Annotated in this window: 91 protein-coding genes, 2 tRNA genes, 9 pseudogenes and 1 riboswitch (1 of these 103 running past the window's edge); of the genes and pseudogenes, 40 read left to right on the forward strand and 62 right to left on the reverse strand. The window is 44.5% G+C overall.

Annotated elements, in window-relative coordinates; all coding sequences use genetic code 11:
- Positions 1-789: 789 nt before the first annotated feature.
- Positions 790-865, reverse strand: a tRNA-Ala gene (locus PAV_RS27695).
- 384 nt (positions 866-1,249) lie between these two features.
- Here PAV_RS27695 and PAV_RS27700 point away from each other — a divergent pair.
- The 11 genes and pseudogenes from PAV_RS27700 to PAV_RS27750 all read left to right on the forward strand — a co-directional run bounded on the left by PAV_RS27700 (position 1,250) and on the right by PAV_RS27750 (position 12,577).
- The gene (locus tag PAV_RS27700; protein WP_005551568.1) at positions 1,250-2,281 is read left to right on the forward strand and encodes a daunorubicin resistance protein DrrA family ABC transporter ATP-binding protein; all 1,032 of its coding nucleotides are present in this window, start codon (positions 1,250-1,252) and stop codon (positions 2,279-2,281) included.
- Positions 2,278-3,093 carry an ABC transporter permease gene (locus PAV_RS27705; protein WP_005551569.1) on the forward strand — a complete coding sequence of 272 codons (816 nt, stop codon included), beginning with the start codon at positions 2,278-2,280 and terminating at the stop codon, positions 3,091-3,093. The genes PAV_RS27700 and PAV_RS27705 overlap by 4 nt, the downstream gene beginning before the upstream one ends.
- 345 nt (positions 3,094-3,438) lie before the next feature.
- Positions 3,439-3,514: transfer RNA gene (locus tag PAV_RS27710), tRNA-Lys, on the forward strand.
- Between the two features lie 229 nt (positions 3,515-3,743).
- A complete protein-coding gene (locus PAV_RS27715; RefSeq protein WP_005551570.1) occupies positions 3,744-5,750 on the forward strand; it encodes a serine hydrolase domain-containing protein in 2,007 nt (668 codons plus the stop codon).
- 81 nt (positions 5,751-5,831) lie between these two features.
- Positions 5,832-6,528, forward strand: a pseudogene (locus PAV_RS27720) (response regulator transcription factor).
- A complete protein-coding gene (locus PAV_RS27725; protein ID WP_005551575.1) occupies positions 6,512-7,894 on the forward strand; it encodes a HAMP domain-containing sensor histidine kinase in 1,383 nt (460 codons plus the stop codon). The pseudogene PAV_RS27720 and the gene PAV_RS27725 overlap by 17 nt, the downstream one beginning before the upstream one ends.
- Before the next feature lie 228 nt (positions 7,895-8,122).
- A riboswitch (TPP riboswitch) is annotated at positions 8,123-8,229 on the forward strand.
- 146 nt (positions 8,230-8,375) lie between these two features.
- A complete protein-coding gene (locus PAV_RS27730) occupies positions 8,376-8,969 on the forward strand; it encodes a YkoF family thiamine/hydroxymethylpyrimidine-binding protein (RefSeq protein ID WP_005551576.1) in 594 nt (197 codons plus the stop codon).
- 76 nt (positions 8,970-9,045) lie between these two features.
- Positions 9,046-9,621, forward strand: coding sequence for an ECF transporter S component (locus tag PAV_RS27735; protein WP_005551577.1), 576 nt, complete (start codon positions 9,046-9,048; stop codon positions 9,619-9,621).
- 1 nt (position 9,622) lies between these two features.
- On the forward strand, positions 9,623-11,419 hold the full coding sequence (locus PAV_RS27740) for an ABC transporter ATP-binding protein (RefSeq protein WP_005551578.1): 1,797 nt from the start codon (positions 9,623-9,625) through the stop codon (positions 11,417-11,419).
- Entirely contained in the window at positions 11,416-12,201 is a 786-nt protein-coding gene (locus tag PAV_RS27745) for an energy-coupling factor transporter transmembrane component T family protein (RefSeq protein ID WP_005551579.1), read from the forward strand. The genes PAV_RS27740 and PAV_RS27745 overlap by 4 nt, the downstream gene beginning before the upstream one ends.
- Positions 12,202-12,289: 88 nt before the next feature.
- Positions 12,290-12,577 carry a hypothetical protein gene (locus tag PAV_RS27750; protein ID WP_005551581.1) on the forward strand — a complete coding sequence of 96 codons (288 nt, stop codon included), beginning with the start codon at positions 12,290-12,292 and terminating at the stop codon, positions 12,575-12,577.
- Between the two features lie 225 nt (positions 12,578-12,802).
- Here PAV_RS27750 and nrdR read toward each other — a convergent pair whose 3' ends face one another.
- Positions 12,803-13,282 (reverse strand): transcriptional regulator NrdR, encoded by a 480-nt coding sequence (nrdR, locus tag PAV_RS27755; RefSeq protein ID WP_005551582.1) that lies wholly within the window; start codon positions 13,280-13,282, stop codon positions 12,803-12,805.
- A 125-nt stretch (positions 13,283-13,407) separates the two neighbouring features.
- Here nrdR and PAV_RS27760 point away from each other — a divergent pair, with 125 nt between their 5' ends.
- Positions 13,408-13,629: an alpha/beta-type small acid-soluble spore protein gene (locus PAV_RS27760; RefSeq protein ID WP_005551584.1), complete on the forward strand. Its 222-nt coding sequence runs from the start codon at positions 13,408-13,410 to the stop codon at positions 13,627-13,629.
- Between the two features lie 74 nt (positions 13,630-13,703).
- Here PAV_RS27760 and PAV_RS27765 read toward each other — a convergent pair whose 3' ends face one another.
- The 11 genes and pseudogenes from PAV_RS27765 to PAV_RS27815 form a co-directional block, all read right to left on the reverse strand.
- A complete protein-coding gene (locus PAV_RS27765) occupies positions 13,704-14,285 on the reverse strand; it encodes a lytic transglycosylase domain-containing protein (RefSeq protein ID WP_005551585.1) in 582 nt (193 codons plus the stop codon).
- A complete protein-coding gene (coaE, locus tag PAV_RS27770; protein ID WP_005551586.1) occupies positions 14,282-14,878 on the reverse strand; it encodes a dephospho-CoA kinase in 597 nt (198 codons plus the stop codon). The genes PAV_RS27765 and coaE overlap by 4 nt, the downstream gene beginning before the upstream one ends.
- Before the next feature lie 29 nt (positions 14,879-14,907).
- The gene (locus PAV_RS27775) at positions 14,908-15,636 is read right to left on the reverse strand and encodes an MntP/YtaF family protein (protein WP_005551588.1); all 729 of its coding nucleotides are present in this window, start codon (positions 15,634-15,636) and stop codon (positions 14,908-14,910) included.
- Positions 15,637-15,764: 128 nt separating this feature from the next.
- Positions 15,765-16,595, reverse strand: coding sequence for a DNA-formamidopyrimidine glycosylase (gene mutM, locus PAV_RS27780; RefSeq protein ID WP_005551590.1), 831 nt, complete (start codon positions 16,593-16,595; stop codon positions 15,765-15,767).
- A gap of 98 nt (positions 16,596-16,693) precedes the next feature.
- A pseudogene (gene polA, locus PAV_RS27785) lies at positions 16,694-19,368 on the reverse strand (DNA polymerase I).
- A gap of 160 nt (positions 19,369-19,528) precedes the next feature.
- Positions 19,529-20,188: a phosphate signaling complex protein PhoU gene (gene phoU / locus PAV_RS27790; protein ID WP_005551593.1), complete on the reverse strand. Its 660-nt coding sequence runs from the start codon at positions 20,186-20,188 to the stop codon at positions 19,529-19,531.
- 154 nt (positions 20,189-20,342) lie between these two features.
- The gene (gene pstB / locus PAV_RS27795) at positions 20,343-21,116 is read right to left on the reverse strand and encodes a phosphate ABC transporter ATP-binding protein PstB (protein ID WP_005551594.1); all 774 of its coding nucleotides are present in this window, start codon (positions 21,114-21,116) and stop codon (positions 20,343-20,345) included.
- A gap of 12 nt (positions 21,117-21,128) precedes the next feature.
- Positions 21,129-22,004 (reverse strand): phosphate ABC transporter permease PstA, encoded by an 876-nt coding sequence (gene pstA, locus PAV_RS27800; protein ID WP_005551595.1) that lies wholly within the window; start codon positions 22,002-22,004, stop codon positions 21,129-21,131.
- A 4-nt stretch (positions 22,005-22,008) separates the two neighbouring features.
- Positions 22,009-22,935: a phosphate ABC transporter permease subunit PstC gene (gene pstC, locus PAV_RS27805; protein ID WP_005551596.1), complete on the reverse strand. Its 927-nt coding sequence runs from the start codon at positions 22,933-22,935 to the stop codon at positions 22,009-22,011.
- Between the two features lie 142 nt (positions 22,936-23,077).
- Positions 23,078-24,076 (reverse strand): PstS family phosphate ABC transporter substrate-binding protein, encoded by a 999-nt coding sequence (locus PAV_RS27810; protein ID WP_005551597.1) that lies wholly within the window; start codon positions 24,074-24,076, stop codon positions 23,078-23,080.
- Positions 24,077-24,203: 127 nt separating this feature from the next.
- A complete protein-coding gene (locus PAV_RS27815) occupies positions 24,204-25,328 on the reverse strand; it encodes a methyl-accepting chemotaxis protein (RefSeq protein WP_005551599.1) in 1,125 nt (374 codons plus the stop codon).
- Positions 25,329-25,764: 436 nt separating this feature from the next.
- Between PAV_RS27815 and PAV_RS27820 the strand changes: the two genes are divergently transcribed.
- The 10 genes from PAV_RS27820 (at position 25,765) to PAV_RS32835 (ending at position 38,341) form a co-directional block, all read left to right on the forward strand.
- A complete protein-coding gene (locus tag PAV_RS27820) occupies positions 25,765-27,126 on the forward strand; it encodes a cytochrome ubiquinol oxidase subunit I (RefSeq protein WP_005551601.1) in 1,362 nt (453 codons plus the stop codon).
- Complete coding sequence (locus tag PAV_RS27825) at positions 27,123-28,175, forward strand: cytochrome d ubiquinol oxidase subunit II (protein ID WP_005551603.1); 1,053 nt, start codon at positions 27,123-27,125, stop codon at positions 28,173-28,175. Before PAV_RS27820 ends, PAV_RS27825 begins: the two co-directional genes overlap by 4 nt.
- Positions 28,176-28,282: 107 nt before the next feature.
- Positions 28,283-28,390 (forward strand): cytochrome bd oxidase small subunit CydS family protein, encoded by a 108-nt coding sequence (gene cydS / locus PAV_RS37780; RefSeq protein WP_005551605.1) that lies wholly within the window; start codon positions 28,283-28,285, stop codon positions 28,388-28,390.
- Positions 28,391-28,841: 451 nt separating this feature from the next.
- Positions 28,842-30,446, forward strand: coding sequence for a polysaccharide lyase 6 family protein (locus PAV_RS27830; protein ID WP_157267326.1), 1,605 nt, complete (start codon positions 28,842-28,844; stop codon positions 30,444-30,446).
- Positions 30,447-30,820: 374 nt separating this feature from the next.
- A complete protein-coding gene (locus PAV_RS27835) occupies positions 30,821-31,207 on the forward strand; it encodes a hypothetical protein (RefSeq protein ID WP_005551609.1) in 387 nt (128 codons plus the stop codon).
- Positions 31,208-31,544: 337 nt separating this feature from the next.
- Positions 31,545-32,684: a helix-turn-helix transcriptional regulator gene (locus tag PAV_RS27840; protein ID WP_005551611.1), complete on the forward strand. Its 1,140-nt coding sequence runs from the start codon at positions 31,545-31,547 to the stop codon at positions 32,682-32,684.
- 671 nt (positions 32,685-33,355) lie between these two features.
- Complete coding sequence (locus PAV_RS27845; RefSeq protein WP_005551613.1) at positions 33,356-34,489, forward strand: helix-turn-helix domain-containing protein; 1,134 nt, start codon at positions 33,356-33,358, stop codon at positions 34,487-34,489.
- Between the two features lie 638 nt (positions 34,490-35,127).
- Positions 35,128-36,261 carry a helix-turn-helix domain-containing protein gene (locus tag PAV_RS27855; RefSeq protein WP_005551617.1) on the forward strand — a complete coding sequence of 378 codons (1,134 nt, stop codon included), beginning with the start codon at positions 35,128-35,130 and terminating at the stop codon, positions 36,259-36,261.
- Between the two features lie 1,070 nt (positions 36,262-37,331).
- Positions 37,332-37,835, forward strand: a complete 504-nt coding sequence (locus PAV_RS32830; RefSeq protein ID WP_157267328.1) for a hypothetical protein — start codon at positions 37,332-37,334, stop codon at positions 37,833-37,835.
- Positions 37,826-38,341 carry an aspartyl-phosphate phosphatase Spo0E family protein gene (locus PAV_RS32835; RefSeq protein WP_005551621.1) on the forward strand — a complete coding sequence of 172 codons (516 nt, stop codon included), beginning with the start codon at positions 37,826-37,828 and terminating at the stop codon, positions 38,339-38,341. The genes PAV_RS32830 and PAV_RS32835 overlap by 10 nt, the downstream gene beginning before the upstream one ends.
- 159 nt (positions 38,342-38,500) lie before the next feature.
- On the opposite strand, the gene PAV_RS34995 is transcribed toward PAV_RS32835, so the two are convergent.
- The 10 genes and pseudogenes from PAV_RS34995 to PAV_RS27910 form a co-directional block, all read right to left on the reverse strand.
- Positions 38,501-38,650: a hypothetical protein gene (locus PAV_RS34995; RefSeq protein ID WP_157267330.1), complete on the reverse strand. Its 150-nt coding sequence runs from the start codon at positions 38,648-38,650 to the stop codon at positions 38,501-38,503.
- Positions 38,651-39,061: 411 nt separating this feature from the next.
- On the reverse strand, positions 39,062-39,265 hold the full coding sequence (locus PAV_RS27865; RefSeq protein ID WP_005551623.1) for an aspartyl-phosphate phosphatase Spo0E family protein: 204 nt from the start codon (positions 39,263-39,265) through the stop codon (positions 39,062-39,064).
- A 198-nt stretch (positions 39,266-39,463) separates the two neighbouring features.
- Positions 39,464-40,162, reverse strand: a complete 699-nt coding sequence (locus PAV_RS27870) for an ATP-binding cassette domain-containing protein (RefSeq protein WP_005551625.1) — start codon at positions 40,160-40,162, stop codon at positions 39,464-39,466.
- A 753-nt stretch (positions 40,163-40,915) separates the two neighbouring features.
- Entirely contained in the window at positions 40,916-41,266 is a 351-nt protein-coding gene (locus PAV_RS27880; RefSeq protein ID WP_005551629.1) for a peptidase M16 family protein, read from the reverse strand.
- A 47-nt stretch (positions 41,267-41,313) separates the two neighbouring features.
- Positions 41,314-42,153 (reverse strand): M16 family metallopeptidase, encoded by an 840-nt coding sequence (locus PAV_RS27885; RefSeq protein WP_005551631.1) that lies wholly within the window; start codon positions 42,151-42,153, stop codon positions 41,314-41,316.
- 25 nt (positions 42,154-42,178) lie between these two features.
- Positions 42,179-42,931, reverse strand: a pseudogene (locus PAV_RS27890) (YcaO-like family protein); the annotation flags it as partial.
- Between the two features lie 326 nt (positions 42,932-43,257).
- Positions 43,258-44,247 carry a YcaO-like family protein gene (locus PAV_RS27895; protein ID WP_157267333.1) on the reverse strand — a complete coding sequence of 330 codons (990 nt, stop codon included), beginning with the start codon at positions 44,245-44,247 and terminating at the stop codon, positions 43,258-43,260.
- Between the two features lie 26 nt (positions 44,248-44,273).
- Positions 44,274-45,077 carry a nitroreductase family protein gene (locus tag PAV_RS27900; RefSeq protein WP_005551634.1) on the reverse strand — a complete coding sequence of 268 codons (804 nt, stop codon included), beginning with the start codon at positions 45,075-45,077 and terminating at the stop codon, positions 44,274-44,276.
- Positions 45,070-45,936 (reverse strand): McbB family protein, encoded by an 867-nt coding sequence (locus PAV_RS27905; RefSeq protein WP_005551635.1) that lies wholly within the window; start codon positions 45,934-45,936, stop codon positions 45,070-45,072. Before PAV_RS27905 ends, PAV_RS27900 begins: the two co-directional genes overlap by 8 nt.
- 88 nt (positions 45,937-46,024) lie before the next feature.
- The gene (locus tag PAV_RS27910; protein WP_005551636.1) at positions 46,025-46,225 is read right to left on the reverse strand and encodes a hypothetical protein; all 201 of its coding nucleotides are present in this window, start codon (positions 46,223-46,225) and stop codon (positions 46,025-46,027) included.
- A gap of 688 nt (positions 46,226-46,913) precedes the next feature.
- Between PAV_RS27910 and PAV_RS33910 the strand changes: the two are divergent.
- Positions 46,914-47,072, forward strand: a pseudogene (locus tag PAV_RS33910) (IS3 family transposase); the annotation flags it as partial.
- 130 nt (positions 47,073-47,202) lie between these two features.
- On the opposite strand, the gene PAV_RS27915 reads toward PAV_RS33910, so the two are convergent.
- Positions 47,203-48,159 (reverse strand): hypothetical protein, encoded by a 957-nt coding sequence (locus PAV_RS27915; RefSeq protein WP_005551638.1) that lies wholly within the window; start codon positions 48,157-48,159, stop codon positions 47,203-47,205.
- Positions 48,160-48,436: 277 nt separating this feature from the next.
- Here PAV_RS27915 and PAV_RS27920 point away from each other — a divergent pair, with 277 nt between their 5' ends.
- On the forward strand, positions 48,437-48,832 hold the full coding sequence (locus PAV_RS27920) for a hypothetical protein (RefSeq protein WP_005551641.1): 396 nt from the start codon (positions 48,437-48,439) through the stop codon (positions 48,830-48,832).
- Between the two features lie 148 nt (positions 48,833-48,980).
- Here the strand turns inward: PAV_RS27920 and PAV_RS27925 are convergent, their stop codons facing one another.
- Both PAV_RS27925 and PAV_RS27930 read right to left on the reverse strand, forming a co-directional pair.
- Positions 48,981-49,967 carry a carbon-nitrogen hydrolase family protein gene (locus PAV_RS27925; RefSeq protein WP_040737100.1) on the reverse strand — a complete coding sequence of 329 codons (987 nt, stop codon included), beginning with the start codon at positions 49,965-49,967 and terminating at the stop codon, positions 48,981-48,983.
- Between the two features lie 308 nt (positions 49,968-50,275).
- A pseudogene (locus PAV_RS27930) lies at positions 50,276-51,106 on the reverse strand (arylamine N-acetyltransferase family protein).
- A gap of 279 nt (positions 51,107-51,385) precedes the next feature.
- Between PAV_RS27930 and PAV_RS27935 the strand changes: the two are divergent.
- Complete coding sequence (locus PAV_RS27935) at positions 51,386-51,778, forward strand: hypothetical protein (RefSeq protein WP_005551644.1); 393 nt, start codon at positions 51,386-51,388, stop codon at positions 51,776-51,778.
- 201 nt (positions 51,779-51,979) lie between these two features.
- On the opposite strand, the gene PAV_RS27940 is transcribed toward PAV_RS27935, so the two are convergent.
- From PAV_RS27940 to PAV_RS27950, 3 genes are read right to left on the reverse strand one after another with little or no spacing between them, the layout of a single operon-like run.
- Entirely contained in the window at positions 51,980-53,551 is a 1,572-nt protein-coding gene (locus PAV_RS27940) for a GMC family oxidoreductase (protein ID WP_005551645.1), read from the reverse strand.
- Positions 53,548-54,141 carry a gluconate 2-dehydrogenase subunit 3 family protein gene (locus tag PAV_RS27945; protein ID WP_005551646.1) on the reverse strand — a complete coding sequence of 198 codons (594 nt, stop codon included), beginning with the start codon at positions 54,139-54,141 and terminating at the stop codon, positions 53,548-53,550. Before PAV_RS27945 ends, PAV_RS27940 begins: the two co-directional genes overlap by 4 nt.
- A gap of 32 nt (positions 54,142-54,173) precedes the next feature.
- Positions 54,174-54,569 (reverse strand): hypothetical protein, encoded by a 396-nt coding sequence (locus tag PAV_RS27950; protein WP_005551647.1) that lies wholly within the window; start codon positions 54,567-54,569, stop codon positions 54,174-54,176.
- Between the two features lie 122 nt (positions 54,570-54,691).
- Between PAV_RS27950 and PAV_RS27955 the strand changes: the two genes are divergently transcribed.
- Positions 54,692-55,816 (forward strand): mandelate racemase/muconate lactonizing enzyme family protein, encoded by a 1,125-nt coding sequence (locus PAV_RS27955; protein WP_005551648.1) that lies wholly within the window; start codon positions 54,692-54,694, stop codon positions 55,814-55,816.
- A 1,002-nt stretch (positions 55,817-56,818) separates the two neighbouring features.
- Here PAV_RS27955 and PAV_RS27965 read toward each other — a convergent pair.
- The 7 genes and pseudogenes from PAV_RS27965 to PAV_RS27995 all read right to left on the reverse strand — a co-directional run bounded on the left by PAV_RS27965 (position 56,819) and on the right by PAV_RS27995 (position 64,209).
- A complete protein-coding gene (locus PAV_RS27965) occupies positions 56,819-58,129 on the reverse strand; it encodes an IS4 family transposase (RefSeq protein ID WP_005551652.1) in 1,311 nt (436 codons plus the stop codon).
- 221 nt (positions 58,130-58,350) lie between these two features.
- Positions 58,351-58,689, reverse strand: a complete 339-nt coding sequence (locus PAV_RS27970; RefSeq protein WP_040737101.1) for a hypothetical protein — start codon at positions 58,687-58,689, stop codon at positions 58,351-58,353.
- A 19-nt stretch (positions 58,690-58,708) separates the two neighbouring features.
- Positions 58,709-60,091 (reverse strand): annotated as a pseudogene (locus PAV_RS36630) (RHS repeat domain-containing protein); the annotation flags it as partial.
- A 755-nt stretch (positions 60,092-60,846) separates the two neighbouring features.
- Positions 60,847-61,254, reverse strand: coding sequence for a hypothetical protein (locus tag PAV_RS27980; RefSeq protein WP_005551658.1), 408 nt, complete (start codon positions 61,252-61,254; stop codon positions 60,847-60,849).
- A 539-nt stretch (positions 61,255-61,793) separates the two neighbouring features.
- Positions 61,794-61,904, reverse strand: a pseudogene (locus tag PAV_RS37790) (RHS repeat-associated core domain-containing protein); the annotation flags it as partial.
- Between the two features lie 59 nt (positions 61,905-61,963).
- The gene (locus tag PAV_RS27990; protein WP_005551662.1) at positions 61,964-63,202 is read right to left on the reverse strand and encodes an IS110 family RNA-guided transposase; all 1,239 of its coding nucleotides are present in this window, start codon (positions 63,200-63,202) and stop codon (positions 61,964-61,966) included.
- 231 nt (positions 63,203-63,433) lie between these two features.
- Positions 63,434-64,209, reverse strand: a pseudogene (locus PAV_RS27995) (recombinase family protein).
- Between the two features lie 169 nt (positions 64,210-64,378).
- Here PAV_RS27995 and PAV_RS28000 point away from each other — a divergent pair.
- Positions 64,379-64,579, forward strand: a complete 201-nt coding sequence (locus tag PAV_RS28000; RefSeq protein ID WP_005551664.1) for a helix-turn-helix domain-containing protein — start codon at positions 64,379-64,381, stop codon at positions 64,577-64,579.
- 179 nt (positions 64,580-64,758) lie between these two features.
- On the opposite strand, the gene PAV_RS28005 is transcribed toward PAV_RS28000, so the two are convergent.
- The 8 genes from PAV_RS28005 to PAV_RS28045 form a co-directional block, all read right to left on the reverse strand.
- Complete coding sequence (locus tag PAV_RS28005) at positions 64,759-65,496, reverse strand: helix-turn-helix domain-containing protein (RefSeq protein ID WP_005551665.1); 738 nt, start codon at positions 65,494-65,496, stop codon at positions 64,759-64,761.
- Positions 65,497-65,907: 411 nt separating this feature from the next.
- The gene (locus tag PAV_RS28010) at positions 65,908-66,345 is read right to left on the reverse strand and encodes a hypothetical protein (RefSeq protein WP_040737102.1); all 438 of its coding nucleotides are present in this window, start codon (positions 66,343-66,345) and stop codon (positions 65,908-65,910) included.
- Positions 66,346-66,360: 15 nt separating this feature from the next.
- Positions 66,361-71,703, reverse strand: a complete 5,343-nt coding sequence (locus PAV_RS28015) for a polymorphic toxin-type HINT domain-containing protein (RefSeq protein ID WP_005551668.1) — start codon at positions 71,701-71,703, stop codon at positions 66,361-66,363.
- Between the two features lie 45 nt (positions 71,704-71,748).
- Positions 71,749-73,440 carry a hypothetical protein gene (locus tag PAV_RS28020; protein ID WP_005551669.1) on the reverse strand — a complete coding sequence of 564 codons (1,692 nt, stop codon included), beginning with the start codon at positions 73,438-73,440 and terminating at the stop codon, positions 71,749-71,751.
- A 316-nt stretch (positions 73,441-73,756) separates the two neighbouring features.
- Complete coding sequence (locus tag PAV_RS28025; protein ID WP_005551670.1) at positions 73,757-74,686, reverse strand: PadR family transcriptional regulator; 930 nt, start codon at positions 74,684-74,686, stop codon at positions 73,757-73,759.
- 182 nt (positions 74,687-74,868) lie between these two features.
- On the reverse strand, positions 74,869-75,603 hold the full coding sequence (locus tag PAV_RS28030) for a response regulator transcription factor (RefSeq protein WP_005551671.1): 735 nt from the start codon (positions 75,601-75,603) through the stop codon (positions 74,869-74,871).
- Positions 75,604-75,746: 143 nt separating this feature from the next.
- Positions 75,747-77,573 (reverse strand): two-component system histidine kinase PnpS, encoded by a 1,827-nt coding sequence (pnpS, locus tag PAV_RS28035; RefSeq protein ID WP_005551672.1) that lies wholly within the window; start codon positions 77,571-77,573, stop codon positions 75,747-75,749.
- A 463-nt stretch (positions 77,574-78,036) separates the two neighbouring features.
- On the reverse strand, positions 78,037-79,587 hold the full coding sequence (locus PAV_RS28045; RefSeq protein WP_040737133.1) for a fumarate hydratase: 1,551 nt from the start codon (positions 79,585-79,587) through the stop codon (positions 78,037-78,039).
- Between the two features lie 241 nt (positions 79,588-79,828).
- On the opposite strand from PAV_RS28045, the gene yfbR reads away from it, so the two are divergent.
- Together yfbR and ytvI (PAV_RS28055) are read left to right on the forward strand one after the other, a co-directional pair.
- The gene (yfbR, locus tag PAV_RS28050) at positions 79,829-80,473 is read left to right on the forward strand and encodes a 5'-deoxynucleotidase (RefSeq protein ID WP_005551674.1); all 645 of its coding nucleotides are present in this window, start codon (positions 79,829-79,831) and stop codon (positions 80,471-80,473) included.
- 126 nt (positions 80,474-80,599) lie between these two features.
- Entirely contained in the window at positions 80,600-81,751 is a 1,152-nt protein-coding gene (gene ytvI, locus PAV_RS28055) for a sporulation integral membrane protein YtvI (protein ID WP_005551675.1), read from the forward strand.
- 237 nt (positions 81,752-81,988) lie between these two features.
- On the opposite strand, the gene PAV_RS32845 is transcribed toward ytvI (PAV_RS28055), so the two are convergent.
- The 4 genes from PAV_RS32845 to citZ form a co-directional block, all read right to left on the reverse strand.
- Entirely contained in the window at positions 81,989-82,360 is a 372-nt protein-coding gene (locus tag PAV_RS32845) for a hypothetical protein (protein ID WP_005551677.1), read from the reverse strand.
- A 167-nt stretch (positions 82,361-82,527) separates the two neighbouring features.
- Complete coding sequence (mdh, locus tag PAV_RS28065; RefSeq protein ID WP_005551678.1) at positions 82,528-83,478, reverse strand: malate dehydrogenase; 951 nt, start codon at positions 83,476-83,478, stop codon at positions 82,528-82,530.
- 14 nt (positions 83,479-83,492) lie between these two features.
- A complete protein-coding gene (icd, locus tag PAV_RS28070) occupies positions 83,493-84,791 on the reverse strand; it encodes an NADP-dependent isocitrate dehydrogenase (RefSeq protein ID WP_005551679.1) in 1,299 nt (432 codons plus the stop codon).
- 133 nt (positions 84,792-84,924) lie between these two features.
- Positions 84,925-86,037, reverse strand: a complete 1,113-nt coding sequence (gene citZ / locus PAV_RS28075; RefSeq protein ID WP_005551680.1) for a citrate synthase — start codon at positions 86,035-86,037, stop codon at positions 84,925-84,927.
- Between the two features lie 337 nt (positions 86,038-86,374).
- Here citZ and ytvI (PAV_RS28080) point away from each other — a divergent pair, with 337 nt between their 5' ends.
- A complete protein-coding gene (gene ytvI, locus PAV_RS28080) occupies positions 86,375-87,490 on the forward strand; it encodes a sporulation integral membrane protein YtvI (protein ID WP_005551681.1) in 1,116 nt (371 codons plus the stop codon).
- 374 nt (positions 87,491-87,864) lie between these two features.
- A complete protein-coding gene (locus PAV_RS35010) occupies positions 87,865-88,161 on the forward strand; it encodes a hypothetical protein (RefSeq protein ID WP_157267334.1) in 297 nt (98 codons plus the stop codon).
- Here the strand turns inward: PAV_RS35010 and PAV_RS28090 are convergent.
- The 8 genes from PAV_RS28090 to PAV_RS28125 form a co-directional block, all read right to left on the reverse strand.
- Positions 88,111-88,512: an FxsA family protein gene (locus tag PAV_RS28090; protein ID WP_005551683.1), complete on the reverse strand. Its 402-nt coding sequence runs from the start codon at positions 88,510-88,512 to the stop codon at positions 88,111-88,113. The two genes, PAV_RS35010 and PAV_RS28090, sit on opposite strands and share 51 nt — an antisense overlap.
- A gap of 73 nt (positions 88,513-88,585) precedes the next feature.
- Entirely contained in the window at positions 88,586-89,086 is a 501-nt protein-coding gene (locus PAV_RS28095; protein WP_005551684.1) for an acyl-CoA thioesterase, read from the reverse strand.
- 119 nt (positions 89,087-89,205) lie between these two features.
- Positions 89,206-90,639, reverse strand: a complete 1,434-nt coding sequence (gene pyk, locus PAV_RS28100; protein WP_005551685.1) for a pyruvate kinase — start codon at positions 90,637-90,639, stop codon at positions 89,206-89,208.
- Between the two features lie 221 nt (positions 90,640-90,860).
- Positions 90,861-91,826, reverse strand: coding sequence for an acetyl-CoA carboxylase carboxyltransferase subunit alpha (locus PAV_RS28105; RefSeq protein WP_005551686.1), 966 nt, complete (start codon positions 91,824-91,826; stop codon positions 90,861-90,863).
- Entirely contained in the window at positions 91,816-92,601 is a 786-nt protein-coding gene (gene accD, locus PAV_RS28110; protein WP_241751898.1) for an acetyl-CoA carboxylase, carboxyltransferase subunit beta, read from the reverse strand. The genes PAV_RS28105 and accD overlap by 11 nt, the downstream gene beginning before the upstream one ends.
- 231 nt (positions 92,602-92,832) lie before the next feature.
- Positions 92,833-93,021, reverse strand: a complete 189-nt coding sequence (locus tag PAV_RS28115) for a hypothetical protein (protein WP_005551689.1) — start codon at positions 93,019-93,021, stop codon at positions 92,833-92,835.
- 169 nt (positions 93,022-93,190) lie between these two features.
- On the reverse strand, positions 93,191-93,715 hold the full coding sequence (locus tag PAV_RS28120; protein ID WP_005551691.1) for a phosphatidylglycerophosphatase A family protein: 525 nt from the start codon (positions 93,713-93,715) through the stop codon (positions 93,191-93,193).
- A gap of 119 nt (positions 93,716-93,834) precedes the next feature.
- Positions 93,835-97,503 carry a DNA polymerase III subunit alpha gene (locus tag PAV_RS28125; RefSeq protein ID WP_005551692.1) on the reverse strand — a complete coding sequence of 1,223 codons (3,669 nt, stop codon included), beginning with the start codon at positions 97,501-97,503 and terminating at the stop codon, positions 93,835-93,837.
- 122 nt (positions 97,504-97,625) lie between these two features.
- Here PAV_RS28125 and PAV_RS28130 point away from each other — a divergent pair, with 122 nt between their 5' ends.
- The 4 genes from PAV_RS28130 (at position 97,626) to PAV_RS28140 (ending at position 101,309) form a co-directional block, all read left to right on the forward strand.
- Complete coding sequence (locus PAV_RS28130) at positions 97,626-97,952, forward strand: YtrH family sporulation protein (RefSeq protein WP_005551693.1); 327 nt, start codon at positions 97,626-97,628, stop codon at positions 97,950-97,952.
- An 87-nt stretch (positions 97,953-98,039) separates the two neighbouring features.
- The gene (locus PAV_RS28135) at positions 98,040-98,534 is read left to right on the forward strand and encodes a sporulation membrane protein YtrI (protein WP_005551694.1); all 495 of its coding nucleotides are present in this window, start codon (positions 98,040-98,042) and stop codon (positions 98,532-98,534) included.
- Between the two features lie 505 nt (positions 98,535-99,039).
- Positions 99,040-99,924 carry a transposase gene (locus PAV_RS33915; RefSeq protein ID WP_005551695.1) on the forward strand — a complete coding sequence of 295 codons (885 nt, stop codon included), beginning with the start codon at positions 99,040-99,042 and terminating at the stop codon, positions 99,922-99,924.
- A gap of 1,079 nt (positions 99,925-101,003) precedes the next feature.
- On the forward strand, positions 101,004-101,309 hold the full coding sequence (locus PAV_RS28140) for a YtpI family protein (RefSeq protein WP_005551696.1): 306 nt from the start codon (positions 101,004-101,006) through the stop codon (positions 101,307-101,309).
- Positions 101,310-101,517: 208 nt separating this feature from the next.
- Here the strand turns inward: PAV_RS28140 and PAV_RS28145 are convergent, their stop codons facing one another.
- The 5 genes from PAV_RS28145 to PAV_RS28165 all read right to left on the reverse strand — a co-directional run bounded on the left by PAV_RS28145 (position 101,518) and on the right by PAV_RS28165 (position 107,989).
- Entirely contained in the window at positions 101,518-102,852 is a 1,335-nt protein-coding gene (locus PAV_RS28145) for a DRTGG domain-containing protein (protein WP_005551697.1), read from the reverse strand.
- A 153-nt stretch (positions 102,853-103,005) separates the two neighbouring features.
- A complete protein-coding gene (locus PAV_RS28150) occupies positions 103,006-105,684 on the reverse strand; it encodes a YhgE/Pip domain-containing protein (protein ID WP_005551698.1) in 2,679 nt (892 codons plus the stop codon).
- Between the two features lie 295 nt (positions 105,685-105,979).
- The gene (locus tag PAV_RS28155) at positions 105,980-106,285 is read right to left on the reverse strand and encodes a hypothetical protein (RefSeq protein WP_005551700.1); all 306 of its coding nucleotides are present in this window, start codon (positions 106,283-106,285) and stop codon (positions 105,980-105,982) included.
- A gap of 110 nt (positions 106,286-106,395) precedes the next feature.
- A complete protein-coding gene (locus PAV_RS28160) occupies positions 106,396-106,731 on the reverse strand; it encodes a YlbF/YmcA family competence regulator (protein WP_005551702.1) in 336 nt (111 codons plus the stop codon).
- A 79-nt stretch (positions 106,732-106,810) separates the two neighbouring features.
- A complete protein-coding gene (locus PAV_RS28165) occupies positions 106,811-107,989 on the reverse strand; it encodes a DUF445 domain-containing protein (RefSeq protein WP_005551703.1) in 1,179 nt (392 codons plus the stop codon).
- Between the two features lie 152 nt (positions 107,990-108,141).
- Here PAV_RS28165 and PAV_RS28170 point away from each other — a divergent pair, with 152 nt between their 5' ends.
- The 5 genes and pseudogenes from PAV_RS28170 (at position 108,142) to PAV_RS28190 (ending at position 114,347) form a co-directional block, all read left to right on the forward strand.
- Positions 108,142-109,509, forward strand: coding sequence for a YheC/YheD family endospore coat-associated protein (locus tag PAV_RS28170; protein ID WP_005551705.1), 1,368 nt, complete (start codon positions 108,142-108,144; stop codon positions 109,507-109,509).
- Positions 109,510-109,522: 13 nt separating this feature from the next.
- Positions 109,523-110,683: a YheC/YheD family endospore coat-associated protein gene (locus tag PAV_RS28175; RefSeq protein WP_005551706.1), complete on the forward strand. Its 1,161-nt coding sequence runs from the start codon at positions 109,523-109,525 to the stop codon at positions 110,681-110,683.
- Positions 110,680-112,056, forward strand: a complete 1,377-nt coding sequence (locus PAV_RS28180; RefSeq protein WP_005551708.1) for a YheC/YheD family endospore coat-associated protein — start codon at positions 110,680-110,682, stop codon at positions 112,054-112,056. The genes PAV_RS28175 and PAV_RS28180 overlap by 4 nt, the downstream gene beginning before the upstream one ends.
- Positions 112,053-113,162, forward strand: coding sequence for a YheC/YheD family endospore coat-associated protein (locus PAV_RS28185; RefSeq protein WP_005551709.1), 1,110 nt, complete (start codon positions 112,053-112,055; stop codon positions 113,160-113,162). Before PAV_RS28180 ends, PAV_RS28185 begins: the two co-directional genes overlap by 4 nt.
- A 25-nt stretch (positions 113,163-113,187) precedes the next feature.
- Positions 113,188-114,347, forward strand: a pseudogene (locus PAV_RS28190) (YheC/YheD family endospore coat-associated protein).
- Positions 114,348-114,464: 117 nt separating this feature from the next.
- Here PAV_RS28190 and PAV_RS28195 read toward each other — a convergent pair.
- On the reverse strand, positions 114,465-115,343 hold the 3' portion of the coding sequence (locus PAV_RS28195; protein ID WP_005551711.1) for a S66 family peptidase. It continues 162 nt past the right edge of the window; the window shows 879 of its 1,041 coding nt (coding positions 163-1,041); its start codon lies off the right edge, out of view; the stop codon is at positions 114,465-114,467.

Consider the following 115,343-nt stretch of genomic DNA (forward strand, 5'->3'; position numbering starts at 1 on the left):
GAAATTATTTAATATATAAATACGTCATTCTATTTGAATGACATTTGCTATGTATTCTCTTTATCTAAGTACTTTCTATGTAGAAGATATAGATATAAGTAACTATATATAATATATATTCTTGTTTGTCTTCAAAGTTCGTTTCATGAAACGATAATGCAATCGCCGCTATCCCGCGTGGCACTAAGGGAAATACTCGAAAAAGATCGTTTCAAAAGTCGTTTCATGATCGTTTCAAGTTCGTATCACCTATTCAGTGCAATCCCTTACCACATAAGGAACACAGCGTTTCATTTGCGTTTCACGAACCCCCTTGATTTCGGGAAATAAATTACGGTGTTTACTAACGCACACCGCTGCGCCCGGGATCCACACCTTAGACTGCTCCGGTCACAGTCGAAAAGGAGATGCGGCAGCACCATCCATGAGCTTTGCCCTGCTTAATGGCGGTTATGCCTGCTGCTACGCTTTAGGGAGGCATGGAGTAAAAGAAAAGACGACCATGGGTTGGCCGCCTGGGTAATGTCCTGTGTTTAATTGTTTTTCGATGATACAAATATAACATGGCAAAATCCTAATAACATTTCTTTTTGCCGTAATTATTCAATATTATTTTCGGATTAAAACCTTCAAGTTTCCATTACACACAAAGCAATTAATTCGCTTTAGTTGACTAACGGGCACCAATTGGGCACCAATTTCATGAAACGGCTTATTTTAGTGTATGAGGAGGAATAAGGAGAAATAAGAAAAACCCTTGTATACCAAGGGTTTTTAGTGAGTGGTTTATGGTGGAGCCAAGGGGGATCGAACCCCTGACCTCATCGCTGCCAGCGAAGCGCTCTCCCAGCTGAGCTATGGCCCCATATTTTTGTATGCCAAATTATTATACTACTTCAACTCATTTTCCTGCAAATTGCTACAATCGACCACAACGGCCTATATTTTAACAATTTTCAATCATTAGCGGGTAGTTAGTCATTATTTCTCACATTTTCTCCATATAACTTTCCATTTCATATGTAATGCAAATTCCACACGATTTATAGATACGTAAAGTACATTCCACTTCACGCAGCCTATTGTAGGCTGCGTTTTTGATTGAGCAAATACTCTGAATCCGTCCACAGACCGATCGATATACCATTCTTCGGAAGGTTTAATGAATTGAAAAACATTTTTACAATACAAATAGACAAAAACGAATTCAAATTCAACTCATCTAATCTTCAAATAAGGAGCATTGGAAATGAACAACAAATACAAAACAGCAAGTTCGAGCGCCAACGAATGGGCCGTTGAAGCCCTCGGGCTTATTAAAACGTTCGGAGACAATCGAGCTGTCGATGGCGTAGATCTGAACGTTCGTGCTGGCTCCATTTACGGCGTGCTTGGTCCGAATGGAGCAGGTAAAACGACGACGATTCGCATGCTTGCCACATTGCTGCGTCAGGATGCTGGAGAGGCACGAATATTTGGCCATGATGTAGTGAAAGAGTCTCACATTGTGCGTCAATTAATCGGCGTAACAGGACAATACGCATCGGTTGATGAATCGCTGAGTGCTACGGAAAACCTCATTATCTTCTCAAGGCTGCTCGGGCTAGGACGTGCAGAGGCGCGACGCAAGGCGGCTGACTTGTTAGAGGAATTCGGCCTGACGGAAGCTGCAAAACGGCCGTTGAAGCATTTCTCAGGAGGCATGCGCCGCCGGCTTGATTTGGCCGTCAGCCTAATTGCGCAGCCACCGCTCATTTTTCTGGATGAACCAACAACAGGTCTTGATCCGCGAACGCGATCGCAAATGTGGGATACGATTCGCCGCTTAGTAGACACGGGGTCAACGGTGCTTCTCACGACGCAGTACCTTGATGAGGCGGATCAATTGGCGGATCGAATCGCGGTTATCGACCACGGCAAGGTTGTCGCTGAAGGAACGGTCGATGAACTAAAATCCTCGGTCGGCACCTCGTCCTTGCATTTGAGAGTCCAAGAAGAAAAAGACATCGCAGAGGTCCGCCATATCGTGGAACAAGTGCTCAAAGTCCGTTCCAATGTAAATGCCGAGGCCGGAAAAGTTACAGCACCTATGACGGATGCGGATCAGGTGACCGATCTGTTGATCGCACTTCGTGCGAGGGGGATTCATCTGTCCGAGCTCAGTGTACAGAAGCCTACCCTTGACGAAGTATTCCTAACGATCACAGGACATAAAGCAGAAGACAGCGCAAGAGAAAATCATGTGCAAATGGACAGCGCAATCAAGGAGGAAAGAGCATGAACCAGGTATCTGTAAGCGTAAAAAAAGGACGCCCTTTAAAAAACTACACTAGCTTCTGCCAGGCACTTCGTAATTCGTTAACGATGGCCTATCGCGGGTTGCTCAAAATAAAGCGTACTCCCGAGCAATTGTTTGATGTAACCATTCAGCCCATTTTATTTACCATCATGTTTACGTATATATTTGGCGGCGCAATTTCAGGTAATGTACACGACTACTTACCGATCATTATCCCCGGCATTCTTGTTCAGACGGTCATCACGAGTGCTGTCGCCACTGGTGTCCAATTGCGCGAAGATATGGATAAGGGTGTATTCGACCGCTTTAAGTCACTTCCGATCGCGCGTATTGCGCCTTTAGCGGGAGCCCTTCTGGCGGATACGATCCGTTTCGCTATTGCGACCGTACTCACCTTTGTCATGGGCTACTTAATGGGATATCACCCAGTCGGAGGCTTGGGTTATGTCGCAATCGCCGGCTTGCTTGTCATTGCGTGCTCCTGGGCAGTCAGCTGGATTTTTGCCTTTTTCGGCGTCATTGCTCGTACAGCCGCAAGCGTACAAGGGATTGCCATGATGGTGCTGTTCCCACTCACCTTTCTCTCCAATGCATACGTACCGGTTAATACAATGCCAGATTGGCTTCAATGGTTTGCTAACATTAACCCAATCACCCATTTAGTGAGTGCTGTACGTGAGCTCGCTAATCAAGGTACGATCGGCATTGAATTTGGCCTCACTCTCCTTTGCGTTATGGTCATCGTAGCTATCTTCGCCCCACTCACCGTTCGCGCTTATATGCGCCGCACCTAAGTCACATGTGCAGTCAACATCAAATACATCTACTCAGCAAGCATATCATTCGATTGTGCATGTTCATGATTTAGCTAAGATCGTGCGGATATCTGTATAAAGTAAGGAGTGGGGTCACCTGCTCCTTATTGAATGACTGGGGAAAATGCAGCATTCTTTACAGATCCCCATTGTCTTGTCAGGAGAAAAGGCGTTATCAGCAAATACCAACAAATACAACCCTTATTCCGATTTTACGAATCGCCTGTAGAGGGCTATACTTAAGGGGTGTTAAGGAACAAGGTACTTCTCAATAGCTTCGTTCAATCGGGATGCTTCAATCCCCCTTGAACCCAGTTCTCATATGGGTTCTTAGCTCAGTTGGTAGAGCAGTTGACTCTTAATCATCAGGTCGAGGGTTCGAACCCCTCAGAACCCACCAATTATGTGATCAAAACGGCAGAAATGCCGTTTTTTTGTTGCATTCTTTTCATTTTCCGCTTACCAAACATTGATTCTCCTAATGGAATCTTGCATCCCATGTCCCCTCCCCCTAAGATTCTGCTGTTCATCGGAAATTTCACATTACATTAAGGTTACATAGAATCTGGATTAAGTTTGCTCATATATTCTGATGATGCACGAAAATGATACAGAGGAGAGAGCAAACAATGAATATGTTTTCCAAGCGCGTGACGACCATTGCACTGACCATCATCGTAGTAACCGGCTTGCTTAGCGGTACGGGTACATTATCGAAAGTATCGGCGGCAGCATCCGTAAACATAGGCCCACAAGACCCCAAAGAAGTTGAGCAATTTGCCGATGAATTTTTTAGCCGTCCAGAAATTAAGGACAGTATGGCAGGAGCTGCGTTTGTCGTCGTCAAGGGTGACAAGGTGCTGTTGAAGAAAGGTTACGGCTATGCAGATGTGGGTAAAAAGCTGCCGGTCGATCCGGATCGAACCGTATTCCGCGTCGCTTCGATTTCCAAGGTGATCACCGCTACAGCCGTGATGCAATTGGCAGAGCAGGGTAAAATTGATTTGAACAAAGAGTTGTCTGCATACCTGGGAGATATTAAAATCCCTAATAAGACTGGATATCCCCTAACTACGAAGCATTTACTAACGAATTCGACCGGATTCGAATTCGGAGACGGCTCAGAATTATCAACCGACGATTTAACGCGAGAAGTATCTATCAAGCAATATGTGTCGGACAATACGCCTACGGTGATCCGCAAGCCTGGCGAGTACTACCGCTATGACAATCTAGGCTTTACCATTCAAGGTTACATCGTAGAGCAAGTGAGCAAACAGCCATTTAGCACATACGTGCAGGAGCATATTTTTAAACCGCTAGGTATGACAAACAGCGAATTCCGCTTAACCTCGGACATCACGAAACACCTGGCCGTTCCATATAACGTAATGGGAGATGCAATTCCCACCTACGCAACGGTTCCGACGGAGCTTCCAAGCGGCGGCATGCTCTCTACTGGCGCTGATATGGCCAACTTTATGCTCGCCCATCTAAACGGCGGCAAGCTGGGAGATGCAACGATTCTTAAAAAAGAAACGGCAGCGGAAATGCATAAGCCTCAGCTAGCCATACATGAGAAGCTGCCGAACATGGCATACGGCTACGAATACGCCAATCGGCAGCATAACAACGGACATTATATGATTGAGAAAGCCGGGGACATGGCTGGGTATCACAGCAATATGTGGTTGATTCCTAATGAAAAGGTCGGTTTTTTCGTCACGGTAAATAAGGATGTTGAGTTCCGCAAGGAATTGTTGGAAGCACTCATGGATCATTATTACCCGAAGAAAGATGGCGCCCAGGCTCCTCATGAGCAAGCGAAACAATCGTTGGCAGCTTTCGAGGGCATGTACAGCGACTTGCGAAATCGGATGTGGACCTCGCGTGTTCGTACTGAGAACGGCAAGCTTATCGTGAAAGATCCGCTTGGAGAGCATGTGCTCCATGAAATCGAGCCCCTGCTTTTCCAAGATGAACAAGGCGTAAAAGCTGCATTCAAGTTAAATGACAATGGCGAAGTACAGGCATTTTATTACGACCTGAAATCAGATAGTTGGGCCGAAAAATTAGCAGCACCGCAGCATTATCAGGATATCAGTGACGACCATCCGTATGCTCGGTATATCTATCACTTAAGCCAATTGAAAGTCATTGATGACAATAGCGGCGACAACCGCTTTCAGCCTGAGCAAGCAATTACCCGGGAACAGTTTATCGGTTGGTTTATCCGATGGCTTGGAGTGTCTCCATCCAAGAGCAAGCCTGCATTCATAGATATATCCGATAGTGCGTTTGCTAAAGAAATACAAGCTGCGTATGAGTTTGGCGTCATTCAAAAGCCTGAAAGCGGCAAATTTCATCCGCGGGAATTGTTGACGCGCCAGGAAGCTGCAACTATTATATGGCGTATGGCATTCAACCACGTGGGTACCGGACCGAAAAAAGCACGGCTCGGCGGCTCCACCGATTCTTGGGCGCGGGAAGGCGTTCAGTTCGTCATCGCCAAACAATTATTTGGTCCTGAAGTTGTCCAAGGGAAAGACGGGACGTTCGACTATCGATCCAAGCAGCCGATGCTGAAGCAAGAAGCGGCAGGATTGCTATCTACATTCGCCGACAATCTATTCTAATTCAGCACAACTCCCGATCAATCTGCGTTAAGCCGCATGTTGATCGGGAGTTATTGTTGCATACATAGAGGTGGACAAAAAATGAAAATCATACTCATCATAGACGACGAAGCCGAAATTCGGGAATTGCTGACCATCTATTTGACCAACCACGGCTATGCTACGATTACAGCCGGGAACGGTGTCGAAGCTATGACTATCTTGCAGGAGCAGCCCGTCGATTTGGTCATAGCCGATATTATGATGCCGCAAATGGATGGCTTGGAATTACTTAAAAAAACGCGGCAGAATTCGCAAATTCCGTTTCTCTTTATTTCTGCCAAATCCGACGATATGGACAAAATTTATGGCTTGCAGCTCGGAGCGGACGATTACGTGGGCAAGCCCTTCAACCCACTCGAAGTCGTTCAGCCGCGTTCAAGCGCTGTTCAGGAGAATTGATTCCCATTCGAAGCCTGATAAACAGGAACAAGAATGTATCGAAATTGGAGATGTGAGGCTGAATATAAGAAGCTGCCAACTGTTCAAGTCCGGTATCCAAAAGGAATTGACATCATACGAGTTCAAGATTTTGGAGCTCCTTATGAGAGAGGCTGGCAGAGTGTTGACCAAAGCGCATATTTATGAGCAGGTATGGGGCGAGGAATACATCGGAGACGAAAATTTAATTATGGTGTACATAAGCAAAATTCGCGAGAAAATTGAAGATAATCCGAGAAAGCCTATCTATCTCATTACAATTAGGGGGTTAGGCTACCGTTTTGAAAAAAGCAAATAATCTCTCCGGTCGACGTCCCTTGAAACGGGTGTTTTTTCGAAATTATGCAGTGATCTGCGTCCTGATGATAGCAGCGATCATTGTATCTCTCCTTAGCACGAACCTTTTTATGAGGCGGTATATAGATGAATTGGTCGTTGCTAAAATTAATGGAACGGATATATATCGATACCCTTTCCATAACATCAGCGATCATTTACTGGACAAGTACGGCGGCTGGTTCGAAATCGTGAATGAGTCAGGCGAGATCATTTTTGTCAAAGGAAACAAAGAGGACGACATCATGCATTACGAAGACGGCCAAATGTATGCCAAAATGGATGCGGAGCGCAACGATGATTCAATCTTCTATCATGCTTACCAAGCAAAAGGACCGGACGGCGAATCTTATGTATTGCTGTGGAAAATTCCTGAGCGATTATTGAAATTATCAACTGCGACAACGATCTTTGCTGCAATATTAGCTATTTTATTATTTATCCTGCTTTACTTTTACGCCCGCTATTCGGTTAGACAAGTGAAAAAGCCGCTGCGGCAAATCGTAGAAGGCATTAAGGAGATGGAACGCTTCAATTACACGAAACGGCTCCATTATTCAGCAGAACAGGAATTCGCGGAAATACAAGATGCGTTTAACGGCATGGCTGAACGTTTGCAGCTTACTTCTGCCGAGAAGGAAACCGCCGAGAACAATAAGCGGAACATGCTGCTGCATCTGTCGCATGACTTGAAGACGCCGATTACTTCGATTTACGGTTATTCGCAGCTTCTGTTGGACAATCAGGCATTGGAAGATAAAGATACCCGCAAGTATATTCAATACATTTACGATAAGTCAGCTTATATGGCCAATTTGATTAAAGACTTATTTGAACTGGCGAAGCTGGATGACAAGCATACGGAATTGATCAAGGAGGAAGTAAACATCACGAAATGGTTCCAGCAGCTCGTGGTGGAATTTTATCCAGAAATAGAAGAGAAGGGATTTGAGCTTGAAGCACGTATCCAGGAGGAACCGCTCTATGTCAAGATAGATAAGATTCATATGAGCCGCGTCATCACCAACTTAATTAGCAATGCACTGCGATATAATCCAACGGGAACGGTGCTTTATGTGTCATGCGAACGACTGGATAGACATGTTATTTTGCGGATCGGAGATGACGGCATTGGCGTTCAGGAGCCGATCAAGGAGCATATTTTCGAAGAATTCATTCGCGGTGATGGCCCGATTAAAGACAGTACAGGCTTAGGTCTCGCCATTTGCAAAAAAATTATAACGCTCCATGAAGGCACGATTGAACTAACGCAGGATCAGCGGTATTCTACCTTGTTCCAAATCACGCTGACCATTATGGAGGACTAGCTGCGTGCAAAACGCCGCTGCCCTTTTGCAGCAAACCCGGCATTTCATTCTTATGAGCATCTATTCCCCACTATATCACTCTTAGATTTCCGCAACGCTCACATCATCGACTGCAGATAGAACGGCGAGTAATAATCACCTTGCTCCATGATCCTCTTTACAAACCGATCATCCAGTGTATAATGTAAGCAGTCAAGCATATGAACAACGGAACAACTGCATAGTGATATCGAACACTAGGGGTGCTGTAACAAGCTGAGAGACAGCGGCAACGCTGTTAACCCTTATAACCCGAACTAGATAATACTAGCGTGGGGAAGTGTAGTCGACTGATTGATATAAGCGGTGGCTTCACCATGCACGTCTTTGCATGAAGCTACGCCGTAATCTTGTATCCTCAAGCGCAACTGCACCGACTCACGGTGCAGTTTTTTTGTTGTCTGCTGGCCCATATATTAATTTGCCAAGGAGGATATAAGTCATGAATCATTTATCTTGCGGTACGAGCCGCATCGTTGGTTGCCGCTTTTCCATTTATCCGATGAGCGATCGCTTTGTCGACATTATTTTGGGAGCGCTGCGAAATACGGACTTGTCCAAGGTATGGTCCCATACCGACGATGTCAGCACTTGGGTGCGTGGACGGAGCGAGCATGTATTCGATGTCGTACAGTCCATTTTCTTGCATAGTGCTGCTGGCGGTGAACATGCCGTGCTGAATGCAACCTTCTCCATTGGTTGTCCGGGAGACACGCAGGGAGACGCCTTCATAAGTACGGACGATATGCGAATGAATGCTGAACGCAATCAAGCGATTCCACTCCAGGTCGCTGCCCATTTTGCACTTTACCCGCTCGGGACGCCCGATTATATGGATACCATTTATGAAATTATCGGTCTAGCGAAGGAAGAAGGAACATTCGATGAGAGTGCACACTATGCAAGCCGCCTGGAAGGAGAAGCACAGCGAGTATTCGCCACACTCGAACATGCCTTCAATCGCGCACAAAAAACAGATAAGTCCCATGTCGTAATGACAACCACCATTTCTGCCAATAGTCCTTCAACAAAGTAACTGCTGCAGAGGAATTTTGAAACCTGCAATCTCAACGGACTCATCTGATCATCATACAAAGAAAAGAGGAATGTTCATGAATATGCGAAACAGCCAATGGAAATTGCGGGATATTGTCGTTCTCAGCTCACTGTCTGTCGTGTTTGCCGTCATTTATTTGCTCTTCTTGCAAATCGGCAATGTGCTTGTGGGCTTTATGGGGCCGATGGGCTATGAAGTGATTTTCGGCATTTGGTTCATCGTATCGATCATTGCCACCTATATTATTCGCAAGCCAGGGGCTGCTGTCATTTCGGAAACGGTCGCTGGATTGGTTGAGGTGCTCATCGGGAATGCGGTAGGCCCTATTTTAATCGTCTCTGCCTTGATTCAAGGGTTGGGAGCAGAAGCCGTATTTGCCGCAACAAGATACCGTAATTTTTCGACCAAGGTACTCATGCTTGCCGGTGTTGGTTCTGCTGTGTTCAGTTTCGCTTGGGGCTATTTCCGAAGCGGGTACGCAGCTTTTTCGCTGGGACTAATCCTTGCGATGCTCTTGGTTCGCTGCATAAGCGGTGCAGTCATTTCCGGTCTCTTAGGAAAATCGATTGGTGATGCATTAGCCAATACAGGCGTACTCCGGAGCTTCCCAATTGCAAAGGGGCAGCGATAACATGACGAGCACATTGCTTCTACCTAATGAGCAAGCATCTCCAGCAACGAGGGAAGATGATATAGAACCGCACCCTAATATAGCGATTGCCGCCTTGAATGTGTCCCTCGCCTTCGAGCATGAAAGCGAGTCGATCTTATCAGGAATTGAATGCTCTATTATGGATGGAGAGACCGTACTGCTGCTCGGGCCAAGCGGATGTGGAAAAAGCTCGCTGGCTTTCTGTCTTGCCGGACTGTATCCCTATGCTATCGACAGCTTTGTGGAAGGCTCTATACAAGTATACGGCAAGCCAATTGAGCAATATGGTTCAGGCGAGGTTGCCCAGATCATCGGCATCGTATTTCAAGATTTCGAAAGCCAGTTCTGTATGCTGCGAGTGGAAGAAGAGGTTGCTTTCTGTCTCGAAAATCGCAATTGTCCTCGTACGGATATGGAGCCAATCATTTACGAGGTGCTGGAGAAGGTTGGCCTGCTCGGATGGCGCCAAGCTTACATTCATGAGCTGTCCGGTGGTATGAAGCAGAAGCTTGCGCTCGCCTGTGCCCTCGCACTTCGTGTGAAAATGCTTGTTCTGGACGAGCCGACCTCGAACCTTGATCCGTATACAAGGCGTCAGTTCGCCGCACTTATCGCTGAGTTGGCGCAGAAGGAAGGGGTTTCCTTGCTGATTATTGAACATCAGTTGGATGACTGGATCGGGTTTGCGGATCGCTTGCTTGTCATGAATGAACGAGGAGAGCTCGCATTCGATGGGTTGCCTGCTGCCTATTTTGAGCAGCACGCCGCTGAGGCCAAATCACATGGCATCTGGCTTCCCCAAGCCTTCGAGCTGCAACGTACCCTTCAACAGACCGTATCCTCCTACTGCTCAGCTTCGGGGCTGACTCATTATCCTGCATTAACCGACGATGAGCTGCTGAATATGTTATTGCCTCTTTCTGCAGAGATCCAGAAGGCAGCGGTGCGTATATTGACACCAGCAAAGCCGAAGCCTTCTCAGCAGCAGCGCCGGACAGTTCTGAAAGCGGAGGGGCTTGCCTATCAGCGCCAAGGGAGATCGATTATTCATAACGCGTCGCTTACCCTGTACGAGGGGGAGTGGGCAGCGCTTGTTGGCCCGAATGGAGCCGGCAAGTCTACCCTTGCCTCCCTTCTGTCCGGATTGACTCAGCCGAGTGATGGACATATTCTGCTGCAAGATCTGCCTCTTCATCGTTATGCTGAAAGAGAGCTGCGGGCGCACATTGGCTATATATTTCAAAATCCAGAGCATCAGTTCATAACAGATACCGTATTCGATGAGATTGCATTTGGAATGCGGATGCAGCATGTAGAGGAAGAAGAAGTGAACACCAGAGTCGCGGAAGCATTGGCACGGTTCCGTTTAAGCAAGGTTGCGAAGGCGAACCCATTCTCCATCAGCCAAGGCCAGAAGCGCAGACTCAGCGTAGCTTCCGTCCTTACGGACAGCCAGCAGCTCTTGCTATGCGATGAGCCCACATATGGACAAGATGCTTATACATCCAAGCAGTTGATGGATATGCTGCAAATGCGTGTGCAAGCCGGGGCAACCGTCCTAATGATTACACATGATATGGAATGGGTTCAAGCGTATGCAGACCGTGTTATCGTTCTGGATCAAGGACACATTCGCTATGACGGCTGCCCTTCCGAATTGTGGACGAAACACCCGGAGCTTGTGGAAGCCTGTCATTTGCGAATGCCTATGAATTTCGCGATAGCGGAACAGTTGCAGGCGCTAATTTCTGCAAGGAAGGAAGTGGAGGGGCAGTGATTCTACGAGAATGGAATCCCAGCATCAAGGGATTGGCCATCATTGTGGCAGTTATTATGCTGTCGCTAACATTCGATCCGGTTACACCGCTCGCAGCACTTGGCTATATTATTCTTTTTACCTTCACATTAGGACGCATATCTTGGCGCAAATGGCTGCTCAGCTTCTCTCCCTTTCTCATTATGGGGATTGGCTACGTCTGGACAGCCCTCGTCTTCCCGCGCGCAGCCGATCCAGCTTCGAGCACGATCCTCTGGCATTGGGGCTCGCTCATCATTACCGCAGCGACGTTCCAGCAAGCTGTATCACTTGGTTTACGAGTGCTTATTTTCTCAGCCTTGTCGCTTATATTCATTTTGACGACTGATCCGGTGCGCTTCATGCTCAGCCTAATGCAGCAGTGCAAGCTTCCCCCGAAATGGGCTTATGGCATATTGGCAGGCTATCGCTTCCTCCCCTTCTTCAAGGAAGAGCTGCGCATCCTTCAGCACGCTCACCGAATGCGAGGCATTGAACGGGCTCAAGGCTGGAAAAATAAGCTGCGCGCCTGGAAGCGTTACGCCATTCCTCTGCTTGCTTCTGCCATACGCAAGTCAGAGCGCGTAGCAGCCGCAATGATATCCAAGGGCTTTACGGGAAGGCGCGATCGAACGTATTATACCCAGCTTCGCGTCACTTGGAAGGATTGGCTATTATTTGGCTTACTGCTGAGCGGGATCGCTCTTTGCTACCTGTTATCTTGGAAGCTTGGGTTTGTACAATGGTATCAAGGACAGTTGTGACACAGTTTGACACCCTTTTCTCGTATCGCGCATAACATAATGAAGCACACTTTGTGTTTCCTTTATCTAGCGAAAAGGAGGTCGTTCTATGCCTAAAAAGATTACGCCGAAAAAAACCGTTCCGAAGAAGATATCCTCCCATTACACAAAAAGCGTAAAATACTTAAAAAAATTCGTGAAAATCAAGGATAAAAAGGGGAATATCTATACGGGCACCATCGTAAAGGTAGATAAAAAAAGAGTGTATTTGAAAGTCAATTCCGTCAAGCATGCCGGTAAAGTACACACCTCATTTATCCCGTTTATTTTGCCGCTGGTACTGTTTGACCTGTTAGCCATTGTGCTGCTTGATACGCGTCGAGGATGGCTGTTTTAAAAGCTTTCTACCCCCTTAACGATCCTTAAAAATAATCATATCTTATCATTTCGAGTATTTCGTTTGGACATACACGAATTTTATCCTATGTGTGTCACGTGCAGGGAAAAAATGAACAAGCATGGCGTCTCCATACTCCCTTGAGCAATTGAGGGAGTATGGTTCATGTGATAAACATAACCCCCTCCAGCGTTATCTGCTTGAGGGGGGGCATATAGTAAGAAACTATTTGTCAGGGTGTTCGCCTAATGCATTCTTCGATAGAAGGTGGTTCAGTTCCTTCATAAACATACTGATATCCTTGAACTGACGATAGACCGATGCGAAGCGCACGTAAGCCACTTCATCCACCGGATAGAGCTGTTCCATGACGAAATCGCCGATGACACGGCTGTCCACTTCCGCATGTGCCGTATCGCGCAACTGCTTCTCAACCTCAGAAGCAATCATCTCTAGCCTCTCCACAGAGACCGGCCGCTTCTCGCAGGCCCGAATGAGTCCGCGCAGCATCTTGTCTCTGCTGAATTCCTCTCTGCTTCCGTCCTTCTTTATTACGATTAATGGAGTCTCCTCCACCATCTCAAATGTAGTAAAGCGTCTGCTGCACAGCTCGCATTCCCGCCTGCGGCGAATGGACTTATTGTCGTTCGCTGGACGAGAATCAAGAACCTTTGTACCTAAGTGGTCGCAATAAGGACACTTCATTACCTTACCTCCGTCCTATTCTTGATGTTATCATTTTTCACTAATAAAAAATACCAGTGGTTACCTGTAATGATCTTTGAAAGAATGCACACAATACAATTACCAACCGCAAGGAGGTGAATCAAATGAGCCAAAACAATCGTTCCAGCAACAACTTAGTCGTACCTCAAGCGACAGCAGCTCTTGAGCAAATGAAGTTCGAGATCGCACAAGAGTTGGGCATTGCCATCCCATCTGACGGATACTATGGCAACATGGCAACTCGTGACACCGGTTCTATCGGTGGTTACATCACGAAGCGTCTTGTCCAAATGGCTGAACAACAACTTGCAGGTCAATACAAATAATGATGGGAAGAAGCGTCGGAGATAAAGCGCGATAACGGTATCGGCTTGTCCGATGCTTCTTCTTCGTTATACATTTACTTCGAATAGATGCCTTTATACTTATCATAATAATGGATAACGCGCTGTACGTACAACTTTGTTTCCCCGTAAGGGATTCGCTGCTTGGCAGTTTCATAGCGGCCGTCCCATATTTTCGTACGAATCCATTTGCTCACATTTCCAGGGCCGGCATTATAAGCAGCGATCGCAGCGATCCAGTTCTCATTGAATTGCTTATGCAAAGACTTCAAATACCATGTTCCAATGAGGATGTTCGGATCGGCTGTATTTTTCAATTCATTCAATGACCAGCGCTCTTTCATCTTCAACTGTTCCATGGCCCATGTCGCCGTCTCCGGCATAAGCTGCATCACCCCGATAGCGCCCTTGCGAGATTCTCGACCTGCCTGAAAGTTCGTTTCTACTCGAATTATGGCTGCTACGAGCAGGGGGTCAATATCGTATTTGGCCGCATGCTTGCGAATCTCCTCTTCATACGCAATTGGATACATCCATTTTCCCAGCCACTGCGACTGCACGAACAGCAAAAACAGCATGCCTAAAAACAACAGCAATAGCACTCTCTTTTTGCGAAGCATCTTCATCATACGAATCATAGCAAGCCTTTCTCCGACCAAAATCGGTCGACCTGCATGATCGTATCTTGTAGCGAACCACTATTGTCGATCACAATGTCCGCCAGATCCCGTTTTTTCTCCATGCTCCATTGCGCATTCAGCCTTTGCTCCGCTTCCTTCTCGTTCCAACCGTCCCGTTCCATTAGACGCTGTAATTGAACACTTCTTGGTACATACACGACTACTATCGAATCGAACAGCTCAGCGAGGCCTGACTCATACAAGAGTGGAATATCTACAACAACAAGACGCTCTGGATGCTCCTGTTCGTACTGTCGCGTTTGACGTTGTATTTCCTGACGGATAGCTGGGTGCGTAATGCTTTCCAACTGTTTGCGACTTGTTTCACTTGCAAAGACAAGCTCTCCTAATCGCTTACGATTCAATGATCCGTCTTCCAACAGCATGTCCGATCCGAAATGCATCGCAATTTGTTCCAACACGGGACTGCCAGGGAGAACGACTTCCCTGGCAATCTTATCAGCATCAACTAATAGAGCACCCCGCTCCACTAGTAATCGGGAGACGGTGCTTTTGCCGGATGCGATGCCTCCGGTTAACCCGATGTTCATGCCTTCACCTCATTCTATAATAATGCCGCCTACGTCAGCAGCTTAATAATCCCCATAATAATCAACATGAACCCTGGAACAAATGACAGCTTGCCGATCCACCGCGCGCCTGCAAATGAAATCCCGACGTGAATGCCAAAGCGCAGGAAAATACCGCTGAATAAGGCGATCGTGAATGCGGTCATGAACGAAGGATATCCCAGCAAAGCCGCTCCTATACCCGCGCCAAAAGCATCGAGTGACAGTGCAACACCTAGCCAAGCAGCTTCTACAGCACTAATTGTTCCAGAGCGATCCATATCGGCAGCGCTCGGGGTCTTCAAGATTTGAATGACGACACCTAAGCTCTTTAATTGAATGCGTACGACTTGACGCGGCTCAGCCTCCAGCTCTGTTGTGTGCAGAAGAGGCTCAACGAGATGAGAATCTTTTGCCGCATTTGGATCCCCTTGCTCAAACCGTTCCAAATGTTCGCCTTCTTCATGCGAGGAACGAAGTAGCTGCAGAATGGCCCAACAGCCGATTGCCACGAGAATTAGTGAACCAATCCACTGTGCTACAGCAGGAGATACATATTGAATAAGCACATTGCCTACCTGCATCGACAGTAGAATGACAAGTCCCGAGCAGCATGAAATCACTACGATCGATGTCCAAGGGATGCGGAGCCGACGCAATCCATAGGTCATTCCTACTCCGAAGCTATCCAGGCTTAGGGCAAAAGCCAGGATGAGCAAAGACACGGTATGAATAAGCAACAACAGTCCCTCCCGCTAAGTCGTTCCCGAGCATCTGACTGCGTGCGGCTCAGGAATACCGATTTACCATATCATATGGGCATGAGCGGATAAGGGTGCTTATTCAACGATTAGCCTTACCTAAAAGCCTAAGAAAGCTGCTGGCATTTCGGACAATAATGTGTGCCTCGACCGCCAACAACCGATTTTTCAATGATACTGCCGCAGCGAACACAAGGCTCGCCTTGCCGCCCGTACATTTGCAATTGATGCTGGAACATCCCCATTTCGCCTTGTCCATTGACATAAGACTTAATGGAAGAACCTCCAGCCTCAACAGCCTCCTGAAGGGTATCAATAATAGAGCGATGCAGGAGCGCATACTCCTCATCTGTTAATTCATCTGCCGCGCGGTTCGGGTGAATGCCGGCTCTGAACAAGGCCTCATCCACATAGATATTCCCGATTCCGACGACGATATGCTGGTTAAGCAGTACGGGCTTAATAAAGCTGCGCCGTCTTCGCATCGCTTCTGCGAATCGTTCCACAGTAAATTCTGCGGACAACGGCTCTACCCCCAGCTTATGTAGCGGCGGCAATTCCCATTCTTCCCCGGCCGCGAACAGATGCATCGTACCAAATTGACGCACATCCTTGTAACGCAGTTCGGTACCGTCATCAAAATGAAAAATGACATGCGTATGCTTCTCTACTGGCTCGTCAGCTTTATATACGCCATAGCGTCCTTCCATACGCAGATGGGAGACAAGGACGAGTCCGTCCAGAAGGATTCGCAAAAACTTGCCTCTCCGTTCAACCCGCTCAATGGTATGACCCTGCAATGCATCACAAAACTGCTCTATCTCTAACGGCCGCTGGATGATGCGGGGCAGCGTTACCGTAACGCGCTCTATCCGCTTCCCAGCTACCAATGTGTTCAATGTTTGTTTGACTGTTTCTACTTCCGGCAATTCCGGCATGTCCATCACCTCTCGCTATCCATTATACCGAAAAAGCCATGAATATGTAGGCTTAGCGGATCTTGTCATTCTCTTTAACTATGCCTAAAGATCTATTCCTACTTCGCCTCATACCAATTCTCGCCGCTGTTCACATCCGCCCGCAATGGCACATCAAGTGATATAGCAGATTCCATCACCTCGGGAACGAGCTTCAACATCGTCTCCATTTCCTCATCTGGAACCTCAAATACCAATTCATCGTGTACTTGAAGCAGCATGCGGCTCTTCAATCCCGCTTCACGCATACGTATATCCATTTGCACCATCGCCAGCTTAATAATATCCGCTGCTGTACCTTGGATCGGTGTGTTCATTGCTGTCCGCTCCGCAAATGAGCGCAGGTTGAAGTTGGATGCATGAATATCCTTCAAGTAGCGTCTCCGTTCGAGCATCGTCTTCACATAGCCGTCTTGGCGGGCAAGCTTCACGATGTCTTCCATATACTGCTTTACGCCTTGGAATACGGCAAAATATTGTTCAATAAATTGGCCTGCTTCCTTTCGCGTAATATTCAAGTTCTGAGACAGTCCGTAATCACTGATACCGTATACGATACCGAAGTTAACCGCCTTTGCCGAACGGCGCATATTGGCATCGACCTGTTCAGAGGAGACCCCGAATACATCCATCGCCGTCTTCGTATGAATGTCCATATCGTGGACGAACGCTTCCTTCAGCTTCGCATCTCCCGAAATATGAGCCAATACACGCAGCTCAATTTGAGAGTAGTCGGCAGCAACAATATGCCATCCCTTCTCCGAAGGAACGAACGCTTGGCGTATCTTGCGCCCTTCTTCCAGCCGAACCGGTATGTTCTGCAAGTTCGGATATTGGCTGCTCAACCGTCCTGTTGCAGTAATCGTCTGACGGAAGTACGTATGCACATTGCCCGTCTCCTTGCGAACTTCCTTCAGCAATCCTTCAATATAAGTCGATTGCAGCTTCGTCATTTGCCGGTAATGCAAAATGAGCGGGATAATTTCATGGTAAGGCTCCAGCTTCTCCAATACTTCCGCATCGGTGGAGTATCCCGTCTTCGTCTTCTTAATCACAGGCAATCCGAGCTTGTCAAATAAAATCTCACCGAGTTGCTTCGGTGAACCAACGTTAAACGCTGTACCCGCCAACTCATAAATACGCTTCATTGTCGTTTCGATCTGTTCGGTGAACTGAGCACCCAAGCTGTTCAGCGCATCCGTATCGACTTGAATGCCCGTTTTCTCCATCTGTGCGAGCACTCGCGATAAGGGAAGCTCCAGCTCAAAGTACAGCCGGTTCATCTCCTGCTCTTCGAGCATCTTCTCCATAACTGGCTTCAACTGGCGAACGAGTTTCCCCTTGCGCGCAGCATGCAGCGCTACGGTCTCCAGTGCCGGAACCTTGAACTTGGCCCCTTTTCCATACACGTCATCATCTGTCGGGGTCGCTGCCAAGCCATACTTCTCTGCAGTTGCTTGGAGCGTTAGCGTCGCATCATCCGGGTTGAGCACATAAGACGCAAGCTGCGCATCGAATGCAGAGCCGTCATAAGGAACTCCCGCCCAATGAAGAACCAGTTCCGCATAATGCATGTCATAGCCGTTCTTCGGCTTGCCTTGATCCGCAATCCATTCCCGTACGAACTGCGCCTCGTCAGACAATAGCTGCTCCTTCGTCAAGAACCAGTTGGATTCCTCTTCTGCGATAAGCACGCCGATTAGCTCGGCCTGATGAGGATTGTCTCCATGAGCTTCCACAATGATCGTATCTGCAGAAGCGATCATTTGCTTCATGCCGCTGTAATCCCCGTCCACAAGCTGTACATCCAGCTTTTCTTCAGACAGTTCATCATCGGCTGGTTCAGCTGATACAGGAGTGCCTCCCTCGATCAGCCCTATTTTCTCCATGCGTTCAATGATCGACTTGAACTCAAGCTTCTGCAGCATAGGAATGGCAGTGTCCGCCTTAATGCCATGGTACGCCATCTCCTCGCGGCCCTTCTCCAGCGGAACCTCACGGAAGATCGTTGCGAGCTTCTTGCTCATGCGTGCGTCTTCAGCGTGATTGATGAGGTTCTCCTTCATCTTGCCTTTCAGCTCGTTTACATTCTCCAGTACATTCTCAACGCTGCCGAATTGATGCAGAAGCTTCAGTGCCGTCTTCTCTCCAATTCCAGGAACGCCCGGAATATTATCCGAGGAATCGCCCATTAAACCCTTCATATCTATGATTTGCAGCGGTTCAATTCCGTACTTCTCCTGCAGCGCCGCAGGCGTGTACTTCTCAATCTCGGTTACACCCTTGCGAGTAAGCAAAATCGTGACTTGGTCGGAAACTAGCTGCAGCATATCCTTATCCCCGCTCACAACCGCCATTTCGATTCCTTGTTCATTTGCCTCACGGGTCAAAGTACCGATAATATCATCCGCTTCATATCCGCTCATCTCGAAGTGCGGAACGCCAAGCGCATCAAGCAGTTGCTTCAAAATCGGGAACTGCTCTGACAATTCAGAAGGCGTCTTCTCCCGTCCTCCCTTATAATCCTTGTAATCACCATGACGGAATGTCTCCTTGCCGGCATCAAATGCAACGAGCAGATGGGTCGGTTTCTCCTCTTCGAGGACACGAAGCAGCATAGTCGTAAATCCGTACACAGCATTTGTATGTAATCCTTGAGCATTCGTCAAAGGAGGCATTGCAAAAAAGCGCGGTAAATTATATTGTTGCCGTCAATAATGATCCATTTATCCATAGTTTCATGCACCTCAATCCATTCTCTACCTTCATGATAGCATAGCCAGTACCAGAAAAGAAAATGATGATCTTATGGGAAAAAATAACCGACCGGGTATGTCGCGGTCGGCGAAAAGATGAAGAATGAAAATCACATATTCATCAATAATTCCGTATGATTAATTATTCAAGTCGGGACGCTGGTTCGTCACGAGATAGACGACCGCCTCGCCGATATTCGTCGCGTGATCGGCAATTCGTTCAATATAGCGTCCTACAAAGGTAAGCAGCATGGCTTGAGATGCATTCTGTGGGTTTTCCACGACGTACGTCAACAGCTCACGGAAGATTTGGCTGTATAGCTGATCGACCAAATCATCGTCCTTCGCCATTTTATAAGCAAGATTCACATCTTCCTTAATATAGGCTTGAATGGATTCCTTAATCATAATCTGCACCGTTTCCGCCATTCGCGGCAGGTCAATTAACGGCTTTATGAGCGTCTGCCCTTCCATGCGCAGCACAACCTTCGCTACGTCAATCGACAAATCCCCCATCCGTTCTAAATCATTGGAAATCCGGAAGGCTACAAGAATACGGCGCAAGTCTTTGGCAACAGGCTGCTGGGTCAGAATCAGCTTCGATCCCAGGTCGATGATCTTTTCTTCAATTCGATTAAGCTCTGCATCTTCGGAAATAATCCGCTTGGCGCGCTCGACATCCGTATTCTTCAATGATTCGATGGATTCGGACAGTGCACGTTCTACTCGCGCCCCCATCTCTTCAAGCAATTTGCTTAGTTCTTCCAAGGCCAAGTCGAACTCTCTCCGTTTGATCATTTGCAGCTACACTCCTTATCCTACTTATGAATTTCCGTTCTTTTGCAGCATCTTGCTGTAATTGAGCGATCCTGTGCTCCACACCGTGATTATGCTGGGCGCCAGATAACATGCCCTATGGCGAAGCCAGACACCGGAGGAGTCCATCATGGCATTAGCCGAAGCGACCAGTAATATAGTCCTCTGTCCGCTTATCGGATGGATTGGAGAACAGCGTTTCCGTATTGTCGAATTCGACTACTTCCCCGTTCAGGAAGAACACCGTCTGATCCGATACACGGGCAGCTTGATGCATATTGTGTGTAACCATAACAATCGTGTACTTATGCTTCAATTCTTGAACAAGCTCCTCAATCTTCAGCGTAGAAATCGGATCCAAGGCCGAGGTCGCTTCGTCCATCAGCAAAATATCCGGGTTGACTGCCAATGCGCGCGCAATACAGAGACGCTGCTGCTGACCGCCGGACAAGCCGAAGGCAGAGCGCTTCAAGTAGTCCTTCACTTCATCCCACAGTACCGCTTGCTTCAAGCTTTGCTCGACAATCTCATCGAGTTTTGCTTTACTGCGTATCCCATGAAGTCGCGGGCCGTAAGCGATATTGTCATAAATCGATTTTGGAAAAGGGTTCGGCTGCTGGAATACCATTCCTACCTTTTTGCGAAGTGTCTCTACATCGACTTCATTGCTGTAGATATCTGTACCGCCAATCGCAACTGTCCCTTCAATTCGCGTCCCCGTGATCATGTCGTTCATCCGATTCAATGTACGAAGCAATGTAGATTTCCCGCAGCCGGATGGTCCGATGAACGCTGTGACTGCCTTCTCCGGAATCGTCATAGTGACATTTTTCAGCGCATGATACGTGCCATAGTATAAGTTCAAATTTTTAATGTCGATTAACGTCTGTAAGGCAGTCGCTGTGCTCATGCTATCGTCTCCTTAAATATGTTTCTGATATTTATTGCGTAGAATTACTGCTGAAATATTCATAATGATAAGCAGCCCCAGCAGCACGATAATGCCTGCGGCAGCGAGTTCATGGAATGCAAGCTGCGGTCTGGATACCCAGTTAAAGATCTGAATTGGCATCACGGTGAACTGATCCATAATGCTCTCAGGCAGGAACGCCACAAATGTTAATGCCCCAATCATGACGAGCGGGGCGGTCTCCCCAATTGCCCGGGACAATGCCAAGATAACACCTGTCAAAATACTTGATATCGAGGACGGAAGCACCGAACGCGATACCGTTTGCCACTTCGTAGCGCCAAGGGCGAAGGAAGCATCGCGCCGCGCTCTTGGCACGGCTCGAATCGCTTCCTGCGCAGACACGATAATAATCGGCAGCACGAGCAGCGTCATCGTAAGCGCACCGGAGAGCAGACTGCGTTCCAAGGCCAATCCGCGTACGAAGAGCGTCAAGCCTAGTATCCCGTACACGATGGATGGAACTCCGGCCAATGTACTAATATTCAGTTGAATCAACCGTGTCAGCCTATTCTTCTTCGCGTATTCCTCAAGATAGATCGCCGCTCCTACGCCGAGAACGAACGAGATAGGAGCCATGATAAGCACCATGTATATGGAGCCGACGATAGCCGATTTCATACCTGCCTTCGCAGCCATTCGCGAAGGATAATTCGTAAATAAGTCAAGATTCAAACGAGACAATCCGTCCATCATAATTTGAATCAGCAAAGCCATTAGCGCAATAATACCGATCGAAGTTGCCACCAGGAATAAGATATGCAGCACAAGGTCTACCTTCCGGCGGGTACCAATCTGTTTGCGATTCGCATCTTGAAACATACTCATTAGCTTAGTACTCCTCCCTGAAGCGTCGTGCCACCCACAGCGCCAAAATATTGAGCAGGAACGTAATGACGAACAGTGTCATTCCGACAGCAAATATTGTTCCATACTCGATAGAGCCATGCGGTGTATCCCCCATACTAACCTGTACAATATAAGCGGTCATCGTCTGGATGCTCTCCAGCGGATTCCAGGTCAAATGAGGCGTAGCACCCGCTGCAATCGTTACAATCATCGTCTCGCCAATGGCACGCGAGAAAGCGAGCACGGCCGATGATACAATACCGGAGAAGGCGGCCGGAACGACAATTTTCAATGCCACCTCGAATCTGGTTGCTCCAAGCGCATATGCACCATTCCGCAAACTGCGAGGCACAGCCGACATCGCATCCTCTGATAAAGAGGAAACCATCGGAATAATCATAATTCCGACGACAAGGCCTGCACTTAACGCGTTGAACATCCCTGTTGAAGGGAAAATAAACTTTAACAATGGCGTAACAAACGTTAGAGCAAAATAACCGTAAACAATCGTTGGGATACCAGCCAACACCTCAAGAATCGGCTTCACCATTTTGCGAACACGACCGGGTGCATATTCGCTCAAATAGATTGCACTTGCAAGTCCAATCGGTATCGCAACTAGACAAGCAATGACCGTAATCATTAACGTACCGCCCAACAGGGGCAGGATGCCGAATGATTTCGGCGCTATTAACGGGCTCCATTTTGTACCGAATAAAAATTCTGTAATCTTGACTTGCTTCAAGAAAGAGAACGTTTCAGAAAAGAGCGTGTAAACAATCCCGATGGTTGTCACTACGGACAAAGCAGCACATAGAAATAAAAGAATAGGAACAAGCTTATCTGATAGATGCACTTTGCCGTTACTGAATGATATCGTCGTCTCTCGCTGCGGGAGATTACCCTGCATAGCCTTAACCCCTCTTTGCGTTCTTTTACAATTCGTTAACATTGACTTCGTGAAAATGTGATGTCTCCACCATCTGTTTTTGACGAGACATCACATTATACTGCAGGTTGTATGATGCTGATTTCGAAGCCTTTCCTTGTTCTTACTTCAACAGATTCAATTGCTCATCGTATTTTTCTTGCGGCAGAGCTACATAGCCTACTTCCTTCGCGATGCTGCCTACATTTTTGAGGTAGTACTCTACGAATGCCTTCACTTCAGGCTGTTCCAGCTTCTTCTTGTTCACATAGACGAAGAGCGGACGGGACAATGGAGAATAGCTTCCATCTTTAATTGCCTCTTCAGAAGGAGCGATTGCGCCTTTGCCGCTGTCAACGGGAACAAGCTTCAGCTTGTCTTGGTTCTCTTCGAAGTAAGAGAAGCCGAAGTAGCCAAGTGCGTTCTTGTCGCCGGATACTCCTTGCACGATTGCGTTCGTATCCGCACTGAATGTGATTTGCTTGTCATTGCGGCTCTCTTGCGCCTTGCCGTTGATTTCTTCTGTAAAGTAGTCAAATGTGCCATGGTTCGTGTCTGGCGAGTATATTTTAATGTCTTCCGCCGGCCATCCTGCACGAACATCAGCCCATGTTTTTACTTTGGAGTTAGGCTCATAGATTTTTTTCAATTCATCTGTCGTAATGTGGTCAACCCAAGTGTTGTCCTTGTTGACAACGATGGACAGGCCGTCATAGGCAACGGACAATTCCAAGTAGTCGATTCCTTTTTCTTTTGCTGCAGCCGCTTCTTTATCTTTGATAGGTCGGGAAGCGTTGCTGATTGCAGTTTCGCTGTTAATGAAGCGCTTGAAGCCGCCGCCTGTGCCAGCCGTACCTACCGACACGCGAACCTCGCTGTTCTCTTTGCCGAACTCCTCGGCGATTGCTTCCGTAATCGGATATACGGTGCTTGATCCGTCTATATCAATCGTGCCTGTCAGCTTCTCAGGGCTGGTTGTTTCCTTCGCTGCATTATTCGTTTCCGTCGTCGCCGCGTTGTTGTTCGCAGAAGCATCATCCTTCTTGCCGCCACAAGCTGCCAATACTACCGTCAACGCTGCTACGAGCGTAAGCATCATGATTTGTTTTCCCCATCTTTTCAAGTCAATCCACTCCTTTTGATCGTTTCCCGTTTGTTGTTGTATGCATTGTTGTTTGTCTCACATCTAGTATGTTAATGCCTGTTTGTTAAGACTGTTTGGTTTATTTGTTAACGGAATGTAAAAATCATTAATGCTGCGCAGACATTGACTGTAATTGTCGATTCGCCTCGTTCGCTGTCACAGCCATACGCGCCGCATATGCATCGACTTGATCCAAGCGATTGCGATTTTCCGCAATCGCGCGGAACAACTGCTCGAATTTGAACAAGGCAGAATTCAGTCCTTCAAGCGTTGTGTTCACTTCGGAATGGGCTTGATCGCCGGTTGTTATTGTAGCCGTTAATGCTTGCATCATCTGATGGAGCGTCTCATCAATTTGTTCCGTAGCGGCCTTCGTCAAGACAGCCAGCTTGCGCACCTCTGAAGCAACCACTTCAAATCCTCGGCCATGCTCCCCCGCCCGCGCCGCTTCAATGGATGCGTTCAGCGCCAACATATGGCATGAATCAGACCACGAACGAATCACGCTGACGGCATCCGCCACCGCTGCGGTATGATCTTTCAGTTCCTTCGTTTGTCTCGCCTGACTTTCCACTCGAATCGATACCTGCTGAAATGAAGCGGAGACTTGATCAAGCACGGTTTTCCCCATCAATGTCTCGTCGATCATCCGATCTGCATGAGATTTGCCATCTGCCGAGGCTTCGCGGACATGCTCAGTTTCCGTTAAGATACTGCTCAGCGCCCCTAGGGTGGAGCTAATGACTTCCGACTCCTTCTGCTTCGCTTCCATCCGTATTTGATTCGATAACGAAGACAACTGCTTCGATGTGAGAATTCCGGCATATTTGCCTGCACGGGTGACCACAATGCTGTCGTACATTCGTTCCTCCGCGCGCGACGCTGATAAATCCAACAATTCCTCTGTATCGATACCGCACTCTACGATGAGCGCATGCTTGTCCATTAAGCGCACAATCGGCTTTTCATAATATAGAGCCGGTGAGAAACGTTTGCTCATCTGTTCATGAAATCGCTCTCGCATGACAATGCCAAGCGGTTCAGCATGTTCATTCCCTATGACTAAGCAACGCAGCGAACCATCCTCTCGAAATCGATGATCTGCTTCTTCAATGGTTGTACTCGCATGAATGATGGGTGCGAATTGAATCAAATCCTCATATTCTCGCTTCACGGATTGCTTCTTCGCTTCCTCGCGTCTTCCTTCCATCTTCGTCAGCAGCATCGTCATAAGCTCCACTCCTACTCTAGTCCTGTAATCGGTCTTTAGTCCCAATGTAGCATGGGAATGTTAATGCTGCCATATTGCGTGTTTTAAGATTTTGTAAAGGGAGCAGCCGAGATCTCTTTTCATTTTTTGTGAATAGAGTCACAACGAAAAAAGAAGATAAGACTAACTTTCACGATTTCATCATAGACATCGAAAAAACGGGCATCATTTCACTAGGAGTATGGATTGCGGATCACATACTTCGAGGGCGACCTCTATGTATATAAGGAAGGGGAGCAATAATGGAATCTGACAAGAATCATGTTGCAAAAATAAGAAAACAAGAAAAATACTAATCATTACATGCTTTGTTGTCGGCACTATTATGCTGCTGTCCTTTCTGCGGCGGCTATTCTGAACGTCAGGAATTTTAATTTAGAAGGAGTGTTGACCTTACATGCTCACCTATGATCCAGTTGTCTACAGCCGAATCCTTACCGGGCTAACACTGTTCGTACATATCGTTTATGCCACAATTGGCGTTGGAATGCCGCTTATGATCGCGCTTGCGGAATGGATCGGGATTAAGCGCAACGATTCTTACTATCTGCTCATGGCACGGCGCTGGGCTCGCGGCTTCACCGTTACCGTAGCTGTAGGGGTTGTAACCGGCACTTGTATCGGTCTGCAGTTGAGTTTACTATGGCCGAACTTTATGAGAGTTGCAGGACAGGCTATCGCGCTCCCCTTATTTATGGAGACATTCGCCTTTTTTGTGGAAGCGATATTTCTCGGCATCTATCTGTATACCTGGGATCGCTTCAAAAATCGCATCTATCACTTTCTGCTGCTTATCCCGGTAGCCATAGGGTCTTCCGCTTCCGCCTTCTTCATTACCTCGGTAAATGGCTTTATGAACGCGCCGCGCGGATTCGATCTGGTCAACGGCAAAATGACAAATATCGAACCCATCGTAGCGATGTTCAATCCGGCAATGCCTACTAAAGTTGGACATGTTCTGGCTACGGCCTATGTAACCTGCGCCTTTATTACGGCGGCGATTTCTGCGCTGTCTCTGCTTCGCGGCCGTACTCATGCGTATTACAAAAAAGCGCTTCGCATGTCGATGGTAACCGCGCTCCTATTCTCTGTCGCTTCAGCCGTAATTGGCGACTTTTCCGGCAAGTATTTGCATGAGTACCAGCCCGAGAAGCTCGCGGCTGCGGAATGGCATTTTGAGACGAAGCCCCATGCCGAGCTCGTCTTCGGCGGCATCCTTACGGAAAAGAATGAGGTGAAATACGGATTCCGCATCCCTTATGCACTGAGTATTTTGGCGGGCGGCACGCCCGATACCGTCGTAAAAGGCCTAAATGATGTTCCCGTCGAGGAAAGGCCCCCGCTGAAGGCGTCCCATTATTTCTTCGATTCCATGGTATTCATCGGCATGTATTTGACAGTCGTGTCCCTATGGTATGTCATCTGGTTCATGCGCAATCGCAGGCAAAGCCTGAAAAAACCGCATAATCGGTTGTTGTTAAGAGCAGTAGTGCTCGGAGCTCCGCTTGCGGTATTGGCGATTGAGTTCGGATGGATGTTCGCAGAGATTGGCCGCCAGCCATGGATTCTATGGAAGGTGATGACCGTAGCCGAAGGCGCGACGACCTCGACGCACGTGGATACGATGCTGTGGCTGTTCACCCTGCTGTACCTCTTGATTACCATTACTGCGATTCGTGTGATCATCCGCATGTTCAAGAGCAATCCTGCAGAGGACGAAATTAAAGCACTTGGCTGGGAAGGAGGAGGGAAGAAATGAGTTACGAATTAGTCGGCATTACCGTTCTATGGATATTCCTGTTCGGCTATTTGCTTGTCGCCTCCATCGACTTCGGAGCAGGCTTCTTCAGCTATGTCAGCACCGTGACCGGCAAGCGCCATATCATTCATAATGTGATCGAGCGCTATTTGTCTCCTGTATGGGAAGTGACAAATGTATTCTTAGTCTTCTTCTACATCGGGTTGGTCGGGTTCTTCCCGGATACGGCTTATTATTACGGAACAGCATTGCTCGTACCAGGCAGTCTGGCGCTTATCCTGCTTGCATTGCGCGGCTCCTACTATGCCTTTAGCACATACGGGATGAAGAGCAATCGCATCTATGTGTTCCTGTACGGCGTAAGCGGATGGCTCATTCCCGCAGCGTTGTCCACTGTGCTCGCGATATCGGAAGGCGGGTACATTACGGAGGAGGCGGACGGCAGCATCTCCTTCCAGTTCCTGAGCCTATTTACGAACATCTATCCATATTCGGTTATCGTGCTTGCTCTTGTCAGCGTACTGTATATTTCCGCCATGTTCCTGACCTACTATGCTTCCAAGGCCGAGGATGAAGCAGCGCTCAACATTGTACGCAAATATGCCTTACTGTGGTCCGCTCCCACCATATTAGCCAGTTTGTTCGTATTTTACGCCATTCAGGGGCATAACGCGGAACACTTCAACAATATGATCGATCGTGCATGGATGTTCGTCGTGTCCTTCCTGTTCTTCGTCATCGCCGTCTATTACGTATGGAGAAGACGACATTACGGCCTTGCCTTTCTGTGCGTCATCTTCCAGTTCGGATTCGCATGGTTCGGCTATGGTTCGGCGCATTTGCCTTATGTGCTCTACCCGTATATCAATGTGTACGAGCACGTCACGAATCAGGCTATGGCTTACGCGCTAATCGTTGTATTCATCCTTGGGCTGCTCATTCTGCTGCCATCTCTGTTCCTGCTCCTGCGTTTGTTCCTGTTCGATGCGAACTATGTGAAAGGGATCAAAAATGGGAAAGGCGGACGTTCCGGCAAGAAGCACATCTAAGAGGATGAAGAAGCGAATATGTAATTCATACGAAGCTATGTAACGGATGAAGCGGCAGGTATGTATGTCGTGCAGTGCCATGTTGAATAAAAAGGAGCACCGAACAGATGAATCAATTTTTAATCTTTTATGCCCCGTTCATTATTGTCATTGCTTTCGTGATTGTCCTATTTTATTGGGGTTCGCGGGTAGACATGAATGAGGATGATATTTAGATCGCTGTCTTTAGGCAGCGTGTTCCAAAGGACCTTGCTGCCGTTCAAGCAAGGTCCTGTTAGTAAAGTCATGCTATCATGAGCATAATGGCATTAAAAAGTTGACTTCTTAATACATCGGCTACGCAATTGTAAGACAGTCCAGAAAGGTGAACAGACACAGCCTTGCATAACAAAGACTCCTCAAAAGATAAACTGTCCCTCATGTAAAAGACATTTTCAAAAAAGTCTAGGCAGATGGAAGAAGATGATCTCTGTATTCAACAGGGGTCATCTTTTTAAATTCCATTGATACCTGTAGTGGTTGTTTTTGTATAATTGTATACGCAAACCGTCCGTTACCAGTTGATCCAATATCCGTAACTTTTAATTTTTCGCCAAATTTCAAGATCCTTTTATACCAAAAATAGGTTATATTTAGAATGCTGGATTACAATTTTATACAGAGGTGATGGTATTGGTGAAACCTAGTAAAGTTAGACAATTATTACTTATGACCTTGTTGTCAGTAACCTTGCTTCCCGTAACAAGTTATTCGTTGGCGGAAAATCAGGCAGCCGGTGACCCGCCCACAGTAACAGACGCCGTTTATAACGTTGCGCCTGAATCGGAGGTATTATCGAGTCTAGCATCGAGGGTAGTAAAAGTGTCGAACTCTTCACAGCTAGAGAAAGCAATTGCCCAGGCCACTCCAGGGACAACCATCGTATTGGCAAATGGTACATACACAGGAAGCAAAGCGCTGCAAATCAGTGGTAAACATGGGACGAGTAATAGTCCGATTACGATTAAAGCCGCAAACCGTGGGCGAGCGATTATTGCGGGTGCTGACGTGTTACACATTGTCCGTTCATCGTATATTGTCGTTGAAGGTCTGAAAATTACGAACACCGGAACTGCCGACCGCAGTGTAGCGGTTCAGCTTGATGGCTCGAACCATATTCGACTGACACGCAATACGTTTACCGTTCCTGCAACTGGAAACAAGACGATCTGGCTGGAGATCAAAGGTGAGAATAGCTCTGACAACCAGATTGATCGCAACGATTTTAACGGAAAAAGCGATCCTGGACCAGTAATTGCTTTTAGTGGATTTATTAAGGGAACTAATAAACAAATCTCTCAGCGTGACGTGATTGAATACAACCATTTCCGTAACGTTACGTATTCTGAAGCAAACGGCAATGAAACGATTCGTCTTGGAATATCGAAGATTTCCTTATCCAAGGGTGAAAACAAAGTCCAATACAATCTATTCGAAAATTGTGACGGCGATCTAGAGGTGGTGTCGGTAAAATCAGGCGGAAATGAGGTCAGATATAACACTTTCATAAATAACCGTGGCGGATTGACATCCAGACATGGCCACAATAACAAATTTTACGGCAACTTCTTCTTTGGAGATGGCGTGAAGGAGAAGGTACTGGGCATTCGGGTATATGGAAATGATCATGAAATTTATAACAATTATATGGAAGGCATAACAGGTGATGCGATATTTCTGGACAGCGGCAAGTATGACGGTGGAACAGATGGGAAACCAAAGAATCCTACAGATGAAGATTTGAGTTCCCAATGGCGAGTGTATCGTGCAACAGTCGTAAATAACACCATTGTTAATAGTAAAGCCGGGATTACGGTCGGTTCAACGAATACGACTAAAAAATACGCCCCGACTGGAAGCTGGGTAGCCAACAATATCGTCGCGAACAAGACGGGCATCTTATATCACGAGCCTATCAGCACCGACACTGTCTATAAGGGTAATATCGGCTATGGAAGCACATTGAACAATGCGTCACGCGGCCCTTCTGAAATATTAGCCAAAGACCCAGATTTTATCATTTCGGAAGGCTTGCATAAACTATCTGCCAAGAGCCCTGCGATAAATAAAGCAGTCAGTGACAAGCAGCTTGAAAAGCGAGTAAAAGTGGCAGATGATATGGATGGTCAACCACGCTCGAAAACCGATGTAGGAGCGGATGAATTTTCGGATGCGGCTAGTAGTCGCAAACCGCTTAAAGCATCTGATGTGGGTCCAAACGCACCGGAATAAACGGGATTTAGGAATGGACTTACTTTTATAAAAAACAATGATTGTGTCGCAACGAACCGTTTCCCAAGTAAACTGTCCCCCATGTAAAGGACATTTAAAAAAAGTCTAGGCAGATTAAATAAGATGATCTCTGTATTCAACAGGGGTCATCTTTTTTAAATTCCATTGATACCTGTAGTATCCGCTTTTAAAACACACTTTTATTAATAGGAAAATAACAACAATAATTACTTTGAATAATGATTATATATTCCCAAACAATGTTGACATAATATATTATTATAGGTAATATAAGGATAGTTCATCATCCATACGCAGAGTTATTCTACTAAAAATGGTTAATTAAACATATCATTTTGTTGGGAGGTAATACTATGTTGAAAGGGCTTTCTGTTTCAATCCTTGCAGCAACTACATTGTTCTCTGCTGGTTCTGGTGCAGTTCTTGCGGAGCCGCTTCAAGCCTCTACTGTTGAGGCAAAAGCAGTGAGTCAAGCCTCAAGTTATGTAAGCACCAGAATTCTTTGGGGACCAGTAGCCGGTGCTTCTTATTATCGGGTTGCCATCAGGGATTTGAATTCCAACCAACGAATTGTTGTCGATCACCAATATAAAACTTATTATGATGCAACTAACCTGACACGGGGTAATCAATACAGATTTTGGTTTGGTGCATATGATAATGATGGTAGATTGATAGCTCAAGGTGAAACAATCGAAACAGTGTATGGAAATAAGTATTTCACTATTCCCCGTAAATAATAAGGATTTGAACCTTGTTGGCCTCAAGTCTCTCAAGATTTGGTTATATTAATTATCTTTTTCAAGGTAAGAGCTGTGGAAGTACTTCCACAGCTCAAATTGTTGAGACATCGTTTCGCGATGTCTTTTTTAAGTACATGGAGTTGATTATTTCTCTTTATCTTAATACTACCTCCCTGATATGTGAACTTCCCCCAAATAATTTCCCGAAAAGCATTTTCCATTTCCAAACGTCCGCAACTTACCTATGATTTTGCAACCCAAACATTCCCATTCGACAAAAACCATGGTAAAATATAGGGAATTTCGATTGAAAATGAGAGAAGGTGTATTCAAGATGGCACAGATATTGTCCATCGGTGAGTTAATACATCGTTATAGACGTAATAGTGGAATGACTTTAACGCAATTAGCGGAATCTTCGGGCATCCATATAGGCACAATATCCAAAATTGAAAACGAATACGTCAAAAGGCCGGAGTATACGACGCTCCGTCCGCTTGCCGGAGCCTTACAAATACCGTTGGATACAGTTATCGAACTGTACATAGGCATTGACAAAAGAGCAGATACCCTCCTGCATGTAATGCAGGATGTGATTCAGCATTTAGGCTCCGCCGAGCTGACGCGAAAAGTAGGTGCCAAATTCTTGGAATCGCCCAGCGACGAAAGTTACTCCTTAGTCGAACGTCTATATGAATTCACATCCACCGTAGAACACAAGGAAATTCGCTTGGCCTTGTATCAATTGATTGTTGACTACTCACGTGACCACGGTATTATGCCGTTTCTGGCAAAAGGATTGTTGCAAGTATACTTAATAGAACGGGACAATTTTGCTCGGCTTCGAGATGTATATGAATCTTACAAACATATCGAGATGTACGCGCATTTTTTGAGTGCAGAAGATCGCATCATGTTCTACTATAAGCTGGGGATTCATGCTTTTAATTTATATCTGTATCCACAGAGCATCGAGCTTGCCCATCATGTGATTCAGGAAGCTAAGCCTGACAATGAGTACTACGTTCACGCACTCTTTATATTGCGGGAGGCATATTTCCATATTGGGAATTATGACAAGTCCGAATATTACACTCACCTTTATTCACAGTATGACGGCCCTTACATCAAAGAAAATACGCTGCTGATGAACGCACTACTAAATGCCAAGAAGGGGAAAACAGATGTAGCGGTAGCCCAGCTTACCTCTTTGTTAGAAACGTGTGATCAGAATACAGCTCTTTCTGCTTTGAATCAATTAATGATTATTTATTTGCAAGAGCATCGATTACAAGAAGCCAAAGATTTACTTTCCTATCCCATCGACCCGCAACACATCATTTACAACAATCCCAACACAATTTCACAACTAGCTGAATATTATCACCATCGTGCGGAATACTTCTCATTGCTGGTAAATTTGAGGGGGGAGTGTCCGAGTTGCTTGGAGGCGCGTTTTACGTTTCATAAGTGAACCTTATGCTTCAAGAAAAACATTGCATTCTACTAAATCATGAAAAGTATTGCCTCAAAATAATACGCTGGCTATCCCAATATAAAAGTAATGACGAAGTACTGTAAACGAACGAATTAGAAGTAAAGCGTTTCATGCCAAAAGCATACATTGCTCTTCTGAATGATGTAGTTATTCGGGAAGCTGCGATGTCTGCTTTGTTTGGTAACAATGATAGAATTGGTTCATGGTAGCCTATTTATTCGTAAGTATTTCATTACCGTTAATTAATTCTAGAAACTTCTCGAGAATGTGTCTCACTTTAAAAGTTGGTCTCCTTTTTCCAATTATTGGGGTAACATAATTTTTGTAGGTTAGTGAGTAATGATAACGGACACTCCCCTTGGTAAAAGCAACAAATGTTATCATCCCCTTAAGGTAAACAAGTGCTTAAAATGAGCAAATGTTTACTTGAAGGTTTTTTATGGGAGAAAACGAAAGACACATTTCCAATAAAATGTGTTTACTGCGTACGAATCATTTATGAGTGAACTGTCACACTTGGCTTTATAATCCGTATATCTAAATGCCCTACAACTTACCTATGATATCACATTCCAATCATTCCCACTTGGCAAAACTCGTAGTAAAATACAGGCACATGATTGAAAATGAGAGAAGGTGCTAACAGGATGGCACAGATATTGTCCATCGGAGAATTAATACACCGTTATAGGCGCAATAGCGGAATGACTATAGCGCAATTAGCAGAATCTTCGGGTATCCATATAGGCACAATATCCAAAATCGAAAACGAATACGTCAAAAGGCCGGAGTATACGACGCTCCGTCCGCTTGCCGGAGCCTTACAAATACCGTTGGATACGGTTATCGAACTGTACATAGGCATTGACAAAAGAGCAGATACCCTCCTGTATGTAATGCAGGATGTGATTCAGCATTTAGGCTCAGCCGAGCTGACGCAAAAAGTAGGTGCCAAATTCTTGGAATCGCCTAACGACGAAAGTTACTCCTTAGTCGAACGTTTATATGGTTTCACAGCCACCGTAGAACGTAAGGAAATTCGCTTGGCCTTGTATCAATTGATCGTTGACTACTCACGTGACCACGGTATGATGCCGTTTCTGGCAAGAGGACTGTTGCAGGTATACTTAATAGAACGGGATGATTTTGCTCGGCTTCGAGATGTATACGACTGTTACAAACATATCGAGATGTACACGCATTTTTTGAGTTCAGAAGATCGAATCATGTTCTACTATAAGATGGGGATTCATGCTTATAATTTATATCTGTATCCACAGAGCATCGAACTTGCCCATCATGTGATTCAGGAAGCAGAACCTGACAATCAATACTACGTTCATGCTCTTGGTATATTGCGGGGGGCTTACTTTCAAATCGGGGATTACGTCAATTCTGAATATTACACTAACCTCTACTCACAGTATGATGGACCGTACATCAAAGAAAATACATTACTAATCAAAGCACAGCTTCATGCCAAGAGAGGAAATACAGATTTGGCGATAGCCCAGCTCACTTCTTTGTTAGAAACGGGTGATCAAAACACAGCTCTGTTAGCTTTGAATCAATTAATGATTATTTATTTGAAGGAGCATCGATTACAAGAAGCCAAAGATTTACTATCCTACCCTATCGACCCACAACACATCATTGACAACAATCCCAATACAATTTCACAACTAGCCGAATATTATCATCATCGAGCGGAATACTTCTCGCTGTTGGTAAATTTAACGGGGGCGTGCCCAAGTTGCTCGGAGACGCGTTTTCTTTCATAATTTCCTTGTGCATCTAGAAAAACATTGCATTTTTACTATATCATGAAAAGTTATTTGACTAAAATAATACGCTAACCATCCCAATAAAAAATAACTGACGAGGTCCTGCACTGCAACGAACTAATTAGAGAAGAGATACAGTGAAGCGTTTCGTGACAAAAACATATATTGCTATACTGAGCGCTGTCGTTATTGGGGAAGCTGCGATGTCTGCTTTGTTTGGTAATAATGACTGAATTGCTCCATAGTAGCCCATTTGTAATAGTATTTCATTTCCGTTAGTTATTTCTAGAAACTCCTCGAGAAGGTGTCTCACTTTAAAAGTTGGTCTCCTTTTCTCTATTATTGGAGTAACAACATTTCTGTAGGTAGTAAGTAATGATAACGGACAACTACCCATGGTAAGAGCACCAAATGATATCATCCCCTTAAGGTAAACTAGTGCTTAAAATGAGTACCAATGTTTACTTGGAGGGGATCATTTATGTGTGAACTGTCACACTTGGATTTACAATCTATTTTTATCTAAATGTCCGACAACTCACCCAAAATCCCCCGATCCAAATATCCTCATTCGACAAAAACCATGGTAAAATTATAGGTAAATGTGATTGAAAATGAGAGAAGGTGTATTCAAGATGGCACAGATCTTGTCCATCGGAGAATTAATACATCGTTATAGGCGCAATAGCGGAATGACTTTAACGCAATTAGCGGAATCTTCGGGCATCCATATAGGCACAATATCCAAAATCGAAAACGAAAATGTCAAAAGGCCGGAGTATACGACGCTCCGTCCGCTTGCCGAAGCCTTACACATACCGTTGGATACAGTTATCGAACTGTACATAGGCATTGACAAAAGAGCAGATACCCTCCTGCATGTAATGCAGGATGTGATTCAGCATTTAGGCTCCGCCGAGCTGACGCAAAAGGTAGGTGCCAAATTCCTGGAATCGCCTAACGACGAAAGTCACTCCTTAGTCGAGCGTCTATATAGCTTCACATCCACCGTAGAACGCAAGGAAATTCGCTTGGCCTTGTATCAATTGATTGTTGACTACTCGCGTGACCACGGTATTATGCCGTTTCTGGCAAGAGGACTATTACAGGTATACTTAATAGAACGGGACGATTTTGCTCGGCTTCGAGATGTATACGACTCTTATAAACATATCGAGATGTACGCGCATTTTTTGAGTGCAGAAGATCGCATCTTGTTCTACTACAAGCTGGGGATTCATGCTTATAATTTATATCTGTATCCAAAGAGCATCGAGCTTGCCCTTCATGTGGTTCAGGAAGCAGAACCTGACAATGAGTTCTACGTTCATGCACTCTTTATATTGAGGGGTGCATATTATCAAATCGGAGAATATGATAAATCCGAATATTACACCCACCTTTATTCACAGTATGATGGTTCTTACATCAAAGAAAATACGCTGCTGATGAACGCATTACTTAATGCCAAAAAGGGGAAGACAGATGTAGCCGTAGCCCAACTTACCTCTTTGATAGAAACGTGTGATCAGAATGTAGCTCTGTTAGCTTTGAATCAACTAATGATTATTTATTTGCAGGAGCATCGATTACAAGAAGCCAAAGATTTACTTTCCTACCCCATCAACCCACAACACATCATTGACAACAATCCCAACATGATTTCACAACTAGCTGAATATTATCACCATCGAGCGGAATACTTTTCGCTGTTGGTGAATTTGAGAGGGGGGTGTCCGAGTTGCTCGGAGGCTCGTTTTCTTTCATAATTGAACCATGTGCGTCTAGAAAAACATTGCATTTTACTAAATCATGAAAAGTTATTTGACTCAAAATATTACGCTGACCATCCCAATATAAAAAATAACTAACGAGGTACTGCAAACGAACCAATTAGAGAAGAGTTGCAGTGAAGCGTTTCGTGCCAAAAGCATACATTGCTCTTCTGAATGCTGTCGTTATTCGGGAAGCTGCGATGTCTGCTTTGTTTGATAACAATGATGAAATTGCTCCATGGTAGTCTATTTATTCGTTAGTATTTCATTACCGTTAATTAATTCTAGAAACTCCTCGAGAATGTGTCTCACTTTAAAAGTTGGTCTCCTTTTCTCCATTATTGGAGTAATAACATTTTGTAGGTAATGAGTAATGATAACAGACATTACCAATATAGTAAGTGCACCAAACCAAATGATATTATCCCCTTAAGGTAGGCAAGTGCTTAAAATGAGCACTAATGTTTACATGGTGGGGATTTTTTATAGAAAAAAACAGAAGAAATATTCCAATGAGTTTAAGCGAAAAGCTGTAGCTATGTATCTCATACAAGGTACGGGGTATAAAACCATTGGCAAAGAGCTTGCATTTGGAATTCAATAGTATAGCTCTGAGTACATCATTACCGAAACGAAGGATCAAAAGGCTTGTAGAAGGGGATCCAAAAAGCACATGATTTTTCTACCTTTCAGAAAAAGAATTGTTCCAGGTAAAAGACTTAAATAATATTCTTCCAAGAAAATGTTTAGAATGGAAAAAAGCGTATGGATCATTTATGAGTGAACTGTCCCATTTAGCTTGACAATCCATCATATCTAAATGCCCGACAACTTACTTACTTATATCCCAAATCAAAACTTCTCCACTCGACAGAAACCAGTACAGTTCGATAACCGTATCCAACGGTATGTGTAGGGCTTCGGCAAGCGGACGGAGCGTCGTATATTCCGGCCTTTTGACGTTAGGCATTGAAAAAAGAGCAGATACCCTCCTGCATGTAATGCAGGATGTGATTCAGCATTTAGGCTCTGCCGAGCTGACGCGAAAAGTAGGTGCCAAATTCTTGGCATCGCCTAACGACGAAAGTTACTCCTTAGTCGAACGTCTATATGAATTCACAGCCACCGTAGAACGCAAGGAAATTCGCTTAGCCTTGTATCAATTAATCGTTGATTATTCGCGTGATCACGGTATTATACCGTTTCTGGCAATAGGACTTTTTCAGGTGTACCTCATCGAAAGGGATGACTTTTCCCAGCTCCGTTCAGTGTATGTTAGCCGCAAATATATCGTGGAATATGCACACTTTCTAAGTTGCGAAGAAAGAATCGTTCTGTATTACAAATTTGGTGTTCACGCATTTAATTTATTCTTATATAGAGAGAGCATTGATCTCTGCCTTCATGTCCTCGAAGAAGCAGATGCAGACAATTGGTACTACATCAACGCACTTGGCATATTGCGCGATTCTTATTTCTATCTTGAAGATTACGACAAGTCCGAATATTACTCACTACAATATGAAAAAACGACTACCCGCATATCAAGGCGTATTCATTGCTTATAAAAGCATCATTAAACGCCAGAAAGGGAGACTCCGAAGTAGCTATCGAACAGCTTAAGCACTTTCTGAAAACATGCAGCCAGGAGGATGCACTTCTAGCAATCAACCAGTTAATGAAATTATATTTGCAGGGCAACCGATTTGATGAAGCAAAAAAATTGCTTACATATCAAATTAATCCACAAACCATTATCACAGATAACCCCAACGTAATTTCTCAGTTAGCCGAATATTATTATCACCGAGCTGAATATTTCATTTCAGTTGGTGATCTCCACAGAGGAATATCTGAATTTCTGGAAAGTGCATTACAATATACAAAAGTTAATGATATTGAACGGGAGAACGAATGCATCAATCAAAATAAAATTAATAGGCTTAGGCAAGATTTGATTAATCTTGCAAATAAAAATGAAAACCTCACTGATGAAAATGTAGTTCGAATAACCCAGAAACTGGATATTTATATACTGGAATTTCAAATGAAAAACATGAAAAGGGCTACATAGAGAATTGGTTCAGTATGATAGATTTGCAGTCTATCCTCTATCCTTCCTATCTGAAAAGATAGCATGCATTAATTTGAAAATACCGCAGAAAGAGGATCTTTAACACCAACAGTAGGCAGGGGATTTCGTACAGCCGATTCATATTTCATCTTCCCTATTTCACACGGCATTTGACAGGTAGACAAGCTCCTCTTCAATCAACAGCCCGACCCGCTTCATCTTGGCGGAATCGATTCGTATCGCGATATGGTGCAGCTTGCGCGCACCGCGGCCATTCGCGTGTCCCCCCGTATACCTTCGATGGCGCATTAGCCCGGTGGTACGCTAGATTAGCCCATGCATACTTACCTCTCTGGAGCAAAATGAACGCTAACGACGCGATTGAACCGACCGAATGGGATGTGATGGATATCCGTTACGGAACCTTCACCAAGGAGTCGTAGATATTCAAGATTGATCCGGCATCGGGCTAGCTATCGATTAGGAAATGCTCAGCCTTTCCCGCTGGGACGGATCGCGTTATCAGTAGCTGCATGTGAGCCTTCCCTTTGCTTGCAATAAAAAAGGGCGAAGCACGGCTTCGCCTTTGTCACAATCCGTTTCTAATTAGAAAAAATCATACTAAGAGATATGATAAGCGCAAACATACTAAAATTACAGTCCATAAATGTCGACACTACTTGTAAGTGGAATTGAATATATCCGAATTCTTTGCGCCGCTCAACATTCCTTTATATAGATTTTTTGCTTTTTTGAAAGTTTAGATTTCTGATACTTCACAAGGTAAATGTCCAATTCTTGGCTTAACTTCACAACCGTTTCATCAATGAGGCTCTTTTTTTCCGCTGCTTGCACCATTTGCTGCCGAATGGTTTCTATTTTGCATATCAAATATTCGGATTCGTCCCATAAGAGTAGAGACACAATAATCGCCCCTCCCTAATCATTTGATAACTTCATTAGAATAATTACTTCTGGTGCAAATTTATCACGAATTTCCTCCTATCACGTGATCTTAATTTTAGGAAAATCTACAAAATAAAACTTTTTTCAACAATAAAAAAGGATCCCTGCCATAAGGATCCTCTTGGTTTTCTCAATTTCTAAACTCACCTTAACGCTTTACAAAGATGTTGCTAAATCGAACGCTTGATCCGGGTCGTCGGTATCATGCATTTCCAACCATTTGTCAATATTCCCTTCATAGCGGATTTTCCCTTTATGAAGAAGGATCATGTGGCAATCCAGATGCAACAGTTCGTTCAATTGGTGCGTGGAAATGACCACTGTCTTTTTCTGTGCTACCAAGTGATTAACTAGATTGAAAATCCTTTTTCTTGACGTCGGATCGACTCCGCTTGTCGGTTCATCCAATAAATATAATTCCCGCTCGATTTGTGTAATCATCATAATAAACAACCATTTTCGCTCGCCAACCGACATTTTGCCGATTTTCAGATCCCACAGCTTCAGCAATAATTCCTTTGCCCTTTCATCGTCGGACTTCAGGTAATCCAAGGGGTTGGAGTTTGCCCGTTGATTGCCGATCCGCTTTATAAACTTCAGAAAATCCTTCCCTTTCAATTCCGGAGAGAAAAAAACTGATTGTGTAACGTATAAAATATCGTCCATCCCGGGAAAATCCATATTTCCTGATTGCGGACGCAAAATGCCGGAGATACAATCAAACAATGTTGTTTTTCCCGCCCCATTCGGACCGACTAACACATTAATTTTGTCCGGATGCAATCGAAAACTGACATCCTCAAACAAAACCCTTTTTGCTTTCTTGTATGTAAAGGTAACATGTTCTGCCTTCATACCATCCCTCCTATCTTCCTTATCTTTGTACATACGAGATAAGGTTCATTTTTTTGAACGATAGCGCACCAACGAGTAAATAGAGAAGACCAACTGCTATTAGCGAAAAATGAACCGTACCAAAGCTAATAGCCTTATTCATTTGATATATAAAGCTAAACGGGTTTAATAGGTTCCAAATCGAGGATACATGTTCTTCTTTAAAGGCTAAAATAAATAATGGGTATAAAATGATGTTAATTACGGTACCAAGATTGCCGATTTTGAGCGGAAGTACGGTTAGTAAAAGGGTAAAAAGCCCGAAAGGGATGCTTAAGCATGTTAATACAATAGATTGGACAACGAGATCAAATGAAAACACATGAAAATAAAGTCCTACAATTAGATTATAAAGCGATAGACTGAGCAGACTAAATATGATCTGAGTCAGAAAAGTAGCGATAACAAATGGAGTTTTACTCCCGGAGATTAAGACGTACGTCTTTAACAGCCCATATTCTCGCATTCGGGCAAGCTGTAATCCAATTCCATTTACAAACGATGCAATGACAATATAGCACCAGAACCACTTCATGTACCAAATCTTGCTATCATAAATAGATAGACTGTCCGTGGTACTTTTTTGAAAAAAAGCGTAACAACTACGGGAAGTGCCACCGCCCACAGGAAAACAACCTTCTCTGACAAGAGGATTTTTAAATTCAAGACCGTAAATCCATAAATTTTTTTGAACATGATTTCACTTCCTTCTCTTCAATTCGATAGGAGTATAGAGTAAGAAGGCTCGTCGTGGAGTTGGTTACTTGCAAAAGCATTCAGGTTTTCGACCGTTAATTCTTCAAATAATGCAAAGGATTTATCAAAATCAAATACATCAAAGTATTTTTCTGTTTCTATGCCTAATAGCAAGCGCTTACCCGATTCTAGCATTCGGTACTGATTATTTTCCGAACTGAATACCATATGACTCTTTATTGTATTGATTGCTCTCAAGAAATCACCGTCAGGAATCCCTTTCTGAACCACATGGTATATCGTACTTTTAAAAACGCTAAGAACTCTATCCATGCCATTCTTGGATGGACTTGAAAGTTTAAACAGCAATACCCCTCCTTCTTTATATAAAACAGGGTTCGCATGTAATGAATATACTAGTCCCTCTTCGCAACGCATTTTTTTGCTAAGACGGATCTAGAGCCTATCCCGAGTATTTGGACAAGCGTCAATAATTTCACGATGTCCTTATGTAAATAAGAAATTGTTGGGTAACCGAAGCAAAAAAAGTTTTTGATATGTCCGCCTGTAAATGATTTCCTCGGCTGTCGTGATAATAAGTTCTGGAATCGAACGTTTATTATTTTTTGTTTTTTTCTAATGTTGCTTATGATATTTTTTATTTTCTCAACTTGCATATCGCGATTTACGTTTCCTGAGATTGAGATTACCATTTCTTCGGTGGAAAAATGTTCATCGTAGTATTGTTCCAAATCAGTGGTTGTAAATTCTTTTATATTGTCTTCATAACCTAAAATATCCATCGAAAGCGGATGCCCATGGAACATCGTTCTTATTAAATTTGACTGAACCGTTTCATAAAAATTATCTTGATATCTGGCTATTTCACTTTGTATAACTTTTCTCTCCGTTTCAAGATGTACCTCTATAAATTGAGGATTAAGTAAAATATTATTCAATAAAATGTTTGTTACCCGAATGCAATATTCAGGTAAGCATTTAGAGTATACACATAGATACTCCTTAGTCGTAAATGCATTTATGGATACGCCATTATCTTCTAACATTTCCACAACTGGGGCACCGTTTTTTTCTTGTTTTATCAATAAATGCTCAATAAAATGAGAGATACCGCTATTTGATTTATTCTCATATTTAGAACCCATTTTCAGAAAAAAACCTATAGATACGCTGGTTGAGCTGGGCATGTTATCTAGAATAAGACGAACACCATTGTCGAATCTGAATGTTTCCATAATTCCCCCCCAAAAAACAATTCCTTTACGGAAAAGGAATCATTCGATTTTGATTTGGAAATTGTGATTGATCTTTATTAAATCTTAGCCTTGATTCTTCTTCCGTAAATTTTTCTGGATACATATGTGGATAACCTGTTGGAGAGAAAACCTTAATAATTTTTGAAGAAAAACCATTATAAAATGTAGGGATATATACTCCGTAAGGTGAGAGCGACAAGTCTTCTGAAACGGTTTTTATAATCTCGGAAACCTTTTTTGTCTGGCCAGTTTGCTCTATTAATTTTATGTTAAAGCTCTGTCCCCCCCATAAATAAGAGTATTCCTCTTTCATCTTTTTAGGAGATATTCGATTATAATGACTCTTATAAAGGCCATCATTTCCATTTACAACGTACTCTGCATACATATTAACATTCGCTTTTGTCCACTTGCGTCCAAAAGTTTGGATTGCCTCTTCAAGTGCCCCCTTAACGGCATCCTCAAATCGAAAACCAGCCTTCAAACCTATTGTTTTATAATATTCGCCAACGCCAAGAACTAATATAACCGGTATATTCTTATGAAGAGATATATCGAAAACAAATAGTTCATCAATAAATCCTTTTAATTTACCAATCAAAAAATGCACTTCTTTATTCGCTATTGCATCCGTACGGACCCACTGGCCCGCCGACTTTGTAAGCCAATTGTAGATCAGGCTTTGCCTCTCAAAGAATTCTAAAAATGCCGAGTATACTGCGTCAATAGAATTGACGTGCGATGCTAACCCGCAAGAATCAGTGAAAAACTCTTCACTGTTAAAAAAATTTTGTTTTTTCTATTTTATATTTTTGTCCTGTTATCAAATGAAAGGATGTTAAGTACTTTGTTTTCTTGTAAGGATCATGAGATACTGATTGACGTTCTATCCATTCTCCAATCGCAGATTTTATTACCTGCTTAAATCGAAAGTGCGCATTATGTCCACTAGCTTCCGAGTTAGTACTTGATTGAACAAATACTTGCTTCGTATTATTCAAAAATATTGACTGGTCCACAACCCACAAGTCACCAATAAATGGATTCCCTTTTTATAGTTTTTTACTAGCACAGTACACCTCCTTATACGACCAAACATTCTGGATAAGACTCTAAATTCCTAGTTGTCAATTTAGTAACATGTTTGTTAATATCACAATCCAAATTAATAAGTCGCTTACTAGGAATATGATTATACAAATTTGATGAATAAACTTTCACACAATTCAAGTAAGGAAACGTAGTGTTTTTCAAAAAAATCACATGTAAATTATCAATCCACTCCGGCAAATATTCGGTAATTTTTGTATATATTGTATCTGAAGAAGGGAAAATTGTACAATCAGCAATTGAAAAAGAAGACAGATGCTCAAGAGCCCTTTCATTTATGCTTTTACTATTGATCCCATTTTCATAAATATCAGTTCTCTGCAATTGCCATTTCAACAGGTACGCCTCTCTAATCGAGTGATTTAAAGACTCTTCAAAGCTACATGATGCCGCCACACCACTGGAAACGATAATATTATTTTTTACCACAATACTTATAATTACTATAATTGGTGCGAAAACGTCATTTTTGAAGATCATTACTTTACAATCTTCCAAATTTAATTTCTTATAATATAGATTATCCTCAAACAATATATTAGGAATAATGCTTCCAATTTTCCCATACCAGAAAGTAAATAACGCATTTTTTTCGAGTAATTCTAAAATAGCTTTTGTAACTGCATTAAATGAATTGTAATGAGCAGCCGTCCCTGTAGTGTCGATAGCTTGCGTTTTATCCGATCTATAGATGGTCCGTTCAAAGGGTAAACATGAGGGTTTCCCACTAATCAGTTCAAAGGTAGGTACCATATTGCCGATAAGTGGATCCCCCCCTGCCATTAAGGATTTTCTTTCCAAAGATTCCGAAAATGCTTTATATAAAGATAATCGTTTCGTTTCACTTATAGCATTACATCCTGTTGGACTGATATATTGATTTCTGATGATACTACCGAGATACAAAAAAGATTTATAATCTTTACCGTTGATAAATCTGTTCTCTGGTATATTAAACTTCAATTGATCTCTAAGTATGTACAGTATGACTAACTCATCCTCCCAAACCACTGTATTAAAGCTACAGGGCATATCCTTGGATTTAAGCCTAACAGGTAAGTTAATGCATTATCATCAAATCCGGACCAACAAAGATCCCCTAAAGATTGATTCAAATCCAATATTGACTCACGTAAAGATTGAGCCATGGTTCCGACCTCTATTAATGCATGCCTGTACCCTCTTCTTTTGTATTTTGCTATTGCTCTAGGGATATCAATGGCATATGCTATAAAATAATTTGAATACATTCTCCTTTCCCACGAGTTTATTGTTCCTTGTAAGGATTCAAAATCTTCATCGCTCCATTGTTTAATTAGTTTTATAGAATTATGCTTATTGTCATAAATATATGATCCTCGCGGATAATTAGTATTGTCCCCTTCTAAAATAACTAGGACCGGAAAAACAGGGTAAAGTCCTCCTCCAGAAGGATAACGTTTGGATGTAGATTCAGCACTTCGACCAAATGATAAATGAAGAATTTGACTCAGAAGGGATAATCCAAGCGGCTCATTAAGCTTAAAGCTTCTAATACTTCCTTGATGATTAATCTTTGATACCGGTGGCAGATGAACTTCTAATTCAAAAAAATTGGGTACAATGTCGGTATTCTCGACCTGATTAAGCCATAGAAGCACCTCCTGATTATATGGAGAAATGCTGCTACCGTTTTTGACCATTGTAGAACTCTGATGAAATTTCATTACATCATTGAACGAATGATTGTCCATAATTTTATAAAGCATCAAATCCCAATAATCACTTTGATTCGTGATAACATACTTATTCATAACAATCACACAACTCCCAGTGGATACTGATATCTTTAGCTATCTTTTTGGTTTGCAAGTCATACATGATCGAATAATTGATATCTTCCAGTGCTTCATTAGAAAATAAGGCATTTCCTTTTGTACGGAATATCAACTTATCTAAATAGTTAAAAATCATCGTTACAATAGAATAGATATCAATTACATTGAGTGAAGTTTCCACTTGAAAGTTGGGTTCTTGATTATAAAGCAAATCTATTAAATTCTGATAAGTAAGTTCCCCAAACTGGCTGGTCCGTAATTGAGATTCAATGTGACCCATATGACATAGGTGACATGGCTTCTTCCATTTATGACAATACAGTGAATCAATGTAAAAACTATTATTGTATGTATATGTCATCAACAACAAGTTCCCATTCTTTTTCGTTTCGGATACAATTTCTGTTGCCAGTTTTTTATCATAAGGATTTAAAAATATAATATTTAGAAGATTGGAATTTTTAGATCCTAATGGGGAATCTACTACAGAAAAATTAAGATTAAAATCTGAGAAAAAATTGCTCATATGCTGCTTAATATTATGTGCAACGGCTCTGTTATTTGTAAAAAAATGAACAGTAGAGACATTGAAGCTATATTGTATCTTGTGTTGAATAATTTTATACTTAAGCAAAAATTCAATGGATTGATCACAGTATTCTCTAAAGTGTTGTCTGATTCCACCTTCAGAAAGATCGGTGTTAGTCTTTGTATCAAGAATTTTAATCCAATCCTTCATTTGCTCATTATTAATCATCACTATACCAGCTTGATTTTGTACAACGATATCACCGCTAGGCAATTCATGATAAATGAAGTTTCCAACTGTATACAATTATTACTCACCCCTTATTCAAAGTTGTTCTGATACTCTCCATACCTTACTGCTTAGAGGCTGCATAAAATCACAGCCTCTGTTCCTTTTATATCTTTATTTTCTTAGCCTGCGCAGCTCCACCGCCTTTTCCACAGCAGCATGAACAACAGTATGTGTCGCCGTCCATTCTTAGTTCTTGCACACCAGTGAGAACGCCAACACCAAACAAGTTATTTCCTTCCTGATCCTCAACATTAATGATATATGGCTTATGTTCTTTATCATCTTTTCCATACGCAACTTCCATTTTTTTCACCTCCCTCTTTTCATACTTTGTATAAGAACTCTCATTCCAAAACTATGTTCCAAACTCAAAAGATTGGAATTTGAGTCTATACACCTATCTCATTCTGGAGCCCATATGAGCTAGAAAAGCAGCAAACTAAAACTTATCTCCATTCTGTCTCACATTGAATGTCCTCTCACTTCATGGCCGCTCCCTGTTTCAACCTTATCATGATTTTCCTTTAATCTCCTTTTTCTTAATTAAGGAAAATTCCATGAATCTTATCGTAAAAAGGAAACTTATAGAGAACCCTGCAAAAATTCACTTTTTTCAAAAAACTAAGCTGTCAGAGAAAACGAGCCTCTAGAATCGCTTCTAAGGCCCGTTTCGTGAGGAAATGTATTTGCATCCCCTAAATTCAGTTTTTCTAAGTGTGGAGTTTTTCCGAAATGAAGGTTTTAAGGATGAAAAGGCTGACCTCTATTTCAAGGTAGCTTAAATGTGATGTAGAGTAGCTTGTTGGCGCTAGCGATCACCGTTACCTTGTAAGGTGCTAATTTTCCACACAGCCTTTGACAGGTAGACAAGCTACACTTCAATCAACGAGAATACGAACCCATTTGAAAATAATTTAATAACTGTACATGCCACTCGTCTCACCTTGTCTACAGCGACGGATACAATTGAGCGTCTCATGAAGCAACGCCGCCTGAAAGACCACGTCATCAGCCGCAACTGCACTTCCATAGACGAACTGCAACGCGAAATAGATCGCTATATCAAGGACTACAATAATCACAGATATCAATGGGGATTAAAAAAGATGACCCCTGTGCAGTACAGAAATCATCATTTATCAACTGCTTAACCGTCTTCTTTTTTAGTATTCTTGACAAGGGGATCAGTTCTCTGAACCCCCTCTCTTTTCAAAATGTCATTTATGAGCTTTTTTTCTATAAAGAGTCTGATTCATATTTTAGTAGAATTTTTAGCGTTAATCACATCTGCATCGTTGGTTCAGTCGAATCTTCGGAGCCCGCTATATTTTTAAATGTAACATTTAGAATCTCGGAAGAATTAGATCTATATACAACTACTAGATCATTATTGTGAAAGTACATGCGATCTATTGATAAGAAATTTGAAATATGCATCTTCTGAAAGTTAGCTCCTCCTGAACGTTGTACCATGAGCTCCCCTGTACCTTGAACATAGGCAACATTATACAAAGCATCAGGTCCTGGAACGTTTCCTCCCAAGGCAACAGACTGCACCTGGCCGTTAACAAGTCCAGGATTTACCCATGAGCGAGAATTTGTAATATGGATGTCCTGATATGTTGTATTTCCAACCGCATCTTTTGCAATGACGGTGTACCATCCATTTGATTGCACAACATAAGTTCTAGATGTTCCAAGATTATAAATTTTGTAAAAATCATAATTTGATCTTGAGCCTGGAGCTATTTGCAATGACGTTACACCCATATTATCTGTTGCATCAATATTAATTGTTACACTTCCATCTGCCAAACTTACTTTAGAAGAGGTTAACTTTAAAATAGGAGGCTCATTATCATCTGGAAGGACGATATTATTGAAAGTTGTCGAATCAGATGTTCCTCCATTATTTGACCAATTGACAACTAAATTGTTTCCTGAGAAATAAACAGATGATAATTTCCATATGCCATTGCTAGAGTATACAGACTGTTGTCCAATGATTTTTCTATCTTTCATCACAGAAATAGTATAACTAGGACCGCCACCCGTTACATTTACCCTATAGCTTTTTCCATCTGGACCTATTTCAGCACAAGACAAGCCGCTGCAAGATGCCGCTTCTGCTTTTATCGGCTCGAAGATAGAACCATGTGGAACCATACCTACAAGAAGAGACAATGCACTTACAAATGCTACAATTTTCTTTGTGTTTTCATTATATCTTCTATTCACTATTTATATCTCCCGTTTTTCAATTTTGATACTTACTATTATATGGAATATACTGAATTTTTACAAATCGTTTTTGCTTAATTTGGATTGTTAATAGTAAATCAAACAGCTTTTTTAAGGGCTGATCTTCTGTATTCAATAGGGTCATATAGCCTAAAAAGCAACTACCAAAATTCTATATGTGACAGATTTGTTAATAAAAAGAAATAATAAAGGATACGACGTTTTTATATCGAAATATATTCCTGTACCAAAATATAGAAGGGAGATTGCAATCATGATCACAAAAAAGAATTTGGTAGTTGCAGTACTCACTCTCTCATTAGGTCTAGGGTTTGCGGCAGGAGCTACACCTGCGCTTGCCCATGCGGATTCATCCGCATCGAACAGCACTTCGGTCTCGACCCTGGACAAACAGGATCAATCCACTTTCACCGGATTTGTTAGTTCCATTAGCGACACGTACATGACCATTGTAAATGCGCCCACAAAAGAGCAAGCCTTGCAAGGAGAGTGGTGGGAGCTCGTTAATCAGGGAAAAGTATTATTAGTTCCGGTTCCAGAAAATGAAACCTATGCAGTAGGCGACCAGTTAAATGTGTATTACAAAGCGATGACGATGTCGCTTCCGCCAATTGCGATTATGCCTGTCCTTGAAAAAATCACAGAGTAGTTTCGAAAAATAGCATAATGCTAACCCGGCATCATTCAGATGCCGGGTTTTACGTATTTTCACAATACTTTTGTCTGGTTCTGCCACAGCTTACGAACAAAAAGAGCATTCGCTGCGATTACCGCTTATAAAAAGGAAGCATTTTCACCTAAAAAGTTTGACTGCCAATCTGTAGATTGATTTCCTCGTAAGTAATTTTCTTAGTCTCGTTATCTCCAAACTTACGAACAACAGGTGTAGGATTTTGATTAAAATTCATACTTAAGCTTTGGTTAGAATAGTGACCGGCAGGATCGATGTAATATTTATAATCAATTATTTTTTCTATATCTATTTCAGCATAAGCAATTCCTTCCGTTTCTGCAGGAATCATATCGCTAATTGGTTCTCCATCAGGTCCATAAATACAAGTATGTCCACTCTTAAATGTATCGAAGTATTCTTTTTGTTCAGGTGTTAAACAAATCATGCTTTTCATTTTTTCCGAATATATAGAGGATGTCATTAAAACAAAGGTTTGAGTTGAAATAGCATAATATCGACTTGAGATTTCATCATCAAAGTATCCTGGCCAGGAGGCTACGTGTACTTGTTCATTTTGTGAATTCATTGCAAGCAGATTTAAAGGAACCTGGTGTTCCCAACACATCAGTCCGCCCAAATTACCAAGCTCTGTTTTAAATACTGGCATCAAGCCTCCACTTCCGTCCCCCCATATAAGTCTTTCAGCAACAGATGCTCTCATCTTTCGATGTTTTCCAATTAAATCCCCCTTGGGATTAAACCAAAGTTGAGTTAAATATAAAGATCCACCATCTTTTTCACTACAAGAAATACATACGTAAGTTTCGTGTTTCCTAGCTGCTTCACTTATTTTTTGAATAGCCAAGCTTGGAATTTCAACTGCATTTTTGTAGAGGTCCTTATAGAATTTTTTTGTATATTCTGGATGACCAATAAACGCAAACCAAGGATAACCGGGAAGAAAAGCTTCGGGAAAAGCAACTAATTTTGCATCATTTGATGCTGCTTCAGCAATCAATTTGCAAGATTTCTCAACTGTTGCATCTAAATCCAAGTATACAGGTGCAGCCTGGACGGCTGCTGCGCGATATTTAGGATAATTTCCCACAATAAATTTCTCCTTTTGTAATTATTTATAATTATTTAAGTACAAATAATTATTTAATTACAAATTAACATGTAAGAATTCGTTTGTAACCATCCACTTTCCACTTTTTTACTCATCCACTTTCCATTTTTATTAATTTGATCAAAGAGAAATATAAACCTCAATCGATGAAACGTTGACTGCTTTTCAAATCGGTCGCTCTCTAAGGTTTTCGTTACGATAACGCCGTTGCTGAAGCCACATTTAGGAGTTCATTAGCAAATGAACTTTCATAGCTAGAAGATCATTAGTTCAATTTACACGGTATCTTTCTAAAAATTAGCAACGTATTTATTCGGAATAATATCAAAATCCTCCTCAAGAATCTGACAAAACTCTTCTTCGTTTATCGTTCGTTTTCTTTTTTACCGTTTTTGGTTTGTGTAAAACTTCGTTTCGTTAGTGAAATATGCCCGCCTTCAATTAATTTACAGACAATATGTCTTTTGTTAAAGGGGGATTCTGGGTGCTCAACAATCGTATTTTGTACCAGATTTACTTTATCAGTATCTATTTCATCTAATGTAAATGCATACCCAACACACCATGTATTTGTAGGTTCAGAATCAAGGAAATGAGCACTCTCCCCATTCTCTCCTTTTTTCATTTCTAGCAGATAGGTTCCTTTCTCAGTATTTTGTTTACGGATACGGTATTTTCCGGTTTGGGATGAGATGACTTCACCGCTGAATGGGACTGGATATAAGGGAAGATGTGAGGCAAATCCCCCGTCTATAATATATTTCTGATCATTATGATTTAAAATAATAATGACATGCCCATCATCAGGCTTCCAATTATTAGTCCCCAAATCATAGACCGTACCAACTACTCGATAGACATCAAACCCACAATCAACCAAAAAATAGTATAATAAGGAATTGAGTTCGTAACAGAGTCCTCCGCGATGGGTTAACAGCAATTTTTCTTGAACACTCGCTCTAGAAATGTTGCGGACATTCTTATCCATGACGTCTAAATTTTCATAGGGCAATACATATCCCATTTGCAGTAAGATTCCATGTAAATCCTCAAAGGTTACATCTTCTTTTGGAGATATCTGCAACCGAGAGAAAAAACTCTTTTTGTAATTCAGTTAACACTTTACAATCACTCCCATTTATACATATTTAATCCATTTGTTTTAATGTTACGCCAATTAAAATATATAATCAAGTCTAAAAGTATTCTGGAACGGCCAGCTTCCTGTAAATCCACCGACGCGGTATGCGCCCGGCTCAATTTAATGTTCTTTTTATCAATAAAAAATTCCCAAAATTCTAAATGTGACAGATTTGTTAATAAAAAGAAATAATAAAGGATACAAAGCTTTTATATAGAAATATATTCCTGTACCAAAATATAGAAGGAGGGTTACAAACATGATTACGAAAAATTTGGTAGTTGCGGTACTCACTCTCTCATTAGGTTTAGGGGTTGCAGCAGGAGCGACACCTGCGCTTGCCCATGCGGATGAATCCGCATCGAACAACATTTCGGTCTCGGCCGTGGATAAACAGGATCAATCCACTTTCACTGGCTTTGTCAGTTCCGTTGGCGACACGTACATGACCATTGTAAATGCGCCCACAAAAGAGCAAGCCTTGCAAGGAGAGTGGTGGGAGCTCGTTAATCAGGGAAAAATATTATTAGTTCCTGTTCCGGAAAATGGGACATATGCAGTAGGCGACCAATTAAATGTGCATTACAAAGCGATGACAAAGTCGCTTCCGCCAATTGCGATCATGCCTGTCCTTGAAAAAATTACAGAGTAATTCCAAAAAATTTCATATAATGTCCACCCGGTGTCGTTCAGATGCCGGGTTTTATATATGTTTACCGTACTTTTCTCGAGGTCTGCCCCTGCATAAACGATACAGTCACACAACAAAACCACAGGAAACAAAGGATCCTGTGGTCTACTTGCATGACGAATATGTTGTTCATTTGAATCGCACAGTGAAGAAACATGCTGTCTACAGTTGAAGCTTTTTTGCTTGTTCCTTAATATAATCTGCGGTTCGCAGCGCGAGCGACATTACGGTGTTTGTTGGATTGCCGCCTCCGGAGGTCACGAATATGCTGGCATCGCAGACGAACAGATTCGGGATATCGTGGCATTGCCCGTACGAATTGACGACCGAAGACTGTGGATTACTGCCCATCCGGCAGCCTCCCATAAGATGAGCAGTATCCGGCACGATATATTTGACCTCTCCGCCCTCCGCTTCCAGAATGGCGCTCATTGTGCCTACGGCATGGTCGATAAGGTTGCGGTCATTCTCTCCATAGCTGAACGTAACCTTGGCTCGCGGCACGCCGTTCTCGTCCTGCTCATCGGTTAGCGTTACGCGGTTGTCCGGATTCGGCAGCACTTCTCCTACCATCGTAATTCTTCCGTAGTAATTATAGTCTAGCAGTTCTTCCTTAAGCCGACTCCCCCAGATCGGGCCTGTACGGGCCTTGCTCAAACCTTGGGCGAATCCGACGGGTCTTGCTCCATGTGCATGGAGGGTGTAGCCTCGCGCAAATCCCCTGCTCTTGTCCGTCTCATAAAAGTCTTGTGTCGTTGCCAATACCGGCGTCCCCTTGTACAGACGAATATCGCGGTCGAACTTCGCGTATACATCCTCGCTGCTATGCGGCATGATCGCTTTGCCGACCCACCCGCTGCTATTGGCAAGCCCGTCCGGAAATTGGCTGTTTGCGGAATGAAGCAATAATCGCGGGGTCTCAACCGCGTAGGCGGACAAAATAACCACCTTTGCCTTCTGCTCATAGGTCACGCCTTCATGCACGAACGTTACGCCAGTTGCCTTGCCGTCGCTTCCCGTCAATACTTGCGTTACCATACAATCGGCAAGTACCTCTGCCCCAGCATTGATCGCCTTCGGGATATGCACAATTAAGGTGCTGAATTTCGAATTCGGCATGCATCCTTGATTGCAGAAGCCTCTATTAATGCACGGCGGACGGCCGTCGAATGGTGCCGATATAATCGCAAGGGGCGGAACGGAAGATCGAATCCCCAGCTTTTCGCAGCCCTTCATGAACACATAAGCATTCGGACTCAGCGGATCCCGTTCCGGATGCGGATAAGGGCCATGATAGCTGCCCCAAGGAAAATGCTTCGGACCGGACACCGCTATTTCTTTCTCAATGCGCGAGTAATACGGCTCCAGATCCTCATACTGTATGGGCCAGTCCTCCCCTACGCCATCCAACGTTCTTGTTCGAAAGTCAGATTCATGGAAACGTAGAAAAACGGCCGTAAAATGTACCGTTCCCCCGCCTACGCCGCGCCCTGAATTGTTATGTCCCATCGTCAGCGGGTCTTTTCCATCTACAATACGAGTATCCTGCCAGCCTAAATTTTTCATCGTAAGCTCATCGCTTGCAAAATCCTGCTGCGGATCGCGGAATGGACCTGCTTCCAGCACAACAACGCGAAATCCAGCCTCGCTCAATTCCTTCGCAAGCACCCCGCCCGCAGCACCGGCGCCTACGATTACGACATCAGCCTCATCGGCAAATTTACGCAGTATCATGCTTCTTCCTTCGCCTCCCATGGATCAAGCCTTCCGATATCGCCGCGAACATAGCCGCGCGGATATGCGGGACCGGCATACCCCATCTCCGACCATACAACTGGATACGAGCAATACGCCTCGACAGTCAGATTCAGCATTTTCACGAACCATTCTCGCTGGAGATCACTTGACCATGTTGCAAAACCCGCTCTTCCTTCGCTAATTTGCTGCAGGACTTCGGTCACCTTCTGCACGTCCCATTTGGTTGCTTTTGTTCCCGTCAGTTGACACATGAGTTGGCCTACATGCTGAATGCCCTCAAGTATGAGCGTTTTCCGTTCCGGTATGCCAGCTTTACGTTCTCCTTCCCCCGTCGTTTCCTTCAATGTCCGGTCGACATGGGCAAGCACGTATCGAATCACTTCCTCGCGCTCGTCATCGACAAGCGCGGAGCATATTTGCCGCAGCAGCAGTTGTTCCTCGCCATCCAACACGACACAAGATTGCGGCTTTAGCACCCTGTTCGTCACGATGGCTTGCGTATGGGTGTCCCATGCTTCACGTTCATCCATCACATTGAAGGAAGGATACCGAGTTCTTTTCACCATCAATAATCACCCCCGTACAGTGTTCTTCATCATTACGTCCGCCAATACAGCGCAATAAGCCCGAGCAAGCTCATCGCCGTAACCATAAGCGGCATGATGACAGGCGGATCGATCAGAAAGTTATGAGATTTATAACCGCCGACCCGCTTGCCTACGCCGCGTACATGAAAATAGAAGCCGATAAGCCCCGCCAAAGCTCCTACCCACATCAAGATTTGGAATGTACCGCGCAGCCAAGCCGCGTGATAACAGACGAGGATCAACCCGAACACGAAAAATAGCGGAGCTGCCAGTACAGGTACCCACATCGCTTTATGGTGAAAATTTTGCCGATAATGAGACATCGTCACTTGTATGCCAATTAAACAAAATGCCAAGCTGACGAACAAAATGAGCATTCGATCGATTGGCCAGCCTTCCCATCCCATCGCCTTCCCTCTTTCTCGTTAAATTTGTTCTAATTTGCTGCGATTGCCGCTTATAAAAGTGTTCCAACATATCCCATACTTAAAACATAGCCCTATCATCATTTCTCTCATGGAGGTTCCTCTTGCTAATTCACAAGATCGACACGTATCCGTTGTTATATCGAATCCCCCGTCCGTACGGCGATGCCAATGGTCTAAAAAAATTCCGTTCCACTTACCTGATCAGAATTACAACGAAATCCGGGCTTACCGGTTGGGGCGAATGCTCGGGATGGCTTCCCTCCTTGAAAGCAGAATTTGAACAGGCCGTCATTCCTTTCCTGCTTGGAAAGGATGCTCGGGAGCGAAATTCAATCATTGCGGCATTGACCAAGCAGAAGCATGATAGACCGGCGGCAGCAGTTAGCATGGCATTGACGGAAATCGTTGCGAATCATGCGAAATTATCGGCATGGGAGCTTTGGGGCGGTGCGGTTAGACGATCGCTTCCGGTGTACGCATCGTTCCAATCGTACTCAGAAACAACGGATTGGATGAACCAATCGCTGCGCGATATTGAGGGGGCAGTTCTCCAGGGATTTACGAATCTAAAGATAAAGGTGGGGGGAAAAGCACTTAACGATGATATTCGGCATGTCCGCGCCATTCAGGAGCGGTATGGGAAGCATGTACGAATTGCATTGGACGCCAATGGCAGCTACGATGCCGCAGCAGCTTGCAACTGGAACTCCCTGCTCAAACAGTATGACAATTGGCTCTGGTTCGAAGAACCGATTCCTCTGCACGCATGGGATCAATATGCGCATTGTCGGCATAAGCTGCAAATTCCAATTGCGGGTGGCGAAAATATCGCGACTCCTGCCATATTCCATCATGCCATAAGTCAGCAAGCACTGGATATTGTTCAGCCTGACCCGCTTCATCTTGGCGGAATCGATTCTTATCGCGATGTGCTCAAGCTTGCGCGTCCGGCGGCCATCCGTGTATCCCCGCATACCTTCGATGGTGCATTAGCCCGGTGGTACGCAATATTAGCCCACGCATGCTTGCCTCCCTGGAGTAAAATGAACACGGACGAAGCGATTGAACCAATTGAGTGGGATGTGATGGACAATCCGTTTGCAGAATTGGCGCCGATTCGCGTTCACCAAGGAGTCGTAGACATTCCAGATGGAACCGGCATCGGGCTGGCTATCGATGAAGAAATGCTCAGCCATTACCGCTGGGACGGATCGCGGTATTGGTAGCTAGGCATGTGAGCCTTCCCTTGTTTGCAAATATAAAAGGCGAAGCCGGGACTTCGCCTTTCGTTCAATCTGCTTCTAGTTGGAAATACATCATTACTAAGAGATATGATGGGTACAGCGTCCGCCTGATTTAATGGAATCTGTAATTGCAATCTAATCCCCTACTCATCAAAGAGATTACCAACAATGGGTTCCTCAATCGGCTTTAAATCATCAAAATACTTTAGCTTAAAAAGTTCTTTAATAGTCAAACAAATGTATTCTTTACTGACTTCTTAACCAACAATAAAGCTAGTTCAGTATCTTCAAGAAAGATTACCTTGAAATTTCCCATGTAGTCGTCTCCATTGTTATTTCGCTCTTCCCTTTCCACCAACTTCTCTAGCTTTTCCTATGCCCCCGATTACTGGCCCCAATGAAGCCAAAGCTTCCGAAAAGGAGATTTCCTGATGCCATTTACTGTAATCCTTGGCTAACTCCGCTCTTGCCCAGTCCGCATTTCCTGCACTATTCTTGTATGCACTTGTTTGCGTTAATAAACCAAACAAATAATTAAAACGATTAGTATCATATACATCTGCATACTCTCGACTTAACAAGTCATAAGCGTATGAATATACTCTACTTTCGGTGGAAGTTACCTTCATGGTCGCTTTGAGAATGGAATTCATCTCTGAAGGTATATATCTGTTCCCGCTAGAATTGCGGATTTCAGTTTCAATTTAAAGTGTATGGCTCCATTGTAGTACAGGCGATACCTTCTCAGATCAGCATTATAAAAAAGTGGCACCAACTAAAAGTGTAGTGTTGGTGCCAGAGCTATTTTGTTTTTTATACTCTACTTGACAGGCAATGTCATTAAGTTAATAGAGTAATGACCTGCGGATGTAAAATTGGCGAATGACTATAAGCTAAGTCGTCCGCCAATTTTATATTTCTGGCATGACAAATACAGATGCACTACCTGCATCTGTGACGTAGTCACTCTCAACTTGGAGTTGTCTATGATACCCTACAGGTAAACCCAACAGCAGATATTGGGTTCTGGAATCGTGGGAATTTTCTGCCTTTCCGTATTAGAGATAGATGTTTTGCAATCAGATCAAGAAGACTATCTTCTGAGAGTTTATCCCTAAAATATTGCCTACAAAAAAGCATCGCAACTGAGAAGTTGATTCGCTTGGTTGCTTCATTGGGAATCTGAGCTTGATGTGCAATTAAGGCAGAGAAGTTGTAAAGGATGAATCGAGAAAATACCTCTTGTAGCATGGAGCCCGGCTTTTTACTATGTAGATTCCCTAACCCTACAGCATATTTGAGTTCTCGGAAAGAGGTCTCTATGCCCCAACGCCTATTGTAGAGTTCTTTAATTGTATCAGGCGGAAAATTCCCGAAATCTAAATTTGTAAAAACCGTTTCATATGATACATCAGAAATGGCAAAGCGGACAACTCTGAAGCACAAATCGTATAGGCGATCATCTTTTGGATAAAGATAATCAAATGTTGTATGTGGCTGTATCCAACGATATCGGACAGGGTCCTTTTTCAACAAGGACAAGGTTTGCTTAGTTTGTCGTCTTGTTAGCGACAGTGTGACTTGGATATCAAACTCAGCCTGGTCTGGTATAGCTAACTTAGAAATGATTCCGTAAGACTCTTTTGAACGTATAATGTAATTCCATGATTTTTCCTGAAAATGGGCTATATTATTAAAAGATTCATAGCCTCGGTCTGCTATAACTATGACTTTTCCTGAATAATTAGATCGATCTACCATAGAGACAAGGGCTTTATGTTCGTTCATCCCTTTTTTCGGTTGGACAGACGCATCTACATAAACATGCCGCATCAAATCATACATGGCGTCAATATGGACTAAATTATACCCCTTAGTATTGCTCTCATTTTTCATGTACGATTCTGAATCGCTTGGATTTGTAGGCAGTCGTAAGTCAGTACCATCTACTGCAAATAAGCGATACCCATTAAACAACACGCTTTCATCGCATGATGCAACAAATCTGTGGAATAAGGTTTCTATAGCGCTTGGCAATATTTTTTCGCGTTGTTGGACAAAGGCTGAAACCGATGCTGTATCTTTAGAAAAAGAAAACCATTCGTAGAGTTCCTTACAAAGGCTATTCCCTCCCATACCGATTAGCATTTGAAGCATAGTCTCAAAAGTTAGTTTTCGGTTTCTTGAAAAGTCGTGACCAGGTCTCCTAACATAGTCATCCAGTGTAGCTGCCATTGATTTGATATTTTTTGATAAAATTCCCTTGATTTTTGAAGGTCTAAGCGTCGTTTTCATTCAGCGTTCCTCCTTGAAAAGTGTCTTTAAGGATTGGACGCCGATTCCCCAGCTTTGTCAAGTGTTTTTTCTTTTTGTGAAGTGTTATTATGTCTACCTAATCAATGAAAAATCCCAATTACCATAAATCTTGTGGCAATCGGGATTCTAAAGTAGTTAACTTAATGACATTGACTTGACAGGGGTCAGTTCAAAACTCAAGGTCGGATGTAAGCTAACTATTAGTATCTACCAAAGTATTCATCCGAAAACTTACCATCAATATTGTAATCAACATCATAATAGAAAATTTGAATTCCTGTCATTGGATGAACTAAATCAAAACAAATTCTAAAAAAAGGAACCTCCCTGTCAAAATTATTTATGAATATATTTACACATTTGTACCGAATGCTTAAGTCTGAATAATTTAAACCTTTTGGCAAACTTCCTTGCTCATCTTTCAGAAAATTGTTGGGGTAATTTTGAACTAATTCTTTAAGGCGTTGACCCGTTTTATGCTTCAATATTTCAAAGTCATAAACGTTATTAAATGTTTCTTCAATCGATTTTAAGTCCACATATTTCACCACTTTCCATCTACTTTTTCCCACTTGTCATGTAGTCAAATACCATTGCGCCGTTTTCATCTATCCTCCCATAAACTCTTACATGGTTTGGAGCTCCTGCAACTTTAATTTTATAGTTGTAAGTATAGCCTTTATATTTAACTATTTCATTCTGACTTAAATCAATTATTCCATCTGCACCTTTACGAGCTTTTGCATACCCCATATCTTTAGCCTTTACAAACTTTTTGTCTAACTGTAATCTCTTCAATTCGTTATATACGTCATGCTTAATCCATCGTGTTTCTGGCAGATTTATTACTGCCTTTCCACCAACTTCTCTAGCTTTTCCTATGCCCCCGATTATTGGTCCCAATGAAGCCAAAGCTTCCGCAAAAGAGATATCCTGATGCCATTTACTGTAATCCTTGGCTAACTCCGCTCTTGCCCAGTCCGCATTTCCTGCACTATTCTTGTATGCACTTGTTTGCGTTAATAAACCAAACAAATAATTAAAACGATTATTATCATATACATCTGCATACTCTCGACTTAACAAGTTATAAGCGTATGAATATGCTTTACTTTCTGTAGATGTTATCTTCATAGTCGCTTCGAGAATGGAATTCATCTCTGACGGTATATATCTGTTCCCACTAGGATCGATATATTTCAACGGATTATTTTGCACATACGTATACAGATTCAACGTCAGCGGGTTACCCAGTTCCCCTTCGTACGTATCCTCATTAATAAACCGCCCGATACTTGGATCATACCATCTTGCCCGCAAATATTGCAGACTCGTTGCTGCATCCCAGTATTCGCCTGAGTAGCGGAAAATGTTCGGAACCTGCTCCTCCTGAACCAATGGATTGCCCCAGATATCGTACGTATAGCGGTTCAGCACATTTCCTTGTGCATCCCGAATCTCAGTAATGTCGCCGTGTCCGTTGGATACGTAGTATTGCATGCCTTGTCCTGGTACCTGACGAGCCAGCAGCTTGCCGTCCGAATCATGGACATAGGATGCGGTAATGGTGATGCTGCCGTTGCCTTCTACTCTTCCTTCCGCTACGATCTTCGCTCTATCGTTATAGTAGTAACGGGTCGTTACACCGCCTTCGGTGCGTTCTACCATGAGGTTGTCCCCATTATAGCGGTAGCTGACGGCTTTGCCGTCTTCCGTCGTCACTTGGGTCAGGCGGTTGCGGCTATCGTACGCGTAGCTGGCTCCCTTAATGTCCGGTACCTGATCGCTTTGCAGGGTGCTGCGGTTATCCCGTTGATCGTACGCATATGCTTCATTGAACTGGCTTGACGTCTTGATCCGATTCAATGGATCGTAGCTGAATTGATAGGCTGCTCCGTTGTCGTTCTTCGCTACGATGTTGCGGTTGCTATCATAGGTGTAGCTGTAGTTCGCGAACGCTGTATGATTCTGAACTTACTGTATACCGGCAAGGTTGAATCCATCATAATGATAGGTCTCATTTGTCCAGTATCTGCGCTAATTCCAGACATTTTCTAGTCAGGCGATCAAATGTATACGTGAATACAGCCTGCTTAGCTTTCCTTAACATGTCAACGTAGATGGTGTAGGATATGAGTCAGCATATTTTCGTTATAGGCAAACTTCTCCTTCAGCACAGATGCTTCAATTTCAAGTTTTTTCATGTGCGATTCGTTTCTAGCCTCGCATAAGAGTCTAATGATCTGCAAATTAGGTCAATCTTTCTGCTTGGTCAAGCAACTGATTTACTTTTGTCATCACCTGTGATCGGTTCATCCTGAATGTTTTAACTCGTCCACTTGGTCTTAGCGGTCTGTTCTCTAACCGATTCATACTTTACTTCGAGCTTGTGCAGTTAACCCCCCTGTTTTTGTTGCTATTGTTATTATCCTCCTTTGGTTTTAGGCATGCAAAAAAGGCTTATTCCTCCTTATCATTCAAGTGGGAATAAGCCTTTGAAAGTTTATCAAGTATGTTTGTGAAATTGTTTAGTGTTTGGTTTGTTCATTGTATTGTATGATCCTACTGTCACAATGTAAACCTGTTCTACATTTTTGTATGGGTTATTTTGGTTGAATGATGGATTCATTCGGCACTGGGTAGCCCCCATTAAAAGAATAAGCGGTTAGCTCAAAATTGATTAACCGCCCAAAACATTAATATAGTTTGGAAATCTTCGGTTCGTATGCGGCAATTACATCCACTACTGAATCAATTGCTAAGATAGAAAAGTGATATACTGACTCTGAGTCAGCAATGCCATATGACTGCAAGGATAGCCATTGAATGTATTCCGAATTTGTCACCATGAAAAAAGTGCTGTTTCGATAGAACTCAGTCCCGTAATGCTCATCAAGTTTGTTTATTGTTCTTTGCCTAAAACTTTCGTCTGTACTTCTGTAAGCATGTACCGAATCCTCGAATAATATTTCTACTTTCTTAGATTCATCGGTAGCATCAGAAAGTACTATACGGAATCCCTCTATATTATCAGCTACGGATTCAATATAATATTTTGTTATTAGGTCATTTCCAACTTCCCATATTTCCCAAATCTCTTCCAAATTATCCCTCCTTAATCATCATAACGTATTTTGGTTGATTTTTTTCCATCATAAATTTCAAGTGTAGGTCGTCCATCAGAGCTTTTTTCTCGAACGTTAATCGTTCTTCCATCAGGAAGTTTCCCTACCTTACCTCCCGGAATATCTTTTACTCCGGTTACACCCATGCTATTAAAATCATCTAAAGCATGTTTGTATCCTCCCGGCTTACCGTATTGCGTCGCCTTTCCTTTGGTAACCCGACCGGGACTAGCCCCCTTCAATATATCATCTACAGATTTAATTGAAGAACTAGCACCATTCCCCGTCCCCTTAGGCTTTAATGCTTTTTCAATATTCAGTTTGTTAAATGATTTTGCTTCATTCCATGAAACTTCAAATTTCACCTTGGGCGAAACACGAGATATTTTCGGAGGAGGTGCGTAGGCGTTACCTCTAACAACTGTACTTCCCACATAGCTGTTACTGGCAGAACCGCCTCCTCCACCTTTGCCGTTCCCAACGCATTCCATTGCAGTTTCTGTAAATGCACATTTGCTATTACCTGTGGGATCAATGTACTGTAGCGGATTATTCTCCACATACGTATACAAGTTCAAACTTAGCGGATCATTGATGTCCCCTTCATACGTATCCTAGTTAATAAAGCGTACTATATTCAATAAAAAGGACGGTAACCGTTTTCCAATCACCGCCCAACATTAGTATATCAACTTACTTGTTTAATGGGTACTTCTGGAATCGTGTAAACTGCTTTGGTCTTCATTAAGCAATAGATGACGTTAACCAGTTTACGCATTATACATACAATGGCTTGCTGCTTAGTCTTTCCTGCCGACATTTTCTGCTCATAGTAAGCGTAGAAGTAGGGATTACGCGGCTCTCGTTTCCCACGTGTGACTGCTATTTGTCGAATTGCAAGCGCTTTAATGATATCATGAAGTTCACGATTGCCTTGCTTGCTCTTATAGTTTCGATGCTTGTCTCCTGATCCAACTGAAATTGGTGCAACCCCCGCAAACCGCGCAAGTTTGTCTGGGTTAGAGAAACGATGAATATCACCTGTCTCCGCTACCAATTCTGCCGCTGTTACAACATCTATCCCTGTCATAGATTCCAATTGAAAACCCAATTCCTTGATAACGTCTCTAATCTCTTGTTCGATCCGAGTCAACTCTTTCTTATAAAAACGTATACTCCGTACAAGTCGCTTTACAAGGAAATCCCGTTTATCTTGAAAACCCCGATATGTATCGCCGTCCTCAGCAATAAGATGGAGTATTTGCTCCGCTTTCTTGATTGATAGTCCATTATTGCTTAACTTTCGAAGGTACTTCGCCAGTTCCTCCGCCCCGACACCGGATAAATGCCTTGATGAGGGGTACTTATGCCAGAAGGCTAACGCCGTCTTTCCATCTACCTCAGAAAAGAACTTCTTATAACTTGGGTAATGGTATCCGAGCTGCTGATGAAGACGTTTCACTATTCCTGATAGGTTTTTAGCTTGCCATTTACGCTGCGTAACTAGCTGACTTATTGCCCAATAAAAATCTACGGGTTTGGCATCTGGTAAATTTGGAAGTTTATCTCTTAATACCTTAGCCACACATTCCGCATCCCATGAATCAGACTTCTGAACAGTGACATGGCTCTTACGCCTTGCATTTGCTAGTTTGGCATTGACCTCTTTCACCCAACACCCTTTTTCGTTCAAGTAAACGGCTAACGCTCTGCCGTATCCACCCACATCTTCCAAACCATATACAACTGATAGCCCGTTCTTTGTATATTTTTTTAATTTCTTCTCAAGCTGCGTAAATGCGGAAGGCTTGTTATCAAACTTGATTTCATCTAGCTTCTGATTCCAACAATCGATTATAACCGCCGCTGTGTGATGCTGTTTGTGCAGGTCTACGCCCACGTAAACAAGCTTATCTGGCTGTATCATTACTGTTCGCTCCTTATATGAATTGAATTTTATTGAATGGTTACAGATAGGTTAGAGCTGCATAAGACCAAGTAAGCAATACATAGAGAATCGTATGCACAAAGTTCCAACCCATACGTAACCACCCAATTTGGATGGCTTACAGCATGTCTGTAAATTAGGTTGCATCCTCAGTTCGAGCGGACAAGCCGCAAAGATACGCTAGCGAATTCTGATTCCTTCTATGCTTCGTTAAATGATTGCTTTGTGCAGCCCTACAGCTTCAAATTCTCCGTAACGGTACAAACCTTGATACAATTCCTTGCGGTCTAATATCCGTTTCACTTGTACTTTCGTAAAACATTTACCTTGTTGCGTGGTGTAGCCTTCCAGATTCAGTTGTGATGCTAATTCAGACAGTGACCAAGACTCATACTGCTCTCGCAAGTCGAAGAGCCTTCTAACAACTTGAGCCTGCTTGTCATGGACTTCTATACTTTTATGTCCTTTACGAGCTTTGTAACCATAGGCCGCCCGTCCTCCTGCATATCCTCCTTGCTGTGCTTTCTTGTTGCGTCCTCTACTTAGCTTTAGAGCTATTTCAAGTCGTTGATATTGGTCAAGTAATTCCATCAACCCATTGATGAGAAAATCATTTGGATCTTTTTATGTATAGAATAAGTCGGCTGCTCAATGCTCTTCACATCTACGCCGAACTTCTTGAACTCACGATGAACCAATACTTTTACAATGTCAGACCGCCATAAACGGCTTGTATTGAGGACAACCACAGCGTCATAGGTTTGGGTGGCTAAGGCAGATAACATGCTCTGAAAGCCAATTCTGTCCACTTCAAGAGCATCTTCATCTACCTTCGCCCCACTGATACCTTCATCCGTAAAGATGTCCTGCAAGTTCCATCCTTGCTCCTGACAATAAGAGCGGATTTCATCTTGTTGGTACGTTAAACTGTAGCCATCCTTGGCTTGTCCGCTTGTAGAAACCCTGACGTAACCAATGACATTCATGATGTTTCCTCCTCACCCGTTACGATAATTGAGATTATTGTAACGCTTAACCGAATCATTAGTCATATTATATACCGCTTAAACGTAACAGACAATGACTTTCTATATTCACGGTGATATAATCTCTTTATATTCAGCACGGTTAAGCGTTACCCTCTAGGAGGCTAAAATGGCAATTCGAGTAAAGTTACGTCAGTTGTTGGAGCAGAAAGGAATGTCTCAGCGGGAACTTGCACGAATGACAGGACTACGTGCAAGCACCATCAACCACCTATGTTCTGACAATGTAGATAGGGTTTACTTAGAGACACTAGAACTCGTTTGTAAGTCAATGAATGTAAGTATTGACGAACTAATAGAGATTGATTGAGCAGTCGATTCGACCGCCAACGGCGTGTCTGTCAGTATTTCTTTTAATCTTCTTTATTTACTTTTATTAAGTTCTTATTATTCTAAGATAATATACGACTCTCTCGAAGATGATAATTGGCTAATCTAACAGTGGAAATTACCTGTTCTATAGTTTAATTCCACCTTCGAGAACCGTAATTATTGATCTTGAGTAGAGTCTTCCTCGTTCTCGGTATTAAGGAATTCTTCCCAGTCATATTCATCGCCATCATCAAATCCGATACTTTCGAGATACAGATTAAAGTAGTGACAGTAATCGGAATAAATCGGTAGAGATACCTCAGTGTCTTTTTCATCCTTTAGTTTTCCCCTGATTTCCATCATCAAAGCCGATAATGTGTCATATAAAACATCAGGAAAAAACTCGTCAGTTGACGTGTAGGCCTTCCTTATTCTATTAGCGTATGCATCATAAGAATCGCCATTGATGATGGTTGAAATAACTGATCTAACCAATGACTTATTGACCGATTTGGGTTGGTAATTTTTCAAAAAGTAATGGACGGTTTCAGAGAGTGCAATATAAGGATTGCTCTCCAGTTGATCAATTCTGTAGCGATTCACATGACCTCTTTTACGAACTGTCTTTATAAATCCTTTCTCCTCAAGCGAAGTAATAGCAGATTTTACTGTGGACTCGCTGATACCCAAGTTACAAGCAATTGTTTCTAGGGAGGGGAATGCTACCTCGTTTTCTCCTAAATGACATAGAATGTCAAGCAATACATTCCGCTCATTAATACTTAAGCCGTAACACTTTCTAATCATATGAGGATACGGAATGTAGTACATATTCTGTTGAAATGGACAAAAGAAATTATGCCACTCTTCGTTTAACGATAATTCTATCAATCTCTCTTGTATACTCTTTGTCATTCAAATACGCCCTCTCTCTTTGGAATTTAATTGGTAACGGATTGATCCCGGTTAATAGCCATTACCAAATCATTCGCTCAGCCTAGTAGTCGGACTATGTAGCTTTAGAGTTGCGATATTATTTACAATTTCAATTTATTTCGCAAACCGTGAGAAAGCGAAGGTAAGGTATTTGCATCAAAACACGGTGGTATCTGATGATTACGGAGTTATGACAATGAAGGAGGTTTGTCATAAAGGGGGATATTATTAAACACTTTATACGTGCGTACAACCATATTGGAAAAATATCATACGGGGTTGATGAGGGTTAGGTTCTTTCGGGACATGCCGCCCGATTCATTCGGCACTGGGTGGGGGTTAAAAAAGACCTTGAAGGCATAACCTCCAAGGTCCATTTAGTACATCTTTTTATAAATCCTCTCTTTCAATAAATTCCGCTTCAATTACTTCAATTTCTTTATTAACGGGATTCCCTCCATACTTCTTGAGAATCTTAATGATGACGTTGTAAAAGGCAAACTCCGGAGTTGCACCTTTAGAGGAGTACTCTATTTCATGGCTATCACTAACTTTTAGTTTATAACCTATTCCAGTATATGATAAATTGAATTTGCAATCATTATCCTCAAGCCATGACATTAAATCGAGTATACTTGGTATCCATACTCCCTTCTTAAAAACCTCTTCCTCGCAGAGAAATGCCCCTGATGGTAAAATCCTTCCACCCACAACCCAAACGGCATCTTGATATTCAAATATGTCCTGTGGATATACCGTGTCCGCATATAAAGGTCTCTGGAATCCTAATTCGAACAACTTTATTGCCTCTGTTTTTGATATAGACATATCTCACACCCAAATCTATTTAATTTTGATTACTGTACCAGTAGAACTTTTGTGTTTGCCATCAATATAATTGCCGAATTTGTCTGAATCAGCAACCCAGTGAAGTTCTTTACCGCCTTTCGCTTCCTTAAATACTTTGTATGCTGAATCTGCATGTCCAGTTGTATCTTTCGACCACCATAACCCAGTTTTAGGATCTCGATAAGCAGTAACGGTATCCCCATTAAATTTATAAGATATTTTTTTGTCAGCACCTGTTTTAATGTCCCATAAAGTGGTGGTATTCTTACAATTCGTATTATGAACCCAAATGCCCAAATCCGTTACATAGTACGTGTGGTAGTCAGCAACTGTAAAGTTGTAAACCGTAACTGGTTCATCCAGATTAACAAACTCAACCTTATCAATTATCAGATTGCTTCCGTCAGCTTTTTGGAGCTTATCGCCTACTTGGAGTTCATCGGCGAAGACCCACCCTTTTTCTTCTACCCAAAATGGATGGTTGTCTGTCGTCTCGATGATCTGCTCCCCAACGTTCAGCTTAATTATATCATCACGTTGGTTGCGGTATAACCCCGTTACTTCCTTATAAGCCAACTCTCCATCAGGGTTATTCTCATCCTTGGCGAGAACCTTATCTCCGACCGCAATGTCTTCGATATTTTTCTCTCCATCGTCTGTTAGAACCTTGGTTCCCGCTGTGAAGCAGTTACATCCGCCAATCGCTCTAACCTTTCCACCAACTTCTCTAGCTTTTCCTATGCCCCCGATTACTGGCCCCAATGAAGCCAAAGCTTCCGCAAAGGAGATTTCCTGATGCCATTTACTGTAATCCTTGGCTAACTCCGCTCTTGCCCAATCCGCATTTCCTGCACTATTCTTGTATGCACTTGTTTGCGTTAATAAACCAAACAAATAATTAAAACGATTAGTATCATATACATCTGCATACTCTCGACTTAACAAGTCATAAGCGTATGAATATGCTCTACTTTCAGTAGAAGTTATCTTCATAGTCGCTTTGAGAATGGAATTCATCTCTGAAGGTATATATCTATTACCACTAGGATCAATATATTTCAGCGGATTATTCTGTACGTACGTATATAGATTCAGCGTCAGCGGGTTCCCTAATTCCCCTTCATACGTATCCTCATTAACAAACCGCCCGATACTTGGATCATACCATCTTGCGCGCAAATATTGCAGATTCGTCGCTTCATCCCAATATTCGCCCGAGTAACGGAAAATGTTCGGAACCTGCTCCTCTTGTACCAATGGATTGCCCCAGATATCGTACGTATAGCGGTTCAGTACATTGCCTTGCGCATCCCGGACTTCCGTAATGTCGCCGTGTCCGTTGGATACGTAGTATTGCATGCCTTGTCCTGGTACCTGACGAGCCAGCAGCTTGCCGTTCGAGTCGTGGACATACGCTGCAGTAATTGTAACGCTGTTGCCTTCCACCTTGCCTTCCGCTACGATCTTCGCTCGATCATCATAGTAGTAACGGGTCGTTACACCGCCTTCGGTGCGTTCTACCATCAGGTTATCGCCGTTGTAGCGGTAGCTGACGGCTTTGCCGTCTTCCGTCGTTACTTGGGTCAGACGATTGCGGCTATCGTACGCATAGCTTGCTCCCTTGATGTTCGGTACCTGATCGCTTTGCAGCGTGCTGCGGTTGTCTCGCTGATCGTATGCATATGCTTCATTGAACTGGCTTGAGGTCTTGATCCGGTTCAGCGGATCGTAGCTGAATTGATACGCTGCTCCGTTGTCGTTTTTCGCTACAATGTTGCGGTTGTTATCATAGGTGTAGCTGTAGCTTCCAAGCGGCGCATCTCCTTGCTTCTGCTGAATGCCTGCTAGATTCAAGCCATCATACGCATAGTTCTCCAAGAATCCTTGCGCCGATTTCAACTCTACCAAACGATTATATGAGCCGTCGTACTTGTATTCAAATTGCGTGAGCTGCGAGTCGCTGCCATCTAAGACGGCCATACTTGTTGGGTTCGGCAGGATGTTAGTATGGCTTATTCGCTGCGTGATCTTATAGCCCCCAGCCGCAACGGTCTGTTCCGTGCGCAGCCCCCTGACTTCATAATCGTAATTGATTCTGGTCTGATCCGGATAAGTGATCGATGCCAGTTCACCTGTTGGATAGTAGGCATAAGCTGTCGTTCCCGTCTGATCCGTCATTGCCGTCCTCTTGCCCGTTGCGTCGTAGCTGTACGAAATTCTCTCGTCCGGAGCAACGACCGCAGTCAGGAAATTGCGGTTATTGTACTCGAACTGTTGGATTTGGCCTTTTCTGTCTATGCTTTTTGCGACATTACTATTAGCATCATAGTAGAAGCGTTTACTTTGCTTGTTCGGATCGATCTGCTGCAGCAGTCGGCCGATTTCATCATACCGTTTCTCAACCGTATTTCCGTCCGCATACTTGACTTCGACCATATCCCCCGATAGGTTATACCGATAGCGCGTCGTCTTTCCTTCGGCATCTGTAACGGCGATCAGGCGGCCCAGTACATCATACTCGTATTTTGTCGCATTGTGATTGCCGTCGTAGGCAGTCTGAACATTCCCCGCCAAGTCATATTCGTACCGTGCGGCTACCACGGCTTGACCAGATGGTTTGATTTCTTCTTTGGCAATCAAGCGATCCATTACATCGTACGTTTCCCGTATTCCATTATTGCTGCCGTCGTAAGCCGTCTTCGTGTTGGCGGCATCGTCGTATACGATTCTGTTTTGACCATAGATGAAGTTTTCTTTCGTTACGCGTCCCCAAGCATCATATTCATATTCCATCCAATTGCCGTCAAAGGTGCCTTTTCGAATCATATGACCATAGCGATCATAGGTATGATTGGCTACCCCGCCACGGCCATTTGTTTCTTTGATTAAATTTCCAAGTGGGTCGAACCACTTTTCGATTTGCTGACCATTCGGGTACGTAATCGTAATTTTGTTTGCTGCATCATCGTATGCTACGGCGGTCTGTGTGCCGTCCGCATAGATTTCCGCAATCATCCGTCCCAGCTTATCATGCGTATACGTCGTTTCATTTCCGTTGCCATCGATGTATTTCGTCGGATCTCCTGTCAATGTGTTATACTCCATTCGGGATACGAGGCTGTCCGATGCTCCGTCGACATTCGTAACATTCACCGATTGCCTGTTCAAAAACATTCTTCCATATTCTTGCTGGACAACAGTATCCCGGGAGTCACCTTTGATCCGTATGGTTATCGGGTTCCCCATCGAATCATATTCATAATTCAACTGCTGCACGACAGTCCCTTGATCACTCTTGGATTGAATTTGCAACAATCCGCCAGTACTTCGATCATACTGATATTCCGTATTCAAGTTCATGCTTTGCCCTGTAGGGACAACGCTGCGGATAAGCCCCTTCTGCTTATTCGGAGATTCCAGCCGCCCATACTCATAATGGCTTGTCGCGCCTAACGGATTCTTTTCAGAAACGATGTATCCCCAATTTTCCTTATCATACGTTCTGGTCGTAATTCGAGGTGCCGAGTTTCTCCCCTCGCTGCTTCGAACCTCTTCAATTCGAATGGGGTTCGGGTTTCTCATCCCCTTGTCATATTGATATCGGACAGTTCGGGCTTCATTCCCACGATCCGTACGCGTCCTCGTTTCTTCCAAATATAGACTCGATGGGGCGTCACTCCCATTATATCGTTTGTCATACACATAGGTCGTTGTTTTTAGACCGTCCGTTACGTCCACCGAGAAAGAGTTATCTTGGAACTTCTCCCCTACATCACCGTTATTGAACGTGAAAACCAACTCATTTTGATGCGTTCCGGAGGTCGAACTATAGGAGTCCCGACGCGTTTTATAGCGAATCGTTTCCTCTTCCGCATACTCCCCGATTTTGCGGAATACCGTAGTATCGAATGCAAACCGGGTAATCGCTTTCGTTGGATGCTCGATTACGCTTAAAGCGATGGTATCGTTTCTCCCCCATTTCATTCTCATTAAATCGGATTGTCCATCCTTGCGAAAATCTTTATAAGCCCTGGCAAAGTTGAAGTAAAGGTCTTTCCACACGCTGTAATCGTATTTGGTGGATCGTCCCATCGGATCGATGACTTCCGTCAGCAGATCTTGTTCTAGGACGGATTCTCCTTTAATAGAGGTCACTCTTTGCTTTTTATAGACAACTGTCCGACCTCCGCTTTCCACGACAATTGTATTATCGGGATTATACGTAAAAATCATAGCATTGGCACCGGTTCTTGAACTGTTTGACGTCACTACTATACCTAGTTCTGTACCGTAATAGATGAATTGAATATAATTCCCGTCTTTATCCTTTATTAGAATTAAGTCGCCCACGGCATTAAAATATTGCCGTACCCCTGTTTTATAATTGGCAAGCTCATACGCAGACTTTTCATTTCCTATCTTTACATTCTCTGACTCGGAAAAGTTTAGATCATGAAAAGGATACCCCACAATATTAGATCCATCTATTCGATAAGTGCCCAAGCCGGAAATATAAAGGTACATCTGTCCGTCTACTCTTTTGAAATAGGATATATCCCAAATCCACCCTTTTCCGAGCTTGAATCTGCCCTCTTCATCAGTTGATTGTTTCGTGATATTCTCCTTATAACTTTCCGGGTTGAAAGTAATATCGTTCTTTGCTCGAGAGCTGTCGTATACGCGTCGCAGCGCAAAATCTAAACCGTTGTATCCAGGCATGACCAGATCCGTTGTCTCCACGCGCAAGGAAGCGTCCACGGTCGAAATATGGTCGCTTTCCGAACCGACTGCATAAGGAGCTTGATCCAAACGAATCGGTGCACGCTGCAGCGCGACCTTGTCGTATGGGCTATCGTCGCTCAGCGATCTCTTCGCTCGACGCAGGGTATTGTATACTAGATCGGTAACCGATAATGGATCTTCTCCTCCATATACTTGATCCGTCACAGAGGTGGGGCCATATACGGCAGCAGTTACACTTGCATTATGAGCATGTAGGGGATCCGTAACTAGCGAGGGGTACTGCTGTTCCATAAATTGCTCATACGATCCGCCCTGCTTTTGAAGAAGCAGCCCTTGATAAATATGATGAAGCGGGTAGCCTTTCACGATTTCATTGACCACCCAATCCCTTGCTACGCCAAACATTTCCGTAATCGAGGTGACGGTGATTAGCTCATCGGAGTCCGATAAGGTTTCATTTGCGCCGTATACGCTAGAGGTGACGGTCATATTGGATGATCGGTTCGCAGACTTAGGAGAGTCTTGTGCTGATGTAATAGGTATACTTGTAAACAATAGCGTACATGCAAGAATCATTGACAACCATTTTTTCAAAGCTACTTCCTCCTCCTATAAATATAAACGGTTACCATACTTCATTCATTCCATCTCTTCCGGAAGGGACATTTCTACTGGTGCTGAAGGGTTGTAGTTCGGGTTAAATCGCAAATTATGAACCACGACTTTTTCTGCCCACGCTTTGTTGGGATCAATCGGCAATAAACGAACAGACACTATTATTGCCCAAGTATTTGGTAGAATATCTTCTTGTAAATGTATTACCTGTCTTTCATTTTGTAACGTATAGGTTTCTTTATAACTTTTATGTTGATCACCAAATCCTCTGGATAGAAATACTTTAACCTCCAATTTTGCATTATTGCTGTCTAGAATGGAGATTTCCCCATGCAAAGAGAACTTTCCTCTCATCGTATCCGGTACCATTTTCATCGACTGGCGGATTTCAGCGAAATTATTCCCCCATGTTCCATAGGGTACAGCAATATATTGTCCTCCATTGTTACTGCTTTTCCCAAAAACAGCTCCTGCAATATTTGTCCATTTAGTCCAGCCCTGAGCGATATCGCTATTTTGATCAAACAACGTAAATAACGAGTTCCATAATGCCTGCGGTTCTGTACTATACTCGAATGAAACATGCGCAATATCAACGTCGCTGTCGCTTTTCCCACTAAAATGCGCCCCTGCGTATACGTTTGCATAGACTGCGCCTTTTGGAATACTCCCTCTTAGTGATGCCGTCTGGTCAGATAAACTATTTGATGTGTTATAATTCGTTCCCATCAATGTCCCCTTCTCATTAAAAAACAAGATTTTTAAATGAGTTTTTGTGTTTGCAGTGCCTCCAATTCGACGAAATATCCCTCTCATTTGATAATTTCTCGATTCATCAATTAATAGATGCTGTATCAGATAGGTTTCCTTACTAGTGCCTTCTGAATTATTGGAAATTATCTGCCTTTTCTTATATTCATTAGTAGTCTTCAATCTGAACCTGACGGAGTCCTTATCCCCTGAAATTCCCCAGTAATCTGGAATTGTTCCCTCCGCGGCTTGAATTTCTCTGCCCTGAAAATCATGATTCATGAGCATATTAAAATAATAATCTAAACCATAGGTGACATCGACGCCCTTAATTACTATCGTGCCGGCCGCATTGTCGCCAGTTGAATGGATCGCGATTTGCACAATCGCTCTTTCTGCTTTTTGGGGAACACTCTCTCTGAGACTCATCGTGAAGAAGAAATCGCTCTGCAACGTGCTTTTTTGGCTCTTTTTGCGAATGACCTTTCCTGTGTTATCTACAAAATCGACCATCATTACAGCTTCTGCATTATGTAAGTGTTCAATCTTCAAAGAAGCTTTCACATCGAACTTCCGGCTGGATTCCTTTGGAATCAACAGTGTTTGCTTGACCCCAATGAAACCTCCCAGTGGAATATTACTGGCTTGAATCTGCTGATGATTTCTTGACCCTATTTTTTGAATATTGAAGCTGGATACAGCCCTGTTGTCCGTCATATATGACCATCCTACCACTTTGCCACCATTGTCTACTTCTTGAAAATCGCCGTTTGTCAACGTATTCATATACGTCTTCTCTCTTACACTTCTGCTTGTCATGTTTCCATTGTTATCTGCCTGATAGACAATTTCCTTTTCATCTTGCGTGATCACCGTTAGATTCCCATTCTTGTCATAACGATACTCCGATTCATAAGCACTAACGCTAGCTGCGGAAAACGTCAACAATGACAGCACTACGAACACAATTGCACACCTCATGTTTCGCCCTGCCTTTCTGAAATAGATGACCGTCCCACTTATTCGAACAACCGCTCTTCCTCCTTCATTATTCTAGGACATAAAATAATAATATCCTATTTTTCCTTGATTTGACTATTTTGAGTTTTGAGGAAACTTTTTTCCGTGGGATTTTGAATGAATGCTTATCTGCATAACAAAAAGAGCTGTTTCCGAAGTAGTGATCAACTACCTGGAAACAGCCCTCGTATATTTATCCATAGTTGGATCGAAGCTTCATTCTTCATTGCCTATACCTACCTACCCTATCCCCCCGGCTATTTTATCGAATAAGCCAGCTTTCAGCATCCTCACGCGTTTCAAAAACTCCAAAATGATTGCTGCGATTGGATTCGACCACCATTTCAGTAAACCGGCCTTTGTTCAACGCTTGATCGGGAATGATGACCGCCGTTTTGACGCCGTAGTTCGTAAATTTCTGTATCATTCTTCCCGCTACACCCGTTCGCAAGCTATAAAAATCCTCTACAAGCGCATTCCCATGCACCAGAAGCAAGTCAGCATCGTTTTCTCCGCATAAGGCTACCAGATCCACAGCATCCTGCTCTGTGCTTAACGGGGTCTGACTCGATAGCAATTCCATATACCTCTTCGTTCCGGTCTCTATTATTTTATAGTTCATGGTCGTACTCTCCTCCATTCGATTTTTATCTTTGTTTTTGTCTTTGAGCTCCTCGCGAATACCCTGCACCCATTTCAACTCATTGTGATAGCAGGACAGCAGATTTTCTGAGATTTTATCCCACAAAAAGACTTCCCGATCGTTACGATTCGGCGCTTGAACCCCGCGCTTCATTTTTTCCTGCTGGTAGGCAATTTGCATATGAATTCTGCCCTCATATCGATCCAGCAGTTCATCTAATTCCTCGTTGCTCAGTTGATTCGCCCACGCCAATTGAATGAGGAACGTGCTCTTGAACTCTGGAAGCTCCGGTTCATTCAGAACCCATTCCTTCAATCTCGCCAGCCCTTCATCTGTAATGCTGTAGATTTTCTTGGAAGGGGAATTATCCTGATGTTGAACTTCATTCGTGACCAACCCCTCATTCAATAGTTGTACAAGCGATTTGTAAATTTGATTGTTATTGCCTGACCAGTACATCGTTGTAGAGTCTTCAAAAATTTTTTTCAGTTCATATCCTGAAGCAGGCTTCCAGCTCAGAAGTCCCAATATGGCATATTTGATTGACATAAAAAGCACCTCATTAGGTTACTAGTAACATAGGTTAAGCATAACCCATCTTGTTGAGAATGTAAATAAAGGAATTTGAAATGGTACATAAAAGTAAAAAAGGGCTGTCCCAAAAGTCACTCTAAAGTGACAGGGACAACCCTTCTATATTTAACATATATGATTGTGCCACTTATTATTTCCTAAGACGGAAGCACGCCTTGCTTCTTGTGAACGACAAGCTTGTAGCCAACGCCACGAATCGAATCGATCTGTACGGATTGCTGATTCATTTCCAGCTTCTTGCGCAGGGAACTGACATGAACATCTACTGTGCGTTGACCGCCAATATAGTCGAATCCCCATACGGCATTCATCAGGTCGTCCCGTGTAACAACCGTTCCAGGCCGCTGTACAAGATACAGCAGAACTTCAAATTCCTTAGGACGCAGCGGAATAAGATCATTATGAAGCGTAACTTCATATTTCTCTGGATAGATCCGGAGATCACCCAGTGCGATCAGCTTGTCATCCGACTCCTCCGATGATGGCAAGCCCGTTCCGTCGCTGGAGGTTCGTCTCAGCACCGCCCCCACTCTTGCCAATAGTTCAGCAACACCGAACGGCTTCGTAATATAGTCGTCAGCGCCACACTTCAAGCCTTGGACGACCTCTTCTTCCGCATTTCGAACCGTTAAAATAATGACTGGGGTGCGGATTCCTGCCTGCCTTACTCGCGACAATATTTCGAATCCATTCATTCCCGGAAGCATAATATCAAGCACGATTAAATCAAATTTGCGATGAAGCGCCATCTGCAGCCCTTGCGTCCCATGATCGACAACCGTTGTCTCATACCCTTCCAAGGTCAGGTTGTAGGACAGCAATCGCGCTAGTGTAGGTTCGTCTTCCACTACCAATACTTTAATTTCTGACATAATCTTCCTCCGAAAGTCGAATCGATTATACGCAATCGTCTTTCTTCACCATATCTCAACATTATCGTAACATAGATCCTGTCCGATTGACCAAGCATTTTTCGAAAATGTTGAAAATAAATGGAAATCTGCCGACCTCTTCATTAACCTTGCTTCACACGATTTGAAAGCATCTGAATATCCTGCACGACAGGCAGCTCGATCGTAAACGTCGTACCTACCCCTAGTTCGCTGTCTACACGAATGAGGCCATGATGCGCATCGACAAGATGCTTCACGATGGACAAGCCAAGACCAGTCCCGCCAGAGCTTCGGGATCGAGCCTTATCGACACGATAGAATCGTTCGAAAATGCGCGGCAAGTCTTTCTTCGGAATGCCAATACCCGTGTCGGAAATGGTCAGCCTAATCCACTCCGCCTCTCCATCTTCTCCATGCTCAATCGGCACTGCAACAATCTTTACCTGTCCGCCTTCTGGCGTATAGTTGATCGCATTCGACAATAAATTAAGGACAATTTGCCGGAAGCGATCCTCATCGGCCTCCACATACAGATCCTGCTCCGAACTTAACATCACTTCAATCCGCTTCTTCTCTGCTTCCTTCGAGAGCATCTCCACGGTCCTCTCAAGGAACAGATCTACCTGAACCGGAGAATATTGCAGCGGAACCCGCTTCGATTCGATCTTAGAAAGCTCTAATATATCGCCAATAAGACGATTCAAGCGCTCACTCTCATCATGAATAATTTGCAGGAATGACGATGCAATTTCGGGATCATTCATCGCGCCATTCATGAGTGTTTCCGCGAATCCCTTCACCGCAGCAATCGGTGTCTTTAACTCATGAGATACATTCGCGACAAACTCGCTTCTCATTCGTTCAAGGCGGCGGATTGCCGAGACATCCTGCATGACAAGCAGCGCTCCCGCCCATTCATTGTCTGTAAAATAGACAGGGACGACACTTACATCGAGCAAACGTTCTTCCGGATAGTACAGGGTAATTTCATCATGGCTCGAAATTTTCCGCTCCAGCACCTCTGCGGCCATCTGCTGCATCTCAAGCGGAGCATGCACATCCTCGAAAGCCCGCCCGATCCACTCTGTGCTCTTAATGCCCAAAATATGCTCTGCCTTCCGATTCAGCAAACCGACATGCCCTTTCGCATCAATCATCACTATGCCGTTGATCATATGCTCCAATACTGCCTGAAGCCGGCTTTCTTTCTCACGGATTTCCGACATTTGAACCTGCAGGCTGTCCGCCATCGCATTAATCGCAGATCCGAGCTGCCCAATCTCATCCTTTCCGACAGATTGCGTTCGTGCCCGATAGTCCATTTGGGCGATGCGCATCGCTACCCGGGTCATATTTTCAATAGGCCGAGTCATGTTGAAGGCGATGCGATAGCTGACGATAGCAGCTACAAAAAAGAGGATCGCAAGACCAATCGCTAAATAAGCCCATAGTTCGCGAACACTGCTCTCTACATCAGCCAAGCTCATTGCGAGTCGGACATACCCATCAAAGTTCTGGGTATGAACAGGAGTGGCAACGTACAGCATGTTTTGCCGAAGGGTGTCGCTATAGCGAATATTGGATCCGAGTCCATGTTCCTTGGCGGCTGCGATCTCCTCTCGATTCAAGTGGTTATCCATTCCCGTCACAGAGCGATCGGAATCTCCTACTACGGTTCCATCCGCCAAAATGAACGTAACCCTCGCATCTGCACTGTCGTGCAGCTTCTGTGCCCAGCCTGAATAATAGGTTGTCAGTTCTTCAAATTGCGTGCTCTGCTTCCAAACCAGCGTCTGTTCGATAAGCATAATTTCCCGGGACATATTTTGCTCAAGCTGTCGAATATGACTCGTCTTGAATGTAGATGCCATATATATGCCCGCCGTGAGCACGGAAATACCGATAAGCAAGACAAACACAAAGGTCAACCTTGTGCGAAAACGTGACATGGTTCTACTCCTTCTTTCTGCTTTTCGTTCATTGTACGGTCTACGTATTAATCCTACTTATCCCGTTTCCATTTGACTAGCAGAAAGTTTATTAAGCTTTTGTAAATTTGCGTAATTACCGTCGCATCAGGCTGCTGAACCAGGATCGCAAGCATAAATGCAATCGCTGTTTCTGACCGAAATACCTCATTGCAAGCACCAAGCCGAGGGGAATATTGAGCATGCCTGAAGCAAATCCCAATGTAGCTCCCCCATCACATCAGACCATCCGCACCCTAGTCCAGTCCCATCAACAAAGGCTGCAAGCCCGAACATCCATAGGACATACGTACAAACGGAAGAAGCGCCTCACTACAAAGAACCCCCAGCAACAAGCAACTGGGGATAAGCAAATACATATACTGTTCGAATCAATTGTTTATCATCAGACCGAAATTGCGCTCGAACTTATTATTCTAACTCATTAAAATACCGGATCCTTGAACTGAGCCAGCTTCTCAAGCGAGCTCCGATCCACATCTGCATGCAGACTATTCCCATGGGAATCCATCGTTACAATCGCTGCAAAGCCTTCCACCTCCAGATGCCACATCGCCTCTGGGATGCCGAAGTTCATATAGTCAACACCGTTGACTTGTTTGATGCACTCTGCATAATATTGCGCAGCGCCGCCGATCGCATTCAAATATACTCCGCCATGCTCCTGCAGTGCAGCCAGCGTCTTCGCCCCCATGCCGCCCTTGCCGATAACAGCACGGATGCCGAACTTCTTCATAATATCGCCTTGATAAGGCTCTTCACGAATACTTGTTGTCGGACCAGCCGCCTTCACATGCCAGCCTGCCTCATCCTTCAGCATGACCGGACCGCAATGGTAAATGACCGCCCCATTCAAATCTAATGGCGCATCGTGATCCATTAAATGCTTATGGAGTGCATCACGGCCTGTGTGCATTTCTCCATTAATTATAACAACATCACCGACGCGCAATGAACGAATTGCCTCTTCCGTAATCGGAGTCGTAAGCACCACTTGACGGCTTGACCCTTGCTCAGAAGCAGCCGCGACTTGCTCTTTGCGTTCCGTGTCCTGCGGTGTCGCCATGGCAACCTCTGTACCGCGTTCGTAGATCCATTCGCGGATCGCCCCTGTATCACTGTCAAGAAGAACACCTTGACGGCGGAATGCCCAACAATTGTACGCGACGGATACGAAGAAGCTCGCCGGCAATCGATTCATAACGCCAATTTTACAACCCAGCAATGTGACCTCACCGCCGAAGCCCATTGTGCCGATCCCCAGCTCATTTGCCTTCTCCATAACATACTGCTCGAGCCGCGCCAGATCCGGATGAGAATTCATGTCATCCGCCTTGCGGAACAGTTGATGCTTCGCAAGCTCATATCCTGTCGTACGATCTCCCCCGATGCCAACACCGATGAAGCCTGCACTGCATCCCTGACCTTGAGCCTGATAGACAGCATGCAGAATACACTTGCGTATTCCGTCCAAATCACGGCCAGCCTTGCCCAGCCCTTCCAACTCTGTAGGCAGACTATACTGTATGTTTTTGTTCTCGCAGCCGCCGCCTTTCAGAATAAGCTTAACTTCCACCTCATCGCGTTCCCACTGCTCGAAATGAATGACAGGCGTACCCGGTCCCAAGTTATCGCCGCTGTTCGCCCCCGTTAAGGAATCTACAGAATTGGTACGAAGCTTGCCTTCTTTTGTAGCCCGGCTGATTGCTTCGTGAATGTCCTGCTTCATTTTGATTTGATTCGCCCCAACTGGTGTATGTACAATAAAGGTTGGCATGCCTGTATCCTGACAAATTGGCGACACGTTTTTCTCAGCCATGTTAATATTGCGAGCGATCGTGCTTAAGGACAAGCCTGAACGCGTTGCCGCATCCTCACGAGCTTGCGCCTGCTGAATCGCCCGTCTCACATCTCCAGGTAAATTTGTAGACGTTTCCACAATTAATTCATACACACTTTGCAAAAATGATGTCATCATGAACTTGCTCCTCTCATCTCTTACCATCCCGGGAAATGAGCGTTCTTGATGCAGATCTCGGAAGCATCGGGAAGTAGTTTTATGTTTCAATTTCGTCAAATAAGTTCCATGCTATTATAATATCATATGGCATGCACCTTATCGAACCATTTTCCATGCCATGCTGATACAAACAACATACAATCATTCTTTCTTAATGAAAAGAATGTCATGATATTACTGTGAAAGGAAGAGACCTATGAGTACATCTGAGAATTCAACTGCCAAACCCCATCATTTTCTCGCTTATATGTACCGGCTCAAGCATATCGAGCGCTGGAGCCTTATGCGAAATACAGACAAAGAGAATGTTGCCGAGCATACGTTTCATGTTGCGATGACCACACATATGCTGTGCACCATTGCCAATGAAGTGTTCCATAAGAAGGTAGATACCGGGCAAGCTGTTGCACTCGCCTTGTTCCATGATGCAACCGAGGTATTTACTGGCGATATTCCAACTCCCGTCAAGCATCATAACAGCCGGTTATTGAACAATTTCCGTGAAATTGAACAGCTTGCAGCCGAACGATTGGTCGGAATGATTCCTGCCGAACTGCAACGCGTATATTCACCCCTTATTGATCCGCAGGGCGATCATGAGCTGCGTAGTTATGTGAAAGCTGCTGATCTGCTTGATGCGTATGTAAAGTGTATTAGTGAACTGGCTGCCGGCAACCGCGAATTCGAAATCGCCAAACGCCAAACAGAGCAAAAATTAAAGCAGTTGGATATGCCAGAGGTGCACTATTTCCTGACTGCACTTGCACCAAGCTTTAACATGACGTTGGATGAAATTTCTCTATCAGATGAAGAGGAGCATGCCGAGGATCCTATGTCCTAGCGACATGCATTTGGATGAGTATGAATTGATTCTTTTGTTACAATAATGAAAAGAACAACCTGAACGGCTGCATATTCACTCACATACTCCACATTCAAGATTATTTTTGTAGAAAGGAAGTCATGGATGCCTATTTTTAATACCACCCTCGTTCATCGCATCTTCCGTGCAGCATGGGTGCTAATCCTTGTTGCTGCCGTTGCTGCGGTATTCTATTTCGGGTTTTCGATCATTTGTCCCTTCCTGATCGCTTGGCTGTTAGCCTACATGATGAATCCAATCGTCCGCTTTTTGGAGAATCGCTGGAAGTTCCGCCGCGGATTTGCCGTTATGACGGCCTTATTGCTCTTTGCAGCCATCATTGCAGGTGTTCTATATATCTTCACAACGAAGATCATATCCGAATCGTGGCATATTATGGGGATCGTACAAAATCAAATTATGGAGTGGAGAGCACAGGCCGAGGCCTATTTCTATTCGGCTGAGTTCCAGCATCTTCTGTCTGATTTGAATGACACATTCAATTTTGCAGATTTGAAGTCTTCACTATCAAAATATACAGGAACGATTGCTAGCGGGGGCACCTTAATTGTCGCCTACCTATTTAATTTCTTAAAAGCTACTGTCTTGTTCCTGCCTAAGCTTGCAGTTATTACGGTCATCGTCTTGGTCGCTACATTCCTGATCAGCAAACAATGGAACATGATTTCTTCCAAGGGCACGGCTATGATTCCTGAACGTGTACGCCGCTCTCTTGGAGTCGTCACAAGCGATCTGCAGAATGCTGTGTTCGGTTATATTAAGGGACATATTATTCTATCCAGTATTACTGCACTCGTCTTCTTCCTAGGCTTGCTTGTGCTAGGTGTTGAATATGCCTTCACCATTGCACTGATTGGCGGTCTTGTAGATTTAATTCCGCTGGTCGGCATACCTGCCATCGTAGTGCCATGGGCTATATTCGCCTATGTGGAGGGAAATGTTTTTTTAGGGACGGGGCTGCTCATCATGTGGCCGATCATCCTTGTTACACGACATGCTTTTGAACCTAAAGTATATGGGGACAGCATTGGACTAAACCCGCTCATGCTGCTCTTCTTCCTGTATGCCGGATTGAAGCTGTTCGGCGTGCCTGGCATTATCATCGGAATTTTGTCCCTTGTCGTACTTACAGCACTAGAGAAGGCACATGTGTTCCGCGATGTATGGCGCTATATTATGACCGGCTCCTTCTTCAGCAATGAGGAGGATCAAGCTGCTGTATCGCTCATTGATTAAACAACCGACTTGATTCTTCATGAGGGTTTCGCAGAACGGGAGCTCCTCCCCAACTGAAACAATCTTGAATCATAATCTACTAAAAAAATCGCCCGGCTAGACATTAGTCTGACCAGGCGATTCTATTATGCAGTCGGTACAGTAATAAACTTATAGCTGTATACCATCAGAAGTACAATGACAATGAACAATACGAAAATAAGCGTACTGAATGTGCGAACCTTGCCGGTAGCTGTATCATTTGCTTGACCGCTCTTTGCGGATTGAGCTGCAAGCTTGATTTGCTTGACCGCTCTTTGCGGATTGAGCTGCAAGCTTGATTTGCTTGCCCATGATGCCGCTAAATGCTGCAATCGCAAGGAAGACAACCGTCGTCAGTACCATCCAGAGCACGCTGTACTTCGCTTGGCTCATGAGATAACCGCCTGTAATGAACTGAACGATCAAGAAATACTGAGATAAACGATTCGCCGTTCCCACGCCCACGAGCAGCCCCTCTTGTCCTGCTGTAGACAGCTTGTTCAAATTCCCTACGACAAATGGAACAATGGCATAGAACCCCATTGCTACCGCACCTAAAATGTGCAAAAGATTAAAGGCACTGTACATATAAATACATTCCCTCCATAGCCATGATATGTATCATTCTTCGTTCCATTATACTAAAATTTTCTTGCTAACACAAAGAAAGACACCGAAAAATTCGGCGTCTTTCTTGTTATCTCAATGACATTTGTCACAATGTTGATACATTATAAAATAATTGCATTATTGTGTTACACGTGTTCTCCAGTAACTACCTGAATGACGCTGCGTACCGATTCGGCTGACTTATCCAATGCAGCCTTCTCCTCTGGAGTCAATTCAATCTCGATCACTCTCTCGATTCCGTCTCCACCGAGTACAGCCAGCACACCCATAAATAAGCCGTCATACCCGTATTCGCCTTCCAGATAAGCAATGACCGGAAGAATCCGCTTCTTGTCTTTCAATATGGCTTCCGCCATTTGCACGATCGAAGCCGCTGGCGCATAGTAAGCACTTCCGTTGCCAAGCAAATTGACAATTTCGCCGCCGCCTACACGCGTACGCTGTACAATTTCCGCAATGCGTTCTTGCGGAAGGAGACTTTCAATCGGTACTCCGCCCACACTCGTATAACGAACGAGCGGCACCATATCATCTCCATGACCGCCAAGCACGACACCGCGCACATCTTCCACAGATACGTTCAGTTCTTCTGCAATAAAAGTGCAGTAACGAGCCGTATCCAGAACGCCGGATTGGCCGATTACGCGATTTCTAGGAAATCCGAGTGTTTCAAATGCAGCATAGGTCATCGCATCTACCGGATTGCTCAAAAGAATCACGTAAGCATTCGGGCAATAAGCTTTTACGTTCTCACATACCGACTTCACAATGCTTGCGTTCGTATTTACCAAATCATCACGGCTCATACCAGGCTTGCGAGCCACACCTGCAGTAATGATGACGATATCGGAATCTTGCGTGTCTTCATAGTTGGACGTTCCTATAATGCGGCTGTCAAACCCTTGAACCGGACCAGCCTCAAGCATATCAAGCGCCTTGCCCTTTGTCGGATTCTCCAACTGAGGAATATCAACTAATACAACATCTCCAAGTTCCTTTTGAGCCAACATGAGAGCAGTTGTCGCCCCAGTGAAACCAGCACCAACGACTGTGATCTTATTGCGTCGAATAGCCATTCGGATTCGACCTCCTAGTTCATGTGATTGATGATGTGGTCGGCAAACTGCGAGCATTTAACTTCTGTCGCATTTTCCATAAGACGCGCGAAATCATAAGTAACCGTCTTGTTGTTGATGGCGGCTTCCATTCCTTTATAGATTAAGTCTGCTGCTTCCTGCCAGCCCAAATGCTCAAGCATCATAACACCGGACAAGATCACAGAGCCTGGGTTAACAACGTCTTTATCCGCATATTTCGGAGCTGTACCGTGAGTAGCTTCGAAGATTGCATGTCCAGTCACGTAGTTGATGTTCGCACCAGGTGCGATACCGATGCCGCCAACTTGGGCAGCCAACGCATCAGACAAGTAATCGCCGTTCAGGTTCAATGTCGCAATGACATCAAATTCCTTCGGACGCGTCAATACTTGCTGCAACGCGATGTCTGCAATCGCATCCTTGATGATAACCTTGCCAGCCGCTTCTGCTTCCGCTTGCGCCTTGTTCGCAGCTTCTGTTCCTTCAGCTTCTTTGATGCGGTCGTATTGCCCCCATGTGAATGTGTGCGCTGGGAATTCTTGTTCAGCCACTTCATAGCCCCAGTTCTTGAACGCACCCTCAGTGAACTTCATGATGTTCCCTTTGTGTACGAGCGTCACGCTCTTGCGCTTATGCTTGATCGCATATTCGATTGCGGCACGAACAAGGCGCTTGGATCCGTCAGACGATACAGGCTTGATGCCGATACCAGATGTCTCAGGGAAGCGGATCTTCTTCACGCCCATTTCTTCTTGAAGGAATTGAATTACTTTCTTCACATCTTCCGAGCCAGAAGCATACTCGATACCTGCGTAGATATCCTCCGTGTTCTCGCGGAAAATAACCATATCCACCAGTTCCGGATGCTTAACAGGGGAAGGAACACCATCGAAATAACGTACTGGACGCAAGCACACGTACAGATCAAGCTCTTGGCGAAGTGCAACGTTCAGGGAGCGGATGCCGCCGCCGATTGGCGTCGTCAATGGACCCTTAATCGCCACAATATACTCGCGAATCGATTCCAGCGTATCATTTGGCAGCCATTCACCATATTCGTTGAATGCCTTTTCGCCAGCGAATACCTCGTACCAAGCAAGCTTGCGTTCACCGTTGTATGCCTTCTCAACAGCTGCATCCAATACACGCTTGGACGCGCGCCAAATATCACGGCCTGTACCATCCCCTTCAATGAATGGGATAATTGGATGAGCAGGCACTTGAAGCTTGCCATCCACAATGTTAATTTTCTCGCCTTCGGTCGGTGGTGCAAATTTGTCCAATTGAATCACAGATGTTCCTCCTTCAATGTCATTGTCACACAAACAGCTAACGGGAGCTACTCCTCTATTGTAGCAACCCGTCAATTTGTAAGACAACCTAAGTTTTCAAAAACTTCAACATATATCTCAAATGAGTGCAAAATTACCTTGCTTGGATCGGGATAAAAAGTTGATTCGACGGTCCTGTATATTCCGCACGAGGGCGAATAATACGGTTATTGTCCAACTGCTCCAAAATATGAGCTGTCCAGCCGGATACGCGGCTGATTGCAAAGATAGGCGTGAACAAATCTCTTGGAATGCCCAGCATCGTATAAACCGAAGCCGAATAGAAATCAACATTCGGTTTAAGCCCCTTCTGGCCCGTAACGAGCGCTTCGATGCGAGTGGACATGTCATACAGCTTCAGGTTATCGCTTGCTTCACCCAGTTCACGTGACATCTTCTGCAGATGCTTCGCACGCGGATCTCCATTCTTATATACACGGTGTCCGAAGCCCATGATTTTCTCCTTGTTGTCAAGCTTACTCTGGATGTAATCATCCACATGATCCAGATCAGCAATCTCCTCCAACATCATCATAACAGCTTCATTTGCTCCGCCATGCAGCGGACCCTTCAGTGCGCCAATCGCCGATACAATGCCTGAATACATATCCGACAAGGTAGCAACTGTAACCCGTGCAGCGAACGTCGAAGCATTCAGCTCATGATCCGCATGTAGGACGAGCGCCTTATCCATTGCGGATACCGCGCTGGCAGAAGGCTCTTCACCAGTCAACATATATAGGAAATTATAGGCTATGGAATGACCCGCTTTTGGAGGAACTGGCTCCTTCCCTGCACGAATGCGGGCAAAAGCCGCGACCACAGTTGGCAGTTGCGCTTGCAACGCTATAGCCTTGTTAACATTCGCATCATGCCCCGTGTCATTCGCATGCTCATCATATAAAGCTAATGCGGAAATCGCAGTACGGAGAACAGCCATCGTATTCGCATCAGACGGATACAATTTCATTTGTTCAACAACGGCTGAAGGAATTGCAGCGTTCTTCTCCAGGCGCGTGTGTAACTCCGAAAGTTCCTCTTGATTTGGCAGCTTGCCGAACCACAACAAATGAACAACTTCCTCGAATGTCGAATGCTCGGCCAAATCGTCGATATTATAACCGCGGTATGTCAGCACACCATCGATGATTGAGCTAATAGAAGAAGTCGTTGCAACTATGCCTTCCAATCCTTTCGTTGCTGTCATCTGTCCTCTCTCCTTTGCAATGTAACCTAATACCATCCCAACTTTCTTTTCCCTGTAATCTCATGATGTGACCCGCCTCGGAAAAAAGGCAAGTTTTTCTATAAAGATGATAATGGATAATGTCGGAAATGTGAACGGTTTCAGTAGAAAAATATGGATAGAAATGCTTTATCAGAGGTATAAACGTTTTTTAAAGTCCTGTGAATTGGGGATTTAGAAAAGAAAAAACAAGGAACGGACGTATTGTGCATAGCATATAAGGAGAGGGTCGTCCTTCTCAATCGGACGTGCTCGTATGTGAAAAATTTATGGAGAGATCATGGAGGTGAGCGGGAACATGGAGCAGCACATCATTAAGCGTATTCTTCGTGGGGGGTGGGTATTGACCATTGGTCTACTCATGATCTTATCCTGCTATATCCTTATCCCACTGATTTATCCGTTTCTCATTGCCTGGATGATCGCCCTCATGCTTAATCCGGTTGTTCAATGGATGTCTGAACAGTTCCGGATGCCGCGTTGGCTGAGCGTCACGATTTGTTTAACCTTGTTCATCACTTCGATGCTAACTGTCGCGGCAGCGGCGGTGACGCGTATCGTGCGGGAAATCTATAATTTGTCGGTCTCCATGGATCATTTTCTGCAATTGTGGCGGGAATTCTTTATACGGCTGTTCGAAAATGATAAGGTTCGTATCTTTTTGGATACGCTCGGTTCCTTATACAAGGATAACCCTAACCTTCAGGGCTCAATCAACAGCAACCTATCAAGCACAGCCGAGAAAATAACAACGGTAGTCACCAATCTCATCACGTCATTTCTGGATGCGATCGTTCGCCTGCTGTCGAGTCTGCCGAATGTGGCGTCCATCTCCATCATCATCCTGTTATCCGCCTTTTTTATAAGCAAAGACTGGACACGCTGGATGAACATCCCCGCAAAAGCAATGCCCGACTCCATCTGTCAGCCATTGCGTACGATCTGGAGTGATTTGAAGCAGGCTCTGTTCGGATATTTGCGCGCCCAGTTATTTCTAATCTCGATTACGATGTTCATTATTACGGCAGGACTAATTGTGTTGCGAGTTGACTATGCCATCACAATTGGACTTCTTATTGGCATTGTCGATCTGCTGCCGTATCTCGGCGTCGGCGCTGTGATGATTCCGTGGATTATATACTGCTTTGCAATTGACCAAACTTCCCTCGGAATTGGATTAAGCATTGTGTATGGCATCGTTCTGTTCACAAGGCAGATTATGGAGCCCAAAGTTCTCGCTTCAACGGTGGGACTTGACCCGCTTCTTTTGCTGGTTGCGATGTTTGTCGGCATGCAGTTATTCGGCTTTCTTGGACTTATTGTAGGTCCTGTTGCCCTTGTGCTGCTATCTGCGATGAAGCGGGCGAACGTCTTTCAGGATTTACGAACATTCATCATGAACGGAAAAAACTAAGCAAACACTTATCCGCTTGCCCTATACTGCATCGCTTCCACAATGTACTCATCATCATCGAAGGTAGTTAGGATAATTACCCATAGCCGACGATAAGCATCAAGCTCTCTCGAATAAAGGGATCATCATCTACAATAAGAAAGTGAATCATCTGCTTTCTCTCCTGTGTGAGCTTGTCACTGCATTTGTCTGCCCCAACTCGCAAGGGGATGATCCTACGAATACTATGTCGGATAAACAGATCCACACCTTCGACCAATGCTTCAACACTAGTACGTCCTATCAGTATATCGCGGAAAAATTGGCGAACAATACCCTTTTCGCACTCATTTAAGCAGCGAGCATCATTGTTTTGACTCACTGGCTGTTGGGCGTTGAATGGGGAATTCCTTGGATGCTGGATGGATGCAATGGAGCTGCTGGCTGCCGGAGGAACGTGGACTACAATCCTGCTGCATATTGGCGTACTGATTTTGTTCGGCATTGTACGGCTTGGCATTGGTTCAGTCGTGCTGCGCCCCGGCAAGCGGGAAGCGATCAGACTCAATTGTGGAGAACATATGCAAAACACGCCCGTCAACATGGTTCTACACCATATAGCGGGCGTGTTTATTGTTGGATTAGAAACGGCGAAAGTAAATAAAGTTGCCGTCCTTCATCTTTTTCTCTAACCATTTTAGTAAGTAGTATCTGTAAATCGGTCGTGTCAGTGGAAATACAAGTGTAAAGCCAATAATATCGGTAAAGAATCCCGGCGTAAGGAGCAAAATCCCGCCTGCTAGAATACACAAGCCCTCTACAGCCTTTCTACCCGGAATTTGCCCTGCCTGCATTTGCTTCTGGGCATCTGCCCATACTTGATTCGCCTCGTAGCGGGCAATGACTGCACCAATGACACCGGTTAGCAATATCAACAGGAACGTATTCCATCCGCCTACCCAGTTACTCATCAGTACGAAGCCATACACCTCTAACGCAGGAATCAATGTCAGCACAATGAGCACCCATACCATCGGATTCATAAGACATTCCCTCCCTTGCATCATGACATTTGCGTTGCATCATGCACTATAATACAGCCTACATGGAAATGAATCAGTCTGTTGAGCACATTTTCTCAAGCAACGTCCATACATCCTTCGCTTCCCGTTCAAGGCGAATCGGCCGCCATTTTGCATTCAACCAAGCAAGCGTCGTCGTCCCCTCCACCAGCAGTTCTCCGGCAGGATGGGATACCCAGCCTGATTCAGGCAGACTAGATAACAAATGTTCAGTTACTCTGCAAACCTGTGTAGCAAATGTAACTCGCAGCGGCGACAATTGCTGGAGGCGCGTATATACGACAACTTGATCATCATACAAGGCCGGCCGCTTGAACTTCACCTGAAGGTCGACTACAGGAAGTAGAAGTCCGCGCTCCTCAAGATCCCGATAGCTGATACCTAAGGAACGTATCCATTCGGTTCTTCCGACCTCAAACCAGGTTATATAGTTGCCATGGAATACAACATTCATTCGATCCGTTTCTTGATAACGCACGCGCAGCGGATAACCAAACCATACGGATTGATCATCTTCCTTTACGTCAGGGGACATCACCATTCCTCCTCCATTGTAGCGCATTCGAGAGTACGTTCACAAATACAGCAAGAGCAATGGTTCGTCCATTGCTCTTGTCTGCTGTCGCTTATATATTCAATTGGATAAGCCTGTTCTTAGGAATAACGGCCTTGTCCGATTTGGCTTACTTTCACAAGGTTCGTGGAACCTGCGCAGCTCATTGGAACACCAGCTGTAATAACAACCAGATCGCCTTCTGCAACGATGCCTGTTTTCACGCCGCCTGCAACAGCAACGTCGAACATTTCATCAGTAGAAGTAGCTTGATCGCCTTTAACTGGAGTAACACCCCAAGTCAAGGACAAACCGCGCATTACTTGCTCAGAAGGAGTCACAGCGATGATTGGAGCTTTCGGACGGTATTTGGATACCATACGCGCTGTGTAGCCAGTTTGTGTAGAGCTGATGATTGCTTTAGCGTTCAGGTCAAGAGCTGTGTTAGCAACTGCTTGGCTGATTGCATCCGTAACTGTTGTTTGCTGTCTCAAGCTTTGTTTTACCAAGATTTCACGGTATTCAAGCGCGGATTCAGCTTTTTCTGCGATACGGGACATTGTCATTACGGATTCAACTGGGTATTTCCCTGCAGCTGTTTCACCGGACAACATGATTGCATCCGTACCATCGAAGATTGCATTCGCTACGTCACTTGCTTCCGCACGTGTAGGACGCGGGTTGCGTTGCATGGAATCAAGCATTTGTGTAGCTGTGATAACTGGTTTGCCAGCCAGATTACACTTCTCGATCATACGCTTCTGAACGAGTGGTACTTCTTCAGCTGGAATTTCAACGCCAAGGTCACCACGAGCAACCATCAAGCCGTCAGACACTTCCAAGATTGCATCCAGGTTGTCCACGCCTTCTTGGTTTTCAATTTTGGAAATGATTTGGATATGAGTTGCATTATGCTTTTCAAGCAATTCACGGATTTCCAAAACGTCTTGTGCTTTACGAACGAAGGAAGCAGCGATGAAATCAACGCCTTGCTCGATACCGAAGCGGATGTCGTTCGCATCTTTTTCTGTAATACCTGGAAGGGAAATTTTCACCCCAGGAACGTTAACGCCTTTTTTGCTCTTGATTGTGCCGCCGTTAACGATTTTACATTTGATTTCTGTACCTTGAATCTCAACAACCGTCAAACCAACGAGGCCGTCATCGATCAAGATTGTGGAACCGACTTCTACGTCACGAGGCAAGTTCTCGTAAGTTACGGAAATGCGGTCTTTATCACCAAGGATCTCTTCTGTTGTCAATGTGATGAACTCGTCTTCAACGAGATCAACGGAGTCAACAGCAAGCTTACCCGTACGAATTTCTGGGCCTTTCGTATCAAGGAGAATTGCAACCGTTTTGTTCAATTCTTGGGATGCTTGACGAATGTTTTTGATTCGGTTGCCGTGCTCTTCAAAATCACCATGTGAAAAATTAAGACGAGCAACGTTCATGCCAGCCGTAATCAATTTTTTAGTGTTCTCTAAAGATTCGCTGGAAGGACCGATAGTACAGACGATTTTAGTTTTACGCATATGGCTTCCTCCAATTATGTGTGTCTCTCTAAGTATCTCTATATGGCATTGCTAAAAAACAAGGCTCTCAACTATCTAATTTACTACATTCAAGAAAATTTGTATATGAAGATAATCATATTGATAAGTTTTACCAGCAGACAGGATTTTAAGTCAATGAACTCAAGAAAACCGCGCCATACCAGTCAGGACGTGGATCTGCGACACAGACGCCACTGAACTTAACCGTGCTGCAGAACGGCGAACTCGCCAATATTGCGAAATTTGTCATATCTATCTTCCCGCAGCTGCTCTGGGGTCATCCCCATCAGCTCGGTCAAATGACGCCAAATCGCATCTTTCAAGTTGGCAGAAGCCACTGCAACGTCCTTATGAGCACCGCCTTGAGGCTCCGGAATGATCTCTTCGATCACATTGAGTTCCTTCAGGTCAGAAGCTGTAATCTTCATTGCTTCTGCCGCTTGGTCGGCTTTGGACGCATCCTTCCATAGGATCGACGCAGCACCATTCGGTGAAATGCATGAATAGATCGCATTCTCCAACATCAGGACTCGGTTGCCAACGCCGAGCGCAAGCGCACCGCCGCTTCCGCCTTCACCAATTACGACGCAAATAATCGGCACACCGAACAGGGCCATATCTCGCAAATTGCGTGCAATTGCTTCCGATTGTCCTCGTTCCTCAGCTGTATTGCCCGGGTATGCGCCCTTTGTATCGATGAAAGTAATGATTGGACGACCAAACTTGTCCGCTTGTTGCATGAGCCTAAGCGCCTTACGGAAGCCTTCTGGATGCGGGCTGCCGAAAAATCTTGCAATATTGTCTTTTGTATCCTTGCCTCTTTGATGTCCGATTACCGTTACCGGCACCCCGTTCAGACGCGCCAATCCGCCCACAATAGCAAGATCGTTGCCGAACAATCGGTCACCATGGAGTTCAATGAAATCAGTGAAAATATGCTGAACAAAATCAAGTGTGGTCGGTCGCTGTTGGTGTCTTGCCAAGTGCATCTTCTGCGATGGGGAGATGCTAGCATAAATTTCTGCAGCTAACTTGGCGTAACGCTCCTCCAAGCGGGCGATTTCTTCAGTAAAGTCAATTTGCTTCTCGTCGCCGAACCGTTTCAATTCAGCAATCTTCTGCTTCAACTCCACCAAAGGCTGCTCGAACGGAAGTTCATTCGCCATGAGCTACATCCCCTTTCACCGTATGCAGATCGATAAGTTTCGCCAACGTGGACTTCATGTCCTTACGCTGCACGACCAGGTCGATTTGTCCATGCTTCTGGTTGAATTCAGCCGTTTGGAATTCTTCCGGAAGCTTCTGACGAATCGTCTGCTCAATTACGAGACGGCCGGCAAAGCCGACTCTTGCCCCAGGCTCAGCTATAATGATGTCGCCAAGCATGGCGAAGCTTGCAGATACTCCGCCCATAGTCGGATCCGTGAATACTGAAATATAGAATCCGCCTGCTTCGTGGAATTTCCCAAGCGCTGCGCTCGTCTTGGCCATCTGCATCAGACTCAAGATGCTTTCCTGCATTCTTGCGCCGCCAGATGTAGAGAAGATGATTAACGGATATTGCTTCTGCATTGCAGTTTCAATAGCTCGTGTTATTTTTTCTCCTGTTGCCGATCCCATGCTGCCTGTGAAGAAATCAAAGCTCATTACCGCTACGACGACAGGAAATCCTCCGATTGTCCCCTCGCCCGTAATAACAGCTTCATCCAAGCCAGATTTAGCCTTTTGCTGCTCCAGCTTGTCCTTATATTCTGGAAAATCAAGCGGATCCGCGGATACGACATCCGCATCATATTCAAAAAATCGGCCTTCATCCAATGTCATCTCGATGCGCTCTCTTGCACTCAAGCGCAAATGATATCCGCATTGCGTACATACCTTCAGGTTTTTATCCAGCTCTTTATGATACTGAATCGAGCCACATTTTGGACATTTATTCATCAAACCTTCGGGTATCTCGCGTTTGGGACGGTCATCGTGTACAGATCCGGACGGCACCGTTGCGTACTTTTCTTTTGAAATAAGTCTTTAAACACCCGATACACCTCTTTAGGCGTGATTTCTCCAGTTGAAAAATAGGACAGAATCCTATTGCTTCAAATTAGAGATTGTCCTAACCATAGACAACAAAAATCGGCTGTTTGAACGAATATCGTTCATTCATCAGCCGCATCATGCATGCAAGATCGAATTAAGCACTTCCTGAATTTCTTCAACTTCTCCGGAAGGCACTAGAATTTCAAACTGTTGTTTAGACAGATGAATCGGACGGATCTGAATGAGAAATCCTTCCTCTGTCAGCTTGCGCTGAATTTTATCTGCTAAATTGGCAGTCGGTGCGATGTAGATAACAGTCCACACGCGCGATTGACCCCCCTAACGTTCCAGAAACGGCTCATATAATGCCATTATGATATCATAATTGTCAATTTCACCGCAACAAATTCCAACAGACTTGCTGGAATGAGCAGCTCATTAAACAGAGTAGAACGGCTGTCAAGCCTTACCCTATCTCGGCTTGGCGACTTCTTTAAGAATTTGCATTCTCATCGTCGGATCCGCAAGCTCCACCCTCGCCGTACTGCTGCGCACGCTTGTTGTGATGTGCAATTCTTGCAGATGCCGCAGCTGCTAATCCCGCAACAATATCATCTAGAAACACATGAATCTGCGTGGTGTCCGAATTGAGATGATGAATGATTCCCAGCTTGGCTTTATCCAAGTACCCAAAGCTGGTGAGGCCGATCATTCCGTAAACGCTAGTGATGCCAAGCGCAAGTGTTTCATCTACGCCATAAAGGGATTCATCCGTTTCCATAATCGCTTGGAGCGGCTCCGGCAGCAGCTTCTGCTCCGCAAGCATATCTAATGCGATGCCGGTAATAAGCGTATATTGCACCTCACGCTTGCGAGTTACGGCTCGTACGCTGTCCAAACAGTCCTCCAGCGTCAATGCTGCATTGTATGGCTGCTGTAGATGGAGCACAATCTCCGCGATGGATTCGAGTGATACACCTCGTTTAACTAACCATTGCTCCGCCATATTGAAGGTCATGGCGTCCCCTCCCTTCACCCCTTCGATCTCGTCTTGTTGCGAATAGGGTGTATGACCACTCTATGCAGGTGGGAGGGGAATTGTGCTACTTGCGAGAGAGGATCTGGCCACGACTATTTTCATTTCACGCGTACCGTTCCAGCTCCGAACATGGATTCAATCTTCTTGAACAGTTCAGGCGAGGGCTTCAGCGCATAGGCTTCGCTAAGCGCCAGCAATTGCTGATCGCGCTCATAGAACAGCACAGTCGGCAATGGGCCTGGCTGTGATTTCAAGAGCTGCTTCAATTGCTGTAGTAAATCTGGGCGCTCATGATCAGCTGTAATCTTGATATATACACGCTGCTGGTGCGGGAGGCGCGAACTCGATCTGGAGGCAGGTACAGCATCCGCCCTTCCTTCATTTACCCCAACTGGAGCCTCGTTTCGCACATGCACAGCGGATGACCCAGAACCATCCGACACGACGCCTGCGTGGAGATTCGTATCAATAGCCGCCCCGGCTCCACGTTTATTGTCGATAGCTGCGCGCTGACGCATATGGCCCCCCTGATTCTCTGGCGCGCGCTTACGATGTGCAGCACGCTTCGTAAGCGTAGCAATTGCGCGTGATTCGAGCGGTACGACCTCGTCAGCAAGCAGCTTATAACCTTCATCCTGGTGCTGAACTTTCGCCCGTATGGCGATCAACGCCCCCTTCTCGATTAAAGACTCCGCTCGACGCCATACCTCTGGGAATAGCACTACTTCAGCCCGTTCTATCCGATCTTCAATTTCAATAAATGCCATCGGCTTTCCTTTCTTCGTCATAATCGAACGAAGCGATACAACCATTCCGGCAACTGTGCATTCACTATCGTCCGGCACTTCGTGCAAATCAACTAGCCGATCTGTTTCCGAAGATGCCAGTAACTCCGCATGGTCATCCAACGGGTGACCGGATAAATACAATCCCAACAATTCTCGCTCCAGTTCGAGCTGCTCTGTCATGGCGAATGGCGGAATATTTGGATAATCGATCGTCCAATTGTTCACTTCAACGAAGCCGAATAATTGGATTTGGAGATCATCCCTTTCTTTGCGCCATTTTGCAGCAGCTTCCAATGCCTCGTCCAGCATAGCCAGCAATTGAGCACGATGACCTGGCAATGAATCGAACGCCCCTGCTTGGATAAGCGATTCAATGACTCTCCGATTGCATACTCGAAGGTCTACCCGCTGACAGAAATCGAGCAAATCCGCAAACGGCTTCTCCTTTCGCTGTTTCAATATACTTTCGATGGCAAGCGTACCAACATTCTTAATGGCGCCAAGGCCGAAACGAATCGCGCCATCAACAGGCGTAAAGCGTACATAGCTTTCATTTACATCTGGAGGCGACACGACAATACCCAATCTTCGACAATCCTCAATGTATTCTGCTATCTTCCGATGGCTGCCCATGTTCGCTGTCAGCATAGAGGCCATAAATTCTGTCGGATAATGAGCCTTCAAGTAAGCAGTTTGGAAAGCAAGCACACCATAAGCAGCAGCGTGCGCCCGCGGGAATCCATAATCAGCGAAGCGAACAATCATATCATAGACCCGATTAGCTTCTTCTTCTGTATAGCCCTGCTTCAAGCTGCCTTCTACGAAGTGACGGCGCTCTTGATCAAGCACCTCCCGCTTCTTCTTCGATACCGCACGCCGTAACAGGTCTGCTTCTCCAAGCGAGAATCCCGCCATTCTGGAGGCAATATGCATAATCTGCTCTTGATAAACAATGATGCCATACGTGTCTTGCAAAATCGGTTTTAAATCAGGGTGCGGATATTCGACAGCCTTTAACCCATGCTTACTTTGAATATAGTTTGGTATGAACTCCATTGGACCTGGACGGTACAGGGCAAGCACAGACACGATATCTTCAAAGACAGACGGCTTCAATTCCCGCAGTACACGACGAACACCAGCTGACTCCAGCTGGAACAATCCCGTTGTATCTCCCCGGCACAACAGTTCATAAGTCTTTTTATCTGTATCGTCGATCGTTCCTAGATCCAGTGGCTTCTCTGTTCGATGGTTCACCCATTCTAGTGTCCGTTCAATAATCGACAATGTCCGCAGACCAAGAAAATCCATTTTCAGTAGGCCGATCGATTCCAAATTCTCCATAGAGTACTGCGTGAGCGCAATATTCTCGGTCCCTGCCTGCAAGGGAACATAATGAGTCAGCGGCTCTTCACTGATTACAACCCCTGCTGCATGGGTTGAAGCATGCCGCGGCATTCCTTCTACTTTCGACGCCATATCGATAAGCTCGCGAATGCGTGCTTCCCGCTCTCTCCAGTTGCTTAGTTCATTGCTCGTCCGCAATGCCTTCTCAAGTGTCACTCCCAGTTGGTTCGGTATGAGCTTAGCTACCCGATCCGTTTCGTTATAGGGCACATTCAGAGCCCTGCCAACATCTCGCACTGCCGCTCGTGCAGCCATCGTACCGAACGTAATAATCTGCGCCACCCGATCGGGGCCATACTTATTCGCAACGTAGGCAATGACCTCATCACGGCGCTCATCATTAAAGTCGATATCAATATCCGGCATCGTAATCCGCTCCGGATTCAAAAAACGCTCAAACAATAAATGATACTTGAGCGGATCAACATTCGTAATCCGCAAACAGTATGCTACAAGACTGCCGGCTGATGATCCCCGTCCAGGGCCTGTCATAATACCTTTTTCATGTGCAAAGCGAATGAAATCCCATACAATTAAGAAGTAATCAGAGAAACCCATATTCTCAATGGTATTCAGCTCATAAGCAAGTCTCTCCTTCGCCTCGCGTTGAAAGGCTTCATCCTGCCATTCCGGCAGCGACCCATACCTGCTCTCCAATCCTTCTTCGCACAACTGACGTACATACTGTCCCGCATTCATGCCTTCGGGGAGCGGATGATAGGCAGGAAGCACATGCCCGCCGAAATCAAGTATCACATTACATTCATCCGCAATCCGAGCCGTATTCGTAATTGCTTCCGGAACATGACGGTACAATGCCCTCATTTCATCCTGAGACTTAAAATACATCTGATCCGTATGCATACGCATCCGACCCTCATCGTCAACGGTTTTCCCTGTACCAATGCAAATGAGGACATCTTGCATCGCTGCATCTTCCCGCTGTAAATAATGGACATCGTTCGTTGCCACAAGCGGTACTCCTGTCTGCTCACTTAATGCTATAAGGCCAATGTTAACCTTCTTTTGATCCGGAAGGCCGTGATCCTGCAACTCAATATAAAATCCATCATGAAAAATATCCTTATATCGTTCAACTGCTTTGCGTGCAGCCTCTTCATTGCCATGAAGCACATGCTGCGACACCTCGCCACCAAGACAGGCGCTAAGCGCAATAATCCCATCCGCATACTTACGAAGCGTATCCATATCGACACGAGGTTTATAGTGGAACCCTTCCAAATGGCCAACGGAGCAAATCTTCATTAGATTCCGGTATCCCTGCTCATTCTTCGCCAACAATATCAAATGATAGATTGGCTGTTCCTTGCGCGATACCTTCTCATGAAGCCCTCCTGTCGTCACATACGCTTCCACGCCAATAATTGGCTTAATGCCATGAGACTTACATGCTTTATAAAAAGGAATGATCCCGTACATCACCCCATGATCTGTGAGAGCTAACGCCTTCATCCCGCATGCGGCTGCCCGTGCAGCAAGCGCTTCAATACGCGCTGCTCCGTCGAGCAAGCTGTATTCACTATGCACGTGCAGATGCACGAACTGCTCCATAACATTCACTCCCTACTCTGATACATCATGCGAACATATTTTCGTTTCTTATTGTATCATAATTCCGCCAGCAAGTCCTATACATGTACAAAGGGTTATTCTATGTGAAAAGGGGCTAAACAATGGGTTCTTTTCTTTCCAAAGCGCTGCTCGACTTCTTTATCGCCTTCGGCATTGTGCTCGGAGGTGCCATATTAGCAGGTATCGGATCCGTAATCGCTCTTCAACCTCCTGCGGATACGATGCGCCATATTGCAGAACACCTCAAAATATGGGCAGTTGTCGCTGCTGTTGGCGGTACAATCGATCCGATTCGTGTCATTGAAAGCAACTTTTGGATGGGTAACTTGAATCCCGTATTCAAGCAGCTCTTGTATATCTTCGTATCATTTCTGGGGGCTCACTTCAGCACAGAGCTCATCCACTGGATATGCCGCAGCCGTCTATAACTTTTCGTAAACGTTATGCTACAACTGTTCTGAGCCTTTCGAACGGTTGGTTACATGCGGAGAACACAAGGAAGGAGAACACAGACGATGCGCCAACGCAAAACTCCATTGTGGCTTAGTAATCTTTCACTGATCATAGTCGGCAGCGTTATAGGTGCCGGCGTTTATCACGCAGTCTACTTGCACCAATTCAATGAAGTCATGATGATGAACATCGACCTGCGCGATCGTCTTGCACATTACAAAGCAGAAACGGAGGATTTGCTTCGCTACAAAAATCGGAAAACCATTATTAAAAGCATCGACCTGCACATTTACAAGCAGCAGAACGGAGTAAATATCCCACAAGCTGACGAAATGGAGCTTCGTCGCCGATTACTAAAAGAACTAACCGTACTAAAGGGCCGGAATGTATTCCAAATTGACGAATACAGCAAACTCGTTGAAGGGCTGCTATCCCGCAAAATATATCCTGACATCAATGACAAAGACTATGCAGTTCAATTGAGAACAATGCTCGTCACAGAAGGTGTGCTCCACGTCTGGATTGACGTCCATCCCTACATTCCAACATCACCATAATTGTAAAAAATTCTACAGCCAACAACCTTATACATATGCACCTCTTCTAAACCCAAACATTTCCAAATTTTTTCGAAATTTCATTCCATATTTCGTTCATGTCGTTTCTATTTGTGCGTCATCTTTACGTGTAACTATTATTTGTCTTTTCACTCCCTACTTTATATCTTTACTTGCATATTTCATTAACAACCATTCTCCCCGTATGTGTTTCTAACAATATTGCTCCACTATCCCTTCGACTCAGTGCCCAAATGCGCTTTTCCCTAAAATTACTCATGTACATTTCATTACTACCGATCAAGTACACTGATTTAATCTTAAAATTTATATTTCAACTATTGAAATAAGAACATATATTCCATATAATCAATACAGGAACATTAGTTCCCATATATAATCTCTCTAAATATTATCAATATACATAGATCAAAAATTCATTTCACCTAATTAAAATAATCATCATCTCATGCATCATTTTTGTCTATATCTTAGGAGAATCGCTATGAGAACAAACCTTATAGATCCTTCGTGCTCTCATCTCAAGAAGTTATTGCATAATGAAGACGCCTGCACTTCTTTTTTATATACATTGAAATGGCCAAAAGGCTTTGTATGTCCGCGCTGCCAGCACCAACAAGCATGTACCATTTCAACACGCAGGCTTCCTTTATATGAATGCCGGGCTTGTCATTATCAGGCTTCCTTAACCGTTGGTACCGTTATGGAAGGTAGTCGAACACCCCTGCAGAAATGGTTTACTGCATTATGGCACCTTTCGCGTCCTCATTGCAGCCTGAACGCCGTGCAGCTCAGCGCGATCATCCAAGTTACGTATAAAACAGCCTGGTCAATGCTGCATAAAATACGAACCGCTATTAACCGTGCGGATAATGCTCGCCCTTTACACGGTGATGTACGAGGCCTGCTGGCTTTTTACGGATATCATCCGATCAGTCCATTCAAAGAGCGACAGCACCCTGTAATTGTTGCGCATTCCGTCACCCTAAATGGTTCCACAAGTGCACTTAAAATGAAAATGACTAGTCTTGCTCGACCAGATCACAAAATACTCTCCTATGTTGAACACCAAGCATTTATTAATACACATGTTGCTGCTTCTTCTATGGAACCTACTATTAATCGATATTTTTATAGAATTAAACGAAAGGATCGTTTGTATCAATCGTCTAAACAAGTTTGGCGTTGGCTGAATGAAACGTTTCACGGAATTGGCTCAAAATATCTACAGCTATATTTGGACGAGTATTGTTTTCGTTATAATATTTCGTATATGTATAAATCTGCTTCGGAGTTGTTCTGCCAATTCTGTAGGCCTCTTTTCACATCGAGTTCAATATCAATCCCCAAGCTGAAACGTTGTGCTTAAATCAGGTTCATTACGAAGGGTAACCAATGCTCGAATTCTACACCCTTTCCTATCAAATATTCGACTAGACTCATATCTATTATTTACTTGTATCTTTTGGTATGCTTTAATTTGTTTTAATTTGTTTTAATTTGTTTTCACCAAACCCTTGACCATTTTATACCCAGCTCATAGTTTATTAATACACATTTTGTCTCCCGATTCGTTCACTCTACTTGGTTGCTGCTACATTTTTTATAGGATTTTATATGTTTTACAGTCTTTTCAGTCTTTTCAGTCTTTTCAGTCTTTTCAGTCTTTTCAGTCTTTGCAGTCTTTGCAGTCTTTGCAGCATTTACTGTTTTAACAGCCTTACTTCTTTTACTTCTTTCTTTTACTGCTTTTACTGCTTTTACTGCTTTTACTGCTTTTACTGCCTTTCTTCTTTCTTTACTGCTTACTGCTTTTTGTAGCGCCTTTTACTGCTATTACTTTTACGTTTTCAGACATTGCTGTACAGATTTATAAAGGCTATTGCAGCATTTACTACACGTTTTTATATTTAGATGTTCTAAGCATGCGAAACACTAAATTTCGCTGTGCTTTTCTTATGTCCATTCTTCGATGTTATTTATGACTCATTTATCCTTCTGCTCGCGTCAACAACAAGGCCTTTAACCGTTAATGCTTTGTCTTGCTTTTAAATTTGATTACGAAACGATAACTGACCCAATGGGATAGTGGTGAAAAGGGCAAAAAAGAACCTAGAAATTGGGGTGATTGAAAGAGGCTGTTTTTGCAAAACAACAATAAGTCTGAAGACACTTGGGTTGGGTAATGACATTTGAGCAACGATATTTGAATAACGATGATTTTGTAGCGATGTTTGAGTAGCGATGTTTGAGTAGCGATGTTTGAGCAGCAATCTTTGAGCAGCAATCTTTGAATAGCAATCTTCGAGTAATGGCACTAAGCTAATAGGTCTTTTCCTATATTGGATTGTTAAATCTTGTAGGACTGTCCCTTTGAATATGGTAATATAAAGGAGCTTTAGTGTTGTTTTGTTTCCCTATTGTCGTAGAAGGAGAGTTGCTTAATCGATGGAAACTATCCAATGGGTGCTGATTATCTTGATTTGTATGACATCAGGATTGTCTGTGTATTTCAGCTTTCGTTCAAGACGTGAGCAGGCTACGGCACTTCGTGGCTTGTATGCGGCTAAAATGAATATTTGTATGGGATTTATGTTGTTGTTTATCGCATCAATTCAAATTTTCATGTTCACAGCATCGACCGTAAGAGTTATTGTAGGGGCTGTATTGCTCGTAATCGGACTGTTCAATTTATTCGCAGGAATACGGAACCACAGTCATTATCAAGCCATTTATTCAGCAGGTAAAAAATAATCACTACATCAACAACAAAAAGGGATTGCAACTTCTCCACCGCGTAACGGTAGAAAAGCGATCCCTTTTTTATCAATTTCATTAGATTTTATCAAAACCCGCTATAGGTTATGGTTAATATGTTAATCTCTCACGACGACACACGCTTCCCGCCTTCTTGAAGTTTGTATGAAGCTATTTTCATAACTTCATAATATTGGTCAGGCGGTTAGTCGTGATCAATCGACTGCGCAGTCATCATGGCTTTGGCTACGAGGTGTTCGCCGTGGCGAATAGACATCTCCAGCTTGCAAAATTTGCGGCTCATTTCGATAAATTCTGGGTGCATGGTAACGATATCCTCAATTTGAAGAGGGCGAACGAAATAGGTCGTCATATTTTCCATAACGTGGTCGTAGCTGCGAACGTCCTTTACTGCCCTCAAAGCGCCCTGCGTCATAATTGTGGATAAAATCCCCTCTGATACAGAGCCGAATCCATTCACCATCTGCGGTGTGATAACGCCACGGAAATAAAGCTGTCCCTTATCATCTCGCTCTTCTTCAAACCCATGCCAAATGAGGTCATCAAAGGTTTCCCCAAGCTGCGGCTCCTTGCGGGCATCACGCATCGCCTGCAGCACCTGTCGTCTTGTTACTACTGCGATCAGCTTGCGATTGCGATCAACGATCGGAAGTAATTCGACCCCCTCCCATACCATAGTATGGGCAGCCGAAGCTAGTGTTGTCTGAAGCGTTGCCGTTATCGGGCTCCTCGTATAGAGCTTATCGATGCTCGTACCCGATTCAGCTCCCAGCACATCCTTGTATGTGATCATTCCAATTACCCGATACCATTCATCTACTACTGGGAACCGCGTGTGGTTTGTTTCTTCACGCAGTCGCTGGAAGTCATCTACTGTGCTGGATGGTCGCAGAACGAACATTTTGTCTTTTGCGGTGACAATATCCTCTACAATCATGATTTTCTTCTTAATTAATCGGTCGAACAACGCACGGTTAATCATAGAACCAACCGTAAAGGTATCGTACTTCGATGAGATGATTGGCAAATCCAGCGCATCTGCAAGAAGCTTCACCTCTCGGCTTGTCCCGAATCCCCCCGTAATAAGTACACCTGCACCATGTTGAAGCGCAAGTCGATGGGCATCCTCACGGTTCCCGACGATAAGCAGGCTCCCAGCGTCAATATAACGAGCCATAGCATCCAGCTTCATCGCTCCGATTACATACTTGTTCAGCGTCTTCATTAAACCGCGGCTACCGCCAAGTACATGCCCGCCTAATATATCAACAACTTCGCCAAACGTAAGCTGCTCGGACATATTGCGCGGCTTCTTCTCTACCCGAACTGTGCCGATCCGCTCTTTCGTAACGACAATCCCGATGCTCTCCGCTTCCTTCACGGCACGATAGGCGGTTCCCTCACTAACTCCCATTTCCTTTGCCAGCTTACGAACCGATATTTTAGTCCCTGGCTTCAAGCTCTCAATATGCTGAAGCAATTGTTCATGCTTTGTTAGCGTCGCATCATGGCCATCCATCTGTTACACCCCTATATTCCGAACTGTTGTATTCTGTGCTTAGTTTACCATATATTTATAATAAACTGCAAAAAAAACAAGTTGGCATTTGACTTTGCAAATACCAACTTGTGATGTTTCTATATGAGCAGAGGAAGGAGCAGCTATCAAATGTCATCCTGAAGCTACATTAGATGCGACGGCTGTTTTTTCTTTTTTCACCAGCTTGCGATAGAATAATTGGAACGATACGCTGCTCGCTGTCAGCGCCAATGCAATATATACCGATAGAAATCCAACATTCATCCAAACATAGCTCATATCTCCTAATGAGATTACACCGCGGAAGGCCCGGATCGTGTAGGTCATCGGCAGCCATGGGTGAAGCATTTGGAAAAATGGCGGCGTCAATTCAATCGGGAAAGTACCAGCCGTTGATGACAACTGTAGGACAAGCAGGATGATAATAATAAACCGGCCTACATTGCCAAATGTCGTTATGAAAAATTGAATCAGAGCAAAGAAGGTCAAGCTGGTCGTCAAGCATACTAGAAAGAACATTGGAAGATTCGTTACAGGCAGCTTAATGACCGTCAGAACGACTGTACCGCAAATAATCACTTGTAGCATGCTCTCGACGGTCATGAAACCAAATTTACTGACCATCCACGCCATTCCGGACGGTGGTCTCGCGCTTGTTTCTTTCAACGGATAAACCATAGAGAACATAAGCGCACCCACAAAGAAGCCAAGCGACAGGAAATAAGGCGCCATTCCGACTCCATAGGTAGTCACATCATGATTCTGCAGCTTGTCGCTGCCAACCGGCGATGATATCATCTCGTACGTTTTGTCGGTAGGGTTTTGAGTCGCCTTTTGCGCTCCCTCTCGAAGCTTGTCGCGCAATTCAGCCCCGCCGTTCATCAATCGCTGTTGACCATCCAAAAGCATTGCAAATCCATTGTTGATGGAGGCCTTCGCCTTATCCACTTGATTCAGCATATCGCTCATCTTCTGGAACATGATCTTCTGTATATGCCCCCCTGCCTCATCCAGCTTCATATCAGCCAAATTATGCAGCATGTCGCGTGCCATTGGCTCTAGCGAATTTACTTTGTCATCTGCCGCCGTATGCAGCTTCTTCGTAATTTCCGGAGCCAAGCGGTTTAGCTCCTCATTTACTTTGTGATGAATGCCGTTCACAACTTTTGGCTCGTATTGCTTCCACTTTTCGTCGACCAGTGTATGCAGCTTATCCACAAGCTGCTTCGATTTCTGCTGGTACATATTGTCCGCTAGCTCATGCGCCTTATCCCGCAGTTGAGGAGCCAGCTCATTCGCCTTCATCAGCACCATACGATTGGCCAATGCACGAATTTGAGGAAAGACCTCACTAAACTTCTGATCTGCTGCCTCGTGCAGCTTCTTAACGAGCGAGCTCCCTACCTTGCTTAGCTCTCGATCTGCAAGCTCGGTAAGATCCTGCTTCACCTTCTCCTTCAACGCCAACAATTGTTTACCGTTCAGCCGGTTCTCCACCTTTGTTCGCACATCCACAAGCTTTTTCTTGAGCTCATCCCAAGGTGCTTTCATGTTAGGCGGGATTTGATCTTCAAATGGCTTGAGCTTCTCTTCAAGCATTTTCAGATCCTCTTGGATCTTGTTCATTTCATCCTTGCCCCGCTGAATTGCACCGTCAAAAATAGCATCAACCTTCTCATTGATATACCGGTGAATAGAGGAACGAATGGTACTGTCCAGCTTGCTGTATTCATTGTCGATGATAGTATGCATCTTGGCACGGGCTGCAGGCTCCATCTCCGTAAGCGAATCATTTAGCTCAGTGCTTATCTTTCCGAGCACCTTGTTTAAATTTGCATCGTAAGCCTGATCAATTTCCCGATGCATGTTCTCTCGAATTTGCTCGCCATACTGCTCAGCCTGCTCGTCGATTTGTTGATGCACTTTTTCCTTCGCCGGCATCGATTTCGAACGTATGAGTTCATCAATTTTGGTATGTAGCGAATCGTGTACAATATCGTAGTATTTATCCGATTGTGCATCAATTTCCCGATGAATCTTATCCATCATCTTCGGCTTGTTGTTACGGATCGCTGCATCGATCTCTTTATGAATCATCTTATCAAGCTTTTCTTTGTTATCTTCCAGAGCGCGTTCGACCAATGTTCCAGCCTGCGAAGTTTTGGAATCCACCTTAGCATTCAGTTCATCTCTGAACTTCTCAATACCTTCCCCAAGCTTGCCTAGCCCCTGCTCGATTTGATTTGCACCTTCACTTGCCGCATATAGCCCATCCGCTACTTTGTCAAGTGCGTTGAACATTTGCTCTACATAGGTTTCCGTAACCTTTTGCGACAATTCAGCCTTTATATTCTGTACAACTTTATCTGCAATTTGACCAGAAATAAAATTATAGCTGCTGTTCTCTGTATAAATCAGATTCATCGGTTGCGGATGTGGATCAAGGATCGTCGTTGCATTATGAGACATTTGTTCTGGTATGCGAATCATCAAGTAGAACTTGTTCTCACTCAACCCCCGTTCCCCTTCCTGCCTGCTTACGAAATGAAAGGCAACCTTGTCATTATCATGAAGCTTCTCGATCAATTCCCGACCAATCGCAATCTCCTTTCCTTCGTACATCACCGGTCGATCTTCATTGACGACAGCGACAGGCAGATGCTTGACATTACTATACGGATCCCAATTCGCAACCAAATATACACCGCAGTACAGCAGCGGGATGATAAGCAGACCCAAAACAGGCACAAGCACCTCTTTTGTTCGGATATTCGCGACGAATTCCGACCAGAAAAAACGAATACTTTTCACGCTGTCACCTCCTTATTGACCGACTGACCAAATTATTAATGTGGTTCTCATCTGACAGATGCGAGTATTATAACCCACCATTTTGAGTATTTCAATTTCCAATTATTACACCAATCCAACCCACTATACAAGAAAATAACCTACCAATGAAACACGTCTGTTCCGCCTTTAGAAACAGTCAAACAACCGATTAAAAGCAACCCTATCTTGACACAATTATGTGTGTCCACTGGATTTCAGAACATAAAAAATAGAGCCTCTCCTAGTGGAGGGCCCTATTCCCAAGCAAGTACGATTATTTCAATCTGGCAGGCTGACCTTTCAAACGCGCCTCAAGGCGATTATACTTCTCGCGCTTGATTTCCCGCAGACGCTGCTCCATTTCCTCGTCCACACGCAGCAAGCGATGCAGATGAGCAGCCACGATCAGCAAGGCAAACGCAATCCATACTACTCCAAACGTAGAGGAAGGCGTCCAGCCCTCCTTAAAGTTCAACGTAGGCAGTACATAAATCAGCATAGCTACAACAAGTATGATGGATATTACGTGTTTCCAGTTGTTCCGTGGTTTCGCAGTTGCCTTATTTTGTTCCGTTTTCATTCCGTTACGCTCCTTACTTGAGATGAGCCGCCATTCGGTAGACCATCTCTAATCTTGTCCTATACTAGAGCGTATGCCGGTTATATGAATCCCATGACTTCTTTCTTGTCCTATTGATAAAGGTGTCCAAGCGATTCGGAGACGATCTTGTTCACATCTTGAATGACGACAGCAAGTCGACGTTCTGCATCGAAAAGCTTAGCGATATCAGTATTCATGCTAATCACTTGGAATAACTTTTCCATTTTTTCCATTTCATCCTGCTCTGGCATTTCACCCGTCATCATCTTTTGCTGCAATTCCATTTGGCGCGCGCGGAAATCATCCAGCATCTGCTTGCCTTCAGGATTCGCTTCCACTGCCTTCATTGCCTCTTCTACTGCCTTGGCCTCCTCAGAAGCCTGCAATGCACGAGCCAAGTCGTGCGCTTTGTCATATACGCTCATCATCCATTACCTCCCGCAAAAAAATACAATCTTCAGCATAACATAGTTCCTCACTGCTGTCCTCGTCCAAATATGGCGTTTATCCGACAGCTAATAAAACAAAGGACTGCACTAACCCGATAATACCACCAAGCAGCGCCCCTAACCATGTAATGGCCCGGAATTCCTTGCCTGACACGCTTAAAATAATCGTCTCCAGACGTTCAATTGGGAACTGTTCCACTTGTGAACGCACGACATCCTCTAGACGTGCTGCCCGCACAATAGAATCCAGATTACGATCAAGCAAGCCAAAGGCAGCCTTCACCACACTGGGGACATATTCCTTCCATACGGATTCATATTTTCCGACTAATTGGCCTGGTTGAACTGCACCGAGGCGCTCAATTTGCTTAGGCCACTGAATGAATTCAGCAGCATGACCTACGATATAATCAAGCGAATTCGCCTCTTCTGGAAGCTCTGCCCAAGAGCGTACGAGTTGGGAAGGCGTTTCTTGAAGCCATTCATTAAGTTTGGTCAACATGAAACTTGCAACAGCTGCACGGACCTTCGGAGAACGCAGCTGCTCAACAAGAATAGGCGTCATTTTCGTTACCAGCTTATCCTCATCCACGAATATCGCTGCCATCGCGCCAAAAAATCCGGAAGCGCGATCAATAACCTCCTTAGCCAGCTTCGTCATGAGCAGCTGTCCCTGAAACGATGTTAACTCCTTCTCGAATGAAGACAGCATCGCAGCAGCTGCTTTATCCGCCCATTTTGCAGAAGATTGCTCCCAGCCTGCCGGCAACCATTCCACAAGAGGCCGCTCATCCCAGCCTTTCCTCTCCAGCCACTTCTTAACCCCATTGCTCGTCCATTCATTCAATCGACTCGCAGAATAATCCCGAATCTCATCCCACTCCTTGTCCGGGAACAATTGTGCTGCCCACTCTTTTACCGTTCTGCTGTCTTCAGACCAATCACGTGTCATCCGAAGCACCGCTTGAACGGCATTCTCGCGGGCTTCTGGACGATTCAACATCGTACGAAGACCGTCACTTGTCACCAAGTATTCGGATACAACCTCGCCAAAGGAAGCCGCAATATCATCCTTCCTTTTCGGAATCAACCCTGGCGTGAATGGAACTCGCCAGCGCCCAATGTATATAGCATTCCGTGGATGAAAGAGCATTTTAATCGCAAAATGGTTCGTTACCCCGCCTACGATTGCTGCGACGGCAACACTAAAACTAATAAATAGCCAAACCGGCATACTCATCCCCTCCTGTTTTTTCCTTCTCTAGGTCAATCACCAAGGGAAATATGTCCTCATATGATGAATTAACGTATACGTTCTATCTGTATCGACCCATGCAGATGGAATCGTATGAATGACTGCAAGTTGTTGTTGGAAGGAGAACCTCCATGTCTAAATCAAAAGCGACGCTCCAGTTGATCAGTTCCAGCATCTTGCAAGACGATGTGCTCGTGTTGGGAGAGGCCTACGCCAAGCTGTGGAAGGTTCCTGTCAATCAGCCGTTGACGGTAAAGTTCGGTTCCTTTAGGCAGCGCATAACAGTAATATCCGCCACCCGCTTCGATGGGCTGAGAATGAGTCATTCTCTTGCACGGAAGATGGGACTTATTAACGGCCTGTCATTGCGTGCCGCCTACAAAACGTCTAACCAAACCCTGAGCCTTGGACCGCTAATTGGTGTATTAATAAGCCGCGATCATCCTAGTATGCCTGATAAGCCATTCGGGTCAATAACATCCTTTTGCAAAGAGTTGGTCGATGCATGCCAGCTACAAGGGGCGTGGGTGTGCTTCTTCACACCCGATCATATTCAAGATCTCCACAACGTAAGAGCGTGGGTTCATAGCAATGGCAGCTGGCAGCGAGTAACGATGCCAATTCCAGACATTATTAACAACCGATTGACATCCCGCAAGCTGGAGAACAAACCTAGCGTACAGCATTTTATGAAAGAAGTAAAATCACGTTATCAGTCTGTCGTCTTTAACGAAAAATTTCTGGATAAAACAGAAGTGTTCGAGGCGTTACGGCCTCACCCCGAGTTTGCAAAATATTTACCAGAATCTTATTCACTCCGCAGCTACTCCACCTTAAAAAACATGTGCAGCCGTTACTCAACGGTATTCTTAAAACCAGCTCGCGGCAGCCTCGGGAAAGGAATAATTCGCATTACCCGCATGCCAGACCATAGCTATCAAGCCTTGTATACCACCTTGAACGGAACAAAGCGCCAGCAATTCAGCAGTTTGGTAAAGATATATTCCAGCCTATCCGGCAAGATCAAGTCGAATCGCTATCAAATTCAACAGGGTCTGACCCTTATTGATCATGGCAAGCGACCCGTCGATTTCCGCGCACTCGTACAGAAAAATGCATCTGGAAAATGGACCATCACCTCCATCGTCGCACGCATCGCAAGTAATCAACACTTTGTATCTAATCTGGCACGCGGCGGTTCGCTTAGCACCGTAAGGGAAGCGATTCATCGTTCCAATTTGCCTACTTCGGTGAAAAGCGATGTAAGTGCGCGGCTGAAGCGGGCAGCACTTGACATCGCCCAAGGAATAGATACACACATCCCCGCTCATTTCGGCGAGCTAGGGATTGATCTGGCTGTTGATAATTCTGGTAAAGTATGGTTGCTTGAAGTCAATTCTAAGCCATCCAAAAACGACAACACCCCATTAAGCGATAACAAAATCCGTCCGTCTGTACGTAAAATCGTTGACTACGCTCGCTTTCTGACCGGAATCTAAGGAGGTGGCAGCAATGAACGCTTCAGAAGCTTCATATCCGACACTTGGCGTTCTGCAATGCGAAGCGAAAGGCGTGCTGCCATTCACGGAGGCAGCGTATTGCCGCAGATTATCCATAGCCGGACGCAAGCACGGCATTCATGTTATGGTGTTCTCCCCGCTATGGATCCATTGGAATAACCATACCGTACATGCATTTGTATATACCAAATCGGGGTGGGAACGCCAAAATCTCCCCCTGCCTGCGCTCGCTTACGACAGGTGCACCTACACCGATAACCGCCAATACAGAAAAACACGGGCAGCGATAGCTCGCATGATGGAGCAAGCAAATGTAAGGCTGCTAGGTGTCGGCTTACGAGGCAAATGGGAGATCTATCGTTCCTTGCGTAATGACTCCTACCTATCTCCCATACTGCCCCCCACTCGGCTGTTCACAGGCGTCGCCAACCTCGTTGATCAGTTGAGTCGTTTTCAAGAAGGACTATTTCTGAAGCCGCATGGTGGAACTCACGGGAAATCTACACTCCATATTCACCTCCACCGCAACAGCGAGGAGGAGACAGGTTCGAAACTCATATCCTCTCCGCTGGAACTGCGAGGACGAGATGACAACAACGAGGCGATCCATCATCTTTTCCCTTGTCCTCAAGAGGGATTCGCCTGGATTGAACGGTTTGTAGGCAATCGAAAGTTTATCATTCAACCCTATTTATCATTGGCCACCCAAGAGGGAGAGCCGTTTGACATACGCGTTCTCATGCAAAAAGACGAAAATGGGCGCTGGGATTTCACAGGTATGGCTGCACGAATAGGCCAGCCTAACAGCGTCACTTCGAACCTGCACGGGGGCGGTCGAGCCGTCCCGGTCATTCCGTTCTTGGCAAGCCAATTTGAACCGAATCACGGACAGCGGCTTATCAAACAGCTACGTCAATATAGCAAGTACATTCCACCGCTTCTGGAGGCTCAGTATGGGCGAATAAGCGAGATTGGCCTCGACTTCGGTATCGACCTCGATGCTCGCCTCTGGCTGCTTGAAGTCAACTCCAAACCTGGCAGATCTGTCTTCAGACAAACGGGTGAGCACGAAGCCGCTTTAAAATCAGTGGAAAATCCGATTTTGTACGCACGCCACATGTTGGTTCGGTACCTTAGGAGGGTCAGTTCATGAGTTTGACGGTATGCAACGTCCATTTGACGCCAAATTCCGGTAAATTTTTATATGTCTCTAACTCGCTATTGAAAGAACTTAAGCTTACAGGCAAACGATCGGTAAAGCTTAGACTCGGCAAATCAGTCACTCCAGCATTGGTCAAACCGATCCGTAGGCCCGGCAAGCATCTCTACGTTACAGCTGGATTGCGTTCTTCAATTCGCGTCCCTAAGTCAGGATCCGTGCTTTTGTTTAGTGATTCAGAGGGTGATCTGCAGCTCGGCCCCCTGATAGGCATTATGTCAGACGGAGCTTCAAGATCTCCTGTGGCTCCATTCGGTAACCGAACAGGATTCATTAGACAAATATTGCGAACAGGCAATAAAAAAGCTTATGTGTTCGCTTTTGCCCCACGCGATATCAATTGGCAAAACGAAACCGTGCTAGGCTACTTCCTTGGTCCTTCCGGAGGCTGGGTAAGACGAACCGTCCCGCTCCCCGACGTCGTATACAACCGCTTGCCAAGCAGGCGAGCCGAAACCTCTGGCACTTACAATATGATTCGGGAACGCTTCACCCGTAAGAAGATACCTTTTTTCAATTGGAGCTTCTTCAATAAATCAGATGTGTATGCCTTGCTGAAGGGTGAAATAGAAGCGAATCGATATGTACCGGAATCCGTTATGAATCCCTCAACCGATACAATACGCTCGATGCTGGAACGTCATCAATTTGCCTATTATAAGCCATCCGGCGGCAGCCTTGGAATCGGCATTTATCGACTTACCTACCTGCCTAAGAAAGGGTATTTTGCACGCTATACAACAAATGGAAAAAACGTACTGCTCCGCTTTCGAACCTTTGCCAGCCTGATGCGCATGCTGGAAGCAAGACATGGCCGCAACCTTCGCAGTTATGTGATTCAGCAAGGTGTTCGTTTAATTGAAATTGACGGATGTCCGATTGATTTCCGTTTCCATATGCATAAGAACGGAGACGATAAATGGGCGGTTGTCGGCATCGGTGCCAAAAAGGCAGGCAAGGGCAGTGTAACTACACATGTTAAAAATGGCGGCAAGCTGATGACCCCTTCGCAGGCACTTCAACGCGCCTTCGGGAACCGCTCAGACGAAGTCCTTGAGAAGGCGAAAAAGATTGCCATTATTTTGGCAGAAGCCATTGAACGCAATCATCCACATTTGCTGGGAGAGCTCGGATTCGATATCGGCATTGATCGTGACGAGCATGTCTGGATGTTCGAAGCAAACGCCAAGCCTGGACGATCCATTTTTAAGCACCCTTCCCTTAAGAATGAAGGGCAAGCATCGATTGAACACATATTGGATCACTGCCTGTACCTAAGTAAATTCCGCAGGGGGGAGATCGTGTGAGCGGCAAAGAGAAAGCAACACCTACGCCGGTCGTCGCCATATTAACAATGGATGATGCCAAAGAGCATTTCCGCGGCAATCGCGATAATTTTGCCGACATCATTCAAACTGGAAGAGGCATGGGATTTATCGTCTATCTCCTTACCGTAAAAGACTTGAAGCTTAGTGCCAAGCGGGTCATCGGATATACGATTAACGACAACAATATGTGGAAGCAGGAGTGGTTCCCGCTTCCGCATGTCATTTACAATCGCATTCCTCTTCGAGAAGATGAAAGTCTGCCTACTGTGCGCAGCAAAATCAAGGAAGTGCTCGCCCATCCAACTATACGCATATTTAACCCCTACTTTTTCAATAAATGGAATTTATTTGAATGGTTGAAAAAATCCAAGATCACGAAAAAGTATATTCCATCAACGAAGCGGCTAAAAACATCCAGTACGTTAGGAAAAATGTTGCATAAGCATCCATATTTGTTCCTGAAGCCGGAATCCGGCAAGGCGGGTGCCGGCATTATGACCCTCCGCGTGAACCATACCAAAGCACTGAAATACCGCCTTAAGATTCAGGATAAAAAGAAAAGTCTATCCTACAAGTGTGCAACGATTACGAAGCTGTGGAGTCGGATACAGAAGCAGGCAGGAATGCATGACTATATCGTGCAACAAGGCATTCCACTAGCTGCCAGCAATCGACGTCCCTTCGATCTTCGAGTCCTTATTCAGAAAAATGGCCGGGGACATTGGGAAATTACAGGCGTTGGCGCGCGTGTCGCCGGTTCATCTAGTATTACGACACATGTACCGCGCGGCGGAAGCATAGACGATCCAGAAAAGCTCCTCATTTCCGTGTTCGGTACTGGACAGTCCAAGCGCATCATGACTCGAGCCAGACATGCTGCACTTATTATTGCAAGGCAGATTGAGCGCGCCTCAGGTCATTTACATGGCGAGATGTCAATGGACTTAGGTGTCGATGCAAGCGGCAGCATCTGGTTCTTCGAGGCAAACGCAAAGCCAATGAAGTTCGATGAGCCTCATATTCGGCATCGTTCGCTTGAGCGCATATTTCAATACTGCCAATATCTTGCAAAGCAGAGCGGATGATGGACAGGAAGAAAGGTGAGTACGCTTGAGTCAACCTACACTTGGTATATTGACATTGTATTTGAATGAACGGCGTCAGCTCGAAGAACGGCCCGTGTATCAGAAGATGATTGCAGCTGGCAAAAAAGTGGGGCTCGAGGTATATGTGTTCACTCCACAGGATGTTGATGAACAGCAGCGCCGCATCAACGCGATGTGCTACAATCCAGAGACAGGACGCTGGACTCGAAAATGGACTCGATTTCCCCACATGATATTCGACAGGTGCCGCATCCAAAATAGCTATCGCTTTAAGCAGCTTTGCCGCTTCCGCAACAAATACAAACATCTTCTGTTCTTGAATCGCCCTTTACGCAACAAGTGGACGATCCATCAAGTCTTATCAGGGGTAGCTTCCATTAAGCCACACCTCCCCAGCACTCGCTTATACCGTTCAATTCAAGACTTGCAAAGCATGCTGCGCACAAACTCCCTAATTTACCTAAAACCTATCAACGGGACTGGAGGAAGGGGCATCCTGCGTATTGAACGTTCGCTGAGCAGTCCCTCCACCGTATTCGTTCAAGGCCGCGATCATCAACGGCGAATTATACAGCCACAGAAACTGACGCTTAACCAACTGGCCACGAAGCTGGCTGCATGGAGAGCCGTAGATCGTTACTTGGTGCAGCAAGGGATATCCTTGAAGCTGTCGAATGGGCGCGTACACGATTATCGCATGCTCGTGCAGAAGAACGGTAACGGGAAGTGGGAAGTGACCGGCTGTGCGGGTAGAGTGGGGGCCAATCGGAGCATCACTTCGAATCTCCACGGAGGCGGGAAAGCTGTACGTATGGATGAGCTGCTTAAAAAATGGATTGGTGACGAGCAGCGCATTGCCGAAGTGAAGGAAGAAGCAGAAAGAATCAGCCTTGAAATTGCTCAATATCTTGAAGAAAATATGGCGCTCTATGTGAATTGGCGCTGGATCTCGCCATTGATCGCAAGGGCCACATATGGCTGCTTGAGGTGAACCCAAAACCTGCACGAGAAGTATTCAGTCGGATTGGAGATCGGGAGACGTATCGGGCCGCTATCTCCCGGCCAATTGAATACGCAGCCTGGCTGCATCGCCAAAAAGGCAAGCGTCATGGGGATGTGACAATATCAATCGTAGAAGAAACCGATCCTTCAACTTCAGAGTAAATAGATTCAAGTGCCTAGACCGCAATCGTGACGACGGTAAACAGCTTATCGATTCAAGTTCTGCAAGACACCACCGTAATCCTCGCAATGCGGACACGGTGGTGCTTCCTTTTACAGTTAGTCCTTAAATGGACTTTCAAGTAACACAACTTCATTCGTACTTGGTCGCAGCTCAACTTGACCACCGAGCGGCAGTATAAGCTTCGGATCTGTATGACCGAAGTCAAAATTGACCACAATCGGCAATTCCCCGGCGCCGAACTCCCCTTTGACGATGTCGACAATAAGATCATACAGCCGCCGCGTCTCTTCCTCACTGTAGTCCTTCGCCCGGCCAAAAATCAGCCCCTTTGCCTTCGCGTATACACCCTGCATCCCGTAATTGCGCAGCATGTAGCCAACTTGCATTGGCGACGGTTTCTCTTCTGAGGTTTCAAAAAAGAGAATTTTATTCGCCCAGAACGAAGCTTCCGGCCAATATGGAGTCGACTTCATAAACTCCAATACCTCAATACATCCGCCCCATAAATCCCCTTGTTGGACGGCTTCCCCTTGCAGAAAAATCCACCCCTTCTCATTCGAGATGAACTCCTGGCATTGACCTAGCGTATCAAGGTTGCCCCAATCCTGATATCCATTCGTCCATTTCATGTATGGCGCATAGGCATATGGATAATCATTTGAAAACAATAGTGCATCAAGATGAGCGGTATACGCATCGGGCAAATGCTTCAGCTGCGCGATTCCTGCCAATATCGAAGGACCATAAAAAGTGATCATGCCAAGCTGATTCAAATAAGATAAAAAGGTTGTCGCATCCGAAAAGCCCATGATCATTTTCGGATTATTTTTGATCCGTTCAATATCCAAAAAGGGCAAGATCCGAATCGATTCATATCCTCCAATGGAACAAATAATGCCGTGAATGCTCGGATCAGCAAAGGCTTCATTCATATCCTGCGCGCGCAGCTCAGGGTGGCGATACAGCTCCGCCGG

Source organism: Paenibacillus alvei DSM 29 (assembly GCF_000293805.1).
In the GTDB taxonomy this organism is placed as follows: domain Bacteria; phylum Bacillota; class Bacilli; order Paenibacillales; family Paenibacillaceae; genus Paenibacillus_B; species Paenibacillus_B alvei.

Excerpts from the sequence above, each read along its gene's own strand:
- PAV_RS27700 (WP_005551568.1), top strand. The coding sequence starts at position 1,250 with ATGAACAACAAATACAAAACAGCAAGTTCGAGCGCCAACGAATGGGCC.
- PAV_RS27705 (WP_005551569.1), top strand. The coding sequence starts at position 2,278 with ATGAACCAGGTATCTGTAAGCGTAAAAAAAGGACGCCCTTTAAAAAAC.
- PAV_RS27715 (WP_005551570.1), top strand. The coding sequence starts at position 3,744 with ATGAATATGTTTTCCAAGCGCGTGACGACCATTGCACTGACCATCATC.
- PAV_RS27730 (WP_005551576.1), top strand. The coding sequence starts at position 8,376 with ATGAATCATTTATCTTGCGGTACGAGCCGCATCGTTGGTTGCCGCTTT.
- PAV_RS27735 (WP_005551577.1), top strand. The coding sequence starts at position 9,046 with ATGAATATGCGAAACAGCCAATGGAAATTGCGGGATATTGTCGTTCTC.
- PAV_RS27740 (WP_005551578.1), top strand. The coding sequence starts at position 9,623 with ATGACGAGCACATTGCTTCTACCTAATGAGCAAGCATCTCCAGCAACG.
- PAV_RS27750 (WP_005551581.1), top strand. The coding sequence starts at position 12,290 with ATGCCTAAAAAGATTACGCCGAAAAAAACCGTTCCGAAGAAGATATCC.
- nrdR (WP_005551582.1), bottom strand. The coding sequence starts at position 13,282 with ATGAAGTGTCCTTATTGCGACCACTTAGGTACAAAGGTTCTTGATTCT.
- PAV_RS27760 (WP_005551584.1), top strand. The coding sequence starts at position 13,408 with ATGAGCCAAAACAATCGTTCCAGCAACAACTTAGTCGTACCTCAAGCG.
- PAV_RS27765 (WP_005551585.1), bottom strand. The coding sequence starts at position 14,285 with ATGATTCGTATGATGAAGATGCTTCGCAAAAAGAGAGTGCTATTGCTG.
- coaE (WP_005551586.1), bottom strand. The coding sequence starts at position 14,878 with ATGAACATCGGGTTAACCGGAGGCATCGCATCCGGCAAAAGCACCGTC.
- mutM (WP_005551590.1), bottom strand. The coding sequence starts at position 16,595 with ATGCCGGAATTGCCGGAAGTAGAAACAGTCAAACAAACATTGAACACA.
- phoU (WP_005551593.1), bottom strand. The coding sequence starts at position 20,188 with ATGATCAAACGGAGAGAGTTCGACTTGGCCTTGGAAGAACTAAGCAAA.
- pstB (WP_005551594.1), bottom strand. The coding sequence starts at position 21,116 with ATGAGCACAGCGACTGCCTTACAGACGTTAATCGACATTAAAAATTTG.
- pstA (WP_005551595.1), bottom strand. The coding sequence starts at position 22,004 with ATGAGTATGTTTCAAGATGCGAATCGCAAACAGATTGGTACCCGCCGG.
- pstC (WP_005551596.1), bottom strand. The coding sequence starts at position 22,935 with ATGCAGGGTAATCTCCCGCAGCGAGAGACGACGATATCATTCAGTAAC.
- PAV_RS27815 (WP_005551599.1), bottom strand. The coding sequence starts at position 25,328 with ATGACGATGCTGCTGACGAAGATGGAAGGAAGACGCGAGGAAGCGAAG.
- PAV_RS27820 (WP_005551601.1), top strand. The coding sequence starts at position 25,765 with ATGCTCACCTATGATCCAGTTGTCTACAGCCGAATCCTTACCGGGCTA.
- PAV_RS27825 (WP_005551603.1), top strand. The coding sequence starts at position 27,123 with ATGAGTTACGAATTAGTCGGCATTACCGTTCTATGGATATTCCTGTTC.
- cydS (WP_005551605.1), top strand. The coding sequence starts at position 28,283 with ATGAATCAATTTTTAATCTTTTATGCCCCGTTCATTATTGTCATTGCT.
- PAV_RS27830 (WP_157267326.1), top strand. The coding sequence starts at position 28,842 with ATGGTATTGGTGAAACCTAGTAAAGTTAGACAATTATTACTTATGACC.
- PAV_RS27835 (WP_005551609.1), top strand. The coding sequence starts at position 30,821 with ATGTTGAAAGGGCTTTCTGTTTCAATCCTTGCAGCAACTACATTGTTC.
- PAV_RS27840 (WP_005551611.1), top strand. The coding sequence starts at position 31,545 with ATGGCACAGATATTGTCCATCGGTGAGTTAATACATCGTTATAGACGT.
- PAV_RS27845 (WP_005551613.1), top strand. The coding sequence starts at position 33,356 with ATGGCACAGATATTGTCCATCGGAGAATTAATACACCGTTATAGGCGC.
- PAV_RS27855 (WP_005551617.1), top strand. The coding sequence starts at position 35,128 with ATGGCACAGATCTTGTCCATCGGAGAATTAATACATCGTTATAGGCGC.
- PAV_RS34995 (WP_157267330.1), bottom strand. The coding sequence starts at position 38,650 with ATGCGCCATCGAAGGTATACGGGGGGACACGCGAATGGCCGCGGTGCG.
- PAV_RS27870 (WP_005551625.1), bottom strand. The coding sequence starts at position 40,162 with ATGAAGGCAGAACATGTTACCTTTACATACAAGAAAGCAAAAAGGGTT.
- PAV_RS27885 (WP_005551631.1), bottom strand. The coding sequence starts at position 42,153 with ATGGAAACATTCAGATTCGACAATGGTGTTCGTCTTATTCTAGATAAC.
- PAV_RS27900 (WP_005551634.1), bottom strand. The coding sequence starts at position 45,077 with ATGAATAAGTATGTTATCACGAATCAAAGTGATTATTGGGATTTGATG.
- PAV_RS27910 (WP_005551636.1), bottom strand. The coding sequence starts at position 46,225 with ATGGAAGTTGCGTATGGAAAAGATGATAAAGAACATAAGCCATATATC.
- PAV_RS27920 (WP_005551641.1), top strand. The coding sequence starts at position 48,437 with ATGATCACAAAAAAGAATTTGGTAGTTGCAGTACTCACTCTCTCATTA.
- PAV_RS27935 (WP_005551644.1), top strand. The coding sequence starts at position 51,386 with ATGATTACGAAAAATTTGGTAGTTGCGGTACTCACTCTCTCATTAGGT.
- PAV_RS27940 (WP_005551645.1), bottom strand. The coding sequence starts at position 53,551 with ATGATACTGCGTAAATTTGCCGATGAGGCTGATGTCGTAATCGTAGGC.
- PAV_RS27945 (WP_005551646.1), bottom strand. The coding sequence starts at position 54,141 with ATGGTGAAAAGAACTCGGTATCCTTCCTTCAATGTGATGGATGAACGT.
- PAV_RS27950 (WP_005551647.1), bottom strand. The coding sequence starts at position 54,569 with ATGGGATGGGAAGGCTGGCCAATCGATCGAATGCTCATTTTGTTCGTC.
- PAV_RS27965 (WP_005551652.1), bottom strand. The coding sequence starts at position 58,129 with ATGAAAACGACGCTTAGACCTTCAAAAATCAAGGGAATTTTATCAAAA.
- PAV_RS27990 (WP_005551662.1), bottom strand. The coding sequence starts at position 63,202 with ATGATACAGCCAGATAAGCTTGTTTACGTGGGCGTAGACCTGCACAAA.
- PAV_RS28000 (WP_005551664.1), top strand. The coding sequence starts at position 64,379 with ATGGCAATTCGAGTAAAGTTACGTCAGTTGTTGGAGCAGAAAGGAATG.
- PAV_RS28005 (WP_005551665.1), bottom strand. The coding sequence starts at position 65,496 with ATGACAAAGAGTATACAAGAGAGATTGATAGAATTATCGTTAAACGAA.
- PAV_RS28010 (WP_040737102.1), bottom strand. The coding sequence starts at position 66,345 with ATGTCTATATCAAAAACAGAGGCAATAAAGTTGTTCGAATTAGGATTC.
- PAV_RS28025 (WP_005551670.1), bottom strand. The coding sequence starts at position 74,686 with ATGTCAATCAAATATGCCATATTGGGACTTCTGAGCTGGAAGCCTGCT.
- PAV_RS28030 (WP_005551671.1), bottom strand. The coding sequence starts at position 75,603 with ATGTCAGAAATTAAAGTATTGGTAGTGGAAGACGAACCTACACTAGCG.
- pnpS (WP_005551672.1), bottom strand. The coding sequence starts at position 77,573 with ATGTCACGTTTTCGCACAAGGTTGACCTTTGTGTTTGTCTTGCTTATC.
- PAV_RS28045 (WP_040737133.1), bottom strand. The coding sequence starts at position 79,587 with ATGACATCATTTTTGCAAAGTGTGTATGAATTAATTGTGGAAACGTCT.
- yfbR (WP_005551674.1), top strand. The coding sequence starts at position 79,829 with ATGAGTACATCTGAGAATTCAACTGCCAAACCCCATCATTTTCTCGCT.
- ytvI (WP_005551675.1), top strand. The coding sequence starts at position 80,600 with ATGCCTATTTTTAATACCACCCTCGTTCATCGCATCTTCCGTGCAGCA.
- PAV_RS32845 (WP_005551677.1), bottom strand. The coding sequence starts at position 82,360 with ATGTACAGTGCCTTTAATCTTTTGCACATTTTAGGTGCGGTAGCAATG.
- mdh (WP_005551678.1), bottom strand. The coding sequence starts at position 83,478 with ATGGCTATTCGACGCAATAAGATCACAGTCGTTGGTGCTGGTTTCACT.
- citZ (WP_005551680.1), bottom strand. The coding sequence starts at position 86,037 with ATGACAGCAACGAAAGGATTGGAAGGCATAGTTGCAACGACTTCTTCT.
- ytvI (WP_005551681.1), top strand. The coding sequence starts at position 86,375 with ATGGAGCAGCACATCATTAAGCGTATTCTTCGTGGGGGGTGGGTATTG.
- PAV_RS28090 (WP_005551683.1), bottom strand. The coding sequence starts at position 88,512 with ATGAATCCGATGGTATGGGTGCTCATTGTGCTGACATTGATTCCTGCG.
- PAV_RS28095 (WP_005551684.1), bottom strand. The coding sequence starts at position 89,086 with ATGTCCCCTGACGTAAAGGAAGATGATCAATCCGTATGGTTTGGTTAT.
- pyk (WP_005551685.1), bottom strand. The coding sequence starts at position 90,639 with ATGCGTAAAACTAAAATCGTCTGTACTATCGGTCCTTCCAGCGAATCT.
- PAV_RS28105 (WP_005551686.1), bottom strand. The coding sequence starts at position 91,826 with ATGGCGAATGAACTTCCGTTCGAGCAGCCTTTGGTGGAGTTGAAGCAG.
- accD (WP_241751898.1), bottom strand. The coding sequence starts at position 92,601 with ATGAATAAATGTCCAAAATGTGGCTCGATTCAGTATCATAAAGAGCTG.
- PAV_RS28120 (WP_005551691.1), bottom strand. The coding sequence starts at position 93,715 with ATGACCTTCAATATGGCGGAGCAATGGTTAGTTAAACGAGGTGTATCA.
- PAV_RS28125 (WP_005551692.1), bottom strand. The coding sequence starts at position 97,503 with ATGGAGCAGTTCGTGCATCTGCACGTGCATAGTGAATACAGCTTGCTC.
- PAV_RS28130 (WP_005551693.1), top strand. The coding sequence starts at position 97,626 with ATGGGTTCTTTTCTTTCCAAAGCGCTGCTCGACTTCTTTATCGCCTTC.
- PAV_RS28135 (WP_005551694.1), top strand. The coding sequence starts at position 98,040 with ATGCGCCAACGCAAAACTCCATTGTGGCTTAGTAATCTTTCACTGATC.
- PAV_RS33915 (WP_005551695.1), top strand. The coding sequence starts at position 99,040 with ATGAGAACAAACCTTATAGATCCTTCGTGCTCTCATCTCAAGAAGTTA.
- PAV_RS28140 (WP_005551696.1), top strand. The coding sequence starts at position 101,004 with ATGGAAACTATCCAATGGGTGCTGATTATCTTGATTTGTATGACATCA.
- PAV_RS28145 (WP_005551697.1), bottom strand. The coding sequence starts at position 102,852 with ATGGATGGCCATGATGCGACGCTAACAAAGCATGAACAATTGCTTCAG.
- PAV_RS28155 (WP_005551700.1), bottom strand. The coding sequence starts at position 106,285 with ATGAAAACGGAACAAAATAAGGCAACTGCGAAACCACGGAACAACTGG.
- PAV_RS28160 (WP_005551702.1), bottom strand. The coding sequence starts at position 106,731 with ATGAGCGTATATGACAAAGCGCACGACTTGGCTCGTGCATTGCAGGCT.
- PAV_RS28165 (WP_005551703.1), bottom strand. The coding sequence starts at position 107,989 with ATGCCGGTTTGGCTATTTATTAGTTTTAGTGTTGCCGTCGCAGCAATC.
- PAV_RS28170 (WP_005551705.1), top strand. The coding sequence starts at position 108,142 with ATGTCTAAATCAAAAGCGACGCTCCAGTTGATCAGTTCCAGCATCTTG.
- PAV_RS28175 (WP_005551706.1), top strand. The coding sequence starts at position 109,523 with ATGAACGCTTCAGAAGCTTCATATCCGACACTTGGCGTTCTGCAATGC.
- PAV_RS28180 (WP_005551708.1), top strand. The coding sequence starts at position 110,680 with ATGAGTTTGACGGTATGCAACGTCCATTTGACGCCAAATTCCGGTAAA.